General features: G+C 73.2%; 88 protein-coding genes. 49 read left to right on the forward strand and 39 right to left on the reverse strand.

Annotation, left to right across the window (positions count from 1 at the left end; translation table 11 throughout):
• Together ASG49_RS18890 and ASG49_RS06680 are read left to right on the forward strand one after the other, a co-directional pair.
• Positions 1–637 (forward strand): HNH endonuclease (locus ASG49_RS18890; RefSeq protein WP_162244501.1); only part of this gene is annotated, 637 nt, incomplete at its 5' end.
• 114 nt (positions 638–751) lie between these two features.
• Positions 752–1,708, forward strand: coding sequence for a type IV toxin-antitoxin system AbiEi family antitoxin domain-containing protein (locus ASG49_RS06680; protein ID WP_056538671.1), 957 nt, complete (start codon positions 752–754; stop codon positions 1,706–1,708).
• A gap of 5 nt (positions 1,709–1,713) precedes the next feature.
• Here ASG49_RS06680 and ASG49_RS06685 read toward each other — a convergent pair whose 3' ends face one another.
• Genes ASG49_RS06685 through ASG49_RS06695 form a run of 3 tightly spaced genes read right to left on the reverse strand, consistent with a single transcriptional unit; the run spans position 1,714 to position 4,971 of the window.
• The gene (locus ASG49_RS06685) at positions 1,714–2,592 is read right to left on the reverse strand and encodes a CoA ester lyase (RefSeq protein ID WP_056538674.1); all 879 of its coding nucleotides are present in this window, start codon (positions 2,590–2,592) and stop codon (positions 1,714–1,716) included.
• Positions 2,589–3,683 (reverse strand): CoA ester lyase, encoded by a 1,095-nt coding sequence (locus ASG49_RS06690; RefSeq protein ID WP_056538676.1) that lies wholly within the window; start codon positions 3,681–3,683, stop codon positions 2,589–2,591. The genes ASG49_RS06685 and ASG49_RS06690 overlap by 4 nt, the downstream gene beginning before the upstream one ends.
• Before the next feature lie 55 nt (positions 3,684–3,738).
• Positions 3,739–4,971, reverse strand: a complete 1,233-nt coding sequence (locus tag ASG49_RS06695) for a serine hydrolase (protein ID WP_056538679.1) — start codon at positions 4,969–4,971, stop codon at positions 3,739–3,741.
• A gap of 144 nt (positions 4,972–5,115) precedes the next feature.
• Between ASG49_RS06695 and ASG49_RS06700 the strand changes: the two genes are divergently transcribed.
• Positions 5,116–5,661, forward strand: coding sequence for a Dps family protein (locus ASG49_RS06700; protein ID WP_056538682.1), 546 nt, complete (start codon positions 5,116–5,118; stop codon positions 5,659–5,661).
• 142 nt (positions 5,662–5,803) lie between these two features.
• The gene (locus tag ASG49_RS06705) at positions 5,804–6,679 is read left to right on the forward strand and encodes a hypothetical protein (RefSeq protein WP_156384204.1); all 876 of its coding nucleotides are present in this window, start codon (positions 5,804–5,806) and stop codon (positions 6,677–6,679) included.
• 1 nt (position 6,680) lies between these two features.
• Here the strand turns inward: ASG49_RS06705 and gndA are convergent, their stop codons facing one another.
• The 6 genes from gndA to ASG49_RS06735 form a co-directional block, all read right to left on the reverse strand.
• Complete coding sequence (gene gndA, locus ASG49_RS06710; protein ID WP_255355091.1) at positions 6,681–8,126, reverse strand: NADP-dependent phosphogluconate dehydrogenase; 1,446 nt, start codon at positions 8,124–8,126, stop codon at positions 6,681–6,683.
• Positions 8,127–8,255: 129 nt separating this feature from the next.
• Positions 8,256–9,407, reverse strand: coding sequence for an LLM class flavin-dependent oxidoreductase (locus ASG49_RS06715; protein ID WP_056538688.1), 1,152 nt, complete (start codon positions 9,405–9,407; stop codon positions 8,256–8,258).
• Positions 9,404–10,438: an ABC transporter substrate-binding protein gene (locus ASG49_RS06720; RefSeq protein WP_056538691.1), complete on the reverse strand. Its 1,035-nt coding sequence runs from the start codon at positions 10,436–10,438 to the stop codon at positions 9,404–9,406. Before ASG49_RS06720 ends, ASG49_RS06715 begins: the two co-directional genes overlap by 4 nt.
• Before the next feature lie 39 nt (positions 10,439–10,477).
• Positions 10,478–11,248 (reverse strand): ABC transporter ATP-binding protein, encoded by a 771-nt coding sequence (locus ASG49_RS06725; protein WP_056538694.1) that lies wholly within the window; start codon positions 11,246–11,248, stop codon positions 10,478–10,480.
• Positions 11,233–12,048 carry an ABC transporter permease gene (locus tag ASG49_RS06730; RefSeq protein WP_056538696.1) on the reverse strand — a complete coding sequence of 272 codons (816 nt, stop codon included), beginning with the start codon at positions 12,046–12,048 and terminating at the stop codon, positions 11,233–11,235. Before ASG49_RS06730 ends, ASG49_RS06725 begins: the two co-directional genes overlap by 16 nt.
• 98 nt (positions 12,049–12,146) lie before the next feature.
• Positions 12,147–12,557, reverse strand: coding sequence for an SRPBCC family protein (locus ASG49_RS06735; protein WP_056538699.1), 411 nt, complete (start codon positions 12,555–12,557; stop codon positions 12,147–12,149).
• Between the two features lie 93 nt (positions 12,558–12,650).
• On the opposite strand from ASG49_RS06735, the gene ASG49_RS06740 reads away from it, so the two are divergent.
• From ASG49_RS06740 to ASG49_RS06750, 3 genes are read left to right on the forward strand one after another with little or no spacing between them, the layout of a single operon-like run.
• A complete protein-coding gene (locus ASG49_RS06740; protein WP_056538702.1) occupies positions 12,651–13,115 on the forward strand; it encodes an SRPBCC family protein in 465 nt (154 codons plus the stop codon).
• Positions 13,115–14,179, forward strand: coding sequence for an NAD-dependent epimerase/dehydratase family protein (locus ASG49_RS06745; RefSeq protein WP_056538705.1), 1,065 nt, complete (start codon positions 13,115–13,117; stop codon positions 14,177–14,179). The genes ASG49_RS06740 and ASG49_RS06745 overlap by 1 nt, the downstream gene beginning before the upstream one ends.
• Before the next feature lie 18 nt (positions 14,180–14,197).
• On the forward strand, positions 14,198–15,232 hold the full coding sequence (locus tag ASG49_RS06750) for an LLM class F420-dependent oxidoreductase (protein ID WP_056538710.1): 1,035 nt from the start codon (positions 14,198–14,200) through the stop codon (positions 15,230–15,232).
• Between the two features lie 9 nt (positions 15,233–15,241).
• Here the strand turns inward: ASG49_RS06750 and ASG49_RS06755 are convergent, their stop codons facing one another.
• Positions 15,242–15,799: a DUF1707 domain-containing protein gene (locus ASG49_RS06755; RefSeq protein WP_056538712.1), complete on the reverse strand. Its 558-nt coding sequence runs from the start codon at positions 15,797–15,799 to the stop codon at positions 15,242–15,244.
• 9 nt (positions 15,800–15,808) lie between these two features.
• Entirely contained in the window at positions 15,809–16,318 is a 510-nt protein-coding gene (locus ASG49_RS06760; RefSeq protein WP_056538714.1) for a GNAT family N-acetyltransferase, read from the reverse strand.
• Positions 16,319–16,367: 49 nt separating this feature from the next.
• On the opposite strand from ASG49_RS06760, the gene ASG49_RS06765 reads away from it, so the two are divergent.
• Positions 16,368–17,774: a glutamine synthetase gene (locus tag ASG49_RS06765; RefSeq protein WP_082533832.1), complete on the forward strand. Its 1,407-nt coding sequence runs from the start codon at positions 16,368–16,370 to the stop codon at positions 17,772–17,774.
• A complete protein-coding gene (locus ASG49_RS06770) occupies positions 17,762–18,469 on the forward strand; it encodes a hypothetical protein (RefSeq protein ID WP_156384206.1) in 708 nt (235 codons plus the stop codon). Before ASG49_RS06765 ends, ASG49_RS06770 begins: the two co-directional genes overlap by 13 nt.
• 13 nt (positions 18,470–18,482) lie before the next feature.
• Here ASG49_RS06770 and ASG49_RS06775 read toward each other — a convergent pair whose 3' ends face one another.
• Positions 18,483–19,178: an MBL fold metallo-hydrolase gene (locus ASG49_RS06775; protein ID WP_056538721.1), complete on the reverse strand. Its 696-nt coding sequence runs from the start codon at positions 19,176–19,178 to the stop codon at positions 18,483–18,485.
• A gap of 181 nt (positions 19,179–19,359) precedes the next feature.
• On the opposite strand from ASG49_RS06775, the gene uvrA reads away from it, so the two are divergent.
• Both uvrA and ASG49_RS06785 read left to right on the forward strand, forming a co-directional pair.
• Entirely contained in the window at positions 19,360–22,221 is a 2,862-nt protein-coding gene (uvrA, locus tag ASG49_RS06780; protein WP_056538723.1) for an excinuclease ABC subunit UvrA, read from the forward strand.
• A gap of 103 nt (positions 22,222–22,324) precedes the next feature.
• The gene (locus ASG49_RS06785; protein ID WP_082533833.1) at positions 22,325–22,840 is read left to right on the forward strand and encodes a Rieske (2Fe-2S) protein; all 516 of its coding nucleotides are present in this window, start codon (positions 22,325–22,327) and stop codon (positions 22,838–22,840) included.
• 18 nt (positions 22,841–22,858) lie between these two features.
• On the opposite strand, the gene ASG49_RS06790 is transcribed toward ASG49_RS06785, so the two are convergent.
• Positions 22,859–23,278 (reverse strand): universal stress protein, encoded by a 420-nt coding sequence (locus tag ASG49_RS06790; protein WP_200936212.1) that lies wholly within the window; start codon positions 23,276–23,278, stop codon positions 22,859–22,861.
• Positions 23,279–23,331: 53 nt separating this feature from the next.
• Here ASG49_RS06790 and uvrC point away from each other — a divergent pair, with 53 nt between their 5' ends.
• The 10 genes from uvrC to ASG49_RS06840 all read left to right on the forward strand — a co-directional run bounded on the left by uvrC (position 23,332) and on the right by ASG49_RS06840 (position 33,103).
• Positions 23,332–25,305 (forward strand): excinuclease ABC subunit UvrC, encoded by a 1,974-nt coding sequence (gene uvrC / locus ASG49_RS06795; RefSeq protein ID WP_056538726.1) that lies wholly within the window; start codon positions 23,332–23,334, stop codon positions 25,303–25,305.
• Positions 25,305–26,204 (forward strand): RNase adapter RapZ, encoded by a 900-nt coding sequence (gene rapZ, locus ASG49_RS06800; protein ID WP_056538728.1) that lies wholly within the window; start codon positions 25,305–25,307, stop codon positions 26,202–26,204. Before uvrC ends, rapZ begins: the two co-directional genes overlap by 1 nt.
• A 1-nt stretch (position 26,205) precedes the next feature.
• On the forward strand, positions 26,206–27,195 hold the full coding sequence (gene yvcK / locus ASG49_RS06805) for a uridine diphosphate-N-acetylglucosamine-binding protein YvcK (RefSeq protein ID WP_056538731.1): 990 nt from the start codon (positions 26,206–26,208) through the stop codon (positions 27,193–27,195).
• Between the two features lie 9 nt (positions 27,196–27,204).
• Complete coding sequence (gene whiA, locus ASG49_RS06810) at positions 27,205–28,191, forward strand: DNA-binding protein WhiA (protein ID WP_056538734.1); 987 nt, start codon at positions 27,205–27,207, stop codon at positions 28,189–28,191.
• A 124-nt stretch (positions 28,192–28,315) separates the two neighbouring features.
• Positions 28,316–29,311 carry a type I glyceraldehyde-3-phosphate dehydrogenase gene (gap, locus tag ASG49_RS06815; RefSeq protein WP_056539943.1) on the forward strand — a complete coding sequence of 332 codons (996 nt, stop codon included), beginning with the start codon at positions 28,316–28,318 and terminating at the stop codon, positions 29,309–29,311.
• Positions 29,311–30,501, forward strand: a complete 1,191-nt coding sequence (pgk, locus tag ASG49_RS06820; protein WP_056538736.1) for a phosphoglycerate kinase — start codon at positions 29,311–29,313, stop codon at positions 30,499–30,501. The genes gap and pgk overlap by 1 nt, the downstream gene beginning before the upstream one ends.
• 1 nt (position 30,502) lies before the next feature.
• Positions 30,503–31,318 carry a triose-phosphate isomerase gene (tpiA, locus tag ASG49_RS06825; RefSeq protein WP_056538739.1) on the forward strand — a complete coding sequence of 272 codons (816 nt, stop codon included), beginning with the start codon at positions 30,503–30,505 and terminating at the stop codon, positions 31,316–31,318.
• 31 nt (positions 31,319–31,349) lie between these two features.
• Positions 31,350–31,586: a preprotein translocase subunit SecG gene (gene secG, locus ASG49_RS06830; protein WP_056538742.1), complete on the forward strand. Its 237-nt coding sequence runs from the start codon at positions 31,350–31,352 to the stop codon at positions 31,584–31,586.
• 25 nt (positions 31,587–31,611) lie between these two features.
• Positions 31,612–31,971: an RNA polymerase-binding protein RbpA gene (locus ASG49_RS06835; RefSeq protein WP_082533834.1), complete on the forward strand. Its 360-nt coding sequence runs from the start codon at positions 31,612–31,614 to the stop codon at positions 31,969–31,971.
• A 160-nt stretch (positions 31,972–32,131) separates the two neighbouring features.
• Positions 32,132–33,103, forward strand: a complete 972-nt coding sequence (locus ASG49_RS06840; protein ID WP_056538747.1) for a type IV toxin-antitoxin system AbiEi family antitoxin — start codon at positions 32,132–32,134, stop codon at positions 33,101–33,103.
• A gap of 127 nt (positions 33,104–33,230) precedes the next feature.
• On the opposite strand, the gene pgl is transcribed toward ASG49_RS06840, so the two are convergent.
• The 6 genes from pgl to tkt all read right to left on the reverse strand — a co-directional run bounded on the left by pgl (position 33,231) and on the right by tkt (position 41,344).
• Positions 33,231–33,950 carry a 6-phosphogluconolactonase gene (gene pgl / locus ASG49_RS06845; protein WP_056538749.1) on the reverse strand — a complete coding sequence of 240 codons (720 nt, stop codon included), beginning with the start codon at positions 33,948–33,950 and terminating at the stop codon, positions 33,231–33,233.
• Positions 33,950–34,852: a glucose-6-phosphate dehydrogenase assembly protein OpcA gene (locus ASG49_RS06850; protein ID WP_056538752.1), complete on the reverse strand. Its 903-nt coding sequence runs from the start codon at positions 34,850–34,852 to the stop codon at positions 33,950–33,952. Before ASG49_RS06850 ends, pgl begins: the two co-directional genes overlap by 1 nt.
• Positions 34,849–36,414, reverse strand: a complete 1,566-nt coding sequence (gene zwf, locus ASG49_RS06855; protein WP_056538755.1) for a glucose-6-phosphate dehydrogenase — start codon at positions 36,412–36,414, stop codon at positions 34,849–34,851. Before zwf ends, ASG49_RS06850 begins: the two co-directional genes overlap by 4 nt.
• On the reverse strand, positions 36,411–38,090 hold the full coding sequence (gene pgi / locus ASG49_RS06860) for a glucose-6-phosphate isomerase (RefSeq protein ID WP_056538757.1): 1,680 nt from the start codon (positions 38,088–38,090) through the stop codon (positions 36,411–36,413). Before pgi ends, zwf begins: the two co-directional genes overlap by 4 nt.
• A complete protein-coding gene (gene tal, locus ASG49_RS06865; protein ID WP_056538761.1) occupies positions 38,087–39,193 on the reverse strand; it encodes a transaldolase in 1,107 nt (368 codons plus the stop codon). Before tal ends, pgi begins: the two co-directional genes overlap by 4 nt.
• 120 nt (positions 39,194–39,313) lie before the next feature.
• Positions 39,314–41,344: a transketolase gene (gene tkt / locus ASG49_RS06870; RefSeq protein ID WP_235561973.1), complete on the reverse strand. Its 2,031-nt coding sequence runs from the start codon at positions 41,342–41,344 to the stop codon at positions 39,314–39,316.
• Between the two features lie 323 nt (positions 41,345–41,667).
• Here tkt and ASG49_RS06875 point away from each other — a divergent pair, with 323 nt between their 5' ends.
• Positions 41,668–42,609: a heme o synthase gene (locus tag ASG49_RS06875; protein WP_056538765.1), complete on the forward strand. Its 942-nt coding sequence runs from the start codon at positions 41,668–41,670 to the stop codon at positions 42,607–42,609.
• A 23-nt stretch (positions 42,610–42,632) separates the two neighbouring features.
• Here ASG49_RS06875 and ASG49_RS06880 read toward each other — a convergent pair whose 3' ends face one another.
• From ASG49_RS06880 to ASG49_RS19060, 7 genes are all read right to left on the reverse strand, one after another.
• Positions 42,633–43,166 (reverse strand): hypothetical protein, encoded by a 534-nt coding sequence (locus tag ASG49_RS06880; RefSeq protein ID WP_056538768.1) that lies wholly within the window; start codon positions 43,164–43,166, stop codon positions 42,633–42,635.
• A 71-nt stretch (positions 43,167–43,237) separates the two neighbouring features.
• The gene (locus ASG49_RS06885; RefSeq protein ID WP_082533937.1) at positions 43,238–44,173 is read right to left on the reverse strand and encodes a heme A synthase; all 936 of its coding nucleotides are present in this window, start codon (positions 44,171–44,173) and stop codon (positions 43,238–43,240) included.
• Between the two features lie 11 nt (positions 44,174–44,184).
• Positions 44,185–44,949: an ABC transporter permease gene (locus tag ASG49_RS06890; RefSeq protein ID WP_056538771.1), complete on the reverse strand. Its 765-nt coding sequence runs from the start codon at positions 44,947–44,949 to the stop codon at positions 44,185–44,187.
• Positions 44,946–45,884 (reverse strand): ABC transporter ATP-binding protein, encoded by a 939-nt coding sequence (locus ASG49_RS06895; RefSeq protein ID WP_235561932.1) that lies wholly within the window; start codon positions 45,882–45,884, stop codon positions 44,946–44,948. Before ASG49_RS06895 ends, ASG49_RS06890 begins: the two co-directional genes overlap by 4 nt.
• Positions 45,885–45,916: 32 nt before the next feature.
• Positions 45,917–46,429: a DinB family protein gene (locus tag ASG49_RS06900; RefSeq protein WP_056538774.1), complete on the reverse strand. Its 513-nt coding sequence runs from the start codon at positions 46,427–46,429 to the stop codon at positions 45,917–45,919.
• Between the two features lie 41 nt (positions 46,430–46,470).
• A complete protein-coding gene (locus ASG49_RS06905) occupies positions 46,471–48,849 on the reverse strand; it encodes a hypothetical protein (RefSeq protein ID WP_056538777.1) in 2,379 nt (792 codons plus the stop codon).
• On the reverse strand, positions 48,846–50,258 hold the full coding sequence (locus ASG49_RS19060; RefSeq protein WP_200936213.1) for a hypothetical protein: 1,413 nt from the start codon (positions 50,256–50,258) through the stop codon (positions 48,846–48,848). The genes ASG49_RS06905 and ASG49_RS19060 overlap by 4 nt, the downstream gene beginning before the upstream one ends.
• Positions 50,259–50,512: 254 nt before the next feature.
• Between ASG49_RS19060 and ASG49_RS06915 the strand changes: the two genes are divergently transcribed.
• The 8 genes from ASG49_RS06915 (at position 50,513) to ASG49_RS06950 (ending at position 57,275) form a co-directional block, all read left to right on the forward strand.
• Positions 50,513–51,268, forward strand: coding sequence for a winged helix-turn-helix transcriptional regulator (locus ASG49_RS06915; protein WP_200936214.1), 756 nt, complete (start codon positions 50,513–50,515; stop codon positions 51,266–51,268).
• Positions 51,265–52,683, forward strand: coding sequence for a Fe-S cluster assembly protein SufB (gene sufB / locus ASG49_RS06920; protein ID WP_056538782.1), 1,419 nt, complete (start codon positions 51,265–51,267; stop codon positions 52,681–52,683). The genes ASG49_RS06915 and sufB overlap by 4 nt, the downstream gene beginning before the upstream one ends.
• A 139-nt stretch (positions 52,684–52,822) precedes the next feature.
• Positions 52,823–54,028, forward strand: a complete 1,206-nt coding sequence (gene sufD, locus ASG49_RS06925; RefSeq protein WP_235561933.1) for a Fe-S cluster assembly protein SufD — start codon at positions 52,823–52,825, stop codon at positions 54,026–54,028.
• Complete coding sequence (locus ASG49_RS06930) at positions 54,028–54,354, forward strand: non-heme iron oxygenase ferredoxin subunit (protein ID WP_056538785.1); 327 nt, start codon at positions 54,028–54,030, stop codon at positions 54,352–54,354. Before sufD ends, ASG49_RS06930 begins: the two co-directional genes overlap by 1 nt.
• Position 54,355: 1 nt before the next feature.
• Entirely contained in the window at positions 54,356–55,132 is a 777-nt protein-coding gene (sufC, locus tag ASG49_RS06935; RefSeq protein ID WP_056538788.1) for a Fe-S cluster assembly ATPase SufC, read from the forward strand.
• A gap of 3 nt (positions 55,133–55,135) precedes the next feature.
• On the forward strand, positions 55,136–56,416 hold the full coding sequence (locus ASG49_RS06940) for a cysteine desulfurase (protein WP_056538791.1): 1,281 nt from the start codon (positions 55,136–55,138) through the stop codon (positions 56,414–56,416).
• Positions 56,417–56,418: 2 nt separating this feature from the next.
• Entirely contained in the window at positions 56,419–56,901 is a 483-nt protein-coding gene (sufU, locus tag ASG49_RS06945; RefSeq protein ID WP_056538794.1) for a Fe-S cluster assembly sulfur transfer protein SufU, read from the forward strand.
• On the forward strand, positions 56,898–57,275 hold the full coding sequence (locus ASG49_RS06950; RefSeq protein WP_056538797.1) for a metal-sulfur cluster assembly factor: 378 nt from the start codon (positions 56,898–56,900) through the stop codon (positions 57,273–57,275). Before sufU ends, ASG49_RS06950 begins: the two co-directional genes overlap by 4 nt.
• On the opposite strand, the gene ASG49_RS06955 is transcribed toward ASG49_RS06950, so the two are convergent.
• On the reverse strand, positions 57,265–57,969 hold the full coding sequence (locus tag ASG49_RS06955; RefSeq protein ID WP_056538801.1) for a hypothetical protein: 705 nt from the start codon (positions 57,967–57,969) through the stop codon (positions 57,265–57,267). The genes ASG49_RS06950 and ASG49_RS06955 overlap by 11 nt on opposite strands.
• A 19-nt stretch (positions 57,970–57,988) precedes the next feature.
• Between ASG49_RS06955 and ASG49_RS06960 the strand changes: the two genes are divergently transcribed.
• Both ASG49_RS06960 and ASG49_RS06965 read left to right on the forward strand, forming a co-directional pair.
• Positions 57,989–58,687: a dienelactone hydrolase family protein gene (locus tag ASG49_RS06960; protein ID WP_056538805.1), complete on the forward strand. Its 699-nt coding sequence runs from the start codon at positions 57,989–57,991 to the stop codon at positions 58,685–58,687.
• The gene (locus ASG49_RS06965) at positions 58,684–59,298 is read left to right on the forward strand and encodes an acVLRF1 family peptidyl-tRNA hydrolase (RefSeq protein WP_056538808.1); all 615 of its coding nucleotides are present in this window, start codon (positions 58,684–58,686) and stop codon (positions 59,296–59,298) included. Before ASG49_RS06960 ends, ASG49_RS06965 begins: the two co-directional genes overlap by 4 nt.
• Here the strand turns inward: ASG49_RS06965 and ASG49_RS06970 are convergent.
• Both ASG49_RS06970 and ASG49_RS06975 read right to left on the reverse strand, forming a co-directional pair.
• On the reverse strand, positions 59,295–60,686 hold the full coding sequence (locus ASG49_RS06970; RefSeq protein WP_056538813.1) for an amino acid permease: 1,392 nt from the start codon (positions 60,684–60,686) through the stop codon (positions 59,295–59,297). The two genes, ASG49_RS06965 and ASG49_RS06970, sit on opposite strands and share 4 nt — an antisense overlap.
• Positions 60,687–60,782: 96 nt before the next feature.
• On the reverse strand, positions 60,783–61,466 hold the full coding sequence (locus ASG49_RS06975; protein WP_056538816.1) for an alpha/beta hydrolase: 684 nt from the start codon (positions 61,464–61,466) through the stop codon (positions 60,783–60,785).
• Positions 61,467–61,554: 88 nt separating this feature from the next.
• Between ASG49_RS06975 and ASG49_RS06980 the strand changes: the two genes are divergently transcribed.
• The 3 genes from ASG49_RS06980 (at position 61,555) to ASG49_RS06990 (ending at position 63,692) form a co-directional block, all read left to right on the forward strand.
• Positions 61,555–62,475 (forward strand): phosphotransferase family protein, encoded by a 921-nt coding sequence (locus ASG49_RS06980; protein WP_056538818.1) that lies wholly within the window; start codon positions 61,555–61,557, stop codon positions 62,473–62,475.
• A 75-nt stretch (positions 62,476–62,550) separates the two neighbouring features.
• A complete protein-coding gene (locus ASG49_RS06985; RefSeq protein WP_056538821.1) occupies positions 62,551–63,222 on the forward strand; it encodes a hypothetical protein in 672 nt (223 codons plus the stop codon).
• Positions 63,223–63,242: 20 nt separating this feature from the next.
• Positions 63,243–63,692: a DUF6314 family protein gene (locus tag ASG49_RS06990; protein WP_056538824.1), complete on the forward strand. Its 450-nt coding sequence runs from the start codon at positions 63,243–63,245 to the stop codon at positions 63,690–63,692.
• An 18-nt stretch (positions 63,693–63,710) separates the two neighbouring features.
• Here ASG49_RS06990 and ASG49_RS06995 read toward each other — a convergent pair whose 3' ends face one another.
• Both ASG49_RS06995 and ASG49_RS07000 read right to left on the reverse strand, forming a co-directional pair.
• Positions 63,711–64,310 carry a biotin transporter BioY gene (locus ASG49_RS06995; RefSeq protein WP_056538827.1) on the reverse strand — a complete coding sequence of 200 codons (600 nt, stop codon included), beginning with the start codon at positions 64,308–64,310 and terminating at the stop codon, positions 63,711–63,713.
• Between the two features lie 115 nt (positions 64,311–64,425).
• Positions 64,426–65,367: a neutral zinc metallopeptidase gene (locus ASG49_RS07000; protein WP_056538830.1), complete on the reverse strand. Its 942-nt coding sequence runs from the start codon at positions 65,365–65,367 to the stop codon at positions 64,426–64,428.
• Between the two features lie 142 nt (positions 65,368–65,509).
• Here ASG49_RS07000 and ASG49_RS07005 point away from each other — a divergent pair, with 142 nt between their 5' ends.
• From ASG49_RS07005 to ASG49_RS07020, 4 genes are read left to right on the forward strand one after another with little or no spacing between them, the layout of a single operon-like run.
• Positions 65,510–67,108 carry an ABC-F family ATP-binding cassette domain-containing protein gene (locus tag ASG49_RS07005; protein WP_056538832.1) on the forward strand — a complete coding sequence of 533 codons (1,599 nt, stop codon included), beginning with the start codon at positions 65,510–65,512 and terminating at the stop codon, positions 67,106–67,108.
• 41 nt (positions 67,109–67,149) lie between these two features.
• Entirely contained in the window at positions 67,150–67,956 is an 807-nt protein-coding gene (locus ASG49_RS07010) for an enoyl-CoA hydratase/isomerase family protein (protein WP_056538836.1), read from the forward strand.
• Between the two features lie 28 nt (positions 67,957–67,984).
• Positions 67,985–69,871, forward strand: a complete 1,887-nt coding sequence (locus ASG49_RS07015; protein WP_056538840.1) for an ABC transporter ATP-binding protein — start codon at positions 67,985–67,987, stop codon at positions 69,869–69,871.
• 39 nt (positions 69,872–69,910) lie between these two features.
• On the forward strand, positions 69,911–70,669 hold the full coding sequence (locus tag ASG49_RS07020) for an SDR family oxidoreductase (RefSeq protein ID WP_056538844.1): 759 nt from the start codon (positions 69,911–69,913) through the stop codon (positions 70,667–70,669).
• On the opposite strand, the gene ASG49_RS07025 is transcribed toward ASG49_RS07020, so the two are convergent.
• Complete coding sequence (locus tag ASG49_RS07025; protein ID WP_056538847.1) at positions 70,610–71,437, reverse strand: SURF1 family protein; 828 nt, start codon at positions 71,435–71,437, stop codon at positions 70,610–70,612. The two genes, ASG49_RS07020 and ASG49_RS07025, sit on opposite strands and share 60 nt — an antisense overlap.
• 41 nt (positions 71,438–71,478) lie before the next feature.
• Between ASG49_RS07025 and moaA the strand changes: the two genes are divergently transcribed.
• Positions 71,479–72,504 carry a GTP 3',8-cyclase MoaA gene (moaA, locus tag ASG49_RS07030; RefSeq protein WP_235561934.1) on the forward strand — a complete coding sequence of 342 codons (1,026 nt, stop codon included), beginning with the start codon at positions 71,479–71,481 and terminating at the stop codon, positions 72,502–72,504.
• A gap of 33 nt (positions 72,505–72,537) precedes the next feature.
• Here the strand turns inward: moaA and ASG49_RS07035 are convergent, their stop codons facing one another.
• Both ASG49_RS07035 and ASG49_RS07040 read right to left on the reverse strand, forming a co-directional pair.
• Entirely contained in the window at positions 72,538–72,753 is a 216-nt protein-coding gene (locus tag ASG49_RS07035) for a hypothetical protein (RefSeq protein WP_056538851.1), read from the reverse strand.
• Entirely contained in the window at positions 72,750–73,046 is a 297-nt protein-coding gene (locus ASG49_RS07040; protein WP_056538854.1) for a DUF3099 domain-containing protein, read from the reverse strand. Before ASG49_RS07040 ends, ASG49_RS07035 begins: the two co-directional genes overlap by 4 nt.
• Before the next feature lie 114 nt (positions 73,047–73,160).
• Here ASG49_RS07040 and ASG49_RS07045 point away from each other — a divergent pair, with 114 nt between their 5' ends.
• The 3 genes from ASG49_RS07045 to ASG49_RS07055 are packed head-to-tail and all read left to right on the forward strand — an operon-like array spanning position 73,161 to position 76,534.
• Positions 73,161–73,373, forward strand: coding sequence for a dodecin (locus ASG49_RS07045; RefSeq protein ID WP_056538857.1), 213 nt, complete (start codon positions 73,161–73,163; stop codon positions 73,371–73,373).
• Positions 73,374–73,416: 43 nt separating this feature from the next.
• Positions 73,417–75,108 carry a Mur ligase family protein gene (locus tag ASG49_RS07050; protein WP_235561935.1) on the forward strand — a complete coding sequence of 564 codons (1,692 nt, stop codon included), beginning with the start codon at positions 73,417–73,419 and terminating at the stop codon, positions 75,106–75,108.
• A gap of 25 nt (positions 75,109–75,133) precedes the next feature.
• Complete coding sequence (locus ASG49_RS07055; RefSeq protein ID WP_200936215.1) at positions 75,134–76,534, forward strand: NYN domain-containing protein; 1,401 nt, start codon at positions 75,134–75,136, stop codon at positions 76,532–76,534.
• A gap of 123 nt (positions 76,535–76,657) precedes the next feature.
• On the opposite strand, the gene cphA is transcribed toward ASG49_RS07055, so the two are convergent.
• Positions 76,658–79,510 (reverse strand): cyanophycin synthetase, encoded by a 2,853-nt coding sequence (cphA, locus tag ASG49_RS07060; protein WP_235561936.1) that lies wholly within the window; start codon positions 79,508–79,510, stop codon positions 76,658–76,660.
• Positions 79,507–80,490 carry a cyanophycinase gene (locus tag ASG49_RS07065; RefSeq protein WP_056538863.1) on the reverse strand — a complete coding sequence of 328 codons (984 nt, stop codon included), beginning with the start codon at positions 80,488–80,490 and terminating at the stop codon, positions 79,507–79,509. Before ASG49_RS07065 ends, cphA begins: the two co-directional genes overlap by 4 nt.
• 33 nt (positions 80,491–80,523) lie before the next feature.
• On the opposite strand from ASG49_RS07065, the gene ASG49_RS07070 reads away from it, so the two are divergent.
• Positions 80,524–81,063: a histidine phosphatase family protein gene (locus ASG49_RS07070; protein WP_162244502.1), complete on the forward strand. Its 540-nt coding sequence runs from the start codon at positions 80,524–80,526 to the stop codon at positions 81,061–81,063.
• Positions 81,063–81,635, forward strand: coding sequence for a DUF1990 family protein (locus tag ASG49_RS07075; protein ID WP_200936216.1), 573 nt, complete (start codon positions 81,063–81,065; stop codon positions 81,633–81,635). Before ASG49_RS07070 ends, ASG49_RS07075 begins: the two co-directional genes overlap by 1 nt.
• 7 nt (positions 81,636–81,642) lie before the next feature.
• Here ASG49_RS07075 and serB read toward each other — a convergent pair whose 3' ends face one another.
• Both serB and ASG49_RS07085 read right to left on the reverse strand, forming a co-directional pair.
• Positions 81,643–82,896: a phosphoserine phosphatase SerB gene (gene serB, locus ASG49_RS07080; protein WP_056538870.1), complete on the reverse strand. Its 1,254-nt coding sequence runs from the start codon at positions 82,894–82,896 to the stop codon at positions 81,643–81,645.
• Between the two features lie 10 nt (positions 82,897–82,906).
• Positions 82,907–83,611, reverse strand: a complete 705-nt coding sequence (locus tag ASG49_RS07085) for a hypothetical protein (RefSeq protein WP_056538873.1) — start codon at positions 83,609–83,611, stop codon at positions 82,907–82,909.
• Positions 83,612–83,708: 97 nt separating this feature from the next.
• Between ASG49_RS07085 and ASG49_RS07090 the strand changes: the two genes are divergently transcribed.
• Genes ASG49_RS07090 through ASG49_RS07105 form a run of 4 tightly spaced genes read left to right on the forward strand, consistent with a single transcriptional unit; the run spans position 83,709 to position 87,078 of the window.
• Entirely contained in the window at positions 83,709–84,506 is a 798-nt protein-coding gene (locus tag ASG49_RS07090; protein ID WP_056538876.1) for an ABC transporter ATP-binding protein, read from the forward strand.
• A gap of 47 nt (positions 84,507–84,553) precedes the next feature.
• Entirely contained in the window at positions 84,554–85,015 is a 462-nt protein-coding gene (locus ASG49_RS07095) for an NfeD family protein (RefSeq protein ID WP_056538878.1), read from the forward strand.
• A 45-nt stretch (positions 85,016–85,060) separates the two neighbouring features.
• Positions 85,061–86,272, forward strand: coding sequence for an SPFH domain-containing protein (locus ASG49_RS07100; RefSeq protein WP_082533839.1), 1,212 nt, complete (start codon positions 85,061–85,063; stop codon positions 86,270–86,272).
• Entirely contained in the window at positions 86,272–87,078 is an 807-nt protein-coding gene (locus ASG49_RS07105; protein ID WP_056538883.1) for a sulfite exporter TauE/SafE family protein, read from the forward strand. Before ASG49_RS07100 ends, ASG49_RS07105 begins: the two co-directional genes overlap by 1 nt.
• Positions 87,079–87,181: 103 nt before the next feature.
• Here ASG49_RS07105 and ASG49_RS07110 read toward each other — a convergent pair whose 3' ends face one another.
• Positions 87,182–88,729, reverse strand: a complete 1,548-nt coding sequence (locus ASG49_RS07110) for a catalase (RefSeq protein ID WP_056538886.1) — start codon at positions 88,727–88,729, stop codon at positions 87,182–87,184.
• Positions 88,730–88,840 lie beyond the last annotated feature (111 nt).

Raw genomic sequence — 88,840 nt, forward strand, 5'->3', positions numbered from 1 at the left:
CGACACCGACCCCCTCGACGTACGCCGCGCCCGCGCCGTCGGCGTGCTGGCCGACCCCCAGCACGCCCTGGACCTCCTGTCCGGCCGACCCGACGCCGCACCCTCGACCGGCGGCACCGGGTCGCTCGACCTGGTCGTCCACCTCACCCCCGCCGACCTCACCGACCAGCACGGCGTCGCGACCGTCGAAGGCCTCGGTGCGGTCTCGGCCGGGCTGCTGGCCGACTGGCTCGGCCGCCACCGCCTCGCGGACGGCCGCATCTCGGTCCGGGCCGTGGTCGACCTGGGCGACACCCGCGCGGTCGACGCCCACGACCCGCCACCCCTGATGCGCGAGCGGGTGGTGCTGCGCGACGGCCACTGCGTGTTCCCCGGCTGCCGGGTCGACTCCCGGCGCTGCGACCTCGACCACGTCGTCCCCTACCTCGCCCCGTCCGAGGGCGGTCCGCCCGGCCAGACGACGGCTGCGAACCTCGCGCCGTTGTGCCGGCGTCACCACAACGCCAAGACCCACGGCGGCTGGGACTACGAGCGCCGCACCGACGGGTCCTACACCTGGACCTCACCCACCCAGCACCCTTACGACGTCATCCCGGTCCGGCGCGCCCCTCTCGCCGCGCCAGCGCGAAGAGCCTGACCGCCCACCACCCGGACCCCATCCCCGGCCCGGGCCACAGGCACGCCCACAGGTGCGGCCGCGCCTGTGGATCGTCGTTCGACGTCGCGGCCGGTCGCGCGCAGGCTGATCGTCGTGGACCTGCACCCCGATCACCGCCCGGCGGCGGCCCCTCGCGACCAGCCGCTCGACCTGCCCGCCGTGCCCAGCGCGCTGCCGCTCGACCGCCCGTTCACCCGCGAGGCGGCGCGACGGGCGGGGGTGGAGCGGCGCGCTCTCGAACGACTGCTGGAGCGGGGCGAGCTCGTCCGCCTGGTCCGAGGGGTGTACGCCGCCGCAGCGCTCGTCGACGTGCCCGCGGTGCGGGTGGCGGCCGTCGCGCTGGCGGCGGGGGACGCGCGGGACGACGTGGTCGCGGTCGACCGGACGGCCGCCTGGCTGCACGGGGTGGACGTCGCGGGGTGGGAGCAGGGGCCGGTGCCGCTGGACCTGCGCCGCCGTACGCCGACCCCCGGCGCCCGACGCCGGGGCGCGCCGGCGTGGGAGGACCGCGACCTGGTGCGCCTGGGGCCGGTGGTCGCCACGTCGGCGCTGCGCACGGCCGTCGACGTCGGGCGGGGCGGACCCGAGGCGTTCGCGGCGGTGGTGCTCGACCGGCTGCTGCGCACCGGGACCCTGCGCCACACCGAGCTGCTCGCCGAGCTGGCCCGCTGGTCGGGGCGGACGGGCGCGGTGCGGCTGCGCGAGCTGGCCGCCGCGGCCGACGGACGGGCGGTGACGGCGGGGGAGTCGGTGCTGCGGCTCGGCTGGCACCGGGCCGCGCTGCCGACGCCCACGCCGGGGCTGCTGGTGCGGGCCGGTGACCGGCTGGTCCGGCTCGCGCTCGGGGTGGCAGAACGGCAGTTCGCGGCCGTGCTGTCGGGGCAGCTCGACCGGGGCGAGGTCGCGACCGACGACCTCGCCCGGCTCACCGACGCGGGCTGGCGGGTGGTCCTGCTGTGCGAGGACCGGGTGCTGCGCGAGGACCCGTCGCTGTGGGGCGCCCACCTGGTGCGGGAGTTCCACCAGCAGCTGCTGGCCCAGGTGGGCTGAGGGCCTCAGCCCTCGAGGGCCTGGATCGCCTCGTGCATGGTCAGGGTGCGGTTGGCCGACTCGACGTGGAGGTTCTCCACCATCTTGCCGCGGTAGGTCACCACGCCCGACCCCTTGCCGTCCTCCCACGCCTGCAGCACGCCCCGGGCGTCCTCGACGGCCGACTCGCTGGGGGCGAAGGCGCCGTTGGCGCCCTCGACCTGGCCGGGGTGGATCAGCGTCTTGCCGTCGAAGCCCATCTCGCGACCCTGGCGGCACTCGGCCAGGAAGCCGTCGGTGTCCTTCACGTCGTTGTAGACGCCGTCGAGGATCGCCTTGCCGGTCGCGCGGGCGGCGAGCAGGGCGAGCGAGAGGCCGGTCAGCAGGGGGGCGCGGCCGGGCACGTGCTCGGCGTACAGCTCCTTGACGAGGTCGTTGGTGCCCATCACCAGCACGGTGAGCCGCTCGGAGGCCGCGGCGATCTCCTCGGCGTGCAGCATGGCGTACGGCGTCTCGACCATCGCCCACAGCGACGTGCGGTCGGGGGCGCCGTGGCGCTCGAGCGCGTCGACGAGCGCGTGGACCGCCCGGGCGGAGCCGACCTTGGGCACCACGATCGCGTCGGGGCCGGCCTCGCAGGCGGCGCGCAGGTCGTCGTCGTGCCACTCGGTGTCGGCGCCGTTGACGCGGATGGTGAGCTCGCGTCGGCCGTACTCGCCCGAGGCGGCGGCCGCGGCGGCCGCCTCGCGGGCCGACGCCTTGGCGTCGGGGGCCACGGCGTCCTCGAGGTCGAGGATCAGTCCGTCGCAGGGGATCGACTTGGCCTTCTCCAGCGCCCGCTCGTTGGAGGAGGGCATGTAGAGCACGGAGCGGCGGGGCCGGAACTGCTCGGTGGCGTCGGTCATCGCGAGGACTCCGTCCCGGTGGTGCCGATCGCGTCGTACTGCTCCTTGAGCGCGGGGTCGATCGCGGCCAGCTGCTCGGCGAGCTCGACCATCACGAGGCACTGCTTGAGCGAGGCGTCGTCCTCCATCTTGCCGTCGAGCATCACCGCGCCGGTGCCGTCGCCCATCGCCTCGACGACGCGGCGCGCGTGGGCGACGTCCTCGGGGGCGGGGGAGAAGACCTTGTTCGCGATGGCGATCTGCTTGGGGTGCAGCGACCAGGTGCCGACGCAGCCGAGCAGGAAGGCGTTGCGGAACTGGTCCTCGCACGCCACCACGTCGGTGATGTCGCCGAACGGCCCGTAGTAGGGGTAGATGCCGTGCATCGCGCAGGCGTCGACCATGCGGGCGATCGTGTAGTGCCACAGGTCCTGCTGGTACGTCGGCCGCGACCCGTCGATGTCGCCGTCGACGGGGTCCTGGCGGACGAGGTAGCCGGGGTGACCGCCACCCACGCGCGTGGTCTTCATCCGCCGGTCGGCGGCGAGGTCGGCGGGGCCGAGCGAGAGGCCCTGCATCCGCGGCGAGGCGCCGCAGATCTCCTCGACGTTGACCATGCCGCGGGCGGTCTCGAGGATGGCGTGCACCAGGATCGGCCGGTCGAGGCCGGCCTTGGCCTCGAGCTGGGCGAGCAGCCGGTCGACGTAGTGGATGTCCTCGGCGCCCTGCACCTTCGGCACCATGACGACGTCGAGCCGGTCGCCGATCTCGGTGACCAGCGTGGTCAGGTCGTCCAGGCCCCAGGGGGAGTCCAGCGCGTTGACCCGGGTCCACAGCTGGGTCGGCCCCTGCCCGCCGCCGAGGTCGGGGGTGGCGCGGGCGATGTCGACCAGGCCCTGGCGGGCGGCGAGCTTGTTGTCGGCCTTGACGGCGTCCTCGAGGTTGCCGAGCAGCACGTCGACCGAGCCGACCATGTCGGGGACCTTGGCGGCCATCTTGGGGTTGCTCGGGTCGAAGAAGTGGATGGCCCGGCTCGGGCGGGCGGGGATCTCGCGCAGCGGCGCCGGGGCACCGACCGCGAGCGGGGCGAAGAAGTCCTTGGCGCTGCGCATGCGCGGACGCTAGCAGCGCCTCACGGGGCGGTGGGTATGACGAATCCCACGCCGCTCAGCCCCGCGGGAGGGCGAAGGGCCCGAGGTGGAGCAGGTCGTCGGCGACGGCGAGCGGGGTGCTGCCCGGCGGCTCGCCGACCACGTCGAAGGTGTTGCCGCCGAGCCGCTCGAGCGTCAACGGGTCGGCGACGCCGAACGCCTGGGCGTGGAGGCCTAGGTGGTCGTCGTCGAGTGCCTCGAGGAGCAGCGGTCCGAAGCCGCCGGCCAGCTCGGCGGCAGGACGTGGCGGTGCGTCGTACGACGGGGGAGGGAGCGGCGGGACGTCGAGCAGGTCGAGCAGGTCGGGCAGCAGCGTGTCGAACAGGGCGCTGCCGCCCGGGGGACCGAAGAGCGGTCCGGCGGCGTTGGCGAGCAGCACGAGCGCGGCGTCCTGGTCGGGGAAGCAGCGCAGGAAGGCGCGGTGCCCTCCGGTGTACCCGGCCCAGCCGAATGCTCGGTGCTCGCCCCGGTCCCACGTGGCCCAGCCCAGCCCCCAGGCGTCGAAGACGGTGCGACCGGGCAGCTCGGCGGTCGGCGTCCGGACCGCGCGGACGTCGTCGGGGTGCAGCCGCCCCTGGCCGTCGTGCAGGTGCAGCAGGGCGTGGTCGAGGAGCTGGTCGGCGGTCGCCCACCAGCGGGAGCCCGCCGCGGAGGCCGCGGGGGCGTACGTCGCCGGGACGGGCCGTGGGTCCGTCCCGGGGCCCACCTCGTGGCCCTCCGCGCCGTGCTCGGGCATGCCGAAGGTGGTGCTCGGGCCGAGCAGCCGCGTGGCCAGGTCCTCGAAGCTGCTGCCGGTGGTCCGTCGCAGCAGCAGGTCCAGCGCGGACCATCCGGCGTTGCAGTAGGAGAACCGGCCGGGAGGGTGCACGCGGGGCAGGGCCGCGGCCCGGGAGACGAAGGCGGCGAGCTCCTCGTCGGCCTCGGGGAGCACGTTGGCGCGGCCGCTGGTCTGGGAGAGCAGCGTGCGGGCCGACTCCGGCCACAGCCCGGGGCCGTGTGCGTCCCCGGGGGCGTCGAGGTCGAGGTGTCCGGCCCGGGCGGCGTCGAGCACCACGAGGCCCGTCAGTGCCTTGGCCAGGGACCCCGCGTGGAACGACGTCGCGACGGTCACCGGCGGGCCGCCGATGCTCGTCGACCCGCTGCACACCGTCACCCGGTCGTCACCGCGCAGCAGGCCGAGCTGGGCCCCGGGCACGCCCCAGGTCCGGATCCCCTCGTCGAGGAGCTGGGTGGCGGCGCGCCCGTCCATCGACCCAGGCTAGTGCGGCCGGACCGGCTGGGGCAGGGGACGATCCGGACGTTCTTCGGCCGCCGAACCGGAGAACTGAACGGGTCAAGATTGAACGTCTGGGTACACAGGGATCTCACCGACGAACGCGTGGAAGGAACTGTCGTGCCCGACATCAGCTACACCACCCCCGGCCTGGACACCGACCAGAGCACCCGGGTCATCGACCTGCTGCAGTACCGCCTGGCGGCGTACAACGACCTCCACCTGACGCTCAAGCACGTGCACTGGAACGTCGTCGGCCCCAACTTCATCGCCGTCCACGAGATGATCGACCCGCAGGTCGAGCTCGTCCGCGGCTTCGCCGACGAGGTGGCCGAGCGGATCGCCACCATGGGCGGCTCGCCCGGCGGCACCACCGGCGACATCGCCCGCGTGCGCGACTGGGACGACTACGCCCTGCGCCGCGACACGGTGGCCGCGCACCTCGGCGCGCTGGACCTCGTCTACCGCGGCGTGGTGACCTCCAACCGCGACGCGATCGCCGAGCTCGGCGACCTCGACCCGATCACCGAGGACATGGTGATCGCGCACACCGCCGAGCTGGAGAAGTTCCAGTGGTTCGTGCGGGCGCACCTCGAGAACGCCGCCGGCGAGATCACCACCACCGGCAGCACGAGCGAGACCGGTGCGGCGGACGCCTCGCGCTAGTCCGACCGGGAGCCTGCTCCCCCTGACGAGACCCGGTGGGCCCGGTGGCCCGCCGGGTCTCGTCGTACGTCCACACCGACGGCCATGGGCGGTCTAGCGTGGCCGCGACGGGGCCACCCGTCGGTCCCCCGAGGAGCCCGCCGTGCCCGTGACCCGCCGTCCTGCCGTGCCACTCCGGCCCGGAGTGATCGCCCTGGTGCTGTCCGCGGTGGTGGCGGCCGTCGTCGCCGGGGTCGCCCAGCCCGCCGCGGCGGCGAGCACCCCGTCCCGCGCGACCTGGGTCTGGGGCCGGCCCGCGCCGGGACCGCTGGTCACCTGGGCGACCAAGCAGCGTGTCGGCGAGCTGTTCGTGGCCGTGCCCCGGTCGCTGTCGACCTCGACCGACCTCGGCTGGGTGCGCGACGTGTCGCGCCGGGCCCACAGGGCGGGCATGCGGGTGGCGGCCCTGGGCTCGGCCACGGAGTGGATCGACCGTCCGGCCGAGGCGGTGGCCTGGCAGCGCGACGCGCTGGCCACCGGGCTCTTCGACGGCGTGCACCTCGACGTCGAGCCGTGGCTCCACCCGGCGTGGGACAGCGACCGTGCCGGGGTCGTCGCCGGCTACCTGCGGCTGCTGGACGAGCTGGGGTCCGCCACCACGTCGCCGCTCGAGGTCGACGTGGCGTTCTGGCTGCACACCGTGCCCACCGCCGAGGGCGTCGCGCTCGACGCCGCGGTCGCGCGACGCGTCGACGGGCTCACCGCGATGACCTACCGCGACACGGTCACCGGGCCCGACAGCATCACCGACCTCGGCGGCCAGGTGCTGGCCACCGCGGCCGCCGCGGGCAAGCCGTGCCGGCTGGCCGTCGAAACACGCTTCCTCGGCACCGACCCCGTGTCCCAGAAGCAGACCTTCTGGGGCCAGGGGTCGGCCGCCCTCGCCGCGGCCCTCGCCGGGGTGGACGCCGCCCTGGCCGGCCAGCCGGCGTACGCCGGGACCGCGGTCCACGACGAGGCCGGCTGGCGCGCCCTCTAGGTCAGGCCTCGACCTCGGAGCGGTCGCCGGCCCACAGCGTGTGGAAGCTGCCCTCGCGGTCGGTGCGGGCGTAGGTGTGGGCGCCGAAGTTGTCGCGCAGGGCCTGGATCAGCGCGGCCGGCAACCGGTCTCGCCGCAGCGCGTCGAAGTAGGACAGCGACGAGGCGAACGCCGGCACCGGGATGCCGGCCTGGGTGGCGGCCACGACGACCCGGCGCCAGCCGGCCTCGCCGTCCTTGAGCGCCTGGGCGAAGTACTCCTGGGTCATCAGGGTGGTCAGGTCGGGCTCGGCCTCGTAGGCCTCGCGGATCCGGTCGAGGAACTTGGCCCGGATGATGCAGCCGCCGCGCCAGATGGTGGCCAGGTCGCCGGGGGAGACGTCCCAGCCGTGCACGTTGCTGCCCTCGACGATCTGGTCGAAGCCCTGGGCGTAGGCGACCACCTTGGCGGCGTACAGCGCGGCGCGGACGTCCTCGACGAACCCGGCCTCGTCCTCGACCCCCGGGGTGTCGCTGGTCTGCGAGAAGACCGCACGGGCGGCCTCGCGCTGCTCCACGTGGCCCGAGACGCTGCGGGCGAAGGTGGCCTCGGCGATGCCGGTGACGGGGACGCCGAGGTCGAGCGCGCTCTGCACGGTCCAGCGGCCGGTGCCCTTCTGCTCGGCCGCGTCGACGACCACGTCGACGAACGGCTGACCGGTGGCACCGTCGGTGTGCGACAGCACGTCGGCGGTCATCTCGATCAGGAAGGAGTCGAGGTCGCCCTCGTTCCACTGCGAGAACACCTCGGCGAGCTGGGCGGGCTCCTTGCCGAGCACGTTGCGCAGCACGTCGTAGGCCTCGGCGATGAGCTGCATGTCGGCGTACTCGATGCCGTTGTGCACCATCTTGACGAAGTGGCCGGCGCCGTCGGGACCGACGTGGGTGGCGCACGGGGTGCCGTCGACCTGGGCGGCGATGTCCTCGACCACCGGGCCGAGGGACTCGTAGGCGTGGTCGGAGCCGCCGACCATGATCGAGGGCCCGTTGAGCGCGCCCTCCTCGCCGCCGGAGACGCCCATGCCGACGAAGTGCAGGCCCTTCTCCTCCAGGGCCTGCTGGCGCCGCAGCGTGTCGGCGAAGTGGGCGTTGCCCCCGTCGACGACGATGTCGCCCTCGTCGAGCAGCGGGACCAGGTCGTCGATGACGGCGTCGGTGGCCTCGCCGGCCTTGACCATGATGATGATCGCGCGGGGCTGGCGGATGCTCGCGACGAAGTCCTCCAGCGACTCCGACCCGACGAAGTCGCCGTCGTCGCCGTGCTCCTCCAGGAGCCGCGTCATCTTCTCCGTCGACCGGTTGTGCACGGCGATGGTGTGGCCGTGGCGGGCGATGTTGCGGGCCAGGTTGCTGCCCATCACGGCCAGGCCGGTCAGGCCGATCTCGGCGGTCGGCTCGGGTGTGCTCACGTCTGCTCCTCGGTGCTGGGGTCGCTGGGTCCGGGGCCTCCCGGACCAGGCCGGTCGACGGGAGGAGGACCGTGGGCGACGTACCCCGGGTGGCGGCGGGTCACACCCGCCGCCACCCGGTCGCCGGGCTCAGCCGCGGAGCAGCCCCTCGCGGCGCAGCACGGGCTTGACGCCCTCGGCGAACCAGTACGCCTCCTCGACGTGCGGGTAGCCGGAGAGCACGAGCTCGTCGATGCCCAGGGCGGCGTACTCCGCGATGGACGAGGCGACCTCCTCGTGGCTGCCGACGAGCGCGGTGCCCGCCCCGCCGCGCACCAGGCCGACGCCGGCCCACAGGCCGGGGTGGATCTCCAGCTCGTGGGCGTCGGTGAAGCCGGTGCGCTCGGTCGAGGCGCCGTGCAGCGCCCGCATCCGCTGCTGGCCGACCGACTGGCTGGCGCCCAGCGCCTCCTGGGCCCTGGCCACGTCGGCGGGGTCGAGCTCGGAGAGCATCTGCTGCGCCACCGCCCACGCGGCCTCACTCGTGTCGCGGGTGATGACGTGCAGCCGGATCCCGAAGCGCAGCGTGCGGCCCTGCTCCTTGGCGAGGCCGCGGATCCAGTCGAGCTTCTCCGCCACCGCGCTCGGCGGCTCGCCCCAGGTCAGGTAGACGTCGACGTGCTTGGCCGCCACCGGTCCGGCGGGGGCCGAGGAGCCACCGAAGTAGAGCTGCGGCAGCGGGTCGGGCGCCTGCCGCACGCGGGCGTCGGTGACGTCGTAGAAGTCGCCGGCGAAGTCGACGCCCTGCTCCTGCCACGCCCCGCGCAGCACGGTGAGGAACTCGTCGGTGCGGGCGTACCGCTCCGCGGAGCCGAACGACGCGGGGTCGCCGAAGCGGCGCTGCTCCGCGGGCTCGCCGCCCGTGACGATGTTGAGCAGCAGCCGGCCCCCCGAGATCCGCTGGTACGTCGAGGCCATCTGGGCCGCCAACGTCGGGCTGAGCGAGCCCGGCCGGAACGCGACCAGGAACTTCAGCCGCTCGGTCTCCCGCAGCAGCGCGGCCGTGGTGAGCCACGCGTCCTCGCACCAGGTGCCGGTCGGGGTGAGCACGCCGTCGAAGTCGAGCAGCTCGGCGGTGCGGGCCACCTGGGCCAGGTAGTCGATGGTCGGCGGTCGGAACTGCGACGCGCTCCCCGCGGACCCCGGTCCCTGGCCGATGCCGCGGGGCACCGAGTGCCCGCCGCCGACCAGGGACCGGCTGTCGCCGGTCGTGGGCAGGAACCAGTGCAGCTTCAGGCTCACAGCTCCTCCTTCGCCTCGGCGGTGGCCTTCTCGATGACGTCGTTGAAGTCGGGGACGAACCACTCCTGCAGGTCGGGGTCGGCGCTGAGCTGGCCCTGCGCCTTGAACGCGTCGAACATCTCCTGCTCGCTGCTGACCACGTCCTCGTCGATGGGCAGCGGGGAGTAGGAGCGGCGCTCGACGGCGCTGTCGGTGACGGCGCGCGGGAGCCCGGTCTCCTCGGCCCAGGTCTTCGACCAGGCTGCCTTGTTGCCGGCGGCCCAGACCTGGGCGCGGGCGAGGCGGCCCAGGAAGTCCTCGAGGGCGGCGCGGGTCGCCTTGTCGCCCAGCGCCTCGTCGGAAGCGACCTGGAAGGCGAGGCCGTTGACCAGGCCCTGGCCGTCGGAGAGCACCCGGGCGCCGGTGTCGGCCTCGGCCTGGGAGGTGAAGGGGTCCCAGATCGCCCAGGCGTCCACCGACCCGCCCTTGAAGGCGGCCAGGCCCTCGGACGGCTGGAGGTAGACCGGCTCGATGTCCTTCCACGACAACCCGGCGTCGTCGAGCTGGGCGAGCAGGTTGTAGTTGGCCGAGCTGCCCTTGGCGACCGCGACCTTCTTGCCCTTCAGGTCCGCGACGTCCTCCAGCGTGGAGTCCTCCGGCACGATGATCGCGTCGCCGGTGGCGCCCTGGGAGTACGCCGAGACCACCTTGAGCTTCTTGCCCTGGTCGATGGCGAACAGCGGCGGGGTGTTGCCGACCCCGCCGACGTCGACGGCGCCGCTGCCGACGGCCTCGAGGAGCGGCGGGCCGGAGGTGAACGGCTTCCACTCCACGTCGTACGGCAGGTCCTCGAGGTCGCCGGCCGCGCTCAGCAGGGCCTCCGAGCCGCCCTTCTGGTCGCCCACGACGAGCGTCACCTGGGACAGGTCGACGGACCCGTCGTCGCGGACGGCGTCGGCGTTGCCGCTGCCGCCGCAGGCGGAGAGGGTCAGGGCCGCGGCGAGGGCGCCGACGGCGGCGCGGACGAGGGGGGAGGTGCGGGGGCGTCTCACGGGATCTCCTGGGGGGATGGTGGGTCGGGCGGGGTGGTGTCAGCTCGGGGTGGGGCCCTCGTGGACCCCCAGGACGGCGAGCAGCTCGGCGCGGAGGTCCTGCAGGCCGGCGAGGTCGCGGGGGCGCTCGGCGGTCACCCGGGTCTCGTGGCGGACGCGGCCCTCGTCGATGACGAGGACCCGGTCGGCGAGCTTGAGGGCCTCGTCGACGTCGTGGGTCACGAGCAGCACGGCAGGACGGTGCTCGCGCCACAGCGCCAGCACGAGGTCGTGCATCTCGATGCGGGTCAGGGCGTCGAGGGCGCTGAACGGCTCGTCGAGGAGCAGCAGCCCCGGCGCGCTGACGAGGGCCCGGGCGAGCGAGGCGCGCTGGGCCTGGCCGCCGGAGAGGGTGACGGGCCAGACGTCGTGCTTCTCCGCGAGGCCGACCTCCATGAGCGTCTGCCGGGCGCGAGCCCGGCGCGAGGCCCTGCTGCCGTGGCGCAGCGCCAGTGCGACGTTGTCGCCGACCCGGCGCCAGGGCAGCAGCCGGGGCTCCTGGAAGGCCACCGAGACGGTGCCGTCGATCTCGGCGGTGCCGTGGGTCACGGGGTCCAGGCCGGCCAGGGTCCGCAGCAGCGTCGACTTCCCCGAGCCGCTGCGGCCGAGCAGCGCGACGAGCTCGCCCGGCGCGATGTCGAGGTCGAGGTCGTCGAGCACCACGTGGTCGCCGAAGGCGCGGCGCAGGCCGCGCACCCGGACGGTGGGTGCCCCGGTGCCCGGGACGGGAGCGGTGGTGCGGGTGTCGGGGTGGATCAGCCGTGTCGCCATGCGAGGGCCTTCCTCTCGAGGGAGCGGACGAGGGCGTCGGTGGCCAGGCCGAGCAGGCTGTAGACCACGAGGCCGCCGACCACGACGTCGGTGCGGCCGAACGAGGCGGCGTCGGAGACCAGGTAGCCGATGCCGCTGGTGGCGTTGATCTGCTCGGCCACGATGAGCGAGAGCCAGGCGACGCCGAGGCTGAGCCGCAGGCCCACGAGCGCCGACGGCAGCGCACCGGGGGCGATGACGTGGCGCAGCCGCTCGGTCCACGAGAGCCGCATCGCGCGGGCCGCGTCCAGCATCTTGGGGTCGACCCCCCGGATGCCGGCCACGGTGTTGACGTAGAGCGGGAACGCCACGCCCAGGGCGATGAGCGCGACCTTGGGCGACTCGTCGATGCCGAGCCACAGCACCAGCAGCGGCAGCAACCCGAAGTGCGGCACCGTGCGCAGCATCTGCATCGGCGGGTCGACGGCGTCCTCACCGATCCGGGACAGGCCGGCCACGGTGGCCAGCACCAGCGCGACCGCGGCGCCGATGGCGAAGCCGATGGCCACGCGCTGCACCGAGATCACGGTGGCGTCCTGCAGCGTGCCCTTGCGCCACTCCTCGGTCATCGCCTCGAGGATCTGCAGCGGCGGGGCCAGCTTGTCCTCGGGCAGCACGCCGGTGGCGGAGGCCGCCTGCCACAGCGCGAGCAGCGCCAGCGGGCTGATCGCGCGGCGCAGGGCGGCAGCACCGCGGCGGGGTCGGGACCGGCGGGGGCCGGTCGTGATCACGGCTCCTGCGGCCGGTGCGGTGGAGGTCATGCCCCCAGCCTGCCTCAAAGTCTTGTAAAAACACCAACTGACTACACAATGAGACGGACGCAACACTCCCGTCGCGGGCTGCTACCGGGTCGCGGGGGTCAGGGCGCGACGAGGCGGCCGAGCGCCAGCCGCGCCAGCGGGGCGTACGCCGCCACGACGGGCAGCGCGCCGGTGACCACCAGCCAGGTCGCCGAGCCCGCGGCGGTGCCCTCGACCCCGTGCACGAGGTGCAGCCGCGGCAGGCCGGGCAGCGGGCCGAGGCGGACCTCCCAGGCCCAGGTGCGCGCGGCCTCGTCCACCTCCAGCACCGTGAAGGGGATCCCGACGGTGGGGTGGGGGAGCAGCCCGGCGCGGACGGTGCCGGTCGCCCCGGTGACCAGCCGCGGCACGTCGACGTCGACGCGCTGGATCTGGGGCGACCAGGTCGACCAGAGGGCCGGGTCGGCGTACCGCTCCCACGCGAGGTCGGCGGGGGCGGTTCCCGAGGCACGCAGCGTCACCGTGGTCATGTCCCGACGCTAGCCGTGGGTGCCTCCGGGGCCCGGCTAGGTTGGGGCGGACGGTCCGGTCGTCCGACCCCGCCGCCGACGACGAGGAGCACGATGACCCGCTTCACCGCCAGCAAGCAGTCCGCCGCCACGGTGCGGTCCTCCCCGAAGGAGGTCTGGGCGGCGCTGACCGACCCCGAGCTGCTGCCGCGCCTGACGCCGTACCTCCAGCGCATCGACGCCGACGGCGACACCTGGACCTGGCACGTGACCCGGGTCCCGGTGCTCGGCAAGTCGATCGGGTCGACCTTCGTGGAGCGGATGCACTTCGACGAGCCCGACCGGATCGCCTACGCGCCGCACCCGGACCACCCCGACCAGCAGACCCAGGTCCGCGGCGAGTACCACCTCGAGGGCCGCGACGGCGGCACCCGCCTGTCGATCGACATCGAGGTCAGCGTCGAGCTGCCGTTCCCGCGGGTGGCCCGCGTCCCGGTCGAGGGCGCGATGGTCACGGTGATGAGCGGCATGGGCGTGGCCTTCTCCCGCAACCTGCTGCGCCACCTGGGCGAGCGCTGATGCGCCTCCTGGTGATCGGTGCCTCCGGGTACGTCGGGTCGCGGCTCGTCCCCGCCTTCCTCGACGCCGGCCACGAGGTCGTGGCCGCGTCCTCCTCCGAGCCCCGCCCCGACCGCTTCGCCTGGGGCCACGACGTGGAGTGGCGGCGCTGCGACGTCACCGACGCCTACCAGGTCTCCGACGCGCTGGAGGGCGTCGACGGGGTCTGCTACCTGGTGCACTCCCTGGACCGCCGCTCCTTCGAGGACCGCGACCGGGTCGGTGCCGAGACGGTGCGCGACGCCGTCCTCGCGAGCGACGTCGTCACCCGCGTGGTCTATCTCTCCGGCCTGGTCCCCGACGTGCCCACCCAGGACCTGTCGGGCCACATCTCCTCGCGCCTGGAGGTCGAGGAGATCCTCGCCGAGGCCGCCTCCGCGACCTGCTCGGTGGTCTCGCTGCGCGCCGGCGTCGTGGTCGGCGCCGGGTCGACGTCCTTCGAGGTGATCCGTCAGCTCGCCACGCTGCTCGTGGTGCAGCCGGTGCCGACCTGGCTGGAGCACCGGGTGCAGCCCATCGCCGTCACCGACGTGCTCCGGGCGATGGTGGAGGCCTTCGAGGACGACCGGCTCACCGGTGCGGTCGACATCGGCGGCCCGAGCGTGCTGCCCTACGCCCGGCTGCTGGCCGAGTGCTCCCGCGCCGCCGGGCTGCTGCGGATCCGGATCCCGGTCGTCTCGGTGCCGTCCTCGCTGGTCAGCCTGGGCGCGGCCGCGATGGTCGCGGCGCCGTTCTGGACGGTCTCCTCGCTGGTGCAGAGCCTGCGCCACGACATGGTGTGCCGCCCCGGGCACACCTGGGAGCCGCGCGACGGACGACCGCTGCTGGGCGTACGCGAGTCGATGGCGCGGGCCTTCGGCGAACCGGGCAGCACCCCCGAGGCGCCGCTGCCCAGCGACGCCGACTGGACGCGCTCCCGCGCGCCCCTCCTGGACGAGCTGCACGCCCCGGCGACCGTGCGGGCCGGTGCCAGCCTGGTGCTCAAGCGCGCCCGGTCGGCGCTGTCGGTGCTGCCCGGCTTCTAGCCCTGGCAGGGTGGGGCCATGGACCTCGGACTGCAGCTGGGCTACTGGGGCGCGCAGCCCCCGACCGGGACGGCCGAGCTCGTCACCGCCGCCGAGGACGCGGGCTTCGACGCGCTGTTCACCGCCGAGGCGTGGGGCTCGGACGCCCTGACCCCACTGGCGTGGTGGGGCCGCGAGACGCAGCGGCTGCGGCTCGGCACCAGCATCGTGCAGCTCTCGGGACGCACCCCGACGAGCATCGCGATGCACGCCCTGACCCTCGACCACCTCTCCGGCGGCCGGGTGGTGCTGGGCATGGGCGTCAGCGGCCCCCAGGTCGTCGAGGGTTGGTACGGCGCGCCCTTCGCCAAGCCGCTCGCCCGCACCCGCGAGGTGGTCGACATCGTGCGGCAGGTGCTCGCCCGCGAGGCCCCGGTCACGAGCGACGGCCCCCACCACCCGCTGCCGTACGCCGGTGAGGGGTCGACCGGGCTGGGCAAGCCGCTGCGCTCCATCGTGCACCCGCTCCGCGCCGACCTGCCGATCTGGCTGGGGGCCGAGGGGCCGAGGAACGTCGCCCTCGCCGCCGAGATCGCCGACGGCTGGCTGCCGCTGTTCTTCTCGCCCGCCTCCGCGGACCTCTACCGCCCCTGGCTGGCCGAGGGGTTCGCCCGCCCCGGGGCGCGGCGTACGGCCGAGACGTTCGAGATCGCCGCGACCTGCCACCTCGAGGTCACCGACGACCCGGGCCCGGTGTACGCCGCCCTCAAGCCGTCCGTGGCGCTCTACATGGGCGGCATGGGCGCCAAGGGGCAGAACTTCCACCACGAGGTCTTCGTGCGGATGGGTCACGCCGACCTGGCCCGCGACGTGCAGGAGCTCTACCTCGACGGACGCAGGGACGAGGCGGCCGCGCTGGTGCCCGACGAGCTCGTCGACCAGCTGCACATCGTCGGCGACGCCGCCAAGGTGCGCGAGCGCGTCGCGGAGTGGGAGGCGGCCGGCGTCACGATGCTGCTGCTCAGCCTGACCTCGCCCGACGACGTGCGGCGGGTGGCCGAGACCCTGGCCTGAGGCCCGGTCTCAGTCGTCCCGGTCGTCCCGGTCGTCGGCGGGCGGCAGGCCGCGCTCCTCGCGGCGGGCCTTCTCCTCGAGCTGACGCTCGATCTGCCCGACCTGCCGCTCCCTGCCGTTGGCCAGCACGCCGATGGGTCCCATCGCGGTGCCCAGGGTGACGAACAGCGGCCACGGGAAACCTCCGCCCGCGAAGAACCACACGGCCCAGCAGATCAGCGTGGGGATCAGGAAGCTCGTCATGGCCCCCACCACCCGCTGCCGGTACGCCGCCTCGGCGTCGGCGCGGAACCGGCCCTCCACGGCGCCGCCGCCGGGCACCGCGGGGACGGCGTCGGAGACCAGGTCGGCCACCAACGGGGTCAGGTCGCCCAGCGTGCGGCCGGCCCGCAGCCGGTCCTGGCGCTCGTCGAGCTCCTCGCGGTCGAGCCGGCCGTCGGCGAAGGCCTCGGAGAGCACGTCGGTGACGACGTCGCGGTCGCGGTCGGAGGCCCGGAGGTGCTGGTGCTCGGGGACCCGTGGGTCGTGCCCGAACCGCTGCCACACGCTGAGCCCGTCCCCCGACATGGGGCCACCCTAGGTCGGGGGCAGCTCGTGGGGCAGCAGCGACCAGCACTCCAGGTCGACCCGCTCGTCGTCGCGGTGGTGCACCGAGCGCAGCACGCCCTCCCGGGTGAACCCGGCCCGGCGGGCGACGGCCGACGAGGCCGGGTTGCCCGTCGAGACCAGCGCGGTCACCCGCTGCAGGCCGGCCTCCTCGAAGGCCCAGCGGGCCATCGCTCGCAGCGCCGCCGTGGCCACTCCCCGGCGGCGGGCCGATGGCGCCACGGCGTACCCCAGCTCGGCCTCGCCGCCCTCGTGGTCGACGGGGCCGGTCACGGCGTACCCGAGGAAGGCGTCGTCGGGGTCGACCACGGCCCACGCCACCCGGTCGTGGCCGTCGAAGCGCTCGACCCAGCCGCGCACCCACTCCTCGGTGACCACGCGCGGCGTGCGGGTGAAGCGCAGCACGTCCGGGTCGGCCATCGCCGCCAGGAGGTCGGGCACGTGCGCGTCCGTCAGCGGCACCAGGCGGACGTCGACCACGTCGCGATGATGCCCCACGCCGGCGGGGCCGGGCGGTAGTTTCCCCCGCATGAGCCCGACCCCCGACCGTCCCGTCCCGCCCGCGGCGCCCACGCCCGTCGACCCGGAGGCCCTCGCATCGCGGCTGCGCGAGCAGGGCGTCCACGGCGTGCAGGTCGGCTGGGTCGACAACAACGGCATCGTCCGCTCCCGGATCGTGCCGGTGACCGACCTGGCGGGCGCCCTGCACCGCGGCGTCGGGGTCACCGCGGTGTTCGCGGTCTTCGACAGCCACGACGGCATCACCTTCGCCCACGAGGCGCTGGGCACCCCGTCCGGCGACGTGCGGCTGGTGCCCGACCTCGCCGCGGCCGACGACGTCGTCGCCCTCGCCGGCGAGCCGGGGCTGGCCTGGGCGCACGGCCGCCAGGTGGCGGCGGACGGCTCGCCGTGGCCCTACTGCCAGCGCAGCGTGCTGCGCCGTCAGGTGGAGCGGCTGGCCGAGGCGGGGTTCGAGGCGCGGGCCGGCTTCGAGGTCGAGCTGTTCCTCTCGCGGGAGGACCCCGACGGTGCCCTGGTGCCGGCCCACCGCGGCCCGGCGTACTCCGCCAACGCGGTGCGCGACGTCCACGAGTTCGTGGTGCGGCTGCTGGCCGACGTCGAGGGCAACGGGCTGCGCGTGGGCCAGGTGCACGCGGAGTACGGCGGCGCGCAGGTCGAGCTCGCCCTCGACGCCCGCGACCCGCTGGCCGCCGCCGACGCCCAGGTGCTCGTGCGCCAGACCGTGCACGCCGCCGCCCGGGCCCACGGCCTGCGCGCCAGCCTGGCGCCGCTGCCCTCGGCCGAGGTCGCGGGCAACGGCTGGCACCTGCACTCCTCGCTGGTGCGCGACGGGCGCAACGCCCTGACCGGCGACGACGAGCACGGCCTGTCCGGGGTGGGTCGGGGCTACCTCGCGGGCCTGCTGCGCGAGCTGCCCGGCGTGGTCGCCGTGACCGCACCCAGCACGGGCTCGCTGCTGCGCCGGCGTCCGCACTACTGGGCCGGGGCCTACGGCTTCTGGGGCGTGGAGAACCGCGAGGCGGCGCTGCGGCTGGTGCCGGGGTCGCCGCTCCTCGGGACCGAGCACACCAACGTCGAGCTCAAGGCCTGCGACGCCTCGGCCAACCCCTACCTCGCCCTGGCGGTGACGCTGGCGGCCGGGCTCTCCGGCGTCCAGGAGGGACTCGAGCCGCCGGCGCCGGTGCAGGAGGACGTCGGCGGCTGGGACGACGCGCGCCGGGCGGAGGCGGGGATCCAGGCGCTCGCGACCACCCACGAGGAGCAGCGCGAGCACCTGCTCGGCAGCCCGCTGGTGCGCGAGGTGCTGGGCGAGGACCTGCTCGGGGCCTTCGTGGCCTGCCGCGACGCCGACGCCGCCTGGGCGGCCGACCACACGTCCGACGAGGTGCTGGCGTCGCTGCGATGGATCTACTGAGGTTCCCGGGGGCCGACCGGGTCCTGGCGCGGCACCGCGGGGTGCTGCCCCAGCCCGACCAGCTCTGCGGCCCGTTCGCGGCGCACGTCGGGCTGCACGCGGTGCTCGACGCACCCCCGGGGGTCACCGACCTGGCGGTGGCCGCCGGCACCCGGGTGTGGCCCGAGGACGTCGCCGCGTGGCGCCCCGCCGGCGCCCCGCTGCTGCGCACCGGGTGGGACCGCCTGCCCGCGGCGTCGTCGGTGGACGCCAGCGGCACCGACGCGGCCGGGGTCGCGGCCGCCGTGCGCTCGACGACCGACGTCGACGTCGTCGGGGTGCCCGGGGACGGGCTGACGGTCGCGTCCCTGTCCGCCCTGCTGGTCTCGCTGCTCGCGGGCCCGCACGTCGGGGTCCTGGCCAACGTGCGCACCGGCGCGCTCGACCCGCGGGCGGGCTTCGACGTCGGTCACTTCGTGGTGCTGTTCGGGACGTCGGCGGACGGCTCGCTCGTGGGGGTGGGTGACACCTACGCCGAGCTCGGGGCCCCCGGTCAGCCACCGGGCTGCCGCGTGGTCGGCGTCGACGCCCTGCTCGCCGGCCTGACGGCCCCGCCCGGGCGGGGGCTGCTGCTGCTCGTCGACCGCCGCGACGGCGCGATCGTCCGCGACCTGCTGGCCGGGCTCGGCGTGGTGACGGGGGAGTGGGCGACCTAGGTCGGACGCGGGGTCACCAGCCGCGCTCGCGCCACTCCGCGAGGTGGGGCCGCTCGTCGCCGAGCGTGCCGTCGCTGCCGTGGCCGGGGTAGAACCACGTCTCGTCGGGGAGCCGGTCGAAGACCTTGGTCGTGACCTCGTCGAGGAGGGTGCGGAACGCGTCGGCGTCGCCGAAGGTGTTGCCCACACCACCCGGGAACAGGCTGTCGCCGGTCCACAGGTGGGGGGTGCCCTGCGGGTCGTCGTAGAGCAGCGCGATCGAGCCGGGGGTGTGCCCCACGAGGTGGATGACCTCGAGGCGGGCCTCGCCCACCTCGATGGTGTCGCCGTGGCGGACGCGGTCGTCGACGGTGACGCCCGTCTGCTCGGTGACGGCGTCGGCGTCGGGCTCGCCCGCCACCGTCACCGCCCCGGTCGCGGCCACGACGTCAGCCAGGGCCCGGTGGTGGTCCCAGTGCTGGTGGGTGGTGACCACCCGGGTGACCCCGGTGGTGCCGATCAGCTCGAGCAGCCGCTCGGGCTCCGCCGCGGCGTCGACGAGGAGCTGCTCGTCGGTGGCGCGGCAGCGCAGCAGGTAGCAGTTGTTGGACATCTTCTCGTCGACGGCCAGCTTGGTGACCACCAGGCCGGCCAGCTCCCGGGTGTCCGGCGGACCGCCGGGGGAGACGTCGCCGGAGTAGGGACCGCTGTCGCCGATGCTGCTCGCCATGACGCCCAGCCTAGGGGGCGGCCGCGGACCTCGGTGGGGGCTGTCGGTGGTGCGACGTACGGTGCTCGGGTGGCCGTGTTGAAGATGTCCGATAAGATCGCGAACACGTGTTCGAAGGCGTCCAGCTCACCGGCACGCACCGTCGCAGAGCCGTTTCCGAGTGTGAGCAGGGGTCTAGTTCGTGGCTGACAAGCTGGTGGTCCGGGGTGCTCGGGAGCACAACCTCAAGGACGTCTCCCTCGACCTTCCCCGCGACTCGCTCATCGTGTTCACCGGTCTGTCCGGGTCCGGCAAGTCGAGCCTGGCCTTCGACACCATCTTCGCCGAGGGCCAGCGGCGCTACGTCGAGTCGCTCTCGGCGTACGCCCGGCAGTTCCTGGGCCAGATGGACAAGCCCGACGTCGACTTCATCGAGGGCCTGAGCCCCGCGGTCTCGATCGACCAGAAGTCCACGTCGAAGAACCCCCGCTCGACCGTCGGCACCATCACCGAGGTCTACGACTACCTCCGGCTGCTCTACGCCCGCGCCGGCCGGCCGCACTGCCCGACCTGCCACGCGCCGATCGAGCGGCAGACGCCGCAGCAGATCGTCGACCGGATGATGCAGCTCGACGAGGGCACCCGCTTCCAGGTGCTGGCGCCGGTCATCCGCGGCCGCAAGGGGGAGTACCTCGAGCTGTTCCGCAGCCTGCAGTCCCAGGGCTTCAGCCGCGCCCGGGTCAACGGCGAGACGATCCAGCTCGCCGAGCCTCCCGTGCTGGAGAAGCAGCGCAAGCACACGATCGAGGTCGTGATCGACCGGCTGGCGGTCAAGGAGTCCAGCAAGCGGCGGCTGACCGACTCGGTCGAGACCGCGCTCAACCTGGCGTCCGGGCTCGTCCTCTTCGACCTCGTCGACCTGGCCGACGACGACCCGCGCAAGGAGCTCCGCTTCTCGGAGAAGATGTCGTGCCCCAACGAGCACACCATCGAGACCGACGAGCTCGAGCCCCGCTCGTTCTCCTTCAACTCGCCCTTCGGCGCCTGCCCCGAGTGCCACGGCCTGGGCACGCGCATGGAGGTCGACCCCGAGCTGGTGGTGAGCGACCCCGGCGCTACGCTCGGCGAGGGTGTGATCCAGCCCTGGTCCGGTGCCCACGTCGCCGACTACTTCACCCGGTTGATGGGCGCCCTGGGCGACGAGCTCGGCTTCGACCTCAACACCCCGTGGGAGAAGCTCCCCGCCAAGGGTCGCAAGGCCATCCTCGAGGGACACGCGACCAAGGTCCACGTGCGCCACACCAACCGCTACGGCCGCCAGCGGTCCTACTACACCGCCTTCGAGGGCGTGCGTCCCTACATCGAGCGCCGCCACCGCGAGGCCGAGTCCGACACCAGCCGGGACCGCTTCGAGGGCTACATGCGCGAGGTGCCCTGCCCGGCGTGCCGGGGCACCCGCCTCAAGCCGGTCGTGGTCTCGGTGACCCTCGGCGGTGCCATCGGCGAGGGCGGCAAGAGCATCGCCGAGGTGTGCGCCCTGCCGCTCAACGAGGCGGCCGCCTGGCTCGGCGACCTCGAGCTGAGCGCCCGCGAGCGGCAGATCGCCGAGCAGGTGCTCAAGGAGATCCAGGAGCGGCTCCGCTTCCTGCTCGACGTCGGGCTCGACTACCTCTCGCTCGACCGGCCCTCGGCCACGCTGTCGGGCGGCGAGGCGCAGCGGATCCGGCTCGCGACCCAGATCGGCGCCGGGCTCGTGGGCGTGCTCTACGTCCTCGACGAGCCGAGCATCGGCCTGCACCAGCGCGACAACAAGCGGCTCATCGAGACGCTGATCCGGCTCAAGGACCTCGGCAACACCCTGATCGTCGTCGAGCACGACGAGGACACCATCAACGTCGCCGACTGGGTCGTCGACATCGGGCCGGGCGCCGGCGAGCACGGCGGCCAGGTCGTCCACTCCGGCACGGTGAAGGAGCTGCTGGAGCACCGCGACTCCGAGACCGGGCTCTACCTCTCCGGTCGCAAGTCGATCCCGGTGCCGGCCGTCCGGCGCCCCCCGACCAAGGGCAAGCAGCTCACCGTGCACGGCGCGCGGGAGAACAACCTCAAGAACGTCGACGTCAGCTTCCCGTTGGGCTGCTTCGTGTCCGTCACCGGCGTCAGCGGGTCGGGCAAGTCGACCCTGGTCAACGACATCCTCTACACCTCGCTGGCCAAGCAGATCTACAACGCCCGCACCGTGCCCGGACGCCACCGCAAGATCACCGGCGTCGAGCAGGTCGACAAGGTCATCCACGTCGACCAGTCGCCGATCGGCCGCACGCCGCGGTCCAACCCGGCGACCTACACCGGGGTCTGGGACCACGTCCGCAAGCTCTTCGCCTCCACCCCGGAGGCCAAGATGCGCGGCTACCAGCAGGGCCGGTTCTCCTTCAACGTCAAGGGCGGTCGCTGCGAGGCGTGCTCGGGCGACGGGACGCTCAAGATCGAGATGAACTTCCTGCCCGACGTCTACGTGCCCTGCGAGGTGTGCCACGGCGCGCGCTACAACCGCGAGACGCTCGAGGTGCACTACAAGGGCAAGACCGTGGCCGACGTGCTCGACATGCCGATCGAGGAGGCGGTCGACTTCTTCGCCGCCATCCCGGCGATCGCGCGGCACCTGACGACCTTGGTGGAGGTGGGGCTCGGCTACGTCCGCCTCGGGCAGCCCGCGACCACCCTCTCGGGCGGCGAGGCGCAGCGCGTCAAGCTGGCCAGCGAGCTGCAGAAGCGGTCGACGGGCAGCACCGTCTACGTGCTCGACGAGCCCACCACGGGCCTGCACTTCGAGGACATCCGCAAGCTGCTGGGGGTGCTCTCGAGCCTGGTCGACAAGGGCAACACCGTGCTGGTCATCGAGCACAACCTCGACGTCATCAAGACCTCGGACTGGATCATCGACATGGGTCCGGCCGGCGGCAACCGCGGCGGGCAGGTCGTCGTGACGGGCACGCCCGAGCAGGTCGCGGAGCACCCCGACAGCTTCACCGGCGAGTACCTCAAGCCCCTGCTGGCCCGCTGAGCGGGTCCCAGCCGCCGCAGGGCCGATCCACAGCGCCGTGGGTCACCTTGGTCCCGTCCGTATCTTGTGCGGACGGGACACGCCCCCACCCCTGGAGGACCTGATGACGCCGCAGACCCCGACCGACGCCCTCGGCTCCGACGAGGCCGCCACCGCGCTGCCCCCGGGGTGCCCCCGGTCCGCGTCACGGCGCGCCCTGGTCGGGGGTGTCCTCGGCATCGGCGTCGGGGTCCCGCTCGTCGCCGCCTGTGGGTCGGGTGCCGACTCCGGCTCGTCGGGCTCCGACGAGGCCTCGGACAGCGCCTCGGGCGGAGGTGGCTCCACCACCAGCTCGGGTCCGATCACGACCACCGGCAAGGTGCCTGTCGGCGGCGGCCTCATCTTCGCGGGCGAGAAGGTCGTGGTGACCCAGCCGACCGAGGGCGAGTTCAAGGCGTTCACGGCCGTGTGCACCCACGCGCAGTGCGTGGTCACCTCGGTCGAGGACGACGAGATCGACTGCTCCTGCCACGGCAGCCGATTCTCGATCACCGACGGCTCGGTCGTCACCGGACCGGCCGACGAGCCGCTCTCCGAGCTGCAGGTCAGCGTCGAGGGCGAGGACATCAGCGTCAGCTGACGTGCCTCGGCTGCGTGCTCAGTCGGCCTTGACGGCGAGCACGGGGCAGGGAGCCTCGAAGAGGACCTCCTGCGCGGTGCTGCCGGTGATCATCTTGCCGACCGACGTGCGGCGGCGCAGACCGATGACGACCACGTCGGCCTGGTGGCGCACCGCGGCGGCGATGATCGCCTCGGCCGCGGAGCCGCCGTCGGTGGGCTGCTCCACCTCGTGGGCCACCCCGAGCTCGGCGAGCCGGGACGCGATCGCGTCGAGCTCCTGGGCCGGGGCGAAGTGCGGGTGGTTGTAGTTGCCGAAGTGGCCGGTGTTCACCACCACCAGGCGGGCACCGGCGGACGTCGCCCACGCCTCCGCCCGGGCCAGGGCCGCGAGGCCCTCCGGGGAGGGCAGGTAGCCCACGACGACGGTCTGGACGCTCGGGTCTGTCAGCTCGGCCACGGACCCACCCTAGGCCGGATCGGGTCGTCGGTGGTGGCTCGTAGGGTTGTCGCGTGGCCCACCCGTCGACCTACCGACCCCGCGCGGGGTCGATCCCCACCCAGCCGGGCGTCTACCGCTTCCGCGACAAGGACGGCCGGGTCGTCTACGTCGGCAAGGCCAAGAGCCTGCGGGCCCGGCTCTCGTCGTACTTCCAGGACATCACCGCCCTCCACCCGCGCACGGCCACGATGGTGACCACGGCCGCGTCGGTGGAGTGGACGGTGGTCGCGACCGAGGTCGAGGCGCTGCAGCTGGAGTACTCCTGGATCAAGGAGTTCGACCCGCGCTTCAACGTGAAGTACCGCGACGACAAGTCCTACCCGTGGCTCGCGATCACCATGGACGAGGAGTTCCCCCGGGTGATGGTGGGGCGTGGCGCCAAGCGCAAGGGCGTGAAGTACTTCGGCCCCTACAGCCACGCCTGGGCGATCCGCGAGACCGTCGACCTGCTGCTGCGCGTGTTCCCAATGCGCTCGTGCAGCAACGGCGTGTTCAAGCGCTCGGAGCAGATCGGCCGTCCCTGCCTGCTCGGCTACATCGAGAAGTGCTCGGCGCCGTGCGTGGGCCGGGTCGACGCCGAGGAGCACCGCGGCATCGCCGAGGACCTCGCCGACTTCATGGGCGGGCGCACCGACGCCTTCGTCAAGCGCGTCCAGACCCAGATGTACGCCGCCTCGGCCGAGCAGGACTACGAGCGCGCCGCCCGGCTGCGCGACGACCTGGGTGCCCTGACCAAGGCGCTGGAGAAGCAGGCGGTGGTCTTCGGCGACGGCACCGACGCCGACGTCATCGCGCTCGCCGAGGACCCCCTCGAGGTGGCGGTGCAGATCTTCCACGTCCGCGCCGGACGGATCCGCGGGCAGCGCGGCTGGGTCGCCGACCGGGTCGAGGACCTCGACACCGCCGGCCTGGTGGGCGAGTTCCTGCTCCAGCTCTACGCCGGCGAGGAGGGCGACGCGATCCCGCGCGAGGTGCTGGTGCCGGCCCTGCCGGAGGACGCCGAGACCTTCGAGCAGCTGCTGGGGGAGACCCGCGGCAGCAAGGTGCGGATCCGGGTGCCGCAGCGCGGCGACAAGCGGACTCTGCAGGAGACCGTCGCGCAGAACGCCAAACAGTCCCTGATGCTGCACAAGACCAAGCGCGCGAGCGACCTGACCGTGCGCAGCAAGGCGCTGGAGGAGATCCAGCAGGCGCTCGACCTGCCCGACGCCCCGCTGCGTATCGAGTGCTACGACATCTCCAACCTCCAGGGCACCGAGGTGGTGGCCTCGATGGTGGTCTTCGAGGACGGTCTGGCCCGCAAGGGCGAGTACCGCCGCTTCGTGATCCGCGGCGTGGACGGCCAGAACGACGTCGCCTCGATGCACGAGGTGATCACGCGTCGGTTCCGACGCCTGCTCGACGAGCGGATCGAGCACGGCGACCTCGCCGGGGGCGAGGTCGACCCCGAGGCCGGCCCGATGCTCGTCGACCCCGACACCGGCCGACCGCGCAAGTTCGCCTACACGCCCGGGCTGGTGGTCGTCGACGGCGGCCCGCCGCAGGTCGCCGCGGCGCAGCGGGCGCTCGACGAGCTCGGCATCGACGACGTCCCGCTCTGCGGGCTGGCCAAGCGCCTCGAGGAGGTGTGGGTGCCGGGCGAGCAGGACCCCGTGATCCTGCCGCGCTCCAGCGAGGGCCTCTACCTCCTCCAACGCATCCGGGACGAGGCCCACCGGTTCGCGATCTCCCACCACCGGTCGCGCCGGTCCAAGACCATGGTCGAGAGCCTGCTCGACGACGTGCCCGGCCTCGGCGAGGTCCGTCGCAAGACCCTGATCAAGCACTTCGGGTCGCTGAAGAAGCTCCGCACCGCCTCGGTCGAGGAGATCGCCCAGGTGCCCGGCATCGGCACCCGCACCGCGACCGCGATCAGCGAGGCCGTCACCACCGCGCCCCGCACGGTCGGGGTCAACACCGCCACCGGCGAGATCGAGGAGGGCTGATGACCCAGCCGACGCAGCCCGCGGATCCGAGCCGCCCCGAGCAGCAGGGCGAGCTGGTCGTCGTCACCGGCATGACCGGAGCGGGCCGCAGCACGGCCGCCAAGGAGCTCGAGGACCTCGGCTACTTCGTGGTCGACAACCTGCCGCCCGAGCTCGTGGGCGACGTGGTGCGGCTCGTCGACTCGCGCCAGGGCGTCTCGCAGCCCGTCGCTGCCGTGGTCGACGTCCGCGCCGGGGTGTTCTTCGACGCCCTGCGCGAGCAGCTGGCCGAGGACTTCCCCACCCGGCGGACCACGCTGCTCTACCTCGATGCCGACGACGACATCCTGGTCCGCAGGCAGGAGGCGGCCCGGCGGCCGCACCCGCTGCAGGCGGGCGGCCGTCTGCTCGAGGGCATCGTCGCCGAGCGGGCGGTGATGGCCGACCTGCGCAGCGAGGCCGACCTGGTCATCGACACCACGCCGCTCAACGTCCACCAGCTCAAGGCCCGGGTGGCACGCGACCTCGGCACCCCCGACACGGTGCGGCTGCGCGTCACCGTGGTCAGCTTCGGCTTCAAGTACGGCGTGCCGGTCGACGCCGACCTGCTGGCCGACATGCGCTTCATCCCCAACCCGTTCTGGGTGCCCGAGCTGCGGCCGCTGACCGGTCGCGACGCCCCCGTCGCGGCCTACGTCAAGGACCGGGACGACGCGCAGGAGTTCCTGGAGCGCTACCTGCCGGTCGTCGAGACCGTGGGACGCGGCTACCTGCGCGAGGGCAAGCGGTTCATGACGATCGCGATCGGCTGCACCGGCGGCAAGCACCGCAGCGTGGCGATGTCGGAGGAGATCGCCGCCCGGCTGCGGGAGCAGGGCCTCGAGGCCGAGGCCGTGCACCGCGACCTCGGACGGGAGTGACGTGACGACCGACCCCGGCCCGGGGCCCGTCGGCTGGGCGGCCGAGCCGGCCGTGGTGGCCCTCGGCGGCGGGCACGGCCTCGCGGCCTCCCTCACCGCGCTCCGGCAGCTGACCACCGACCTGACCGCGGTCGTCACGGTGGCCGACAACGGCGGCTCCTCGGGCCGGCTGCGCGAGGAGTTCGGGGTGCTGCCGCCGGGTGACCTCAGGATGGCGCTGGCGGCGCTGTGCGGCGACGACCGCTGGGGCCGGACCTGGGCGAGGGTGCTGCAGCACCGCTTCGACTCCGAGGGCGACATGGCCGGTCACTCCATGGGCAACCTGCTGATCGTCACGCTGTGGGAGCTGCTGCACGACCACGTCGACGGGCTCGACTGGGTCGCGGGCCTGCTCGGCGCCCGTGGCCGGGTGCTCCCGATGGCGCTGGCGCCGCTCGACATCACCGCCGAGGTCCGGACCGGGCAGGGGCCGGGTGGGCCGGGTGAGCCGGGTGAGGTGGTGACGGTGCGCGGCCAGGTCGCGGTCGCGACCGCCCCCGGCGAGGTCCTCTCCGTCAGCCTGGTGCCCGACGACGCCGCCGCCTGCCCGGAGGCGCTGGCCGCGATCACCGAGGCCGACTGGGTGGTGCTGGGGCCCGGGTCGTGGTTCTCCAGCGTCGTCCCGCACCTGCTGGTGCCCGAGCTGTGCGCGGCGTTGTGCACCACCCGGGCTCGGGTCGTGGTGGCGACCAACCTCGAGCCGCAGTCCGACGAGACCCGGGGCTACGACCTGGCCGACCACCTCGACGTGCTCGCCCGGCACGCCCCCGACCTGCGGGTCCACACCGTCCTGGTCGACCGCGGCGCGGTCCGTGACCGCGACCGTCTGGAGCAGGCCGCAGCGGCCCTCGGCGCGCGTGTCGCGGCCCACGACGTAGCCTCCGACACGCCGGGTGTCCACGACGCCCGCAAACTGGCCGCCGCGTATGCAGCGGTCTTCGACGCGAACTAGGGTGAACGCATGGCGATGACGGCGCAGGTGAAGGCAGAGCTGGCCAGCACGACGGTGACCAAGACCTGCTGCCGCAAGGCCGAGGTCTCCTCGATGCTCCGCTTCGCCGACGCCCTCCACCTCGTCAACGGCGGCATCGTGGTCGAGGTCGAGCTGGACACCGGTGCCGCGGCCCGCCGGGTGCGCCGCGACATCGCCGAGGTGTTCGGCCACCAGCCCGAGGTGGTCCTGCTCAAGGGGGCGGGCATCCGTCGCGGCTCGCGCTACATCGTCCGGGTCTCCCGCGAGGGAGAGTCGCTGGCCCGACAGGCCGGGCTGATCGACCAGCGCAACCGCCCCGTCCGCGGGCTGCCGCCCGTCGTCGTCAACGGTGCGGGATGCGACGCGGTCGCCGCTTGGCGCGGGGCGTTCCTGGCCCACGGCTCCCTCACCGAGCCGGGCCGCTCCAGCTCGCTCGAGGTCACCTGCCCCGGCCCCGAGGCCGCGCTCGCGCTCGTCGGCTCCGCCCGGCGCCTCGGCATCTCGGCCAAGGCCCGCGAGGTCCGCGGCGTGGACCGCGTCGTGATCCGCGACGGCGACGCCATCGGCCAGCTGCTCACCCGCCTCGGCGCCCACGAGTCGCTGCTGGCCTGGGAGGAGCGTCGGATGCGCCGCGAGGTGCGGGCCACGGCCAACCGTCTCGCCAACTTCGACGACGCCAACCTCCGCCGCTCGGCCCGCGCGGCCGTCGCCGCGGGTGCGCGCGTGGAGCGTGCCCTGGAGATCCTGGGCGAGGACATCCCCGACCACCTCTCGCAGGCCGGTCGGCTGCGGCTGGAGCACAAGCAGGCCTCGCTCGAGGAGCTCGGCCAGCTCAGCGAGCCGGTGCTGACCAAGGACGCGATCGCCGGCCGGATCCGGCGGCTGCTGGCGATGGCCGACAAGCGCGCCGAGGAGCTGGGCATCCCCGACACGGAGTCCTCGCTGACCCCGGAGATGCTGGCCGAGGAGGCCTGAAGCGGTCGCGTGGCGGGGGAGCGACCGGGTTACCGGTAGGTACTCCGGGCACGTGTTCCCGGTGGTCGGCGCGCCCCGATAGGGTCGGCGGCGTACATCACCCAGCCCTCCAGGAGTGCACCTCGTGACTGTTCGTGTAGGCATCAACGGCTTCGGCCGCATCGGCCGCAACTTCTTCCGCGCCGTGCGCGCCTCGGGCGCCGACATCGAGATCGTCGGCGTCAACGACCTGACCGACAACAAGTCCCTCGCGCACCTGCTGAAGTTCGACTCGATCCTCGGTCGGCTCGACGCCGACGTGACCTCGTCCGAGAGCGCCATCAAGGTCGGCGACCAGGAGATCGCGGCGTTCGCCGAGCGCGACCCGGCCAACCTGAAGTGGGGCGACCTCGGGGTCGACGTGGTCGTGGAGTCGACCGGCTTCTTCACCGACGCCACCAAGGCACGCGCCCACATCGACGGCGGCGCCAAGAAGGTCATCATCTCCGCGCCCGCCTCCAACGAGGACATCACCGTGGTGATGGGCGTCAACCACGAGGACTACGACCCCGCGCAGCACACGGTCATCTCCAACGCCTCGTGCACCACCAACTGCCTCGCGCCCATGGCCAAGGCGCTCAACGACGAGTTCGGCATCGTCAAGGGCCTGATGACCACGGTCCACGCCTACACGGCCGACCAGAACCTCCAGGACAACATCCACAAGGACCTGCGCCGCGCACGCGCCGCCGCGCTCAACGTGGTGCCGACCTCGACCGGGGCGGCCAAGGCGATCGGCCTGGTCATGCCCGAGCTCAAGGGCAAGCTCGACGGCTACGCGCTGCGCGTCCCGGTGCCGACCGGCTCGGCCACCGACCTGACCTTCGAGGCCGGCCGGGAGACCTCCGTGGAGGAGGTCAACGCCGCGGTCAAGGCCGCCGCCGACGGCCGCTTCCTGCGCTACTCCGAGGACCCGATCGTCTCCTCCGACATCGTCACCGACCCCGCGTCGTGCATCTTCGACGCGCCGCTGACCAAGGTCATCGGCAACCAGGTCAAGGTCGTCGGCTGGTACGACAACGAGTGGGGCTACTCCAACCGCCTCGCCGACCTGATCGTGCACGTCGGCGCCAGCCTCTGATGGGGCAGTACGCCGCGCTGGGCGACGTCGCCGGCAAGCGCGTCCTGGTCCGCTCGGACCTCAACGTCCCGCTCGACGGCGACCGGATCACCGACGACGGCCGCATCCGGGCCAGCGTGCCGACGATCCGCGAGCTGAGCGAGGCCGGGGCCCGGGTCGTCGTGACGGCCCACCTGGGCCGTCCGAAGGGCGAGCCCGACGCGGCGTACTCCCTGCGGCCGGTGGCCGCCCGCCTCGGCGAGCTGCTCGAGCGCGAGGTGGCCTTCGCCGAGGACACCGTGGGCGAGTCCGCCCGCGCCGTGGTCGACGGCCTGGCCGACGGCGACGTCGCCGTGCTGGAGAACGTCCGCTTCAACGCGGGCGAGACCAGCAAGGACGACGCCGAACGCGGCGCCTTCGCCGACCAGCTCGCGGGCCTGGCCGACGCGTTCGTCAGCGACGGCTTCGGCGTGGTGCACCGCAAGCAGGCGAGCGTCTACGACGTGGCCCAGCGGCTGCCCCACGCCATGGGCGGCCTGGTCTCGACCGAGATCGAGGTGCTGCAGCGACTGACCCGGGACGTGCAGCGGCCCTACGTCGTCGTGCTCGGCGGCTCGAAGGTCAGCGACAAGCTGGCCGTCATCGACAACCTGCTCGGCAAGGCCGACACCCTGCTGATCGGGGGCGGGATGGTGTTCACCTTCCTGGCCGCCGAGGGGCACGAGGTGGGCAAGAGCCTGCTGGAGCAGGACCAGGTCGAGACCTGCCGCGACTACCTGCGGCGCTCGCGGGAGTCGGGCGTGGAGATCGTGCTGCCCACCGACGTCGTGGTGGCGCCGGAGTTCAAGGCCGACGCCCCGCCCACCACGGTCGTGGTCGACGCGATCCCCGCCGACCAGATCGGCCTCGACATCGGGCCCGACTCCGCGACCGCGTTCGCCGAGCGCATCGCGGGCGCCACGACGGTGTTCTGGAACGGCCCGATGGGCGTCTTCGAGTTCGACGCCTTCGCCGGCGGCACCCGCGCCGTCGCCCAGGCGCTGACCGAGGTCGACGGGCTCTCCGTCGTCGGCGGTGGCGACTCGGCCGCGGCCGTGCGCCGGCTCGGCTTCGCCGACGACGCGTTCGGGCACATCTCGACCGGGGGAGGGGCCAGCCTGGAGTACCTCGAGGGCAAGGAGCTCCCCGGCATCACCGTCCTGGAGGACTGACATGGCACCCACGAAGACCCCGGCCACCGGGGGCCGCACGCCCCTGATGGCGGGCAACTGGAAGATGAACCTCAACCACCAGGAGGCCGTCGTCCTGGTGCAGAAGCTCGCCTGGACGCTCTCGGACAAGAAGCACGACTACGCCCGTGTCGAGGTCGTCGTGGTGCCGCCCTTCACCGACCTGCGCAGCGTGCAGACGATGGTCGACGGCGACCGGCTGCAGCTGCGCTACGGCGCCCAGGACGTGTCGGTGCACGACGACGGCGCCTACACCGGCGAGATCTCCGCCTCGATGCTGGCCAAGCTCGGCTGCGCCTACGTCGTGGTCGGCCACTCCGAGCGCCGCGAGCACCACGCGGAGGACGACGCGCTGGTCAACGCCAAGGCCCGCAAGGCCCACGCCGCGGGCATGACGCCGATCGTCTGCGTGGGCGAGGGGCTCGACGTGCGCCAGGAGGGTCGGCAGGTCGAGCACACGCTGGCCCAGGTCGACGGGTCCCTGGCCGGGTTCTCGGCCGAGGACGTCGCCGGCCTGGTGGTGGCCTACGAGCCGGTGTGGGCCATCGGCACCGGCGAGGTCGCCACCCCTGACGACGCCCAGGAGGTGTGCGGGGCGATCCGCGCGCGGATCGGCGAGGTGCACGGCGAGGCGGCTGCGTCCGGCGTACGCGTGCTCTACGGGGGTTCGGTCAAGGCGGCCAACGTCGCGGGCATCATGCAGCAGCCCGACGTCGACGGCGCGCTGGTCGGCGGAGCGAGCCTCCAGGCCGACGAGTTCGGCGGCATCTGCCGCTTCTACGACATGCCGGTTCTCTGAACCGCGCGCCTCATCGGTTAGGGTCGCGCTCGTGGTTATCGTCTTCGAGGTCTTGCTCGTCATCACGAGCCTGCTCCTGATCCTGCTGGTGCTCCTCCACAAGGGGCGCGGCGGCGGGATGTCGGACATGTTCGGCGGCGGCATGTCGAGTGGCCTGGGTGGCTCCTCGGTGGCCGAGCGAAACCTCGACCGGATCACCGTCGGCCTGCTGCTGGTGTGGTTCGCGTGCGTGGTCGGGCTCGGGCTGCTGCTCAAGACCAGCAACTGACCCAACCTCGACGAAGGAGACCAGCGTGGCAGGCGGAGGAAGCGCGATCCGGGGCAGCCGTATCGGCGCCGGACCCATGGGTGAGGCCGAGCGCGGCGAGGCCGCCCCCCGGCAGAACATCACCTACTTCTGCTCCCACGAGCACCGGACCCTGATCGCGTTCGCGATCGAGGCCGTGGTCCCCGAGTCCTGGGACTGCCCCCGCTGCGGGCTCCCGGCCAGCATGGACTCCGACAACCCGCCGCCGGCGCCCAAGATCGAGCCCTACAAGACGCACCTCGCCTACGTGAAGGAGCGCCGCTCCGACGCCGAGGCCAAGGACATCCTCAACGAGGCCCTGTCCACGCTGCGCCAGCGCCGCAAGTCCGGCGACCTGATCTTCTAGCGCGACCGGGCACTCGGCGTACGCCGGAGCGCGCCGAGTGGGCGTTCCGCGTCCGCCTGGGGGGACCGAGCGGGCACTCCGCGTACGGCGCGGGACGCGGTTCCCTGACCGCCTGTGGACGACGCCAGCGGTACGCGACCGGCTCGGGCAGGCTGCCCCGGTGCGCTCCGACTGGCTCGACGACACCGGCAGTCTCCTCGGGCCGCGCTGCCCGCTCCCGCTGTCGTGGCCCTTCACCCGGGGCCAGGCCGCGGGGTGGGGCGTGTCCCGCCGCCACTTCGACGCCCTGGTGCGCGACGGGCTCGTGCGTCCGGTCGTCCGTGGGGCGTACGTCGCGTCGCAGGCGCCGGACGACGTCGCGGTGCGTGCTGCGGCGCTCGCGCTCGTCGTGCCCGACCATGCGGTCGTGGCGGACCGCACCGCAGCCTGGCTGCACGGCGTCGACATCCTGCCCCGCTCGGCGGTGCACGCTCCACCGCCCTTGCAGGTCGTCAGTGACCTCGACACCCGGGTCAGGCGCCCGGAGACCGACGGGCATCGGCGCGGACTGGCGGCCCGCGACGTCGATACCGTGCACGGCGTCCGAGTGACCTCGCCCGCCCGCACGGCTCTCGACCTGGGCCGGCTGCTGTGGCGCTTCGACGCGCTCGCTGCGCTCGACGGCTTCCTGCGCGTCGGCGTACGTCGTGAGGAGCTGGTCGCCGAGTGTGCCAGGTTCCGAGGCTTCCGCGGGGTCCGGCAGCTGCGCGCGCTGGTGCCGCTGGCGGACGGACTCTCCGAGTCACCGGGCGAGTCGGCGCTGCGCCTGTGGTGGTACGACGCAGGCCTGGCCACCCCGGTGCCGCAGCACTGGCTGCAGGACGACCGGGGTGTGGACCGCTGCCGCCTCGACCTCGCCGACCCGCCGAGCCGCTTCGGCGCAGAGTACGACGGGGAGGAGCACCACACGAGCGAGGACGACCGTGCGCACGACCAGACGAGGAGGGACTGGGCGGCAGCGCGACACTGGCGCGTCGAGGTGTTCACCAAGCAGGACGTGTACGGCAGCGGCGCCGACCCGGTCCCGCGCCTGCAGGAGGCCCACGCCGCGGCCCGCCGCTCGATCAGCCGGTGGACCCCACGCCTGCGTTGACCCAGGTCGGTGTCCGTCGAACGCCCGGTGGGCCGTCTGCGGCGTACACAGAACGCCGGCTCGGCGGGCTCCGGCGCGCACCGAGTGCCCGGTCGGCGGGCTGGGGCGTGCGAGAAGTGCCCGGTCGCTAGAGCTTGCTGGCTGCTGGCTCGTCGAGCCACCAGGTCCGATCGGTCGCGGTGATGCCGCGGGCGGGGGTCTCGTGGACGGAGCCCTCGTCGGCCAGGGCGCGGGCCACGGCGTCGGCCTTGCCCTCGCCGCTGACCAGGAACCACACCGCGCGGGTGCGGTTGAGGGCGGGGAAGGTGAGGGTGATCCGCTCCGGCGGCGGCTTGGGGGAGTCGGTGACGCCCAGTGCGACCTCGTCGTCGCGGTCGAGCTGGGGGTGTCCGGGGAACAGGGAGGCGACGTGTCCGTCGGGGCCGAGCCCGAGCAGCACGAGGTCGAAGGCCCCGCCGCCGGTCGACCGGACCGCCTCGCCGTAGGCGGCGGCCGCCGCGTGGACGTCGGCGTGCGACTCGTCGGCGGCCGGCATGGCGTGCACGCGCAGGGCGTCGACGCCGACGACGTCGAGCAGGTCGCGCCCCACGCCCCGGTCGTTGCGGTCGGAGGAGTCGGCGGCGACGTAGCGCTCGTCGCCCCACCAGAAGTCGACCTGGGTCCAGTCGACGGCCGAGGAGTCGAGCGCTGCGACGGCGCGGTAGATCTCGTCGGCGATGGTGCCGCCGGTGAGCGCGACCGAGGGCACGCGGCCCTCGGCCTGCACCTCGGCCAGCCGGGCGACGAACGCCTCGGCGACGGCCGAGACCAGTCCGGCGGCGTCGGGGTAGCGCTTGAGGTCGGTCATCAGGACTCCTTCGTCAGGTGCCGCGCGACGGCGGCGTAGGTGTCGTCCTCGTCGAGCCGGCGCAGCTCCTCGGCCAGCAGCTCCGGGACCGTACGACGCTTCAGCGCGACGGGGCGGTCGGGCTGGCCGGGGGAGCGGAAGCTGGCCAGCAGGCCGTCGGGACGGGCGATGCTGACGTCGCCCTCGGCGGTGGTCATGGTGACCTCGGTCAGCCCGGGGCCCGCCGAGGTGTGACGGGACACCTCGACGCGCAAGCACAGCGAGAGCCACGCGACCAGCAGGTCGGCGCTGGGGCTGACCTTCTCGGCGCTGACGGAGGCGGCGGTGACCTTCGCCGGGTGCTGGTCGAGCGCGGCGGCGAGCAGCGCCCGCCACGGCGTCAGGCGGGTCCAGGCCAGGTCGGTGTTGCCCTTGGCGTACGCCGCGGCCTGGCGTCCGATGGCCTTGGTGCGCGCCGTGGTGGCACCGGCCGCGTCGGTGATCCGCCGCTGGGCCAGCCCGCCGAGCGGGTCGGCAGCCGGGTCGTGGGGCGCGTCGACGGGCCACCAGACGGCCACGGGAGAGTCGGGCAGCAGCAGCGGCAGCACCACCGACTCGGGGTGCTTGACGACCTCGCCGTGGAGCCGGATCAGCGCGGTCTCGCCGCTCCAGCCGGCGCCGGTGCCGACCTGGGCGTCGACCCGGCCGTGGCCGCGGCCGTCGCCGAGGATGACGCCCAGTACCCGGGCGGGGTGCTCGTGGGACGCCTCGCGCGCGCACTCCATCGCCTGGGTGGCGTGGTCCTCGTCGACCACCACGACGAGCGTCATGACCATGCCCATCGCCGGCGACCCGGCGCTGGTCCGGGCCTCGACGAGCGCGGCGGCGATGCCGGCGGCGCTGGTCCCGGTCAGCTCTCTCACGGTCGCCTCCAGGTGCGTCCGTCGCGGGCGAGCATCGCGTCGGCGCACTCGGGGCCCCACCGACCGGGGGCGTACTGGTCGATGCCGTCGGCCGTTGGGGCGGCGTCGCGACGGGCCCAGTGCTCGATCACGGGGTCGAGGATCTTCCAGCTCAGCTCCACCTCGGCGTTCTGCGGGAACAGCGGCGGGTCGCCGAGCAGGACGTCGAGGATGAGCCGCTCGTAGGCCTCGGGGCTGGACTCGGTGAACGAGCCGCCGTAGGCGAAGTCCATGTTGACGTCGCGGATCTCCATGGCGCCGCCGGGCACCTTGGAGCCGAACCGGATGGTGGCGCCCTCGTCGGGCTGGATGCGGAACACGATCGCGTTCTGGGTGAGGTCCTCGGTCGCGGTCTCGGTGAACGGTAGGTGGGGTGCCCGCTTGAGCACCACGGCGATCTCGGTGACGCGGCGGCCCAGGCGCTTGCCGTGGCGCAGGTAGAACGGCACCCCGGCCCAGCGACGGGTCTCGACGTCGACGCGGATCGCGGCGAACGTCTCGGTCGTCGAGCTGGCCTCGATGTCGTCCTCGTCGAGGTAGCCGATGACCTTCTCGCCGCCGGCCCAGCCCGCGGCGTACTGGCCCCGGGCGGTGTGCAGGTCGAGCCGCGAGGGCAGCACCACCGAGGAGAGCACCTTCTCCTTCTCGGCCCGCAGGTTGACGGCGTCGAAGGACAGCGGCTCCTCCATCGCCACCAGCGCCAGCAGCTGGAGCAGGTGGTTCTGGATCACGTCCCGGGCGGCGCCGATGCCGTCGTAGTAGCCGGCGCGGCCGCCGATGCCGATGTCCTCGGCCATGGTGATCTGCACGTGGTCGACGTAGTGGGAGTTCCAGATCGGCTCGAAGAGGTTGTTGGCGAAGCGCATCGCGAGGATGTTCTGCACCGTCTCCTTGCCGAGGTAGTGGTCGATCCGGAAGACCGACTCGGGCGGGAAGACGTCGTTGATGACGGCGTTGAGCTCCCGGGCCGAGGCCAGGTCGTGGCCGAAGGGCTTCTCCACCACCACGCGGCGCCACGAACCCTCGGGTCCCTCGGTCAGGCCGTGCTCCTGCAGCTGGCCGATGACGTCGCCGAAGAACTTCGGCGGGATCGAGAGGTAGAACGCGTGGTTGCCGCCGGTGCCGCGGGAGACGTCGAGCTCCTCGATCGTGCGGCGCAGCGCGTCGAACTGCACGTCGTCGCCGAAGTCGCCCTGGACGAAGCGGAAGCCCTCGGCGAGCTGCTTCCACACCTCCTCGCGGAACTCGGTGCGGGCGTGCTGGCGGACCGAGTCGTGCACGATCTGCGCGAAGTCCTGGTCGGCCCACTCGCGGCGGGCGTACCCGACCAGGCTGAAGCCCGGGGGCAGCAGGCCGCGGTTGGCGAGGTCGTAGACCGCCGGCATCACCTTCTTGCGGGCGAGGTCGCCGGTCACGCCGAACAGCACCAGGCCGCAGGGGCCGGCGATCCGGGGCAGCCGGCGGTCGGCCGGATCGCGCAGCGGGTTGGTCCAGCCCTCGTCCGTCGACGCTGCGGGGCTCACCGGCTGCGGTGCTCGCGGTAGTAGGCGATCAGGGCACGGGTCGACGCGTCCTGGGCCGCCAGGGCCTCCTCGTCGCCGGCGATGGCGGGGCCGACCTCCTGGGCCAGCTTCTTGCCCAGCTCGACGCCCCACTGGTCGAAGGAGTCGATGCCCCAGACCACGCCCTGGGTGAAGGTGACGTGCTCGTAGAGCGCGACCAGCTGCCCCAGGACCGACGGGGTCAGCGCCGGCGCCATGATCGAGGCGGTCGGCCGGTTGCCGGTGAACACGCGGGCGGGTACGACGGACTCCTCGGTGCCCTCGGCGCGGACCTCCTCGGCCGTCTTGCCGAACGCCAGCGCGCGGGTCTGCGCGAAGAAGTTGGCCAGGAACAGCTCGTGGACGTCGGTGTCCCCGTCCTTGAGGTCGTACGCCGGGTCGGCGAACGCGATGAAGTCGGCCGGGACGATGCGGGTGCCCTGGTGGATCAGCTGGTAGAAGGCGTGCTGGCCGTTGGTGCCGGGCTCGCCCCAGAAGATCTCACCGGTCTCGGTGGTGACCGGCGAGCCGTCCCACCGCACCCCCTTGCCGTTGGACTCCATCGTCAGCTGTTGGAGGTACGCCGGGAAGCGGTGCAGCAGCTGGGAGTAGGGCAGCACCGCGTGGCTCTCCGCGCCCAGGAAGTTGCCGTACCAGACGTTGAGCAGCCCCATCAGCAGCGGCACGTTGGCGGCCGGCTCGGTGGTGCGGAAGTGCTCGTCCATCGCGTGGAACCCGGCCAGCAGCTCGGCGAACCGCTCGGGACCGATGGCGACCACCAGCGAGGTCCCGATCGCGGAGTCCAGCGAGTAGCGGCCCCCGACCCAGTCCCAGAAGCCGAAGGCGTTGTCGGGGTCGATGCCGAAGTCGGCGACCTTGTCGAGCGCGGTGGAGACGGCCACGAAGTGCTTGGCCACGGCCTCCTCGGCGTCGGCGTCGGCCAGGCCGTCGAGGAGCCAGGCCTTGCAGAGCCGGGCGTTGGTCAGGGTCTCCAGGGTGCCGAAGGTCTTGCTGGAGACGATGAACAGCGTCGTGGCCGGGTCGAGGCCGGCCAGCGTCGTGGCCGCGTCGGTGGGGTCGATGTTGCTGATGAACCGGCACTCCAGACCCTCCTGGCGGTACGCCGCGAGGGCCTCGTAGGCCATCACGGGGCCGAGGTCGGACCCGCCGATGCCGATGTTGACGACCGTGCGGATGCGCTGGCCGGTGACCCCGGTCCACGACCCGTCGCGCACCGAGGTGGCGAACGCGTAGACCCGCTCGAGCACCTCGTGGACGTCGCGGACGACGTCCTGGCCGTCCACCGCGAGCCGGGCGTCGGCGGGCAGTCGCAGCGCGGTGTGCAGCACCGCGCGGTCCTCGGTCGCGTTGACGTGCTCGCCGGCGAGCATCGCGTCGCGACGCCGGGTGACGCCGACCTCCTCGGCCAGCGCGAGCAGCGCCTCGAGCACGTCGTCGTGCACCAGGGCCTTGGACAGGTCGACCCGCAGGTCGCCCGCCGTGTGGGTGTAGCGCTCGACCCGACCGGGATCGGTGTCGAACCACGTCCGGAGGTCGGGCTCGAGACGGTCGGCCAGCTCTTGGAGCCGACCCCACGCCCGGGTGGACGTCGGGTCGACGGGAGCGACCGGTGCGTCGTGCCCGGGCGTGGCGCTCACGCCTGGGTCGCCCCGTCGAGCTGCCCCTGGACCGTCTTGAGCAGGTCGTTCCAGGCCGACTCGAACTTCTCCACGCCCTCGCGCTCGATGGTGGCGATGACGTCGTCGTAGTCGACGCCGGCCCCGGCGAGGGCGTCCATCACCTGGCGGGCGTCGTCGTAGAACGGCCGGACCCGGTCGCCGGTGACCTCGGCGTGGTCGCGCGTGGCCTCGAGCGTCTTGCCCGGCATCGTGTTCACGGTGTTCTCGACGACCAGGTCGACGACGTACATCGTGTCGGAGTACTCCGGGTTCTTGACCCCGGTCGAGGCCCACAGCGGGCGCTGCTTGCGGGCGCCCTCGGCCTCGAGGGCCTCCCAGCGCTCGCCGGAGAAGAACTCCTCGTAGGCCTGGTAGGCCAGCCGCGCGTTGGCGACGCCCGCCTTGCCCTTGAGCGAGGTGTCGGCGCCGGACTTCTCGATCCGGTTGTCGATCTCGGTGTCGACACGGGAGACGAAGAAGGACGCCACCGAGTGGATCTTCGACAGGTCGTGGCCACCTGCCTTGGCCTTCTCGAGACCGGTGACGTAGGCCTCCATCACCGAGCGGTAGCGCTCGAGACCGAAGATCAGGGTGACGTTGACGCTGATGCCCTCGCCCAGGGTGTCGGAGATGGCGGGCGCGCCCTCGGTGGTGGCAGGGATCTTGATCAGCAGGTTCTCGCGGTCGACCTCGGCCCACAGCTCCTTCGCCGAGGCGAAGGTGGCGTCCTGGTCGTGGGCCAGCAGCGGCGAGACCTCGATGGAGACCCGGCCGTCGACGCCGTTGGTGGCGTCGAAGACCGGCTTGAGCACGTCGCAGGCGTTGCGCACGTCGGTCGTGGTCAGCGCGAACACGGTCTTGTCGACGTCGGCGCCCTCGGCGGCGAGCTCGCGCACCTGCGGGGTGTACTTCTCGCCCTTGGCGAGCGCGGAGGCGAAGATCGAGGGGTTGGTGGTGACGCCGACGACGTGGTCCTCGTCGATGAGGCGCTTCAGCTCGCCGTCCTCGATGAGCTCGCGCGAGAGGTCGTCGAGCCAGATGGAGACTCCGGCGTCGCTCAGGTCCTTGAGACGGTCGGTCATGGTGGGTTCCTCCCCAGTCGGGGCCTCGGGACCGAGACCCGGTGTGCGTGGTCGTGCGTGTCGTGCGTGGTCGTGCCTGACGTGCAGGGCCCGGGCGACGGCGCCGCCCGGGCCGGTGGCTCAGCCGGTGGCGACCCGGATGCTGTCCTCGGCCGCGGCGGCGACCGCCTCGGCGGTGATGCCGAACTCGCGGTAGAGGCGCTGGTAGTCGGCCGAGGCGCCGTAGTGCTCGAGCGAGACGATGCGGCCGTGGTCGCCCACGATCTCGCGCCACCCCATCGCGATGCCGGCCTCGACGGCGACCCGGGCCTTGAGCGTCGGCGGGATCACGGTCTCGCGGTACGCCGGCTCCTGCTGGTCGAACCACTCCCGGCACGGCATCGACACCACACGGGCCTGAACACCCTGCTCGGCCAGGATCTTCCGCGCCTCGACGGCGAGCTGGACCTCCGAGCCGGTGCCGACGAGCACGACGTCGGGGGTGCCGTCCTCAGCGTCGAGCAGCACATAGCCGCCCTTGCTGACGTCGTCGAGCCCGGCGTAGCCCTCCTCGCCTCGCGGGTAGGTCGGCACGTTCTGCCGGGTCAGGATGATGCCGGCGGGGCGGTCGTGGTGCTCGATGATCGCCTTCCAGCAGGCGGCGGTCTCGTTGGCGTCGGCCGGACGCACGACGTCGAGGCCCGGGATCGCGCGCAGCGCGGCGAGGTGCTCCACCGGCTGGTGGGTCGGGCCGTCCTCGCCGAGGCCGATCGAGTCGTGGGTCCACACGTAGGTGACGGGCAGCCGCATCAGTGCCGCGAGCCGGACGGCGCCGCGCATGTAGTCGGAGAAGGTGAGGAAGGTGCCGCCGAAGACGCGGGTGTCGCCGTGCGCGGCGATGCCGTTCATGATCGCGCCCATCCCGTGCTCGCGGATGCCGAAGTGGAGCACGCGACCGGCGTAGGGGTCGGCCTTCCACATCTTGGTGGCGCGCTCCTCGGGGATGAACGAGGCGGCCGCCTCGATGGTGGTGTTGTTGGACTCCGCGAGGTCGGCCGAGCCGCCCCAGAACTCCGGCAGCGCGGCGGCGATGGCCTGGATGACCGCGCCGGAGGCCTTGCGGGTGGCCACGCCCTTCTCGTCGGCCTCGAAGGTCGGGAGCTTCGCGTCCCACCCGTCGGGCAGGGTGCGGCTCTTCATCCGGTGCAGCAGCGCGGCGCGGTCGGGGTTCTTCGACGCCCACGTCTCGTACTTCGCGTCGAACTCGTTGCCGTGGGTGACGCCGCGGTCGCGCAGCGCGCGGGTGTGGGCGATGACGTCGGCGGGCACCTCGAAGGTCTGGTCGGGGTCGAAGCCGAGGATCTCCTTGGTGGCGCGCACCTCGTCCTCACCCAGGGCCGAGCCGTGGGCCTTGCCGGTGCCCTGGAGCTTCGGCGCGGGCCAGGCGATCACGGTCTTGAGCACGATGAAGCTGGGCCGGTCGGTGACCTTGTCGGCCGCCTCGAGGGCGCGGTGGAGGGCGTGGACGTCCTCCTTGTACTCCTTGCCGCCGTTGGTCCAGTCGACGGTCTGCACGTGCCAGCCGTAGGCCTCGTAGCGCTGCGCGACGTTCTCGGTGAACGCGATGTTGGTGTCGTCCTCGATCGAGATCGCGTTGTCGTCGTAGATCAGCGTCAGGTTGCCGAGCTTCTGGGTGCCGGCGATGGAGGAGGCCTCGGCGCTGACGCCCTCCTCGAGGTCGCCGTCGGAGCAGATCGCGTAGATGTGGTGGTCGAACGGCGAGGTGCCGGGGGCGGCCTCGGGGTCGAACATGCCGCGCTGGCGGCGGGCGGCCATGGCCATGCCGACGGCGTTGCCGACGCCCTGGCCCAGCGGCCCGGTGGTGGTCTCGACCCCGGCCGTGTGGCCGTACTCCGGGTGTCCCGGGGTCTTGCTGTCCCACGTGCGGAGCGCCTTGAGGTCCTCCAGCTCCAGGCCCCACCCGCCGAGGAACAGCTGGATGTAGAGGGTCAGGCTGGAGTGGCCGGCCGAGAGCACGAAGCGGTCGCGCGAGGTCCAGTCGGGGTCGGCGGGGTCGTGCCGCATCACCTTCTGGAACAGCAGGTACGCCGCGGGGGCGAGGCTCATCGCCGTCCCGGGGTGCCCGTTGCCGACCTTCTGCACGGCGTCCATCGCGAGGACCCGGACGGTGTCGACCGCCTTGTCGTCCAGCTCGGTCCAGTCAAGGCTCTTGCTCGTCGGCACGGTGTGCGTTTCCTCTCGTCGCGTGGATGCGGTTCGAGCCTAGTGCGGCGCTACGGTGCAGGTCACGTCCGCCGGGTTCGTGGCAGGCGGGGTGGCACCGATAGACTCGTGACGACCCGGTACCCGAACAGGTGCGACCCACCGTCGCCCCCAGGGGCTCCACCGGTGATAACGGTCACCGCTCCACCCCCGGTGCCCCACCTGCTCGTCGTCCGCTCCCCGTCCCGCACGCCCACCGAAGGCGAGGCCCCGTGACCGCCCTCCACTCCGAGGTGTCCGTCGACGGACACACCTCGGGACGGGCGACGCTGCGTGACGTGGTCGGCGCCTACGTCGGCCTCACCAAGCCGCGCGTCATCGAGCTGCTGCTCCTCACCACGGTCCCGGTGATGTTCTTCGCCCAGCGCGGCGTCCCGCCGCTGGGCCTGGTGCTGGCGACCGTCGTCGGCGGCACGCTCTCGGCCGGCGCGGCCAACTCGCTGAACTGCGTCTACGACCGCGACATCGACGAGCAGATGCGGCGGACCCGCCGTCGTGCGCTGCCGCGCCACATCGTCACCCCGACCTCGGCCCTGGTCTTCGGGCTGGTGCTGATGGTGGTCTCGACGCTGGTGCTCGGGTTCCTGGTCAACTGGCTCTCGGCCGGCCTCGCGCTGGCGGCCAACGCGTTCTACCTGTTCGGCTACACGATGCTGCTCAAGCGGCGTACGACGCAGAACGTGGTGTGGGGCGGCATCGCCGGGTGCTTCCCGACGCTGATCGGGTGGACCGCCGTCACCGGTGAGCTGGCGTGGACCCCGGTCGTGCTGTTCCTGGTCGTCTTCTTCTGGACGCCGCCGCACACCTGGGCGCTGGCCATGCGCTACCGCGAGGACTACGCGCGCGTCGACGTGCCGATGCTCCCGGTCCGCAAGGACGCCGAGGGCGTGGCCCGCCAGGTCGTGGCCTACTCCTGGGTGACCGTGGCCGTCTCGCTGGCGCTGTGGCCGGTGGCCGGCACCGGGCTGCTCTACCCGGTCGTGGCGCTCGCGCTCGGCACGGTCTTCCTCGTCGAGGCCCACCTGCTCTGGCGCCGGGCCCGCCGCAGCGACGACCTGACCGAGGTCCGGCCGATGCGGCTGTTCCACTGGTCCAACATGTATCTCTCGCTGCTCTTCGTGGCCGTCGCGCTCGACCCGCTGCTGCGCCGCTAGCGTCCAGCGAGCTCGCGGCGCTCCTAGCGGCCGGTGTCGATCTCGGCGAGGACGCCCTCGAGCAGCTGGCGCGAGCGCTCCAGCGCGGCCGGTCCGCCGCGGCTCTCCACCCGGGCGGTGAGCACCTCGCGCCCGCGGCGCACCGCGACGCTGGCGACGTCCTCGCCCCGGGCCTCGCGGCTGCCCGCGCAGGTCTGCGTGGCGCCCTCGACCGCGAAGCCCTGCGGGTCGTCGAGGCGGCTGCGGTCGATGGCGGCGCACTGGCTGCGGAGCACGACGTCGGCGGGGTTCTCCTCCTCCAGCTGCAGCCAGGTCACGACCGCACGCACCGCGGGTCCGGACGTGGAGCGCAGCGAGCAGACCGCGCGCGGGTCGCCCCGGTCGTCGCTGCTGGCACTGCTCTCCAGGCCCGTGGTCACGCCCTCGGGCACCAGGGCGCACAGGTCGGCCGGCGCGGGCGGGGGCACCGACTCGACCGCGGCGGGCGGATCGTCGGCGCCGCACCCGGCCACCAGGAACAGCGCGGCGAGGGTGAGCGCGGTGGCGCGGACGCCCATGGGCGGATACCTCCTGCGGACCGGTCGGACAGGCCACATCACACCACAGCGCACGCCGCGGCGTGGCCGCATCACGCGTGCTGCGCGTCGCCCTCCAGGACGCTCAGCAGCGCCCAGGTGACGACGGCCGCGATCACGGCCGCGCCGAGCAGGTGGATGCCGACCAGGATCTCGGGCAGGTCGGTGAAGTACTGCACGAACCCGACCACCCCCTGGGCCAGCTCGACGCCCAGCAGCGCGCCCACCGCGCGGCGGGGGCCGCGACCGGCCCCGGTGGCCGAGAGCGCGAGGAGCAGCCCGACCGTGAGACCGACCAGGAGGAAGACGACGTCGGCGTGCAGCTGGGACAGCTGGAGCGGGTCGAGACCGTTCCTCGGCACGTCGAGGTCGCCGGCGTGGGGGCCCGACCCGGTGACGACGGTGCCGACGTAGAGCACGACCCAGGACACGGCGTACGTCGTCCAGCCGAGCGCGGCGAGACCCCGTGGCGCCGGCCGCTGCTCCGGCCGGGGTCGGTCGATGCGCCACAGGTAGAGGACGGCGACGCTGATCATCGCCAGCGAGAGCAGCAGGTGGAGGGAGACCAGCCACGGGTTGAGGTCGGTCAGCACGGTGATGCCGCCGACCACCGCCTGCCCGGGCACGCCGAGCGCCAGGACCAGCCCGAGGCGGCGCAGCACGCGGCGCCGGGACTGCCAGGCGCTGACCAGGGTGGCGATCGCGATCGCCGCGAGCACGAAGGTCAGCAGCCGGTTGCCGAACTCGATGGCGCCGTGGAGGCCGAGCTCGCCGTGCGCGCGGAACGACTCCTCGGTGCAGCGCGGCCAGGTGGGGCAGCCGAGGCCCGAGGCGGTGAGCCTCACGGCGCCGCCGGTGACGACGATGCCGATGTTGGCCACCAGGCTGGCCCAGCCGAGGCGGCGCAGCCAGGCCCGCTGACCCAGGCGCCGCAGGCCCCGCGCCCCGCCGCCGGGCCCGTCGTCGGTGCGTGTGCGCGTGTCCTGCATCGTCTGCTCCGTCACTCCCACTGGAAGGTCCTCGCGGTCAGGGCCGCCCCGACGACGGCCCACACGGCCAGCACCAGCCACGCCCCCCAGGCGGCCTCGCCCGACCACAGCGCGCTGCGCAGCGCGTCGCCGAGGGCGCCCGAGGGCAGCAGCCGGGTGAACCCGCCCGCCGAGCCGTACGCCGAGGAGGGCAGCACGACCGCGCCGCCGGCGAGCAGCAGCAGGTAGACCAGGTTGGCGGCGGCCAGGGTCGCCTCGGCCCGCAGCACCCCGGCCACGAACAGCCCGAGCGAGGCGAAGGCGGCGGTGCCGAGCACCGTGCTCACCAGCGCCGCCGGGAGCGAGGCGTCGGGCCGCCACCCGAGGGCGAGCGCGACGGCGGCGATGACCACGACCTGCAGCGCCTCCACGAGCAGCAGGCCCAGCACCTTGCCGAGCAGGAGGCCGGTGCGGGGGAGCGGGGAGGCGCCGAGCCGCTTGATCACGCCGTAGCGGCGCTCGAACCCCGTGGCGATGGCCAGCGACGTGAACGACGTGGACATCACCGCCAGGGCCAGGACGCCGGGCGTGAACTCGTCGACGGCGCGCCGGGACAGGTCGAGGCCGATCCGGTCGGCGCCGAGCACGGCGCCCACCAGCACGACCACGGGGATCACGACGGCCAGCAGCAGCTGCTCGCCATTGCGCAGCAGCAGCCGGGTCTCCATGCCGGCCTGCGCGAGCACCTGCGAGCCCAGCGGCGCGCCCCCGGGACGGGGGCTGAGGTCCAGGGTCACGACAGGCCCCGCCCGGTCAGCTCCAGGAAGACGTCCTCGAGGGTCCGCTGGCCCAGGTTGAGCGACTCGGGCAGCACGCGCTGCTCCTCGCACCACGCCGAGACGACGGCCAGCGTCGTGCTGTCGGCGGGACCGGTGATGAGCAGGCTGACGTCGCTGATGGTGGTGACCTCCAGGTGGCCGCCCAGGGAGGCCTGCAGCGAGTCGGGGGCACCGGCGGGGAACGGCTTGGTGACGACCAGTCGGATGGTCGAGGTGCCGCCGCGGGTGAGCTGGAGCGGTGTGCCGCTGGCGATGACGCGCCCCCGGTCGATGATGTGGATCAGGTCGGCCAGCCGCTCGGCCTCGTCCATGTGGTGGGTGGTCAGCACGACGGTGACGCCGTCGGCGCGCAGCTGGCGCAGCAGCTCCCACGTCGTACGCCGGGCGGCGGGGTCCATGCCGGCGGTCGGCTCGTCCACGAAGACCAGCTCGGGCCGTCCGACCAGGGCGAGCGCCAGCTTGAGGCGCTGCTGCTGCCCGCCGGAGAGCCGCCGGTACGGCGTACGACCGCAGTCGCCGAGGCCCAGCCGGTCGGCCAGGGCGTCGACGTCGAGCGGATGGGCGTGCAGCCGGGCGACGTGGCGCAGCATCTCCAGGGCGCGCACGCCTGACCACGCGCCGCCGTCCTGCAGCATCACCCCGATGCGGGGGAGCAGGGCGCGACGCTCGCGCTGGGGGTCCAGCCCGAGCACCCGGACGGTGCCCTGCTGGGGGGCGCGGTAGCCCTCGCAGGTCTCCAGCGTCGTCGTCTTGCCGGCGCCGTTGGGCCCGAGGACGGCGGTGATGGTGCCGCGCTCGACCCGCAGGTCGAGGTGGTCGACGGCCGTCTTCTCGCCGTACCGCATCACCAGTCTCGTCACCTCCACGGCGGGGGAGGAGGCGGCGTCGGGCACGGGGAGGAGTCTACGAACCGGGGTCGTGAGGCTCAGAGCAGACCCTTGACGTACGCCGCCTGGCCGAGGTGCTGCAGGCAGTCGCCGATCACGCTCACCAGACGGACGCCGGCCGTCACCGGCGGGTCCCAGCCCTCGTCGACCACCCGGTCGAGCTCGTCGGGTCCGACCCCGGAGACCGGGTCCAGCCGACGCAGGTAGGACAGCGTCCGCTCGTGGACGGCCTCGTGGTAGGCCACCAGCAGGTCCAGGTCGGCGACGCGCACGGCCGCGACCTCCTCGGGACCGTGGCCGTAGCCGAAGTCCTCGATGTCGAGCGGCAGGTCGAACCGCGAGGCCCAGCCCGCCCAGGCCTGCGCGTCGCCGGAGAGGCCGGCGACGTGGTCGTCGAGCACCCGGGAGGTGTGCCACAGCAGCCACACGACCGGGTTGCCCCGGTCTAGCGGCCGCTGGTGGGCCTGCTCCAGGTCGAGCCCGTCGACGACGGAGACGACCAGCTCGCGGACGCGTCCGACGTGGTCGACCAGCAGCGCGTGGGGGTCCATGCCACCGACGCTACGCCCGGGTGCGTGACCGACCGGTCGGCCTACGGGGTGGGTGCGGTGGACGAGGTCGCCGGGGCGGACCTGCTGTCGGTCGGTGCGCTGCTGTCCGCCGGGGACGACGGCGCCGGCGCCTGCGTCGTGGTGCCGCTGGACGCGGAGGGCTCGGAGGAGGGCGAGCCGCTCGGAGCCGTGGATCCCGGGGCCTGCGGTGAGGTGCGGGGGGACTCCGGGGCGGCCGTGGCCGAGCTCGCGGAACTGCTCGAGGGGCTGGGTGAGCTGCTCGCGGTGGCCGACGCCGTCCCGGCCGCCACCGGTGGCGCGCTGCCCAGGATGGCGACGATCTCGGCCTTGAAGCCCTCGAGCCGCGCCGCGACCTCCGCGAGCGGGTAGGAGGTGATGGTGCGGCCGAGCTCGGTCAGCCGGCCCCAGACCTCGCCCAGGGCGAGCAGCTGCTCCTCGCCCGGCTCGCTCCCCACCGAGAGGACCAGCTGGTTGGCGATGGCCGCCGTGATGCAGCGGTAGCAGTCGTAGTTGGCGGCGACCGCGAGGTTCTGCGGGACGATCACCCGCGCGTCGTCCATCACCAGGACGACCTGGAAGGCGACGGCGACGGTCACGCAGTTGGAGCACGACGCGTAGGCGCGAGCCTCGTTGACCTGGAGCACCTCGTCGCCCTCGGCCCACACCAGGGCGAACGCCACGTCGTAGGACACGCTGTCGTCGCGCGTGTTGACGGCGAGGGCCTGGTTGTCGCCCTGTGACGGGGGGAGCGGCCGGTCGAAGGGGAACACCCACGGCTGCTCCGCGCCCTCGCCCGCCCCGCTCGCGTCGCCCGCGTCGCCCGTGTCGCTGGGCACGAGCACCATCGCCAGCCGCGGCTTCGCCTTGGTGGGCAGCCGCTCGCCCGTCCCGAAGGTCGCGGCCAGCGGGTCGGAGCCCGCCAGGCGCCGTTCGGCGGCGGCTCCCGTGACCGAGGCCGACGCAGCCGGGGCGGCTTCGACGGCCGGCCCGGTCGCCGCACCGGGCAGGGCGGCGGTCAGGAGGCCCTTCTCGTCGGGCCCGATGGGCCGGTAGGCGCCCGGGCGCGGGGCCCAGGCGAAGGACAGGAAGATCGCGACGGCGGCCACGAGCGCCACGGCCGCGGCCCGACGGCCGACGGAGCCGCGGCTCCAGGCCACCAGCCCGGTGCTCCAGCGCAGCACGAGGCGGCCGAGGATCATCCCCCCGGCCACGACGGGCAGGACGACGGCCAGCACCTGGACCACCTGGGCGGCGACGTCGACGGGGTCGCCCTGGGACCAGGCGGCGCCGACGGCCGAGGAGCTGTCGCCCACCGCGGACCAGGCGGAGCCGACCAGCCGGGGGAAGGCCTTGACGAGCGTGAACAGCATGAAGGCCATGAGCGGCACGGTCACCAGCACCCAGGCCGTGATGACGACCCGTGCCCAGGGCTTGAGCACGCGGTTCTCGTCGTCGCGCCAGTGGTGCGGCAGCAGGCCCAGGAGCGTGGGCCGGATGCGCTGGTAGAGGTCGGGGACACCGGTGAGGTCGGCGAGCACGTGGTAGCCGTCGAAGCGGAGCAGGGGCATCAGCTGCTGCACCATCTGCAGGACCTGCGTGGCCACGAGGAGCAGCAGGGCGTCCCAGCCGGTGGCCCGCCAACCGACGAACGTGAGCACCACCACGACCGCGTTGAAGTAGAGCCCCCCCAGGTCCGTGCGCAGCCGTCCTGCGCGGGGGAGGCGATAGCTGTCGGTCACGTCGGTGTAGAACGCCGGCCAGACCAGGTAGAGGCCGGCACCGATGACCCCGGGCACGGCACCGCCGTAGCGGGCGGCGGCCGCGTGGCCGAACTCGTGGAACCCGCCCGACAGCACGGTCACCACGAAGACCAGGAGCAGCAGGTGGGGCCGTTCGAAGGCGTCGTACGCCGCCGGGCCCAGCCCGTGCCGGAAGAAGACCCACCCGGTGACGGCGAGGAAGGCCAGCACCACCGCGCCCATGACGGTCGGGCGGAAGAGGATGCGGAACGGGTCGGTGATGCGGCGCGTGGAGGCAGGGTCGGTGACCTTGAACCGCATCTTCAGCCCGAGGAGGGGGTCGGAGCGCTTCAGGGCCGGCTCGCTGCCGTCGGCCAGCTTGAGCAGCCCCAGTGGCCGGAGCTGTTGGTCGACCAGCGTGGCGACGACCTCGGGGGTCACCTCACGTCGGACGCGCTCGCGCACCCGGGCGGCGACCTCCTCCGGGCTGCTGTGGCCGTCGATGGCGTCGAGGACGGCGTACAGCAGCGGGGTGAGCTGCAGGGTCTGTCCGTCACCACGGCGGACCAGGGCCGGTGGGGTCCGGTAGCCGGACCCCACCATGGTCCCGAGCAGCTGCAGGCCGTCGGCGCGCGCCGGCGCGTCGACGAGCGCGGTCACGGCGCCGTGGTGGTGGTGCCCTGGTCCGCGCCCCCGGCAGTGCCGTCGGTCGCGGGGGCGGGCTCAGGCGCGGGCTCGGGAGCCGACGCCACGGCCTCGGTCGTGGTGTCGGTGCCATCGGCCGAGGCGGTGTCGGTGTCCGGCGGCTCGATCGAGCCCTGGTCGATGGCCGAGGTCTGCTCCGAGGTGGCCTCGGCGGAACCGGTGATCGACTGGGTGATGATGGCGTCCTGCTGGGCGAGGGCCGTGGCTTCGGAGTTCTCCGAGAGGATGTTGGCCGCCACAGAGGCGTCGATGGGTGCCGCGACGTTGGCGTTGGCCGCCACCGCGCCGTTGATGGGCGCCGCGAGGTCGGCGTCGAGGTCGACGTTGACGTCCACGTTGAGCAGGTCGCCCTTGAGCAGGTCGCCGGTGTCGAGACCCTCGAGGGTGTCGGTGACGTCGTCGACCACGCCACCCACGGTGCCGACCAGGTTGCCGGCCGCGTCGAGCACCTGGCCGGTCAGCGGGTCGAGCGAGCCCACCACGTTGCCGGCGGAGTCGACGACGTTGCCGGTGGCGCCGTCGAGGACACCGACCACGTTGCCGGCCGAGTCCAGGACCTGCGTGCCGTCGACCAGCCCGGTCACCGTGCCGAGGACGTCGCCGGCGACCCCCGTGACCTGTCCTGTGACGGGGTCCAGCGTGCCGACCACGTTGCCGGCGGAGTCGACGACGTTGCCGGTGGCGCCGTCGAGGACACCGACCACGTCACCGGTCGGACCGGCGACGGACGCGCCGTCGACGAGCCCCGTGAGCGAGCCGACCACGGCGCCGGTGCTGTCGGTGACGAGCCCCGTGGCCTCGTTCAGGGTGCCGACGACGGTGCCGTCGGCACCCACCACGTCGCCCGTCGCCTCGTCGAGGGTGCCCAGCAGCTCGCCGGTGGAACCGACCACCAGGGCACCGTCGACCGGAGCCGCGGCGGAGGCGGCCTGGTCGGCGTCGGGAGCGGTGGCGTCGTCGACCGAGGTGGTGGCGGCCAGCGCGGGCTCGTCGCCGTCGGCGGTGCCGGTCTCCCCGGTGGCGGTGCCCGGGGTCGTGGTGTCGGACTGGTCGATGGTGCTGTCCTGGATGCCGGTCGCGGACGCATCGGCGTCGATGGTCTGCGTGACCTGCACGCCCTGGTCGGCCAGCGCCTGCGACGTCGAGCCGTCGGAGAGCAGGTTGGCGCTCACGGCAGCGTCGATCGGGGCCGCCACGTTCGCGTTCAGCGCGACGGCGAGGTCGATGGGTGCCGCACCGTCGATGGCGAGGTCGACGTCGGCGGCGAGGTCGAGGATCGAGACGACCTCCTTGTCCGGGAGGGCCGTCACCCCCTCGGACGCCAGGTCCTCGGCCGTGATGGGTGCGTACTCGTCGGTGCTCATGCGGTGTCCCTCTCCCTGGGTCGACCGGTGGGCGTGGACCGGTCGGACGGTTCTGTGTCGTGGGGACCCGTCCGCAGCCGGCGCGTGGGTCCTCGGTGGGGAGACGCGCCGACCCGTCGGTCGTGACGGCCCCCGGCCCTTCCTACCCTCGGAGAAGCGGATCCACACCGAGTTCCCGGGATCCCGACGCAGCGGCGACCGGGTAAGGGGAGCCTTATTTGAAAGGCCCCCATCATTAAGAGCACACTTGCGTTGTGGAAATCCCGAGCCAGAGCCTCGCCCCCGGCGCCACCGGCGTCGTGGACGGGCACGACCGGCCGACGCGTGAGCGCGTCGCCCGCTCGATCCTGGACAACGGGCCCTCCACCGCGGCCGTGCTGGCCCAGCGGCTCGGCCTCACGCCCGCCGCCGTGCGCCGCCACCTCGACCAGCTGATCGAGGAGGGCACGCTCGAGTCCCGCGAGGCCCGCAACGTCGGTGCCCGCGGCCGTGGCCGTCCCGCCCGGGCCTTCGCCCTGACCGAGACCGGCCGCGACCGGTTCGACCAGGCCTACGACGACCTCGCCGTCCAGGCGATGCGCTTCCTGGCCGAGACCGGCGGCGACGCGGCCGTGCGTGCCTTCGCCGAGCGACGTGCCTCGCAGATCGAGCGACGCTTCGCCGACCTCAGCGACGAGCACCCCGAGCTGGTGGCGAGCGAGGCCCTGGCGCGGGTGCTCTCCGAGGACGGCTACGCCGCCGCGGTCCGCGACGTGCCGGTGGGTGAGCAGCTGTGCCAGCAGCACTGCCCCGTGTCCCACGTCGCCCACGAGTTCCCCCAGCTGTGCGAGGCCGAGACCGAGGCCATCGGCCGCATGCTCGGCCGCCACGTCCAGCGCCTGGCCACCATCGCCCACGGCGACGGCGTCTGCACCACCTGCATCCCCTCGGCACCCGGCACGACCGGCGCCGAGTCCCGCACCACGACCGCATCGACCACCGCTCCCCAAGGCAAGGAGATCGTCACATGACGTCCATCGAGGAGCTCAACCCCGAGCTCAAGGGCATCGGCCGCTACGAGTTCGGCTGGTCCGACAAGAACGACGTCGGCGCCAACGCCACGCGCGGCCTCAACGAGGACGTCGTGCGCAACATCTCCGCGCTCAAGAGCGAGCCGCAGTGGATGCTCGACCTGCGCCTCAAGGGCCTCAAGCTCTTCGGCCGCAAGCCCATGCCGACCTGGGGCTCCGACCTCGACGGCATCGACTTCGACAACATCAAGTACTTCGTGCGGTCCACCGAGAAGCAGGCCCAGACCTGGGACGACCTGCCCGAGGACATCAAGAACACCTACGACAAGCTGGGCATCCCCGAGGCCGAGAAGGCCCGTCTGGTCTCCGGCGTCGCCGCGCAGTACGAGTCCGAGGTCGTCTACCACGCGATCAACGAGGAGCTCGAGGCCCAGGGAGTGCTGTTCCTGGACACCGACACCGCCCTCAAGGAGCACCCCGAGATCTTCGAGGAGTACTTCGGCACCGTCATCCCCGTCGGTGACAACAAGTTCTCCGCGCTGAACTCCGCGGTGTGGTCCGGCGGCTCGTTCATCTACGTGCCCAAGGGCGTCCACGTCGAGATCCCGCTGCAGGCCTACTTCCGGATCAACACCGAGAACATGGGCCAGTTCGAGCGCACGCTGATCATCGCCGACGAGGGCTCCTACGTGCACTACGTCGAGGGCTGCACCGCGCCGATCTACTCCTCGGACTCGCTGCACTCCGCGGTCGTGGAGATCATCGTCAAGAAGAACGCCCGGGTGCGCTACACGACCATCCAGAACTGGTCCAACAACGTCTACAACCTGGTGACCAAGCGCGCGACCTGCGAGGCCGGCGCCACCATGGAGTGGGTCGACGGCAACATCGGCTCCAAGGTGACGATGAAGTACCCCGCGGTCTACCTCATGGGCGAGCACGCCAAGGGCGAGACCCTGTCCATCGCCTTCGCCGGCGAGGGCCAGCACCAGGACGCCGGCGCCAAGATGGTGCACGCCGCGCCCAACACGTCCAGCTCGATCCTGAGCAAGTCGGTGGCGCGTGGTGGCGGCCGGACGTCCTACCGCGGCCTGATCCAGGTCAACGAGGGCGCCCACGGCTCCAAGAGCAACGTGCTGTGCGACGCGCTCCTGGTCGACCAGATCAGCCGCTCCGACACCTACCCCTACGTCGACATCCGCGAGGACGACGTCTCCATGGGCCACGAGGCGAGCGTCTCGAAGGTCTCCGACGACCAGCTGTTCTACCTGATGTCGCGGGGCATGGAGGAGGACGAGGCCATGGCGATGATCGTGCGCGGCTTCGTCGAGCCGATCGCCAAGGAGCTCCCCATGGAGTACGCCCTGGAGCTCAACCGCCTCATCGAGCTCCAGATGGAGGGCGCGGTCGGCTGAGCCGGCGGAGCCGGCACAGCCGACCAGCGGGGCTGCTCGTCCTCGCTGGCGCTCGTCCTCGGTGTGGTTGCCGCGCTGCCGGCCCTCACCCCGTCCACAGAACTACCGAAAGAGTCTCGTGACTGTTGCAACCGAATCCGTGCGCGACGCGCTCGAGGTGCCGGAGGGGTCCCAGGTGGTCTCCCACCTGAACCCCCCGGCGTCCTACGACCTGGCCGACCACCCGGCGCCCACCGGGCGCGAGGAGGTGTGGCGCTTCACCCCGTTGAAGCGGCTCCGCGGCATCCTCGACGGCGAGGCGTCCGACGCCTCGCTGACCTGGACGACCTCGCTGCCCGAGGGCGTCACGATGTCGACCATCACCGCGCAGGAGGCACGTGACCTCGGTGAGCTCGGGCCCAACGAGCGGCCCGCCGCGCTGGCCGTGGCCAACGCGGGCGGGGCCGTGCTCGTCGACGTGCCCGCCGAGCTGGTCGCCGACGAGCCGCTGGTCATCGACCTGTCCGGCACGTCGGCCGACGACCTCGTGTGGGGTCACCTGGTCTTCCGGGTCGGTCACCACGCCGAGGTGACGATCGTGGTGACCCACACCGGGTCCGCGCGCTACTGCGCCACCACGTCCTACCTCGTCGGCGAGGGCGCTCAGGTCGACGTCGTCAGCCTCCAGGACTGGGACGACGACGCGGTCCACCTGGGCCGCGACGCGATCAGCGTCGGTCGCGACGCGCGCGTCAAGCACACCTCGATCAGCTTCGGGGGCGACCTGGTGCGGATGCACGCCAACGTCTCGTACGCCGGCCCGGGCGGTGAGTCCGAGCTGCTCGGCCTCTACTTCGCCGACGAGGGCCAGCACCTCGAGCACCGGCTCTTCGTCGACCACGACGCCCCGCGCACCCAGAGCAACGTCCTCTACAAGGGCGCGCTGCAGGGCAAGGGCGCCCACACGGTGTGGATCGGCAACGTCCTGATCCGCAAGGTGGCCGAGGGCATCGAGACCTACGAGGAGAACCGCAACCTCGTCCTCACCGACGGCTGCCAGGCCGACTCCGTGCCCAACCTGGAGATCGAGACCGGCGAGATCGAGGGCGCCGGGCACGCCTCGGCGACGGCCCGGTTCGACGACCAGCAGCTGTTCTACCTCCGCTCGCGCGGGGTCACCGAGCAGGAGGCCCGCCGCCTCGTGCTGCACGGCTTCTTCCACGACCTGATCCGCAAGGTCGGCGTCCCGTCGCTCGAGGAGCGGCTGACCGCCACCGTCGAGGAGGAGCTGTCGAAGAACGTGTTCCGGGCCGACCACGTCGCGCCCGTGGACCAGCCGACGGTCGCCGCGGAGGCCGGCGCCTGATGGCCTTCCAGCGCGCCTGCGCCCTCGCGGACCTGACCCCCGACCGGCCCCTGCGGGTCGAGGTCGAGGGCGTCGACGTCGCCGTGGTGCGCCACGGCGAGGAGGTCTTCGCCATCGAGGACGAGTGCAGCCACGCCGCGGTCGCGCTCTCCGAGGGCGACGTGGAGGACTGCACCATCGAGTGCTGGCTGCACGGCTCGCGCTTCGACCTCCGCACCGGCAAGCCCACCGGCCTTCCGGCCACCGAACCCGTTCCCGTCTTCGCCGTCCGACTCGACGGCGACGACGTCCTCATCGACCCCGACACCACTCTGGGAGACAACTGACATGGCAACGCTCGAGATCAAGGACCTGCACGTCGCGGTCGCCGCGTCCGACGAGGACGGGGGCACCGAGGGGTTCAAGCAGATCCTCAAGGGCGTCGACCTCACCATCCGCGACGGTGAGACCCACGCGATCATGGGGCCCAACGGCTCCGGCAAGTCGACCCTGGCCTACTCCATCGCGGGGCACCCGAAGTACACCGTCACGCAGGGCTCGGTGACCCTCGACGGCGTCGACGTGCTCTCGATGAGCGTCGACGAGCGCGCCCGCGCCGGACTGTTCCTCGCGATGCAGTACCCCGTGGAGGTGCCCGGCGTGTCCGTCGCCAACTTCCTGCGCACCGCCAAGACGGCCATCGACGGCGAGGCGCCCAAGCTGCGCACGTGGGTCAAGGACGTCAACGCCGCCATGGAGCAGGTCAAGATGGACACCGCCTTCGCGCAGCGCTCGGTCAACGAGGGCTTCTCCGGCGGCGAGAAGAAGCGTCACGAGATCGTCCAGCTGGAGCTGCTCGACCCCAAGGTCGCGGTGCTCGACGAGACCGACTCCGGCCTCGACATCGACGCGCTCAAGATCGTCTCCGAGGGCGTGAACCGCTTCAAGGCCAACGCCGACAAGGGCGTGCTGCTGATCACGCACTACACCCGCATCCTGCGCTACATCACCCCCGACTTCGTGCACGTCTTCGTCGACGGCCGGATGGTCGAGCAGGGCGGGCCCGAGCTCGCCGACGAGCTCGAGGCGCACGGCTACGACAAGTACGTCACGGCGAAGGCCTGAGCCATGACCGCGACCGGCTCGAGCACCCTGCCGGGGCTGCTGCCCGACCTCGAGGTGATCCGCAAGGACTTCCCGATCCTCTCGCGGCGGCTGGCCGACGACCGGCCCCTGGTCTACCTCGACAGCGCCAACACCTCGCAGAAGCCGCAGTGCGTGATCGACGCGATGGTCGACCACCTCGAGCGCCACAACGCCAACGTGGCCCGGGCCATGCACCAGCTGGGCGCGGAGTCCAGCGAGGCCTTCGAGGCGGCGCGCGACAAGGTCGCGGCGTTCCTCAACGCGCCCTCGCGTGACGAGGTGATCTTCACCAAGAACGCCTCCGAGGCGCTCAACCTGGTGGCCAACACCCTCGCCTGGGCCCGCGGTCCGCTCGAGGTCGCCGAGGGCGACCGCGTGGTGATCACGCAGATGGAGCACCACTCCAACATCGTGCCGTGGCAGCTGCTGACGCAGCGCACGGGTGCCGACCTGCGCTGGTTCGGGCTGACCGACGACGGGCAGCTCGACCTGTCCGACATCGACGAGCTGATCACCGAGCGCACCAAGGTGGTCTCGCTGACCTGGGTGTCCAACATGCTCGGCACCATCAACCCGGTCGCCGAGATCGCCCGCCGGGCCCACGAGGTCGGCGCGATCGTGGTGGTCGACGCCTCGCAGGCGGCGCCCCAGCTGCCGGTCGACGTGCAGGCGTCGGGAGCCGACGTCGTGGTGTTCACCGGTCACAAGGTGACCGGGCCGACCGGGATCGGCGTGCTCTGGGGCAAGCGCGAGCTGCTCGACCAGCTGCCGCCCTTCCTCGGCGGCGGCGAGATGATCGAGACGGTCACCATGGAGCGGTCGACGTACGCCGGGATCCCGCACAAGTTCGAGGCCGGGACCCCGCCGATCGTCGAGGCCGTCGGCCTCGGTGCCGCCGTGGACTACCTCGGCGCGATCGGGCTGGACAACATCCACCGGCACGAGCAGGCGATCACCGGCTACCTCCTGGAGGGGCTCGCCACCGTCCCGGGCGTGACCGTGCTCGGCCCGCTCGACCCGACGCTGCGCGGGGGAGCGGTGTCCTTCGAGGTCGACGGGGTCCACCCCCACGACGTCTCGCAGCTGCTCGACAGCTTCGGCATCGCCGTGCGCGCCGGGCACCACTGCGCCAAGCCGGCCCACAAGCGGTTCGGGGTGCAGAGCTCGACCCGCGCCTCGTCCTACCTCTACACCACGCCGGCCGAGGTCGACGCCTTCGTGGAGGGAATCATCGCCACCCAGAAGTACTTCAAGGTGGCATGAGCGTGGACCTCGACAGCCTCTACCAGGAGATCATCCTGGACCACTACCGCAACCCGCACCACGCGGGCCTGCGGGACCCCTTCGAGTCCGAGGTCCACCACGTCAACCCGACGTGCGGCGACGAGATCACGCTGCGGGTGCACCTCGACGGCGAGCCCGGCCACGAGACCGTCTCCGACGTGTCCTACGACGCCGAGGGCTGCTCGATCAGCCAGGCGGCGGCGTCGGTCATGGCCGACCTCGTCATCGGCCAGCAGGTCGACGAGGCGCTGCGCAAGCACCAGGCCTTCCTGGAGCTGATGCAGTCGCGCGGCACGATCGAGCCCGACGAGGAGGTGCTGGAGGACGGCATCGCCTTCGCCGGCGTCTCCAAGTTCCCGGCCCGCGTCAAGTGCGCGTTGCTGGGCTGGATGGCCTTCAAGGACGCCACCTCGACCATCCTGGCCGGGACCGCGTCCACCACGACCCCCGAGGAGAACCGATGACCGCCGACCACAGCGACCTGCCCGACGTGCCCGAGGCCTCCGGCACCGGTGCCACCGGCACCGCCACGGTGAACCGTGAGGACGTCGTCGAGGCGATGAAGGACGTCGTCGACCCCGAGCTGGGGATCAACGTCGTCGACCTGGGCCTGGTCTACGACGTCCACATCGACGACGCGTCGGCCGCCGTGCTCGACATGACGCTGACGTCCGCGGCCTGCCCGCTCACCGACGTCATCCAGGACCAGACCAACCAGGCGCTCGAGGGCCTGGTCACCGACGTGACGATCAACTGGGTCTGGATGCCGCCGTGGGGCCCCGACAAGATCACCGAGGACGGCCGCGAGCAGCTGCGGGCGCTCGGCTTCAACGTCTGACGCGCTCGCCCGTCTCCCGCTGGCGGCGCAGGCCGTCGAGGTAGGCGTCGGTGTAGTACTCCCGCTCCAGGTAGACGGAGTACTGCAGGGTCTCGCCCTCGCTCTCCGGCGTGGTCCGCGCGGTGATCTCACCGACCAGCCCGGAGCGCGCGAGCCCGGTCCCGAAGCTGGTGCGGTGGGTGCTGTCGGGGTCGGCGAAGGGCCCGCTGGTGGCCAGGTCGACGCCCCCCTGCCAGTTCGCGACCGTGTTGTCCGGCAGGCCCCAGTGCGCCACCGCACGGGTCAGGGCCGCGTCGCCCTCGGCGCGGGTGTCGTAGGACTCGAACCAGGTCACCGAGGTCATCCGGCCACGGCTGCTGTTGAAGAACGGCAGGACCGTCGAGGTCCGCGCCCGCTCGGTGCCGCGGGGGCCCAGCAGCTCGAGCTCGAGGAGCCGGCCGCGCGGCGAGCCGACCTGCGGACCCAGGCGCCCGGGCTCGACGCCGACCTCCTGGCGGGTGACGCGGAGGTCACGCAGGTCGAACCTCATCCGGCCGGTCTCCTTGATGTGGTCGACGCCGGCCTCGGTCAGCAGCGAGAACCCGTCCGGGTCGACGCGCGGGCCCTCGGGCTCGGGCTCGGAGAGACAGCCCCCGGTCAGCCCCAGCGCCGCGAGGGCAGCCGCGAGGACGAGCGCACGGACCTGGGCTGGCATGCGGGCTAGTTTGGCACCCATGACCCGCTCCACGACGTACGTCGAGACGCCCGACGGCCAGCTGCCCGCCCACCTCTGGCTGCCCGAGGGCGGGACGGGCCCGGGGCTGCTCCTGCTCCAGGAGATCTTCGGCATCAGCCGCTACGTGCAGTCCCGCGCCCAGGACCTGGCCGACCTCGGCTACGTCGTGCTCGCCCCCGAGATCTACTGGCGGCTCGGGGTCAGCCGCGTCGAGGAGGGGCCGCAGGCGATGGACGAGGGGCTGGCGCTGATGGGCCGGGTCGACTGGGACGCCGCCGTGGGTGACGCGGCCAGCGCTCTCGCGGACCTGCGTGGTCGTCCCGAGGTGGACGCAGGCACCGGCGTCGTGGGCTTCTGCTTCGGCGGCGGCCTGGGCTTCCACCTCGCCGCCCTCGAGCAGCCCGACGCCCTGGTGGCCTACTACGGCTCCGCGATCCCGCAGCTCCTCGGGCTGGCGCCCCAGGTGACGTGCCCGTCGCTGCACCACCTCGGGCTCGCCGACGCCTACATCGCGGGCGACGCCCGGCAGGCCATGCTCGACGCGCCGCGGGCCCAGCCCGCCACCCGCGTCGAGACCTACGAGGGCGCCGACCACGCCTTCGACAACCCCGACCTGCCGCTGCACCACGCAGAGGCGTCGTCGGCGGCCTGGGAGCACACCGTGGCCTTCCTGGCCGAGCAGCTGCCCACCGCGTGAGTCCCGGCGGCGAGGTCCTCGTGCCGGCCGAGCGCCTGGTCCGCTGGACCGAGAACTTCGTCGCGCGCCACGGCGCCACGTCCCTCGTCGTCGACGGCGGGGCGCTGCGCGGCACCGCGACCGACGGCTCGGACTTCGTCGCCCGGCTGCCCTTCGACCTGGCGTACGCCGGCCCCGCGGCCGCCGACGCCCTGGTCGACGCCGTGGTGGCGCCCCCGGCCTGGGGGGTGCTGCTGGTGCGCAAGGGTGGCTTCGCGGTCGCGCACCTGGCCGGTGGCCGACTGGTCGGCTCCAAGACCGGGCAGCGTCACGTCCAGGGCCGCACCAAGGCGGGCGGGCAGAGCCAGCAGCGGTTCGCCCGCCGCCGCGACAACCAGGCCCGGGCGGCGTACGACGCGGCGGCCGACCACGCGGCCCGGGTGCTGGACGGCGTCCGGCTGCTCGTGACCGGCGGCGACCGGGACGCCGTCGAGGCCGTGCTCGCCGACCGCCGCCTGGCCGGTGCGAGCGTCGTCGGACCGTGGCTGGCGGTCCCCGACCCGCGTCGGGGCGTGCTCGAGCAGGCGGTCCGGGACGCGCAGGCGGTCCGGGTCGCGGTCCGCAACGCCTAGCGCCGACCCCCCGTCGAGGCGGGCTGCTCGCTGAGCTCGTCGGGCGAGACCGAGCCGCCGCGGGCCCGGGTGACGAGGTAGAGCACGACCACGACCGCGAAGGACAGCAGGCTGAGGAGCAGCTGCGAGCGGGTGTCCTTGGTGAGCCCCATCTGCACCAGGATCGCCAGGATCCCGACGATGGCGACGAGGGTCAGCCCGGGGAACAGCCACATCCTGACCACCAGCTGGTCGTCCGGCGTACGACGTCGGAGCACCAGCTGCGAGAGCGCGATCAGCAGGTAGACGAAGAGGATCACCGCGCCGGAGGAGTTGAGCAGGAACAGGAAGACGGTGTCGGGGGAGACGTAGGCCGCGATCACGCTCAGGAAGCCGATGACCGTGGAGAACAGGATCGCCCACACCGGGACGCCCCGGGAGCTCAGCGCGACGAGGCGGGCCGGTGCCTCGCGGCGCTCGGCGAGCACGAACAGCATCCGGGAGGCGGTGTAGAGCCCGGAGTTGAGGCAGGACAGCACGGCGGTCAGCACGACGGCGTTCATGATGTGGTCGGCGTACGGGATGCCCATCCGGCCGAAGGCGAGCACGAAGGGGGAGACCTCCGGCTCGTTCTCCTTCCAGGGGACGATCAGCACGAGGAGCACTGCGGAGCCCACGAAGAAGGTCGCGACGCGCAGGATCACCGACTGCGTGGCCTTGGCGATCGCACGCTCGGGGTCGTCGGACTCCGCGGCGGCGACGGTGGCGATCTCGGCGCCCACCATCGAGAAGACCACCACGACGATGCTCGAGAAGACCGCGCCGACCCCGAGCGGCAGGAAGCCGTCCTGGCTGGTCATCAGGCTGACGTCGAAGTCCTTGTCGGGCCACAGGCCGACGACGAACAGCGTGCCCAGCACCAGGAACGCGACGATCGCGACCACCTTGATGCCGGCGAACCAGTACTCGAACTCGCCGTAGGAGCCGACCGAGACCAGGTTGGTGGCGGTCATCAGCAGCATCAGGCCGAGCGACAGCAGCCACAGCGGGGCGTCGAACCAGAAGGTGAGGATGCCCGCCCCGGCGACGGCCTCGAAGCCGACGACGATGACCCAGAAGTACCAGTACAGCCAGGCCACCGAGAAGCCCGCCCAGCCGCCCAGCGCCCGCCGCGAGTAGTCGGCGAAGGAGCCCGTGGACGGGTTGGCCGTCGCCATCTCGCCGAGCATGCGCATCACCAGGATGATCAGCAGGCCGGTCAGCAGGTAGGACAGGAACGCCCCGGGCCCGGTGGTCTTGATGACCGAGCCGGACCCCACGAACAGCCCGGCGCCGATCACGCCGCCGATCGCGATCATGGTCAGGTGTCGCTGCTTGAGGCCCTTCTGCAGCTGAGCGGGAGCAGACATCAAACGATCCTCACGGCCGGGTGGCCGCACCCGAGCAGGCTCGACCGCTTGCCAGCATGGCACGGCTGGACCGCGGCGAGCGAGGGCCGCGAGCAGTTAGACGGTGAGCGAGGCCACACCCTCGAGCAGTCCCGCGACGGGTTCGCCGACGGCGCGGTCCAGCAGCGTCGCCACCGCGAAGTCGGCAGCGGCGCGCTCGAAGACCGAGCCCCTTCGCAGCATGGCGTGCTTGCCGTCCTGCACGTCCAGCCAGCCGAACGAGGCCGCGGTGCCCGCCACCTCCTGCCCGAGCCGTCGCGCCCGGCGGGGGTCGGCGACGCGGTCGGCGGTGCCGTGCACCATCAGCACTCGGCGACCGGCGAGGGTGGCGTGGTCGGCAGGCGCGATCCAGGCGTTCAGCGCGGCCACCCCCACGACCGGGGCAGCGGACCCCGCCAGCAGGGCCGCCCGGCCGCCCAGCGAGTGGCCCACCAGGCACGCGGGCAGCTCTCCGTGGCGCCGGGCCACCTCCTCGAGCGCCCACAGCGCGTCGTCGACCGGGGTGTGGCCGGTGTCCCAGCCGCGGGTGGAGTTGAGCACCCGGTAGACGGCCAGCCCGCGGCCGCCACCGGCCCGACCGACCCGGGCGATGCGACGTGCCACCGGCACCATCCGCAGCACCGACAGCTGGGCCGGGCTGACCTCGGCCCGGTCGCGGCGGGCGGCACCCCCGTGCAGCACCAGCACGACGCCCTCGGGACGGCGCGGCGCGCGGACGGGGACGAGGCGGGGCTGCGGCACGTGGGCCTCCTGGGCGTACGACGGGGAGGGTGCTCGTCGACCGGCGGGTCGACGGCGATCGCGGGGGGCTGCTGCCAGGATGACGGACGTGTGGGAGCCGGACCCCTCGTGGGAGGTGCTGCCCGGCGCGGCCGGCCCGGCGAGCGCCGGCGTGTGGCGCGCCCGGTCGGGCGGTCGGAGCTGGGTCGTCAAGCGGCTGCGCCCCCCGGCGTACGACGAGCCGGGCTCGCACCTCGCGCTCGACCCCGCCCACCCCGGCTACTGGCGCCGGGAGGCCGACGCCGCGCTGACCGGCTTCGGTGACGGCCCCGGGCTGGTGCGCGCGGGGGACGGCCCGGTGGAGGAGGACGACGAGGGCGTGACGCTGTGGAGCCCGGAGTCGGTGGGGGAGCCACCCACCGGGCTCCACGTCGCGCGCGCTCTCGGCAGCTTCGCCGCGGCGGCGTACGACGCCCCGCCGTGGGCCGCCCGCGACCAGCTGCGGCGGCGGCTCGAGCTGGTGGAGGCCCGGGGCGGGTGGCGCACCCTGGCGCGCACCACGCTGGCCGACGTCACCAGCCTGCTGTGGGAGCGGCGCGGTCACTGGCTGGCCCGGCTCGACGAGGGCCCCCAGGGGCGCGTCCACGGCGACGCGGTGCCGTCGAACTTCCTCACCACCGGTCGCGGCGGCGCGGTCGTGGCCGTGGACTGGCAGTGCCTGGGCGTGGGGCCGGTCGGCGCCGACCTCGGCTACTGGTCGCTGTCGAGCCGCGAGGAGTTCGGGGTGCTGCTCGAGGCGTTCCTCGCCGGGGTCGCGTCCGAGCCGGGGCACGCGCCCGACGCCGAGGCCGTGGCGCGCGCGGCGCAGGTGCACGCGGCGTACTCCGTGCTGTGCCGGGCCGAGTGGGCGCTGGCCCAGGCCGCCAAGGGCGAGGGGGCGCTCGCCGGCAAGTTCCGCCACCCGGCCGTGGCGCCCTACCTGCGTGCGGTCGAGCGGCAGTTCCCGCAGCTCGAGGCGCTGCTGCCGTGAGCCCCTGACCGACTGGTCTGCTCCGCGTCAGGGCGTGCGTTGACCCCCACGGGGGGCGGGCGGACAGTGCGAGTCATGCGCCGTACGCCGGCACCACCCGCGGTCCTGCTCCTCCTCGTGCTGACCCTGGCCCTCGCCGGGTGCGGGGGCGGGGACGGCCGGGCCGGCGCGGACGACGAGCCGTCCGCGTCCGCGCCCTCGGAGTCCGCGACCACCGAGGCGGCGGAGGGGACGCAGCAGGCGGGGGCGACGTACTTCGTGGAGGCCGACTCCGACGCCGTCAACGCGGTGGTCGCCGCGGCGCAGCGCTCGGGCGCGGCCACCACGGCCCCGGAGCGGATGGGCCGCTGCGGACGGATGGGCGAGCAGCAGGGCTACGCCGCGTGGCGCCGGTGCTGGCACGGGCTGCTGGACCCCTTCGTCCGCGACCTCGACGCGGTGGCGGCGACACTGGGCCGGATGGCCGGGCGGGACCTGCCCGCCGCCTGCACCCGCGAGCTGCGGGCCGGGCAACAGCGGTTCACCGGCTCCGGGAAGCGGGTCGACGGGCTGCTCACCGGCATCGACTCCGACGACCGGGCCGCGCAGGAACGGTCGATGGACACCTACCGGAAGGTGGTCGGGCGCGTGGGCGAGGGGTTCGCGCCGTACTTCCGCGCCCTGACCCGGGCCTGCTACTCGCCCAGCGACCTCGAGAGCATCGACGCGGCCGCGAAGGCCGACCCCAGCGCGTCAGCGGAGGGCTAGGCCCGACCTAGGCTGGCGCGGTGAGCGCTGCGCACCCCCTGGCCGACCCGCGGCGGCTGCTCGGCGGCTGGGTGCTGGAGCGCACCATCGAGGACCGCCGCGGCGACCTGGGCGGGGTGGTGACGGGCCGGCTCGAGCTGGTCGAGGAGGCCCCTGACCGGCTGCGGTGGGAGGAGCGGGCCACCTGGCAGCGACCCGGCGGCGAGGTGGCGGTGCGACGCACGCTGCGCGTCGTACGCCGCGACGCGGGGTGGTGGGTCCTGTTCGAGGACGGACGCGACTTCCACCCCTGGCGGACCGGTGTGCAGGTCGTCCACGACTGCCGGCCCGACACCTACCGCGGGCTCGTCACCGGGTCGCCGGACTCGTGGTCGGTGACGTGGGAGGTGACCGGGCCGGCGAAGGACTACCTCATGCGGACGCGGCTGCGGCCCGCCGCCCCCGAGGGGACGAGCGGGCCGCAGCCGTGACGCGGGCGAGGGGGACCCTCAGCGGTGCAGCTTGTCCACCAGGCGCCAGGCGACGGGCAGGCAGCCGGCGGCGAGCAGGATCTTGAGGCCGTCGCCGAGCAGGTAGTTCTTCATGCCGATGTCGAAGGCCTCGCCGAGACCGATGCCGAGCGAGGCGGCGAGGTAGGGCAGACCGACCGCGTAGACGACGGCGTTGCCGAGGACCATCGTGGCGATGGTGCGACCGGGCGAGCGGTCGCCGCCGCGGCTGGCGAGCAGGCCGACCACGCCGGCCGCGAGCACGAAGCCGATCACGTAGCCGAGGGAGGGCGCCACCACGCCGGAGCCGCCGTCGGCGTACCACGGCATCCCGGCCATGCCGGCGAGCAGGTAGACGAGCAGGGCGAGCGCGCCGCGCTGCCAGCCGAGCGCCGCACCGACGCCGAGGGCCGCGAACGTCTGGCCCGTCACCGGGACGGGCGAGCCCGCGACCGGGATGGCGACCTGGGCGGCCAGCCCGGTCAGCGCGGCACCGCCGAGGACCAGGGCGATGTCGCGGGCGAGCGCACCGGGGACGACGTCGGCCAGGACCAGCGGACGGCGCTGGTGCAGCGGGGCGGACAGGGCGGAGCTGGACATGGGGACCTCCGTGACGGGCGTGCGGTGCGGCTATCTCTACCAGAACGCGACGGTCCGCAGCCGCGGCGACGTCCTACCGGACGGTGCTACCGACGGGTCCCGTGCGAGAGGCGCGTCACAGCCGCCGTGCGGCGAAGGTGTCGCAGGCCTCCAGCGAGCCCTGCTCGAGGCCGATGTTGAACCACTTCACCCGCTGGGCCGCCGAGCCGTGGGTGAAGGAGTCGGTGTCGACCCTGCCCCCGGACCGCTGCTGGATCCGGTCGTCGCCGACCGCCTCGGCCGCGTCGATGGCGCGCGTGATGTCGTCCTGGGTCAGGTCGGAGATGATCGTCTGCCCGTCCTGGTCCTGGGTCCGGGTCGCGCTGCGGGCCCACATCCCGGCCAGGCAGTCGGCCTTGAGCTCCACCCGGACGGCGTCGCTCTGGGCGCCCTGCTGGGTGCGGATCCGGCCGAGGTCGCCCTGGAGGTCCTCGACGTGGTGGCCGTACTCGTGGGCGATGACGTAGCCGATCGCGAACGGCCCGCCCTGGGCCCCGAGCTGGCCGCGGAGCATGTCGTCGAAGAACGTGGTGTCGAGGTAGACCTGCTGGTCGTTGGGGCAGTAGAAGGGCCCCATCTCCGAGCTCGCCTGGCCGCAGCCGGACTGCGTCGAGCCCTCGAAGCGCACCGTCCTGATCGGCTGGTAGGCCTCGCCGGTCTGGTCGGGGTAGGCCTGGTCCCAGTAGTCCTGCACCGAGGTGGTGAACAGGTCGATGGCGCACGCGTCGGAGGAGTTGGCGTCGGCCCCGGTCCGGCACTCGTTGGACGCCTGCTGGTCACCGGCCCCCGACGTGGTGCCACCGCCACCCGGCCCACCACCCAGCCCGCCACCGCCGCCGACGCACTGGCTGAGCACGATGAACAGCACGATCACGATGATGCCGCCGATGCCGAGCCCGCCCTTGCCGCCCGTGGGGATGGGCAGCCGGCTCCCGCCGCCCCCGAAGCCCCCGCCGCCACCGCCGCGGCGTACCTCCACCTGGCTCTGGTCGATGCGGGCCTTGGGGTTGAAGCGCATGGGTGCTCCGCTCGGTCGGGGTGGCTCGTAGACTAGGGCCCGCGGGTCGGTCGTGTCGCAGCCCGGCTGCGGCCCGCGATCCACCGTGAGTACCCCGTCCCGGGGAGCCCAGCACGGTGGCCACCCCCGACGAAGGCCTGTCGTGATCACTGTCTCCCAGCTCGAGGTGCGCGCCGGCGCGCGCCTGCTCATGAGCGACTTCAACTTCCGCATCGGTGCCGGCGACCGCGTCGGGCTGGTGGGCCGCAACGGCGCCGGCAAGACCACGATGACCAAGATCCTGGCGGGGGAGGCGCTGCCGGCCGGCGGCACCGTCACCAACTCCGGCACCATCGGCTACCTGCCCCAGGACCCCCGCACCGGCGACCCCGAGGTGATCGCGCGCGACCGGATCCTCTCCGCCCGCGGCCTGGACGAGGTCGTACGCCGCCTCCGCGACGCCGAGGCCGACATGGGCAGCGACGACCCGACCACCCGCGACCGGGCGATGCGCCGCTACGAGAAGGCCGACGCCGCCCTGCACGCGGCCGGCGGCTACTCCGCCGAGGCCGAGGCGGCCCAGATCGCCTCCTCGATCGGCATCGCCGACCGGCTGATGGACCAGCCGCTGCGGACCCTGTCCGGTGGCCAGCGCCGCCGCGTCGAGCTCGCCCGCATCCTGTTCTCCGGGGCCGAGACGCTGCTGCTCGACGAGCCCACCAACCACCTCGACGCCGACTCGATCGTGTGGCTGCGCGACTACCTCCGCAACCACAAGGGCGGCCTCGTGGTGATCTCGCACGACGTCGGGCTGCTCGAGGCGTGCGTCAACAAGGTGCTGCACCTCGACGCCAACCGGGCCGTCATCGACGTCTACAACATCGGCTGGAAGGCCTACCTCGCCCAGCGCGAGACCGACGAGAAGCGCCGCAAGCGCGAGCGCACCAACGCCGAGAGCAAGGCCAAGACGCTCACCGACCAGGCCAACAAGATGCGCGCCAAGGCCACCAAGGCCCAGGCGGCGCAGTCGATGCTCAAGCGCGCCGAGAAGCTGATGGCCGGGGTCGAGGGCGAGCGACAGGCCGACCGCGTGGCCAAGATCAAGTTCCCGGAGCCCGCCCCCTGCGGCAAGACGCCGCTCACGGCCAAGGAGCTGTCGAAGAGCTACGGCTCGTTGGAGGTGTTCACCGACGTCGACCTCGCGGTCGACCGGGGGAGCCGCGTGGTGGTGCTCGGCCTCAACGGCGCAGGCAAGACCACCCTGATGCGGATCCTGGCCGGCGTCGACCAGTCCGACACCGGCGGCGTGGTGCCCGGGCACGGCCTCAAGATCGGTTACTACGCCCAGGAGCACGAGACGCTCGACACCGACCGGACGGTCCTGCAGAACCTCCAGTCGGCGGCGCAGCAGCTCACCGACACCGAGGCGCGCTCGGTGCTGGGGTCGTTCCTGTTCTCCGGCGACGACGCGACCAAGCCGGCCGGGGTGCTCTCCGGCGGCGAGAAGACCCGGCTCGCGCTGGCCATCCTGGTGGTCTCCAGCGCCAACGTGCTGCTGCTCGACGAGCCGACCAACAACCTCGACCCCGCCTCCCGCGAGGAGGTGCTGGCGGCGATCCGCACCTACGCCGGGGCGATCGTGCTGATCACCCACGACGAGGGCGCCGTGCACGCCCTGGAGCCCGACCGGGTGCTGATCCTGCCCGACGGCGTCGAGGACCTCTGGACCCCCGACTACGCCGACCTGGTCTCGCTGGCCTGACCCGGGCCCGGGTGTCGGAGGGGCGCACTAGCCTCGGGCCCATGTCCTCTCCCGACACCGCGTGGATCGACACCGACCGGCTGAGCGGGGTGGGCCTGCGGGCCGACCTCGACGGCGCCGTGCTGACCGTCACCCTCGACCGGCCGCAGCGCCGCAACAGCCAGACCCCGGGACAGTGGTACGCCCTGGGCGACCTCGGCGCCTCGCTGCCCGACGAGGTCCGGGTGGTGGTGGTGCGTGGCGAGGGGGCGACCTTCTCGGCCGGCATCGACACCCGGCTGCTCGGTCCCGACGGCGTGCCCGGCGAGGACTCGGTGCACGACCTGATGCGTGGCGACGACCAGCACGTGCTCGGCACCATCGACGCCTACCAGCGCGGCTTCACCTGGCTGGGCGACCCCCGCTTCGTCTCGGTCGCGCAGGTGCGCGGCCACGCCATCGGCGCCGGCTTCCAGCTGGCGCTGGCCTGCGACCTGCGGGTGGTGGCCGACGACACGCTGTTCTGCATGAAGGAGCCCGCCCTGGGCCTGGTGCCGGACCTCGCGGGAACAAAACCCCTGGTCGAGCTGGTTGGCTACTCGCGGGCGCTGGAGATCTGCGCCACGGCGCGGTTCGTGGGAGCCGAGGAGGCACGTCACCTCGGCCTGGCCACCGCGGTGGTGCCGGGCGACGACCTCGAGGCCACCACGGCCGACCTCGTCGAGGCCCTGCTCTCCAGCGACGCGGGAGCGGTCCGCGAGACCAAGGCCCTGCTGCAGTCGGCGGGCAGCCTCGGTCTGGAGGACCAGCGCCTGCGCGAGCGGCAGGCACAGCTGCGTCGGTTCCGGGCCCTCACCGCGAGGGCCTGAGCGGCCGGGCAGCCGGGAAGGAGACCCCATGAGCGGCATGAGTCCCTGGGCGATGCTCGGGTCGGCCCGGCGCGACCGGTCGGTGGTGGACCATCGGCTGAGCCGCGACACGGTGCGGCGCGTGCTCGGTTTCGCGCTGCCCCACCGGGCGCTGATCGCGGGGTTCCTGACCTTCGTGGTCCTCGACGCCGCCCTGGTGGTCGTCAACCCGCTGCTCGTCAAGCACCTGCTCGACGACGGGGTCCTGGCCCAGGACGTCTCGGTCGTGGTCTGGCTGGCCGTCGCGATGGGCGTCACCTCGATCCTGTCCGCCGGGCTCGGCGTGGGGTCGGGCTTCCTGTCCTCGCGCATCGGCGAGAGCCTGATCTTCGACCTGCGCACCCAGGTCTTCGCCCACGTGCAGCGGCTCAGCCTCGCCTTCTTCACCCGCACCCAGACCGGGGCGCTGGTCTCCCGGCTCAACAACGACGTCGTCGGGGCGCAGCGCGCCTTCACCTCGACGCTGTCCAGCGTGGTCTCCAACTCGATCAGCGTCGTCGTCGTAGGCATCACGATGTTCGCGCTGAGCTGGCAGGTCACGCTGGCCTGCCTGGCGCTGTTCCCGCTGCTCCTGCTGGCCTCGCGGTGGGTGGGTCGGCAGATCAGCGGCCTGACCCGACGCCAGATGGACGGCAACGCCGACCTCGGCAACATGATGACCGAGCGCTTCAACGTCGGCGGCGCGCTGCTGCTCAAGCTGTTCGGCCGCCGCGACGAGGAGGACGACCGCTACGCCGAGAAGGCCGGCGTGGTGCGCGACCTCGGCATCCGGATCGCCCTCGTGACCCGCATCTTCATGGCCTTCATGATGCTGATCCCGGCGCTGGCGACGGCGCTGGTCTACGGCATCGGCGGTTCCCTGGCCGTGAGCGGGGCGCTGACCATCGGCACCCTGACCGCGCTCGCGACGCTGCTGCTGCGGCTGCTCGGGCCGATGCAGGGCCTGTCCAACGTGCGCGTGGACGTGATGACGGCGCTGGTCAGCTTCGACCGCGTCTTCGAGGTGCTCGACCTGCCCTCGACGGTGGCCGAGAAGGACGACCCCGTCGAGGTCGACCCGCACCACGGCCGGGTGCAGTTCTCCCACGTCGGCTTCGGCTACCCCTCCGCCGAGGAGGTGTCGCTGGCCAGCCTCGAGACCGTCGCGCGGGTCGAGAGCCGCGACAACGGGCCGGTGCTGCACCACGTCGACTTCGTGGCCGAGCCCGGCCAGATGGTGGCCCTGGTGGGCCCCTCCGGTGCCGGCAAGACGACGATCACCCACCTCGTCGCCCGGCTCTACGACGTCACCAGCGGGGCCGTGCTGGTCGGTGGCCACGACGTCCGGGAGGTGTCCCTGCAGTCGCTGGAGGACTCCGTCGGCTACGTCACCCAGGACGCCCACATGTTCCACGACACCATCCGCGAGAACCTCCGCTACGCCCGCCCCGACGCCTCCGACGAGCAGGTCTGGTCGGCCCTCGAGGCGGCCCGGATCGCCACGCTCGTGCGTTCCATGCCCGACGGGCTCGACACCGTGGTGGGCGACCGCGGCTACCGGCTCTCCGGCGGCGAGCGGCAGCGGCTGGCCATCGCGCGGCTGCTGCTCAAGGCGCCGTCCATCGTGGTGCTCGACGAGGCCACCGCCCACCTCGACTCCGAGTCGGAGTTCGCGGTGCAGCAGGCGCTCGATTCCGCGCTGGAGGGACGCACCTCGCTGGTCATCGCCCACCGCCTGTCGACGGTCCGCAACGCCGACCTGATCCTCGTCGTCGACGGTGGCCGCATCGTGCAGCGCGGCACCCACGGCGAGCTGCTCGCCGCTGGCGGCCTGTACGCCGACCTGCACCGCACCCAGTTCGAGGAGGACGCCCCCGCCCCGCAGACGGTGGGCTGAGCCGCACCCGGGCCGGTCGGCGTCCCCTAGCGTGAGGGCATGGACCTCCAGCTGACCGACCATGTCTACCTCGTCACCGGAGGCGCCCGCGGCCTCGGGCGGGCCTCCGCCGAGCTGCTGGTGGCCGAGGGGGCGCGCGTGGTGCTGTCCGGGCGCAGCGAGAGCTCGCTCGGCGGGGCCGTCACGGCGCTGGGGGAGGACCGGGCCGAGGCCGTCGTCGCCGACAACGCCGACCCCGCCACCGCCGACCGGCTGGTCGAGGCGGCGCTGTCGCGGTGGGGCCGGCTCGACGGGGCCCTGGTCTCGGTCGGCGGACCGCCGCCCGGATCGGTGATGGAGACCGAGGACCGGGTCTGGTCCGAGGCGTTCGAGTCGATCGTCGTCGGCGGCCTGCGGGTCGCCCGCGCCACGGCCCGGGCCGTCGACGGGCCGGGGTCGATCGTGTTCGTGCTCTCCACGTCGGTGCGCGAGCCGGTCGCCGGCCTCGCCGTCTCCAACGGACTGCGTCCCGGGCTGGCGATGGCGGCCAAGGTGCTCGCGGGCGAGCTGGGGCCGCGCCAGGTGCGGGTCAACGGCCTGCTGCCGGGACGCATCTCGACCGACCGCGTGACCGAGCTCGACGAGGCGACGGGCAACGCCGAAGAGGCTCGCCGCCGGGCGGTGGCCTCGATCCCGCTGGGACGCTACGGCCGTCCCGAGGAGTTCGCCGCCGCGGCGGCGTTCCTGCTCAGCCCCGTCTCATCCTTCGTCACGGGCACGATGCTGCCCGTGGACGGAGGCCTGCTGCGCGGGCTCTGAGTCACGGCCGGGGCGGCGTCGCGCCTCCCCGGCGGGGGTGCCCTCGCGTCGCCGGCCGCGCAGCTCGTCGTAGGCCAGGTAGGCGAACCCGAAGACGGCCAGCGCCCCGAAGAACCACCACTGCAGGCCGTAGAAGAAGTGCGGGCCGTTGCTGCCCGCGTCCGGCAGCTCGGTGAGGGCGAGCTGCTGCTCCGGCTCGGGGCTCTCCTCGGCGAGGTCGAGGAAACCGCGGTAGAGCGGGTGGGGGACCGCCTCGGCGGCCGCCTGCGACGACACCGCGCGGGTGCTGAGGTCCTGCACCTGCGTCGCGCCGCCGGTGGCGTCCTGACGGACGTATCCGGTCACCGTGACCGTCCCCGCGGTCGCGGGCGGGAGGTCGGGGCGGGTGCGGCCCGAGTTGTCGGTGGCCAACCAGCCCCGGTCGACCAGCACGGCGGTGCCGTCGTCGGTGACCAGCGGGGTGACGACGTCGACCCCGGCGCCGCCCTCCCGGGTCTGGTACTTCAGCACGATGGTGTGCTCGTCGTCCCAGGTGCCGCGCGCGGTCACCCGCTGCCAGGCGGCCTCCGCCGGGGGCTGGCGATCGGTGGAGAGCACGTCCTCGACGGGCACGGGTGCGGCGCGCAGGTTGGTGCTGACGATGCGGTTCTCCTGCTTGCGGTCCTCCAGCCGGCCGAACTGCCACTGGCCCAGCAGCAGGGTCAGGTAGGCCAGGAGCGCGACCACGACGGCGAACACGACCCAGCGACGCGACAGCAGGAACCCCACGGCACGAGCGTAGTTCGGGGTTCCGTCCCTAGACTGGCCGGGTGAGCGCCCACGACGACATCCAGCCAGCCCCGGCAGGTGGCCTGCTCGACGGCTTCGGCCGGGTCGCCACCGACCTCCGCGTGTCCCTGACCGACCGGTGCAACCTGCGGTGCAACTACTGCATGCCGGCCGAGGGGCTCGACTGGATGCCGACCGACCAGACCCTCACCGACGACGAGGTGGTCCGCCTGGTGCGGATCGGCGTGGAGGATCTCGGCATCCGCGAGGTCCGCTTCACCGGCGGTGAGCCGCTGCTGCGCCGGGGGCTGACCGACATCGTCCGGCGTACGACGCAGCTGCGCCCGCGCCCGGAGGTGTCCCTCACCACCAACGCGCTCGGCCTCTCCCGCACGGCCGCCGCCCTCGCCGCGTCGGGCCTGGACCGCGTCAACGTCAGCCTCGACACCATTCGCGCCGACGTCTTCGCCCAGATCACCCGTCGCGACCGCCTCCACGACGTGGTCGCCGGTCTCGAGGCCGCCGACGCGGCCGGGATCGGCCCGATCAAGATCAACGCCGTGCTGCTGCGCGGCGTCAACGACCACCTGGCGCCGGAGCTGCTGGCCTGGTGCCTGGAGCGCGGCTACCAGCTGCGGATCATCGAGCAGATGCCCCTGGACGCCCAGCACGCCTGGTCGCGGGAGAGCATGGTCACCGCGGAGGAGATATTCGCCTCGCTCGCCACCGCCTTCACGTTGACGCCGGACCCCGACCACCGCGGCAGCGCCCCGGCCGAAACGTTCCTCGTCGACGGCGGGCCGGCCCGGGTCGGGGTGATCGCCTCGGTCACCCGCCCGTTCTGCGGCGACTGCGACCGGGTGCGGCTCACCGCCGACGGCCAGGTCCGCAACTGCCTGTTCGCTCGCGAGGAGTCCGACCTGCGTGCGGCCCTGCGCGGCGGTGCGAGCGACGACGAGATCGCCGACCGCTGGCGCCTGGCGATGATCACCAAGCGGCCCGGCCACGGCATCGACGACACCAGCTTCTTGCAGCCGACCCGTCCGATGTCCGCGATCGGCGGCTGACCCGGCCCCGTGGCCGGGACGGTCCCGTCCGCGTCAGGCGTGCGGGACGACGTCGCGCAGGAACTGCCGCGCGGCGAGGAAGTCGCCCAGCGATCCCCGGTGCTCGTCGCAAGCCAGCCAGACCTTGCGCCGGTCGGGCGTGTGCAGCTTGGGGTTGTTCCACAGCAGCTGGTGGGTGGCCGGAGCCTGGCAGCCCTTGGCCGAGCAGGTGGCCTCGACCTCGGCGGGGGCCTCGTCCGTGGAGCTCATCCGAGCTCCTTGTAGCCCCGCCCGGGCTGCACCAGGTCGGCACCGTCGGTGCGCGGCGCGGCGCTGTTGGCCACGATCACCGCGACGTAGGGCAGGAAGACCGCGCCGAAGATGAGGACCCAGCGGACCCAACCCGGACCGACGACCGCCGCGCCCACGAAGCAGAGGGTCCGGACGACCATCGAGATGATGTAGCGGCGCCGCCGCCGGTCGAGGTCGTCGCGGTGGCTCTGGGGTGCGGTCGTGATGCGGACCGGCTCGGTACCGCGCCGGTTGCTGCGTGTTCCTGCCACACCTCCCAGAGTACGGGCGGCCTCCCAGCCCCTCCGTCGGCCGAGCGAGGGGCAGTGCGACACTGGCGCCGTCATGGGGCCCCGAGCCCCCACCGCGCACCCAGGAGGACGTCGATGTCCGACCGCACCTACCGAGTCACCGAGATCGTCGGCACCTCCACCGAGGGCATCGACCAGGCCATCCGCAACGGCGTCGAGCGGGCCGCGCGCACGCTGCGCCACGTCGACTGGTTCGAGATGACGCAGGTCCGTGGACACGTCAAGGACGGCCAGGTCGAGCACTTCCAGGTCGGTCTCAAGGTCGGCTTCCGGCTCGAGGACGACTGAGGCGTTGGGCAGCTCGGCCGAGGGCACGTCCGGTTCGGCCCTGGTGGAGCTGAGGGTCCTCGAGGGGCCGAACCTCTACTTCCCCCGCGCCGCGGTCAAGCTCACCGTCGACGTCCACGCGCTGGCCGCGGCCGACGAGACCGAGTTGCGGTCGCTCGCCGCCGGGCTGGGCCTGCGCTCGGTGCGCGCGGGGGCACCGCTGAGCGGGTTCCGCCAGCGGGCGCTGGTCCGGGTCGTCACGGCCGTGGTGCGGCGGGTGGCGCGCGAGTCGGGCACCACCCGGCTCGGCGTACGCGTGCGGGCCACGGCCGACGCCGACCGGCTCGTGGTGGCCTTCCCGTGGCGTGACCGGGCCCGGGCGCGGGCGCTGGGGGAGCAGGTGGTCGCGGTGCTCGACGGCCTCGAGGGCGGCGGCTCCCTGGACGACCTCGTCGCCGCGGCTGCCGCGGCGGTGCGGGACACCCCGCGCGGCCCCGGCCCCACGACCGTGAGGCCCCGCGTCCCGCTCGTGGCGGTGACCGGCACCAACGGCAAGACCACGACCTCGCGCATGGTCGCCCACATCGCCCGCGAGGCCGGGCACCACGTGGGGTGGTCCAGCACCGACGGGGTGTACGTCGACGGCGTCCTCGTCGAGCCGGGCGACTACTCCGGCCCCTCGGGCGCCGGGCAGGTGCTGTCCCGCCCCGAGGTCGACTTCGCCGTGACCGAGACCGCCCGCGGCGGCATCCTGCTCAAGGGCATCGGCGTGACCAGCAACGACGTCTCGGTGGTCACCAACGTGACCGCCGACCACCTGGGCCTGCAGGGGATCGACACCGTCGACCAGCTGGCCGAGGTCAAGGCCGTCGTGCCCTCGATCACCCGCCGCGACGGGTGGGCCGTGCTGAACGCCGACGACCCGCGCACGCTGGCGATGCGCACCGTCACCAAGGCGCAGCCGTGGCTGTTCTCGCGCGACCCCGACTCGCCTGCGCTGCGCGAGGTGCTGGGTGCGGGCGGTCGCGCCACCACCGTCATAGACGGGTGGATCACGGTCCTGGAGGGCCGCTCCTCCGACCTGCTGGTCGAGCTGGTCGACGTGCCGATGACCCTGGGCGGGCTCTCCCGCTTCAACGTCGAGAACGCCCTCGCCGCGGCCTCGGCCGGTCTGGCCGCCGGTCTGGGGCGCGCGCACGTCGTGGCCGGGCTCCGCTCCTTCCGGCCCGACGCCGAGCACAACCCCGGCCGGATGAACTTCTTCACCGTCCCCACCGAGCGCGGCGACCTGTGCGTGGTGATGGACCTCGCCCACAACGAGGCCGGCCTCGAGGCCATGGTCGAGATCATGCGGGGCGTGCGCGCGCCGGGCGGGCGGCTGCTGCTCGGGCTGGGCGCGGTCGGCGACCGCACCGACGAGCTGCTCGAGGCGCTCGGCGAGATCGCCGCCCGCGACACCGACGTCGTCGCGATCGGGCACAAGCAGAAGTACCTCCGTGGTCGCACGGTCGAGGAGATGGACGCGCTGCTGCGTGCCGGCGCGGAGCGCGTCGGGGTCACCGACGTCGCGTCGTACCCCACCGAGCTGGCCTCGTTGCAGGCCCTCGTCGCCCAAGCCGGTCCCGACGACGTGGTCGGGCTGATGTGCCACGCCGAGCGCCAGGAGGTCTACGACTGGCTCGCCTCGCTCGGTGCGACGCCCGACTCCGCCGAGCGGCTCGCCGCGCGCGTGCGACGGGCGGCGGCGCCGGACTGAGCCGGGTTGGTGGAGACTGTCGGTCATGACCGACTCACGACGCCTCGCCGTCCTCATCGACGCCGACAACGTCTCCTCCAAGGTCTCCACCGACCTGTTCGCCGAGCTCGCGGGCTACGGCCTGCTGACCGTGAAGCGCGCGTACGGCGACTGGACGACCGACCAGCTCAACGGGTGGAAGAAGCGGCTCCACGAGCACGCCATCTCCCCGATGCAGCAGTTCGCCTACACGACCGGAAAGAACTCCAGCGACTCCGCGCTCATCATCGACGCGATGGACCTGCTGTACGCCGGCAACCTCGACGGCTTCGTCATCGTCTCCAGCGACAGCGACTTCACCCGGCTGGCCACGAGGCTGCGCGAGTCGGCGATGACCGTCTACGGCGTGGGCGCCGGCAAGACGCCCCGCGCCTTCCGTGACGCCTGCGACAAGTTCACCTTCCTCGAGGTGCTCGGGGCCGCCGGTGCCGAGGACGAGGAGGACGAGCCCGCGCCGCAGCGCAGTCGCCGGTCGTCATCCTCCCGCGGTGGTGGGGGAGGCGGTGGTGGCGGTGGCGCCGTGGCCGAGGCCCCCGACTCCGCCGAGCCCCGCGAGGCCAGCGACGCCAGTGCCCGGGACCAGGCCGCGGTGCTGCAGAGCGTGCTGTCCCGCAGCCTGAACAAGGCGGACTCCGACGACGAGGACTGGACGACGCTCGGATCACTCGGCACGCTGCTGATCCGCACCGACCCGTCCTTCGACGCCCGCACCCACGGGTTCGGCAAGCTCAGCGACCTGATCCGCGAGCAGCCCTTCCTCGAGACCCGCACCATCACCACGGCGGCGGGCACCGAGCAGCTGATGGTCCGGCTCAAGGGGCGCCGGCGCAACAACCGCGGCCCCGGTCGCCGCTCCCGCGGCGAGGGCACCCCTGAGGCGGCCCAGGAGCAGCCGCCCCAGGAGCAGGCGACCCAGGAGCAGGCCGCTCCGGAGGCGGCCCAGGAAGCGTCTGCGGAGTCGGCCCTGGAGCCTGCCGTGGCGCCGGGCGTCGTGGACGTCCCCGACGCCCCCGAGCCCGTGCCCGCGCAGGCCGAGGTGCCCGAGGTCGAGGCGATCACGCCCGTCGCCGAGGAACCGGCTGCCGAGGCCGACGAGGCCCCCGCGAAGAAGACCACCAAGAAGGCGGCCAAGAAGGCGCCGGCCAAGAAGACCGCGGCGAAGAAGGCGCCGGCCAAGAAGGCCGCCGCCAAGAAGACCGCGGCGAAGAAGTCGGCGACCACTCCGGTCGAGGAGACGTCCGAGCCCGAGTCCGAGCCGGAGACCGAGTCCAGGCCCGAGACGGCCCCCGGTGGTCACACCGTCACCGTCGGCCGCACCTCGCGCCGGGCCGCCAAGCGAGCGGCGGGGCCGTCGAAGGCGGTGGACGAGACCCCCTCACCCTCCTAGGCGCCGGTCGGGAGGGGACCGCTCCGGGTTGGTGACTCGATCGAGTCACCAAGGTGCGTTGGTGACTCGATCGGGTCACCAACGCGCAGACGTCCCGGAGACCGGGTGCGCCCGGTCTCCGGATCAGGCGGTGGGGTCCGCCGGCGGCGTCCAGTCGGGGTCGGCCACGGGCGCGTCGGTCGATCCCGCGCCGGCGCCGGCCTGGGCGTGGGGCGACCAGTTCTCCAGCTCGCTCATCACCAGCGGGTGCTGGTCGACGCAGACCACGACGAGGTCGCCGTAGTTGGCGCGGCTCATCGCGTGGTGGACGGCCTCGATCTCGTCGAGGATGACCTCGAGCTGCTTGCAGCGGCTGCCGGCGTCCATGGCGCGGCGTACGCCCTCGGCGACGAGCGTGGCGGTCTCGCCGCGCTCGCGGCGGCGCAGCGCCTTGTCCTCGCGGACGACGACGACGTCGAAGTGCTGGGCCGCGACCTCGCCGAGCTCGCGCATGTCCTCGTCGCGGCGGTCGCCGGCGGTGGCGATGACGCCGATGCGTGACGGCTTGCCGAGCTCGTGGCCGGAGTCGAGGCTCTCGCCGAGCCGGTCGACGAAGTCGCCGAGCGCACGCATGCCGGGCGCGTTGTGGCAGTAGTCGACGATGACGTTGACCCCGTTGACCTCGATCTCGTTGAGGCGGCCGGGGGAGAGGTAGTAGCTGGTGGAGAAGGTCCGCAGGCCCTGCCGGATGTCGTGCAGCGGCGCGCCCGCGGCGAAGGCGGCGGCCGCGGCGGCGAGGGTGTTCTGGACGTTCATGCGGGCGCGGCCCGAGAACGTGGCGGGGAGCAGGTGGGTGAAGGCGAGCTGCATCTGACGGGCGCCGTGCCGCACGACGATCATCTCGCCGCGCTCGGTGCGCTGGAGCACCAGCGCCTTGCCGCCGCGGCGGCAGTGGGCGTCGATGAGGTCGATCTCCTCCGAGCCGGGCTCGGCCATGGAGAACCACACCACCTGGCCCGAGCAGCGGCGCCGCATCTGGCGCACGAGCGGGTCGTCGGCGTTGAGCACGGCGTGGCCGTCGCGGGGGACTGCCTCGACGAGCACGGCCTTGACGTCGGCGAGCTGCTCGACGGTGTCGATGCCGCGCAGGCCGAGGTGGTCGGGCTGCACGTTGAGCACCACCGCGACGTCGTTGCGCTCGTAGCCCAGGCCCTCGCGCAGGATGCCGCCGCGGGCGACCTCGAAGACGGCGAAGTCGACGCGGGGGTTCTGCAGCACCATCCTCGCGCTGCGCGGGCCCGAGGCGTCTGAGCGGATCAGCAGCCGCTCGTCGATGACGACGCCGTCGGTGGAGGTCATCCCGACCTTGCGGCCCATGCCCTTGAAGATGTGGCTGATCATGCGGCTGGTGGTCGTCTTGCCGTTGGTGCCGGTGACGGCCACGATCGGGATCCGGCTCGGGGTGCCCGGCGGGATCAGCATGTCGACGACCGGCTTGGCGATGAACTGCGGCTCGCCGATGGTCGGGTGGGTGTGCATCCGGAAGCCCGGGGCGGCGTTGACCTCGCAGATCGCGCCACCGGTCTCGCGGACCGGCTGGGTGATGTCGGGGCAGATGAAGTCGATGCCGGCGATGTCGAGCCCGATCATCCGGGCCGCCTCCTCGGCGATCTCGACGTTCTCCGGGTGCGCCTCGAAGGTGCGGTCGATGGAGATGCCGCCGGTGGACATGTTGCCGGTCAGCGCGAGCTTGACCATCTCGCCCTCGGCGGGCACGGAGTCCAGGGTGTGGCCCTGGCCGGCCAGCACCTCCTCGGCGGCGGCGTCGACCTTGATCCGGGTCAGCACCTTCTCGTGGCCCAGCCCGCGGCGCGGGTCGGCGTTGGTGAGGTCGACCAGCGCCTGCACGGTGCTGGTGCCGTCGCCGGTGACCGAGGCCGGGACCCGCTCGGCGATGGCGGCCATCCGGCCGTCGATGATCAGGCAGCGGTAGTCCTTGCCGGTGACGAACGACTCCACGATCACGGTGCCGCGGCGCGACTGGGCACGGGCGACGTCGAAGGCCTCGCGGACGTCGGCGTCGGACTGCAGGTCGAGGCAGACGCCGCGGCCGTGGTTGCCGTCGAGGGGCTTCACGACGACCGGGAAGCCGATCCGGCGGGCCATGGCGACGGCCTGGTCCGCCGTGCGCACCGACTCCTGCTTGGGCACGGGCAACCCCGCGGCGCCGAGCAGGCGGGTGGTGAGGTCCTTGTCGGAGGCGATGTCGACCGCGATCGAGCTGGTCTCCGAGGTCATGGTGGCGCGGATCCGCTTGGCGTGGACGCCCTGGCCGAGCTGCACCAGCGAGTGCTGGTTGAGCCGGATCCAGGGGATGTCGCGCGAGACCGCCTCGTCGAGGATCGCCTGCGTCGAGGGCCCGAAGGCGGTGCGCTGGGCGCGGAGGATGAAGGCGTCGAGCTCGGCCTCGAAGTCGAGCTCGGGGTCGGCCTCGACGAGGTGGTTGACCAGGCGTACGGCGAGCCGGGCGGCCGCCAGCCCGACCTGCTCGTCGACGTAGCCGAAGATCACGTTGTAGTGGCCCGGGCGACCCTTGACCTGGCGGGTCTTGCCGCGCCGCACGTCGTGGCCGACGACCTGCTGGAGAGCCAGGGCACAGTGCTCGGCGACGTGGCCGAGCCAGGTGCCCTCGTGCAACCGCTCCACGAACCCGCCGCGCCGACCGCGCGAGCAGGAGTGCTCGCGCAGTCCGGGCAGGGCCTCGAGGAGGTGCTCGGTGAAGCCGGGGATCGTGTTGGTGGGGTACTCCTCGAGCACACCGAGGTCCACCACGAGGTGGATCGCCTTGTCGTAGGACCACACGTTGGCGCCGCGGTAGACGCGTGTCTCGACGATCGACAGGTCCGGGGTGGGACGGCCGCCGCCGCTCACCTGCGTCACGCCGCTGCGCGGCTCGGGGGAGTGGTCGTCACGGCGGTCCTGGGGGCTCTGGGTCACGGTCGGGCTCCTCTGCTCCGTCGGGCCACCCGGCGGCGGAGCACCGAGGGCGAGGCGTCGTCGGCGGCGATGTCGCGCGCCAGCTTGGACAGGTCGCGGTTGGCCACGGCCAGCTCGTCGGCCTCGGCCGCGTCGGTCAGCGCCGGGGCGGGCACCAGGACGCGGTCGGTGAGGTCGAAGCGGGACCCGGCGGGCAGCGCGTGCAGCACCACCCCCGAGGCCAGGATCGGCCGGTGCTCCTTGGCGGCGTGGGCGTCGGTGACCATCGTGCTGCCGTCGAGCAGCGTGACCACGCCGCGGCCGACCACCTCGAGCTGCTGGCGGCCGTCCTGGTCGGTCGTGACGACCGCGGCGGTGTCCTCGTCGACGCCGATCCCCAGCAGCTGCGGGCTCTGCGAGACGATCATCAGCAGCCGCCCGTAGCGGTTGCGCTGGGCGAAGTGCTGGTCCACGACGCAGTCGGCGAGCAGGCCCAGCCCGGCGGCGACCTGGGTCATCCGCTGCTTGGCCGTCGCCCCGCCCGGTCCGAAGGCGACCATGTGCGAGGACTGGATGCTGGCGCCGGCCGAGGTGCCGCCCACGGTCACGCCGCGTCGGTGGGCGTCGTGGAGCGCGTCGCCGAACGGCGTGCCCGCGACGACGGTGCCGAGCTTGAGCTGGTTGCCGCCGGTCATGAAGATCCCGGTCGCGCGGTCGAGCGCGCCGACGACGGCCGGGTCGGAGGCCTCGGCGCGGTCCTGGGGGCGGACGCCGTAGACCTCGGCGGCCCCCAGCTTGGTGAACACCGCGGCGTACACCTCGACGATCTCGTCGCCGAGCGAGGAGGCGGTGGGGACCACCGCGATCCGGGCCTGCTCACCGCCGGCGCGGCGCACGAAGTCGGCGAGGACGGCTCGCTTGCCGAGCTTGTCCTCGGCCCCGCCGATGACGACGAGGTCACCGCGAGAGGACCCCGGCACGGGCGTGGCACCGAATGGCATGACAGGCAGCCTAGGGGGTGGAAGATTGACGGGGTGACCCCCTCTTCCCCCGACGATCCTGCGGTCCGGCGGCGCCTCCTCGTGGTCCTGCGGCACGGCCGTGCCGAGTCCTTCGCCGAGGAGGACCACGTCCGGCGCCTCACCGCCCGGGGCCGTCGCGACGCCACCGCCGTGGGGGAGTGGCTGAGCGGCGCGGGGGTCCGTCCGGACGCCGCGCTGGTGTCCTCGGCCGCCCGCACCCGCGAGACCTGGGACCTCCTGGCCGCGGCCCTGCCCGAGGCCCCCGAGGCGCAGGTCCGCGACGACCTGTACTCCGCCTCGGCCGACACCGTGCTCGACGTCCTGCGGGCGGTGCCCGACGACGTCACGACCCTGGTGTACGTCGGCCACAACCCGGCCGTCGCGTCGCTGGCGCAGGCCCTCGAGGACGGCGAGCCCGACGTCGAGGCGTTCGTCGCCCTCAGCCGGGGCTTCCCACCCGGGGCGGCGGCCGTGCTGCAGGTGCCGGTCGCCTGGTCCGAGCTGGACGCCGCGGGCGCCCGGCTGGCCGACTTCCACGCCCCGGCCGGCTGATGTCGCTCGTCGTGCCCGGTCCGGGGTCGCCGGCCGCGTTCACCTACGCGCCCGTGGGCGGCACCCGCGAGGTCGGTCCGCCCCCGCCCGGCTACCGCGCCGTGCGCGAGCGGCGCCGTGTCGGCGCCACCGACGCCGACCTCGAGGCGGCGGCCGCCTTCGTGCTCGGCTTCGGGATGCAGCGGGCGCTGGGTCTCGACCCCGTCTCGGTCTCGCCGGTCGCGGTGGTGGGCGTCACGGTGGTGCTGACCGCCGGGGCCGGGCCGCTGCGGCTGCGGGCGCCGACGCGGGTGGTCTACGTGGTCGACGAGCCCGACCGACGCGGCTTCGCCTACGGCACCCTGCCCGGCCACCCCGAGAGCGGCGAGGAGCTCTTCGTTGTGGAGCGGACGGCCGAGGGGGTCGTCGCCGAGGTGCGGGCCTTCTCGCGTCCGGCCTGGGGCCTGCTGCGGGTGGCCGGACCGGCGGGCCGGCTGGCCCAGCGGCTGGCGGCCCGGCGCTACCTGGCGGCGTGCGCCCGGGCGTGCGCCGACGCCCGGGGCGACTCGGGGGGCGCCGACGCGGCCGGCTGAACGGGGCTCAGACCTCGGGCTCGGGGGTGGTGAAGCCGGCCTCGGCGTCGGCGGCGACGACCTCCTCACGGGTGATCCCGAGCAGGTAGAGGACGGCGTCCATGTAGGGCACGTTGACCGACGTCTGCGCCGCCTCCTGGACGACCGGCTTGGCGTTGAAGGCGATGCCCAGCCCGGCGGCGTTGAGCATGTCGAGGTCGTTGGCGCCGTCGCCGATGGCCACGGTGGAGGTGACGGGCACGCCGACCTCGCGCGCGAACCGGCGCAGCGCCTCGGCCTTCCCGGCCCGGTCGACGACGGGGCCGACCACGCGGCCGGTGAGCCTCCCGTCGACGACCTCGAGCTCGTTGGCGACCGCGAAGTCGATGCCGAGGTCGGCGGCGAGGCGGTCGGTGAGCTGGGAGAACCCGCCGCTGACGATCGCGAAGCGGTAGCCGAGCCGCTTGAGCACCCGGACGGTGGTCCGGGCCCCGGGGGTGAGCTGCAGCTCGTCGTACACCTCGTCGAGGGCGGTGGCCTTGAGCCCCTCCAGCAGGGCGACCCGGGAGCGCAGGCTCTCGGCGAAGTCGAGCTCGCCGCGCATCGCCTCCTCGGTGACGCGGGCGACCTCCTCCTCGCAGCCGGCCTTCGCGGCGAGCATCTCGATGACCTCGCCCTGGACCAGCGTGGAGTCGACGTCCATCACGATCAGCCGCATGCCGCGCCGCAGCAGGCTCGCGGGCTGCACCGCGATGTCGACGCCCTGGACGGCCGCCTCGCGGGCGAGCAGGTCGCGCAGCTCGTCGGGGTCGGTGCCGGACACGTGCAGGTCGATGGCGGTGATCGGGTAGCGCGCCATCCGTTCGATGCGGTCGATGTTGGCGCCGGTGTCGGCCACCCGTCCGGCGATGGCCGCGACGGCGGCGGCACGCAGCGGGCTGCCGAGCACGGTCACGTGGCTGCGGCCCTCGGGGCGCGGCCGGTTGTCGCCGGACCCCTGGACCACCTCGACGGTCATGTCGAGGTCGGCGGCCACCTGCTCCAGCGCGCTGCGCAGCGCCTGCCACTGCCGTGGCGAGGACACCAGCAGCCCGAGGACCAAACGCCGCCGCAGCACGATCTGCTCGATGTCGAGCACCTCGACGGAGAAGTCGGCCAGGGTGTCGAAGACCAGCGAGGTGACGCCGGGACGGTCACGGCCGGTGAGGGTGACCAGGAGGGTCCGCTCCCCGCCGGGCGGCTCGGGGGCGGGTCCAGCGGGGACGTCGGGCTGCTCCGGCACGCGGACGAGGCTAGCGGTCGTGGCGCCCGGTGCAGGCGCCGACCACGGCCCGACGGGCGGCGCGGTCGAGGTCGGCCAGCGCCTCGCGACGCCGCGCCACCTCGTGGGTCGACAGCGCACCGCCCTCGTCGGCCCGGGCGGCGTCGACGACGTCGAGGCAGAGCGCGGCCCGCTCGAGCGTCTCGCGGCGGCGCGGGTCGAGGACCGGCGGCAGCGGCAGCGGCGGACGGTGGCGCAGGTTGAGCAGCAGGTCGGGCACCTCGGGGCTCCACGACGCGACGTCGAGGTCCACCAGGCGCTGGGTCACCGTCGCGAGGGCGAGGCGCAGCTCGGAGGCGCTCTCGCGCTCGTCGACGTACGGCGCCGGGGCCGCCCGGTGCGCTCGCCACACCACGCTGCGGGCGTCGAGCTCGGGCACCAGCGCCACCGACCCCGCGAGCACGGCCTGCCCGGCCTCCAGGGCGGCGTGGTTGAGCTCCGGCGGGCCACCCAGCCCGGTCAGGTCGCCCGGCACCGGCAGCGCCAGCGAGACCGGGCCGCGCAGCGCACCGGGGAGCTCGACCAGCTCGGCCACCTCGCGGTCGGGCAGCCCGACCACCAGGTGCCGGGGGTCCTCGCCGCGCACGGCGTCGGCGAGGTCGTCGGGACCGACGTGGCCGGCGCGGACGGCGTCCAGCCAGGTCGCCAGGACGGCGGAGACGGGCAGCGAGCTCACCGGGGAATCGTAGGAGCCCGCGCCACGCCACGTCCCCGCCGCCCGGTAGGTTGACCCAGGTCCGTCGCCCCCGTCCCGCCGCGTGAGGTCCCCACCCGTGAACGCCGTCCTCGAGCTCGCCGACGTGACCGTCCGACGCGGGGAGTCCGTCCTCCTCGACGGCCTCGACTGGGCTGTGGAGGAGGACGAGCGCTGGGTCGTGCTGGGCCCCAACGGCGCCGGCAAGACCACGCTGCTCCAGCTCTGCTCGGCGCAGATCCACCCGACGTCCGGCGTCCTGGCCGTCCTCGGCGAGGTCGTCGGCACCGTCGACGTCTTCGAGCTGCGTCCCCGCATCGGCTGGACCAGCGCCGCCGTGGCCGACCGCATCCCGCGCCACGAGCTGGTCCGCGACGTCGTCGTGTCGGCGTCCTACGGCGTGGTGGGTCGCTGGCGCGAGCACTACGACGAGCTCGACCACGCCCGGGCCGCGGAGCTGCTCGTCGAGGTGGGCGCCGGCAGCCTGGTCGACCGCACCTTCGGCACCTTGTCCGAGGGCGAGCGCAAGCGGGTCCAGATCGCCCGGGCGCTGATGACCGACCCCGAGCTGCTGCTGCTCGACGAGCCGGCCGCCGGCCTCGACCTCGGCGGCCGCGAGGACCTCGTCTCGACGCTCTCGGTGCTGGCGATGGACGAGTACTCCCCGGCCACCGTGCTGGTCTCCCACCACGTCGAGGAGATCCCGCCCGGGTTCACCCACGCGCTGCTGCTGCGCGACGGCAGGGCCGTGGCCGCCGGGCCGCTGCCGCACGTGCTCACCGAGGAGCTGCTCTCGCGCACCTTCGGGCTGCCGCTGACGGTGCAGGAGGAGGACGGCCGCTGGGCCGCGCGGCGCAAGGCGGGCCGACGCGCCTGAGCGCGCGGAGCAGGTAAGGGCGCGCAGCCCCCGGATAGGGTTCGGCCATGGACTGGCTGCGTGACCACGCCTGGGAGAGCTGGATGGTGCTCGCCGTGGTCCTGGGCGCGCTGGAGATGCTCGGCCTCGAGCTGTTCCTGCTGATGCTGGCGGGCGGCGCGGTCGTCGGTGGCGTCACGGCGCTGCTCGGCGGCGACCCGCCCCTCCAGCTCATCCTCGCCCTGGTCACCTCGGTCGCGCTGCTCGGCCTGGTCCGGCCCAACATCGTCGGACGACTCCACTCCACGCCCAAGCTGGTGACCGGCCACCACTCGCTCATCGGCCGCCGCGCCACGGTGCTCCGGGAGCTGTCCGGCTCGGCGCCGGGCCGGGTCAAGGTCGAGGGCGAGGAGTGGACCGCGCTGCCGTACGACGAGGACGACGCCATCGAGGCCGGTGCCGTGGTCGACGTCGTGATGATCAAGGGTGCGACGGCCTACGTGCTGCGCACCCACCCGCCGACGACGTAGCCACGTCGCGGCGTTCCGTTGCTCGGGTGACAAGGGGGATAGCCAATGGGACTTCTCATCGTGCTGGTGGTGCTGCTGCTCTTCGTGGTGGTGCTGCTGGCCAAGTCCATCCAGATCGTGCCGCAGTCGCGGGTCGGCATCGTGGAGCGGCTGGGCAAGTACCAGCGCACGCTCACCGAGGGCCCCAACCTGCTGGTGCCGTTCATCGACCGGGTGCGCTACAAGATCGACCTGCGTGAGCAGGTGGTCTCGTTCCCGCCCGTGTCGGTGATCACCGAGGACAACCTGTCGGTCGACATCGACACCGTCATCTACTTCACGGTGACCGACCCGGTCGCGGCGACGTACGAGATCGTGAACTACATCCAGGGCGTCGAGCAGCTGACCATCACCACCACCCGCAACATCGTCGGCGGCATGACGCTGGAGGAGACGCTGACCTCCCGCGACCGCATCAACACCAGCCTCTCGGAGGTCCTCGACGACGCCACCGGTCGCTGGGGCATCAAGGTCAAGCGCGTCGAGATCAAGGCGATCGACCCGCCGGCGTCCATCAAGGACTCGATGGAGAAGCAGATGCGCGCCGACCGCGACAAGCGCGCCGCGATCCTCACCGCCGAGGGCCAGCGGCAGTCCGCGATCCTCACCGCCGAGGGTGGCAAGCAGGCCGCCATCCTCAACGCCGAGGGCGACCGCCAGTCGCTGATCCTGCGGGCCCAGGCCGAGCGGGAGTCCTCGATCCTCAAGGCCCAGGGTGAGGGCCAGGCCATCCAGACGGTGTTCCAGGCCATCCACGACGGGCAGCCCGACCAGGCGCTGCTCGCCTACCAGTACCTCCAGATGATGCCCAAGATCGCCGAGGGCTCGGCCAACAAGGTGTGGGTCGTGCCGTCGGAGATCACCAAGGCGCTCGAGGGCCTCGGCTCGGCGATGAACCAGGTGAGCGGCATCCCGAAGGACTCCGGCGGCCCGCGGGTGCGGGTCGACCCCGGTGCCCTGGACATCGAGATCCCCGAGGTGGACACCAGCAGCGCCGACGAGGCCGTGCGCGAGGCGCTACGCGCCGCCGAGGAGTCGGCGCGCACCGCGCCCGGCCAGGCGGCCGGATCGATCGGCGGGCTCGACTCCGCGACCGGCGTCCCCGACCCGTCGCTGGCGCCTCGGCCGGCCCAGGAGCGACCGGCCCAGGAGCGACCGGCCGAGGCCCCGCCGACCGGCACCGACGGCCCGCCCGACGACGGGGCGACCCGGGCCTAGTGGGTCCCTTCGAATCGGCGGCGATCCTCCTCGCGGGGGTCGCCGCCGGCACGATCAACACCGTCGTGGGCTCGGGCACGCTGATCACCTTCCCGACGCTGCTCGTCTTCGGCGTACCGCCCGTGACGGCCAACGTGTCCAACACCCTGGGCCTGGCGCCGGGCTCGCTGTCCGGGGCGATCGGCTACCGCGCCGAGCTGCGCGGCCAGCGCCGCCGGCTCGTGGTCCTCGGCTCGGCGTCGCTGCTCGGCGGGATCGTCGGCGCGCTGCTGCTGCTCTGGCTCCCGTCCTCGGCCTTCGACGCCGTGGTGCCCGTCCTGATCCTGCTCGGCTGCGCCCTGGTGATCGTCGGCCCCCGGCTCTCGCGCCGCGTCGCGGCCCGCGCGGCCACCCGGGGAGGGCTGGCCGAGCACGGCGCCTGGTGGGTGTGGCCGGCCGTCGGCCTGGCCGGGGTGTACGGCGGCTACTTCGGCGCCGCCCAGGGCGTGCTGCTGATGGCGATCCTCGGCATCGGCGTCGCCGACACCATGCAGCGCCACAACGCCGGCAAGAACGTGCTGGCGCTGATCGTCAACGGGATCGCGGCCGTGGTGTTCGTGCTGCTCGCCTTCGTCGACGTGCCGTTCGCCCCCTCGAGCTCGGCCGGCAGCATCGACTGGTCGGTCGCCGGCCTGATCGCGGTCGGCTCGGTGATCGGCGGCCAGATCGGCGCCAAGGTCGGCCGGCGGCTGCCGCCGCCGCTGCTGCGGGCGGTCATCGTGACCGTCGGCCTGGTCGCCGTCGCGGCGTTCGTGCTGCCGCTGTAGGTGCGGCCCGGCGTACGACGTGGGGCGCCACCCACGACGCACGACGCCCCCGACCGCACGGAGCGGACGGGGGCGTCGGGTGGAGCAGGTGGTGTGAGGTGGGTCAGGCCGAGCGGGCGTGGCTCTTGCTCGACTCGGTGATCACGCCCACGCGGTCGGTCGGGCCGGGGGCCGGCGCCTTCTCGTCCTGGCCGGCGTTGACGGCCTCCTCGATGCGCTTGCCGGTGTCGGCGTCGACGTTCTTCCAGTACTCGATGACGCGGGGGAGCGTCTCGGGCTTCACGCCGCCGAGGATGTGACCGGCGACGTTGCCGACGAAGCGCTCGCGCTGCTCGTCGTCCCAGACCTCGCGCACCAGGGTGCCGGCCTGGCCGAAGTCGTCGTCCTCGGAGCGCAGGGTGTAGGCCTCGCGGACCATGGCGCCGTCGACCTCCCAGCCGTCCTCGGCGACACCGGTCTCGTCGGAGAACCCGCGACCGTAGGAGTTCGGGGCGTAGACCGGGGCGTCACCGGAGTGCTGGTAGGCCATCGGGCCGTCGAAGGTGTAGGTGTTGTGGTCGGCCACGCGGTTCTGGTTGACCGGCAGCTGGTGGTAGTTCGGGCCGATCCGGTAGCGGTGCGTGTCGGCGTAGGAGAACACCCGTCCCTGCAGCATCTTGTCGGGGCTGAAGGAGATGCCCGGCACGATCGCGCTGGGCTCGAAGGCCGCCTGCTCGATCTGGGCGAAGAAGTTGTCGGGGTTCTTGTTCAGCGTCATCGTGCCGACCTTGATCAGCGGGTAGTCCGCGTGCGACCAGGTCTTGGTCAGGTCGAACGGGTTGAACCGGTAGGTCTTGGCGTCCTCGTAGGGCATCACCTGCACGTTCAGCGTCCAGGACGGGAAGTCGCCGTTGTCGATGGCCTCCTGGAGGTCGCGACGGTGGAAGTCGCTGTCCTCGCCGGCGATCTTGTTGGCCGCCTCCTGGGTCAGGTTGCGCACGCCCTGGTCGGAGTGGAAGTGGAACTTCACCCACGACTTCTCGCCGGCGGCGTTGATCCACATGTAGGTGTGCGAGCCGTAGCCATTCATCTCGCGCCACGACGCCGGGATGCCGCGGTCGCCCATCAGGTAGGTCACCTGGTGCGCCGACTCGGGGTTGAGGGTCCAGAAGTCCCACTGCATGTCGTTGTCGCGCAGGCCGGTGCCGCCGCGACGCTTCTGCGAGCGGATGAAGTGGGGGAACTTCATGGTGTCGCGCACGAAGAACACGGGGGTGTTGTTGCCGACGAGGTCCCAGTTGCCCTCGGTCGTGTAGAACTTCAGCGCGAAGCCGCGGGGGTCGCGCCAGGTGTCGGGGGAGCCCTGCTCGCCGGCGACGGTGGAGAAGCGGGCCAGCATGTCGGTGGTGACACCGGGCTGGAACAGCGCCGCCTTGGTGTACGCCGAGACGTCCTCGGTGGTCTCGAAGGTGCCGAACGCACCCGAGCCCTTGGCGTGGACGTTGCGCTCGGGCACACGCTCGCGGTTGAAGTGCGCCATCTGATTGATGAAGTGGTGGTCGTTGAGCAGGATCGGGCCGGTGTCGCCGACGGTCAGCGAGTTCTTCTCGCTGGGGGCCGGGGCACCCGACTCGGTCGTGGAGCCGCCCTGCGGGCGCGTGGTTTCACTCATCGGGGTCCTCCAAGGACGGGCTGCGGGTGGAACAGTGAGAAGGGGTGGGCCACCAGGGCCGCACAGAAGGCGCGTACCCCGAACCGGCGGGTCCGTTCAGCCGGACCCGCC

This window comes from Marmoricola sp. Leaf446 (assembly GCF_001424755.1).
Lineage (GTDB): Bacteria > Actinomycetota > Actinomycetes > Propionibacteriales > Nocardioidaceae > Marmoricola.

What these genes read in the sequence shown, in the direction of transcription:
- ASG49_RS06685 (WP_056538674.1), bottom strand. Translation starts at nt 2,592, where the DNA reads ATGACCGACGCCACCGAGCAGTTCCGGCCCCGCCGCTCCGTGCTCTAC.
- ASG49_RS06690 (WP_056538676.1), bottom strand. Translation starts at nt 3,683, where the DNA reads ATGCGCAGCGCCAAGGACTTCTTCGCCCCGCTCGCGGTCGGTGCCCCG.
- ASG49_RS06695 (WP_056538679.1), bottom strand. Translation starts at nt 4,971, where the DNA reads ATGGACGGGCGCGCCGCCACCCAGCTCCTCGACGAGGGGATCCGGACC.
- ASG49_RS06725 (WP_056538694.1), bottom strand. Translation starts at nt 11,248, where the DNA reads ATGGCGACACGGCTGATCCACCCCGACACCCGCACCACCGCTCCCGTC.
- ASG49_RS06730 (WP_056538696.1), bottom strand. Translation starts at nt 12,048, where the DNA reads ATGACCTCCACCGCACCGGCCGCAGGAGCCGTGATCACGACCGGCCCC.
- ASG49_RS06735 (WP_056538699.1), bottom strand. Translation starts at nt 12,557, where the DNA reads ATGACCACGGTGACGCTGCGTGCCTCGGGAACCGCCCCCGCCGACCTC.
- ASG49_RS06740 (WP_056538702.1), top strand. Translation starts at nt 12,651, where the DNA reads ATGACCCGCTTCACCGCCAGCAAGCAGTCCGCCGCCACGGTGCGGTCC.
- ASG49_RS06745 (WP_056538705.1), top strand. Translation starts at nt 13,115, where the DNA reads ATGCGCCTCCTGGTGATCGGTGCCTCCGGGTACGTCGGGTCGCGGCTC.
- ASG49_RS06750 (WP_056538710.1), top strand. Translation starts at nt 14,198, where the DNA reads ATGGACCTCGGACTGCAGCTGGGCTACTGGGGCGCGCAGCCCCCGACC.
- ASG49_RS06755 (WP_056538712.1), bottom strand. Translation starts at nt 15,799, where the DNA reads ATGTCGGGGGACGGGCTCAGCGTGTGGCAGCGGTTCGGGCACGACCCA.
- ASG49_RS06765 (WP_082533832.1), top strand. Translation starts at nt 16,368, where the DNA reads ATGAGCCCGACCCCCGACCGTCCCGTCCCGCCCGCGGCGCCCACGCCC.
- ASG49_RS06770 (WP_156384206.1), top strand. Translation starts at nt 17,762, where the DNA reads ATGGATCTACTGAGGTTCCCGGGGGCCGACCGGGTCCTGGCGCGGCAC.
- ASG49_RS06775 (WP_056538721.1), bottom strand. Translation starts at nt 19,178, where the DNA reads ATGGCGAGCAGCATCGGCGACAGCGGTCCCTACTCCGGCGACGTCTCC.
- ASG49_RS06785 (WP_082533833.1), top strand. Translation starts at nt 22,325, where the DNA reads ATGACGCCGCAGACCCCGACCGACGCCCTCGGCTCCGACGAGGCCGCC.
- rapZ (WP_056538728.1), top strand. Translation starts at nt 25,305, where the DNA reads ATGACCCAGCCGACGCAGCCCGCGGATCCGAGCCGCCCCGAGCAGCAG.
- whiA (WP_056538734.1), top strand. Translation starts at nt 27,205, where the DNA reads ATGGCGATGACGGCGCAGGTGAAGGCAGAGCTGGCCAGCACGACGGTG.
- pgk (WP_056538736.1), top strand. Translation starts at nt 29,311, where the DNA reads ATGGGGCAGTACGCCGCGCTGGGCGACGTCGCCGGCAAGCGCGTCCTG.
- tpiA (WP_056538739.1), top strand. Translation starts at nt 30,503, where the DNA reads ATGGCACCCACGAAGACCCCGGCCACCGGGGGCCGCACGCCCCTGATG.
- pgl (WP_056538749.1), bottom strand. Translation starts at nt 33,950, where the DNA reads ATGACCGACCTCAAGCGCTACCCCGACGCCGCCGGACTGGTCTCGGCC.
- tal (WP_056538761.1), bottom strand. Translation starts at nt 39,193, where the DNA reads ATGACCGACCGTCTCAAGGACCTGAGCGACGCCGGAGTCTCCATCTGG.
- tkt (WP_235561973.1), bottom strand. Translation starts at nt 41,344, where the DNA reads ATGGACGCCGTGCAGAAGGTCGGCAACGGGCACCCCGGGACGGCGATG.
- ASG49_RS06880 (WP_056538768.1), bottom strand. Translation starts at nt 43,166, where the DNA reads ATGGGCGTCCGCGCCACCGCGCTCACCCTCGCCGCGCTGTTCCTGGTG.
- ASG49_RS06885 (WP_082533937.1), bottom strand. Translation starts at nt 44,173, where the DNA reads ATGCAGGACACGCGCACACGCACCGACGACGGGCCCGGCGGCGGGGCG.
- ASG49_RS06900 (WP_056538774.1), bottom strand. Translation starts at nt 46,429, where the DNA reads ATGGACCCCCACGCGCTGCTGGTCGACCACGTCGGACGCGTCCGCGAG.
- ASG49_RS19060 (WP_200936213.1), bottom strand. Translation starts at nt 50,258, where the DNA reads ATGAGCACCGACGAGTACGCACCCATCACGGCCGAGGACCTGGCGTCC.
- sufB (WP_056538782.1), top strand. Translation starts at nt 51,265, where the DNA reads ATGACGTCCATCGAGGAGCTCAACCCCGAGCTCAAGGGCATCGGCCGC.
- ASG49_RS06930 (WP_056538785.1), top strand. Translation starts at nt 54,028, where the DNA reads ATGGCCTTCCAGCGCGCCTGCGCCCTCGCGGACCTGACCCCCGACCGG.
- sufC (WP_056538788.1), top strand. Translation starts at nt 54,356, where the DNA reads ATGGCAACGCTCGAGATCAAGGACCTGCACGTCGCGGTCGCCGCGTCC.
- ASG49_RS06940 (WP_056538791.1), top strand. Translation starts at nt 55,136, where the DNA reads ATGACCGCGACCGGCTCGAGCACCCTGCCGGGGCTGCTGCCCGACCTC.
- ASG49_RS06950 (WP_056538797.1), top strand. Translation starts at nt 56,898, where the DNA reads ATGACCGCCGACCACAGCGACCTGCCCGACGTGCCCGAGGCCTCCGGC.
- ASG49_RS06955 (WP_056538801.1), bottom strand. Translation starts at nt 57,969, where the DNA reads ATGCCAGCCCAGGTCCGTGCGCTCGTCCTCGCGGCTGCCCTCGCGGCG.
- ASG49_RS06960 (WP_056538805.1), top strand. Translation starts at nt 57,989, where the DNA reads ATGACCCGCTCCACGACGTACGTCGAGACGCCCGACGGCCAGCTGCCC.
- ASG49_RS06970 (WP_056538813.1), bottom strand. Translation starts at nt 60,686, where the DNA reads ATGTCTGCTCCCGCTCAGCTGCAGAAGGGCCTCAAGCAGCGACACCTG.
- ASG49_RS06985 (WP_056538821.1), top strand. Translation starts at nt 62,551, where the DNA reads ATGCGCCGTACGCCGGCACCACCCGCGGTCCTGCTCCTCCTCGTGCTG.
- ASG49_RS06995 (WP_056538827.1), bottom strand. Translation starts at nt 64,310, where the DNA reads ATGTCCAGCTCCGCCCTGTCCGCCCCGCTGCACCAGCGCCGTCCGCTG.
- ASG49_RS07000 (WP_056538830.1), bottom strand. Translation starts at nt 65,367, where the DNA reads ATGCGCTTCAACCCCAAGGCCCGCATCGACCAGAGCCAGGTGGAGGTA.
- ASG49_RS07010 (WP_056538836.1), top strand. Translation starts at nt 67,150, where the DNA reads ATGTCCTCTCCCGACACCGCGTGGATCGACACCGACCGGCTGAGCGGG.
- ASG49_RS07015 (WP_056538840.1), top strand. Translation starts at nt 67,985, where the DNA reads ATGAGCGGCATGAGTCCCTGGGCGATGCTCGGGTCGGCCCGGCGCGAC.
- ASG49_RS07020 (WP_056538844.1), top strand. Translation starts at nt 69,911, where the DNA reads ATGGACCTCCAGCTGACCGACCATGTCTACCTCGTCACCGGAGGCGCC.
- ASG49_RS07035 (WP_056538851.1), bottom strand. Translation starts at nt 72,753, where the DNA reads ATGAGCTCCACGGACGAGGCCCCCGCCGAGGTCGAGGCCACCTGCTCG.
- ASG49_RS07045 (WP_056538857.1), top strand. Translation starts at nt 73,161, where the DNA reads ATGTCCGACCGCACCTACCGAGTCACCGAGATCGTCGGCACCTCCACC.
- ASG49_RS07055 (WP_200936215.1), top strand. Translation starts at nt 75,134, where the DNA reads ATGACCGACTCACGACGCCTCGCCGTCCTCATCGACGCCGACAACGTC.
- ASG49_RS07065 (WP_056538863.1), bottom strand. Translation starts at nt 80,490, where the DNA reads ATGCCATTCGGTGCCACGCCCGTGCCGGGGTCCTCTCGCGGTGACCTC.
- ASG49_RS07075 (WP_200936216.1), top strand. Translation starts at nt 81,063, where the DNA reads ATGTCGCTCGTCGTGCCCGGTCCGGGGTCGCCGGCCGCGTTCACCTAC.
- ASG49_RS07095 (WP_056538878.1), top strand. Translation starts at nt 84,554, where the DNA reads ATGGACTGGCTGCGTGACCACGCCTGGGAGAGCTGGATGGTGCTCGCC.
- ASG49_RS07100 (WP_082533839.1), top strand. Translation starts at nt 85,061, where the DNA reads ATGGGACTTCTCATCGTGCTGGTGGTGCTGCTGCTCTTCGTGGTGGTG.
- ASG49_RS07110 (WP_056538886.1), bottom strand. Translation starts at nt 88,729, where the DNA reads ATGAGTGAAACCACGCGCCCGCAGGGCGGCTCCACGACCGAGTCGGGT.